Raw genomic sequence first — 92813 nt, forward strand, 5'->3', positions numbered from 1 at the left:
CAGCGACAGATCTGTCGCCCCCACACCGTCTGCTGATCATGGCCGCCCCGCGTTCCGCGGAACGCCCTGTTCATGATCAGATAGACGGGAGAGGGAATCGGGGAAGATCCAACCCCTCTCACGTCTACGTCGTCGTGGAATCTCCTGTGGGCGCGCCGTTCCCGGCTCACTGCCACTGCCTCGTACCGGGTCTGGACCTTCCGTGCAATCGGCCGGGTTCCCCTGCTCCTGCCCGTCGGCGGGGTGGCCGGGTCGGCACAACTGCCGGATACCGGGGCTGGGTGGGCAGCCGTCCCCGGAACGGGCCTGGGCCCGCGCCGTGAACGGCTGCCCGGCCGACCACGATATTCGTTGCTCGTACCCAACCCGGCCACCTTCGGCGCGGAGGTCGGGCTCGACGCCGAACCCACTGCGCGTGAGACCCAGAATTGCGGTGGGGCAGGACCTGTCGAGCCGGGAACGGCGCGCCCACCGCAACCGGGGCTACGAGGCAGGTACACGGGGAGGACCGTCGGCAGGCCACGGCGAGGAGCGTCGGCCGGCCGCAGGCGCCGGGCTGACCCGTGTCCGGTCACGCCCCTGGTTCGTGCCGTGCACCCCTTGACGGGGGACGGATCGCCGACCGGCCGCGGCACGACCGGTGAACGTGGGTGGTCGCTAGGCCAGGGTGCGCAGGAACGCCGCGACCGCGGCCTCCACCTGGTCCGCGCGCTCCAGGTGCGGGGCGTGGCCGCAGTCGAGCACCTCCAGCGCGACGGGGCCGCTCGCCCGGTCCCGCACGGCCTCGACGTGCACCACCGTGCCGTACGGGTCCTGCGTGCCCTGCACCCCCAGCACCGGGGCGCTGATCCCCCTCAGTTCGGACCGGATGTCCCACTCCCGGAAGGTGTCGTCGAGCCAGCCGTCGTTCCAGTTCCAGAAGGTGACGTCGGGATCGCGGTGGTGGCGCGCCATCCGGGCCCGCAGGTCGCCCTGGGTGTAGGCGCGGCGGGCCTCCTCGATGCCGCGCAGCCCGGCCTCCTCCACGAACACGTGCGGCGCGAGCACGACGAGACCGTCCACCGCCGAGGCGGCCGCGTGCAGCAGCGCGATCGACGCGCCGTCGCTGTGCCCGACGAGCACCACGTGCTCCAGCCCGAGCGCCGCGCGCACCGCCGGTACGACCTCGCCTGCCTCGTCGTGCATGTAGCGCGGGGTGCGCTTCCCGGGCGGGACGTCGGAACCGCCGTGCCCGAGGCGGGAGAACGCCACCGCGCGCCGTCCGGTGGCGGCGGCGAGCCGGTGGTGGAACCCGCGCCAGAGCCGGACGGAGCCGAGCCCCTCGTGCAGGAACAGCAGCGCGGCGCGGGCGGGGTCGCCGGGAACGTCCTCGTACTCGACGCGGCCACCCGGCACGCCGACGAGCGGGAGCTCAGACATACCGGTGCATCACGTGCAGGCCGACGAGCCCGTGCTCGGGGTGGTCGAACGCCTCCGGCACGGTCGCGAGGACCTCGAAGCCGAGGCGACGCCAGAGGTGGACCGCGGCGGTGTTGGTCTCGACGACCGCGTTGAACTGGATGCTCCGGTAGCCGGCGGCGCGGGCCCACTCCACGACGTGCGCACCGAGCGCGCGCCCGACCCCGCGGCCCTGGTGTTGCGGGTCGACCATGAAGCTGGCCGTGGCGACGTGGGCTCCCCGGCCGGGGCGGTTGGGTCCCATCTTCGCCGAGCCAAGGAGCGTGCCGTCCGCGACGGCGACGACCGTGCGCCCGGGCGGTTCCTCCATCCACAGCGGGCGAGCCTGCGCGGCCGTCAGCCCTTCCGGGTAGGCGTAGGTCCGCCCGGCCGCCACGACGGCCGAGAAGATCGGGAAGATGTCCGGCCAGTCCTGATCGCGGGCCGCCCTGATCTCGAGCACGAGCGCGAGCCTGCCTGCGATCAGCCGTCCCCGTCCAGCCGGGCGGTCAGCTTCCGGGGTGCGACCTCCCGGTAGGCGTCGGTGACGATCTCGGCGATCTCGGTCCAGTCGAGCGCGGGCACGTCGAGGTACACGCCCAGCCACCCGCGGCCACCGACGTAGGGAGGTCGGAAGAACCGGCTCGGATCCGACGCCACCAGCTCCTCCTGCACGCCGGGCGGGGCGGCGCACCAGAACGCGAGCCGGTCGTCGTGGTGGTGGTCGGCGAACATCACGAAGGTCTTGCGGACGAACCAGGTGGGCTCGCCGTGGCTGATCTTCTCGGTCACCTCGGGCAACGCGGTGCACAGCGCCCGCAGCCGCTCGAGGGGAGTGGTCATGCCGGGACCGCCCGCAGCACCGAGTAGCCCGACCCGGCCGCGGGCGTCACCCCGACCAGGCGCAGCCCGGCCGCGGAGAGCAGGGCGGTGAACTCCTCCTCCGTGCGCTCCTTCCCCCCGGTGCAGGTGAGCATGTTCAGGTCGCTCATGAGCAGCGTCCGCTGCCCCGCGAGGGCCGCCGGCTCGTCGACGAACACGGGCTCCACCACGAGCACCACACCGTGCGGCGGCATCGCCTCCCGGATCCGGGCGAGGATCGCGACGCTGCGCTCGTCGTCCCAGTCGTGGATCACGCTCTTCACGACGTACGCGTCCGCGGCGGGCACGGTGCCGAAGAAGTCGCCGGTCACGACCTCACAGCGCTGGTCGACGACCAGGTCGGTGGCCCCGGAGGGGGTGTCGAACAGGATCCCGTGCAGCTCGGGGTGCGCGTCGAGGAATGCGGCCAGGAGCGTGCCGTTGCCGCCTCCGACGTCGGCGAGCGTGCCGACCCCGGTGAGGTCGCAGGCGGCGACGATCCCCGGCGCGGCCCGCCGCGTGCCCTCGGCCATCGCCTCGGTGAAGATCGCGTTGAGTGCCGGGTCGGCGGCGAAGTGGGCGAACGACGAGTGACCCGTGAGCTTCTCGAACGACGGCTCCCCGGTGCGGACGCTCCACTCCAGCTCGCCCCAGGCCCGCCAGACCGCGTCCCCGCAGAACAGTTGGGCGAGGTTGCCCATCGAACCCGGGGTGCCGGTCCGCAGCAGCTGCCCGCCGTCGGTCAGCGCGTACCCGTCGTCGGCCGGAGTCACGAGGTCGAGCCCGATGGCCGCGCGAAGCAGCCGGGCGAGCGGCCCGGGCCGCGACCCGGTGCGTGCGGCGAGCGCATCGAGGCCCAGCGCGCCCTCCCCGAGCGCGTCGGGTACGCCGAGGCGGGCCAGGGTCTGCACGACCTGGGCGGGGAAGAACCCGAACACCAGCCCGGCCACCCGCTCCTGCTCCGACGCCGTCACGGCTTCACCTGCGGCCGGTAGCTGCCGACCGACCACACGTTGCCCTCGGGGTCGCGCACCGCGTACTCCCGCGAGCCGTAGGGCTGGTCCACCAGGTCGTGCACGACCTCCGCGCCGGCGTCCACGGCACGCGCGTGGTGGGCGTCGACGGCGCCGGGCCCGTCCACGGCGAGGTAGACGACGGCGCGTCCCGTGTCGAAGGCATCCGGGGTGGCAGGACGCGAGCCGATCATGACGACGCCGTCGCCGAAGCTCAGCTCCGCGTGGGCGATGCTGCCGTCGTCGGCGGTGCTCACGTGCTGTTCGGTGAACCCGAGCACCCCGGTCAGGAACGCCATGGCGGCGCGCGCGTCGTCATAGCGGAGGGTGGTGTAGATGCTCATGCGGCGACCGTAGGAGCGGAGCCCGGACCACGGCTTGTACGAATGGGAACGTCCCTCGTCCGCGCGGGTCAGCTCCACCCGGCGAGGTACTCGCTGGGGGTGCAGCCGGCGAGGGCGTGGAACTCGCGGACGAGGTGGGCGTGGTCGGCGTAGCCGCACTCGGCGGCGACCTCCGCGATCGATCGGACCGCAGGTGTGGTGCTGCCGTCGTACACGGCCGTGGGCACCAGCAGCCGGGCCGCCCGCTGGAAGCGCAGCACCCGTGCGGTGGGCTTGGGCGCGAGGCCGACCTGACCGCGGAAGCGGGTGAGCAGGTGCCGGCGGCTCCACCCGGTCTCCTCGGCCAGCTCCTGCACCCCGACCCGGCCGTGGGACCGGACGAGCCGGCGCCACGCCCAGGCGACCTCGGCATCGGGCCGGCCAGCGGGCGTCTCGAGGCGGCGCAGCAGCAGCGCGTCGAGCAGGGCGAAGCGGCGTGGCCAGTCCGGCGCGTCGGCCATCCGTGCCGGGAGCGCGGCGAGCTCCGGAGCATCGAGCTCGGTGAGCGCGGGCGCCACGTTGCTCAGCTCCGGCATCGGCCGGCCCAGGAGCGCGAACACACCGAGCGGGCTCAGGTCGACCTGCACCCCGAACTGGTGGCCGGTGTACTCGGTGTGCACCACCTCGTCGTGCATCCCGGCGAGGAACGACGTGGGCACCGACGGGCCCGCCGGGCCGTGCAGCCGGATCGGGGGGCCGAGGTTGAGGATCAGCGTGCACGAGCCGACCGGTGCCTGCCGTCGCCGCACCGGTGTGGCGCTGTACTCGCGGTAGCCGAGGTAGCGCCGCACGTGGCCGGCGAGCGCGGGATGCGCTCGCCCCAGGACGTACTCGCTGCGCGGCAGGTCCACCCGGCCAGGGTGGCACGTGCGGTCTCTACGCTGCACGCCCGTGGATCTCGATTCGCTGGTGCAGCGGGCCACCGGCCTCGCCGCGGGTCCGCGACGGGCCGTGCTGGGCATCACCGGCAGCCCGGGCGCGGGCAAGTCGACGCTCGCCGCGACCCTGCTGGCCCGGTTGGGTGCCCTGCTGCCCGACGGCGCTGTCGCGCACGTCCCGATGGACGGCTTCCACCTCGCCGACGTGGCGCTCGACCGGCTCGGGCTGCGGCACGCCAAGGGCGCGCCCGACACCTTCGACGTGGGCGGCTACGTCGCGTTGCTGCGCCGGCTGCGTGCGGCCGAACCGGAAGAGATCGCGTACGCGCCGATGTTCGAGCGGGACCTGGAGCAGCCGCTCGCCGGCGCGATCGCGGTGCCGCGCGCCGCGCGCCTCGTGCTGACCGAGGGCAACTACCTGCTCCTCACCGACGGCCGCTGGCACGAGGTGCGTCCGCTGCTGGACGAGGTGTGGTTCTGCGACCCGGCGCCGGACGTCCGGCTGGCGCGGTTGACGGCCCGGCACGTCGAGTTCGGCAAGGAGCCGCAGGAGGCGGCGGCGTGGGTTGCGGCCGTCGACGAGCCGAACGCAGCGCTCGTGCAGGCCACCCGCGGGCGCGCCGACCTCGTGGTCCCGCCCGCGGTGCTGGAGTCGCTGCGCCCGACCTGACGCGCTGACACACCGACTTCGGCGGCCGCGCACCGACTGCAGTCGGTGTGGGAGCACCACGATCGGTGTGCGAACGGCGACCCGGACGCCGGAGCCGCGGCACATCGACATCGGACGCCGCACACCGACATCGCGCGTGGCACACCGACTTCGGTGCCGGCGCACCGACTGCAGTCGGTGTGGGAGCAACCAAATCGGTGTGCGACGGGTCCTCAGGCGTGGTGGGTGGCCCGGTGCGCGGCGAGGACGTCGTGGCCGAAGTCGGCCTCCGGGTCGCGCCACACGGCGTGGGCGTGGTTCACCGCGTTCTGGGTGTTGTCCCACTCGACGAGCAGCCGGGGCCCCTGCAGCCGGTAGTAGTGCGGTTCGCCGGGGGCCGTGGAGCCGGCCCACGCGAGGTGCACGGCGTCCAGCGCCGCCGGGTCGTCGTAGCGCGGCATCGGCGAGATGCCCTCGGGGGCGCGGTCGAGGTAGGTGGTGAGCAGCGCGCGCAGGAGCTCGCGCTGCCCGGCGTCGAGCTCCCCGCCCGGTACGCCCTTCGGCGCGGCGGTGAGGGCCATCGCGCGCTGGTCGTCGCCGTGGAGCTCGGTGACCGGGTCGGTGGCGTCGTGCGGGAGGTGCGGGCCGGGGCGCCACAGCGCGTCGCGCACGACGGGTCGGTCCGCGTGGTCGAGCCGGGAGCTGTTGCCCGTGACGATGTCCGCGGGCGCGTGCGGCAGCAGCAGCGCCCGTGCGGCGCGCTCCGGGTCGAGGGACCGGACGAGCTCGCGGGCCAGATCCTCCGACGCGGCCAGCGGGCGCAGCGCCGCCCCGCCCAGCAGCGGGGACGACGCCGGGTTGGCGCCCAGGAAGCAGGGCGTGGTGGCCGCGACCCGCCCGTCGACCACCAGGTTGTTCAGCGAGACGTGGTGCCCGCCGAACCGCCACCCCCACGGCGCGTCGCCGCCGGGCTCTCCGAAGACCCGCAGGTAGTACATGCCCGGATCGCGGCCCCGCTCACGGCCGAAACCCGCGGTGAACCCCTCTGCGCGGTCGAGCACGTTCTCCAGACCCAGCACGGTGGCCACGGTGGTGTACGCGGCCTCGGACAGGCCCGTGGCGACCAGGCGCATCAGCAGCCGCTGCTGCGCCGGGCGCTGCTGGTGCAGCGTGAGCCCGCCATGGTCGGTGGGGGTGTAGAACCAGCGCCGCCGCTCGGCCTCGGCACCCGCGCCGGCGCCGGGCGGGGCGCCGAGCGCCACCGGCCGCTGCTGCGCGTCCAGCGATTCCAGCCACCCCGCGGCCGCCTCGGCCATCCGGTCCGCGACCTCGCGAGCCGCGTCCGCCACCACCTGCCCCATGCGACGACCCTATCGGGCGCACCATGAGCTCCACTGCTGTTTCCGGGCGCTGCGTCACACGGCCGACGTGGGCGGGCCCCCGAACCCGCGTGCCCGGCCCATCCGGATCTCGCACCGGACGGCGGTGGCGTCGAGGCCCGTGAGCTCCACGATCAGCGCGCGCGCAGCATCCTCGGCCTGGGGCATGGCCGGGGCCGTGGTGGCCGCCTCGATCTCGGGCACGTAGAGCACGAGGTGGCGCTCGGAGAGCCAAGCCACCACCTCGAACGTCCGCTCGCCATCGCGGGGCGCCACATCGACCACGGTAGCGCCGCCGTCAGCCGCACGGTGTGACCGAGCAGTCCTCCTCGGGCTCGTTCTCGTCGTCGGTACCCCGGTCCGCACCGTCCCGGTCCACGTCGTCGGAGTCGGGGTCCTCGAACAGGCGGGGGCCGTCGTCGTCGAACGGGGGTTCCGCGGTGGGGGCGACCGCGCCTGCCCCCGGCGCGGCCGGGCCGGACGGAGGTCCGGGGGGTGGGAAACCCGGCGCAGGCGTCGGAGGTGTGCTGACCGGCGGAGGCTCCGGCTCCTCGTTCGGGCCCAGCGGGGACGGCGGATCGCCGATCGCGCGGAACGGCGGGAACTCCTCGATCGGCGCGTCCTCCAGCGCCTCGGACATGAACTCGTGCCACACGTCGCCCGGCAGGCTGCTGCCCTGGATGGGCGTGCCGCGGGCGGTGCGGATCGGGGAGTTCATGTCGGTGCCCATCCACACCGTCGACGCCAGCGCCGGGGTGAACCCGGACATCCACGCGTCGTTGTTCTCCCCCTCGAACCGCGACTGGACGGTGCCGGTCTTCGCGGCGACCGGACGCCCGCCGGGTAGCGCCAGGTCGTCGTTCTCCGCGACGTTCAGCATCGCCTCGGTGACGTTGCGCGCCACGCGCTCGGGGAACCGGCGCTCGCCTTCGGTCGCGGCGTCGTAGAGGACCCGGTTGTCGGTCGTGACCACCGACGCGACGAGGTGCGGCTGCCGCCAGACGCCACCCGCGGCGATCGTGGCGTAGGCCGAGGCCAGCTCCAGCGCCGAAACCTCCTTGTTGCCCAGTGCGATGCCGGCGGTGGGGTCCTCGAGCGGCGCGGTGATGCCGGCGGCGTGGGCCGCGGCCGCCACCGAATCCGGCCCGACCTGGCGGGCGAGGGTGTGGAACACGACGTTGTTCGACACCGTCATGGCCTGCTTGAGGTCGCACTCGAGGCAGTCGGCGCCCGCGGCGTTGCGCAGCCCCGGCAGCTCCGTGCCGTCGAAGACCTCGCCCAGCCCGACCGGCGGGTCCTGCAGCAGCCCAGCGAGCACCACGAAGGGCTTGAACGTCGAGCCGGCGAGCTTGCGCACCTGCGCGTAGTCCAGGCCGAGCCCGTTGTCACCGCCGTAGTAGGCGAGCACACCCCCGGTCGCCGGGTCGATCGCCACCATCGCGCTGCGCAGGTTGACCGGCTGGCCGTCGAGCGCGGTGTGCGCGGCGTCCACCGCCAGCTGCTGGCGGCGCGGGTCCACCGTGGTGGTGATCCGCAGGCCCTCCTGCGCGATGTTCTGCTCGGTGAACCCGAGCTCCTCCAGCTCGGCGGTGACGGCGGTGACGATGTGGCCCCGGCTGTCGGTGGGCACACCACCCGCGAGCGAGCGCCGCGCCGCCGTCTGGGGGAACTGCGCACCGGCTCGCTCCGCGGGCGTCATCCAGCCCTGGGCGAGCATCCCGTCGAGGACGAACGACCACCGCTCGACCGCGCGCTCGGGGCTCACGGCGGGGTCCCACCGCGACGGCGACTGGATCAGCCCGGCCAGCAGCGCACCCTCGGTGGGGGAGAGCTCCGAGACGTCCTTGCGGAAGTAGGCGTTCGAGGCGGACTGGATGCCGTAGGCGCCCCGGCCGAGGTAGATCGTGTTGAGGTAGTCGGCGAGGATCTCGTCCTTCGAGCGCTCCTGGGAGATCTTGACCGCGAGGATGACCTCCTTGTACTTGCGCCAGAGTGTCTGCTCGTCGCCCACCAGCGCCTTCTTGACGAACTGCTGGGTGATCGTCGACCCGCCGCCCTCGCCGCCGCGCAGCTGGTTCCAGGCCGCCCGCATGATGCCGGTGAGGTCGAAGCCGGGGTTGGAGTAGAACGTGCGGTCCTCGGCCGCGAGCACGGCGTGCCGCACGTGCAGCGGCACCTGCTCGATGGGCACCTTGATCCGGTTGCCCTCCTCGGGCACCAGCCGGGCGAGCTGGCTGCCGTCGGCGTAGGAGACCAGTGCCACCTGGTTGTCGACCGCGGCGTCCGTGCTCGGGACGGAGAACGCCAGGTAGCCGACGGCGAAGGCGAGCAGCGGGCCCAGCACCACGGTCGCTGCCGCACCGAGCGCGCCACGCCGCAGCAGGCGCAGGCGTCGGGCGCGTTGCTCGTCGGCGGTGAGCGGCCGCTGGTGCTGGGAGCGACGGCGGCCGGGTCGGCCCCGGCGGGCGGGCGCGAGCGCGACCGGCAGGACGTCGGTGGCCTCGGGCACCCGGTGGCGTGCCGCGGCGTCGGGGGCCGGCGCCGCACCGCGCGGCGGCTGCTTGCGGGGGGCCTGGCCCTTCGGCGGTTGCCACCAGCCGACCCCGCGCGGGTTCTCGTCGCGCCGGGAGCGCTGGAGGGGAAGCCCGGGTCGGCGCTCGCCCGGTCCGGCCACCCGTGTGGATCTCCGGGGCCGGGATCCGTCCACGCGTCCCACCTCCTGGCCACCGTTGTCCCCGCGTCGGCAGCGGGGCAGTCGTGGGGACCAACGGGGGGCGCCGCGGGCGCGGTGTGCCGAGGGCAGCGACATCACCCGAAGGGCGGGCGCGAAGTGATCTCGATCCGGCTTCTCTCGGCGAGAACGTGACGCACAGTGATCTGGCGTCCATCGTCCGGCCGCATCCCCGGCAGCAGCGTGGCCGCCGTCACCACCACAAGGAGGGCGTTCGCTCCCGGACCGGCGGATCAGAGCAGGTCGTCGGGCCCGTTGCGGAGCGTGGTCGCGGATGCCACGGTCGGGCGGGCCGACACGCGCGGTCCGGTGGCGCGCGCCGCGCCCGACCGATCGGCGCAACGGCGCCCCCGCCGGGCGGGTGGAGCGCCGCTGCTCCCCGTCGACGCGGGAGGCTGACGCGATGCTCCCCGCTCCCCGCGACCCGCTGCCACCCGAGGCGGTGGCCCCCGATCCCCCGCTCGCCGACCGGCTCACCGGCCTCCTGCGGGCCGCGGGCGCTTCAGCCGCCCGCGCCGTCGACACCCGCGGCGGTGCCGTGCTCGCCGAGGCCGGGCTCGCCGGCGGTGACGACGTCGCCGCCCTGGTGCAGCTCGCGCACTCCGCCCTGGCCGCCGGCAGGGCGCACGGCGAGTGGCTGGAGGACGTCGTGCTGACCCTCGGGCGCACGGTCCACGTGCTGCGGGAGTGCGGGGCCGGCGCGGTCGTGCTGCACGCGCGGCTCGACCCGGCGCGCGGTGACGTGGCGGTACTGCGGGCAGCCCTCGCCGAGGCCGCGCTGCACCGCGCCGCGCAGGCCGCCACGCCGGCTCCCGCCCCGACCGGCACGGGCCCGGCCCCGTCGGTCAGGGCGGAGGGCAGGGCGGGGGACACCGGTGAGCGCAGCGCCGTGCCCGGCCTCGGGGCGCCGAACCCGCTTCCGCACGCCCGCGCGGCACCCGCGCGGATCAGGCCCGGCCCGGACGCCCCGGTGGGGCTCGCGTCGGTCCCTGCCCCGCTCCGCCCGGCCCCTGCGGCGCGCCCCGGGCCACCGCCCGCCGGCCCCGTCGCTCCGGGGGCCCCACCGCAGCCGGTATCGGCCTCGACGGCCACGGTGCCGCAGATGCGCCCCGTCGTGCCGGGGCAGCCGACGGCCCCCGACCGGGGACCGGCACCGCCCGCCCTGCCGCGGCCGCGTCCCTCACCGGTCCCGGTCGCCCGGCGCGACCAGGAACCCGCGCTCGCCGCGGTGGACGGCGGCCTGCCGGTGCACCGCACGGGCGCGCTCGCGGTGCTGGCACTGCCACCGGTGGCGGGGTTGCCGCGGCGCCGGCCCCTGGTGCCCGCACCTCCCGCCCCGCACGCGGAGACGCCCGCCGGGCCCCCGGTGCTGCAGCAGGCGTGGGCGTCGGACACCGCCACGATGCACCGGATCCTCGACGGGCTGCACCGGCTGCGCTGACGGTGGGGTGGCGGCACCGACCGGGACAGGGGCGCTGCGCGAAACCGGCTCGCCTGCGGTGGCTAGCATCGACGCAACTCGGGCGGTACGCGCCCGGGGCAAATCCTGTGGAGGTCTCCCGTGTCCGCGCCCGCATCCCGTCCCGCGTCCGCCCCCGTCCGGGTGCCGGCCGGGACGACGGCCGGCACCGCGCTGCGGGAGGCGGGATCGCCGACCTCGGGACCGTCGGCCGTGGTGGTCGTCCGCGACGCCGGCGGGCAGCTGCGCGATCTCGCGTGGGTGCCCGATTCCGACGTCGAGGTCGAGCCGGTCGGCGCCGACACCGACGACGGTCGCAGCGTCATCCGGCACTCGGCCGCGCACGTGCTGGCGCAGGCCGTGCAGCAGCTGCGCCCGGACGCCAAGCTCGGCATCGGCCCGCCCATCACCGATGGCTTCTACTACGACTTCGACGTCGAGGAGCCCTTCACCCCGGACGACCTGAGCAAGCTCGAGTCGGCCATGAAGAAGATCATCAAGGCCGGGCAGCGGTTCTCCCGCCGTCGCTTCGACTCCCGCGAGGACGCCCGCAAGGAGCTCGCGTACGAGCCGTACAAGCTGGAGCTGATCGACCTCAAGGGCGCGCCGGAGGACGATGTCGTCGAGGTCGATGCCTCCGGCGAACTGACGATCTACGACAACGTGCACGCCCACACCGGTGAGACCGTGTGGTCGGACCTGTGCCGGGGCCCGCACCTGCCCACCACGAAGTTCATCCCGGCCGTGAAGCTGATGCGCAGCGCGGCGGCGTACTGGCGCGGGGACGAGAAGAACCCGCAGCTGCAGCGCATCTACGGCACCGCGTGGGAGAGCCAGGAGGCCCTCGACGCACACCTGGAGCGCCTCGCCGAGGCCGAGCGCCGCGACCACCGCCGCCTCGGGGCGGAGCTGGACCTGTTCTCGTTCCCCGACGAGATCGGCTCCGGCCTGCCGGTCTTCCACCCGAAGGGTGGGGTGATCCGCAAGGAGATGGAGGACTACTCGCGGCGGCGCCACGAGGAGGCGGGCTACGAGTTCGTCAACACCCCGCACATCACCAAGGCGCAGCTGTTCGAGACCTCCGGGCACCTGTCCTGGTACCGCGAGGGCATGTACCCGGCGATGCACCTCGACGAGGAGCGCAACGCCGACGGCACCGTGCGCAAGCAGGGGCAGGACTACTACCTGAAGCCGATGAACTGCCCCATGCACAACCTGATCTTCCGTGCGCGCGGGCGGTCCTACCGGGAGCTGCCGCTGCGGCTGTTCGAGTTCGGCAGCGTGTACCGCTACGAGAAGTCGGGCGTGGTGCACGGGCTCACCCGGGCACGCGGCTTCAGCCAGGACGACGCCCACATCTACTGCACGCAGGAGCAGATGCAGGGCGAGATCCGCTCGCTGCTGCAGTTCGTGCTCGACCTGCTGAGCGACTACGGCATGGACGACTTCTACCTGGAGCTGTCCACCCGCGACCCCGAGAAGTCGATCGGCAGCGACGAGGACTGGGACAAGGCCACCGACGCGCTGCGCGAGGCCGCGGAGGCCAGCGGTCTCGACCTGGTGCTCGACCCCGGTGGCGCCGCGTTCTACGCGCCGAAGATCAGTGTGCAGGTCAAGGACGCGATCGGGCGGAGCTGGCAGCTGTCCACCATCCAGGTGGACCTGATGGAGCCGGACCTCTTCGGGCTGGAGTACACCGCGGCCGACGGTTCCCGGCAGCAGCCGGTCATGATCCACCGCGCGCTGTTCGGCTCCATCGAGCGGTTCTTCGGGGTGCTCACCGAGCACTACGCGGGCGCGTTCCCGGCGTGGCTGGCGCCGGTGCAGGTCGTCGCGATCCCGGTCACCGACGAGCAGGTGCCCTACGTCTCCGACGTCGCCGCGCAACTGCGGGCCAAGGGCGTGCGCGTCGAGGTGGACGCGAGCGACGACCGCATGCAGAAGAAGATCCGCACCCACACGCTGCAGAAGGTGCCGTTCATGGTGCTGGTGGGCGGACGCGACGCCGAGGCGGGCGCGGTGAGCTTCCGGTTCCGCGACGGCAGCCAGCTCAACGGCATGCCCACGGCCGACGCGGTGGCCGCGGTGGTGGACTGGATCGCGAGCCGCAGCAACACCTCTCCGACCGGGGACGTCTTCGCGGCGACGCCGTAACCCACCTTTCGTCGGGGGAGACGATCACGCGGATCAGATCGGCGTGTTCGTCAGGTGCCTCATCGCCGCCAGGGTCTGGATCATGGTGGTTGCGAGGTCGGGCTCGCCGTGCCGGTCGATCCAGCGGGTGACCGCTATCCGGAACGTGGTCACGGCGATCTCGGCCGCCAGCTGGGCGGTCAGGTCGTCGACGCCGCGGTCGCGGAATCCCTGTTCCAGGGCTTGCGACATCAGCGAGAACTTGCGCAGCTCGCGCTCGTGCAGGGCTGGTTCGGCGTCGATCGCGGCCCGTCGTCGGAGCAGGTAGTCGAGGCTGCGGCCCTCGACGATCTCGACCGCGGTGGGCGGTAGGGCCTCGACGATCAGTTCCATCGGTCCGAGCGACGGCGGGACCTCGGCCATGAGGCGGGCCACGTGCTCGGGCACCGACTCCTCGCCGGCGAACAGCACCTCACGCTTGTCGGCGAAGTGCCGGAAGAACGTGCGGGTCGTGAGCCCGGCCCGTGCCGTGATCTGCGGCACGGTGGTCTCGGTGAAGCCCTGCTCGAGGAAGAGGTCGAGCGCGGCCTGCTCGAGCCGCTCGCGCGCACCCGGCTTCCATCGACCCATGCGGCTGATTCTAGTGATGACATGCCGTGTCGTGCTCTACGCTGGTGATGACACGACATGTCATGACCGATGGAGGGCAACATGACGGGTGAGATCTGGGTGCTCGGCGCGACCGGACGGGTCGGCAGGTTGGCGGTGCAGCGCCTGCAGGAGGCAGGCGTCGAGGTGGTGGCGGCTGGCCGCGATCGGGAGCGGCTGACCCGGGTGAGCCCGGACGCCCGGGCGGTGACCGGCTCGCTCGAGGAGGTCTGCGCGCAGCTCGCCGCCGAGGAGCCGGCCGTAGTGATCAATACGGTGGGCCCGTTCCCGGTCACGGCGCCGCAGGTCGCGCGGGCCTGCCCGCCGGGCACCCACTACGTCGACGTCGCCAATGAACTGAGCGTCTTCGAGCTGCTCCACGGCATGGACCGGGAGGCGACGGCGACCGGCCGCACGCTGGTCTCCGGGGCGGGCTTCGGCGTGCTCGCGACCGAGAGCATCCTGCGGCATCTGCTGGGGGACGAGGAAAGGCCCTCGCGAGTACGCGTCGACGCGATCGCGTCGGTCGCGACCGAACCCGGCGCCCTCGGCGAGGCTCTGGCCTCCACCATGGTGCAGATGTTGCGCGACGGCGGCCGCGAGGTGCGGCAGGACCGGTTGGTGCGCACCGTGGCCGGCGGTGCCGCCGAGCGGGTGACCACCCCCGACGGCGACGTGGTCACCACCGCTTCCCTCGGCATCGGTGAGCTCTACGCGGCCTGGCGGACCAGCGGCGCCCCGTCGGTGATCGGCGCCTCGTCCCTCGCCCCGGCCAACCCGGCCGTCCGAGGGGCCCTCCTGGCGGCCGGTGGCGTGTTGCGCCTGCCTGGCATGGCGGGCTTCGCCACCCGGCAGCTCGCCCGCATCACGACGACAACGCCCAAGGAACGGCCGCGCCGATCGTCCTGGGGTCGCGCCCGAGTCGAATGGCCGTCCGGTCTGGTGCGTGAGGGTTGGCTGCGCACCGGCGAGGCCATGACATTCACGGTCGGTGCCGTCACCGAGGTGGCGCAGCGCCTTGCCAAGGGCGAGGGCCGCCCCGGCGCGTTCACCCCGGCCGGGCTCTTCGGTCCCGAGGTGGCGCTGGCCGCCGGCGGTGAGTTCCTGGTGACACACTGACGCGCATCAGTGAATTCGGGATCGGTCACCGAAACGACCGTTCATAAACGGTCGGTGGCGTCACTACCAATGCCTTCACCACCTCATCCCCTCCGCGGATCGAGGCTTAGGATCGGCGCATGACCGACGCGGGCGAGCCCGATATGGAGCCGCGCGACGGCGTCGGCACGCCCGACGGGTTCCGGAGGCTGTGGACCCCGCACCGGCTGGCCTACATCAAGGAGGCCGGGGCGGCCGGGTGCCCGTTCTGCCGGATCCCGAGCCTGCCCGACGAGGAGGGGCTGGTCCTCGCGCGCGGTGCCACGGTGTACGCGGTGTTGAACCTGCACCCCTACAACCCGGGCCACCTGATGGTGCTGCCCTACCGGCACGTCGCCGAGCTGGAGGACCTCGACGCGGACGAGGCGGCGGAGCTGATGACGTTCACGCAGGCCGCGGTGCGGGCGTTGAAGCGGGTGGCGGCGCCGCACGCGTTCAACGTCGGGCTGAACCTGGGCACGGTCGCAGGCGGGTCGCTCGCCGAGCACCTGCACCAGCACGTGGTGCCGCGGTGGGGCGGCGACTCCAACTTCATCGCGGTCGTCGGGCAGACGAAGGTGATCCCGCAGCTGCTGTCCGAGACCCGGGCCCTGCTGGAGTCGGCGTGGCCCGAGCCCGGCGCGCCGCCCGACCGGGCCGAGGGCGTGCAGCGCTAGGCTGGGCGGGGTAGAGGCGGCGGCCGGCAGCCCGAGTACCGGCGACCACGCCGGAGTCTCAAGCAGGAGTCCATGCTCAACGTCTTCGCCCGCGTGCACGTGAACCGCGTGACCGAGCCCCTCGCCCGGTGGCTGGTCGCGCGCGGGGTCGCGCCCGACGTCGTCACGGTCGCCGGCACCGTCGGCTCGGTGGCCGCCGCGCTGTGGTTCCTGCCGCGCGACGAGCTGTTCGTCGGCGCCGCCGTGGTCACCCTGTTCGTGCTGTTCGACCTCCTCGACGGCGCGATGGCGCGCGCCCGCGGGCACAGCACGCTCTTCGGGGCCGTGCTCGACTCCACCTGCGACCGCGTGGCCGACGGCGCCCTGTTCGCGGGCCTCACCTGGTGGTGCCTGGGGGTGGGGGAGGAGCGGGTGCTCGGGGTGGCGGCGCTGCTGTGCCTGGTGTCGGGCCAGCTCGTCTCCTACATCAAGGCCCGGGCCGAGGGCGCCGGGCTCGTGGTCGAGGGCGGGCTCGTCGAGCGGGCGGAGCGGCTGATCATCGCGCTCGTGGGTTGCGGGCTGCACGGGCTGGGCGTGCCCTACGCCCTGCACGTGGCGCTGTGGGTGCTGGCCGCGGCGTCGGTGTGGACGGTGGGGCAGCGGATCGCGATCGTGTACCGCGGTGCGCAGGAACGGGCGGTCCCACCACCGGCCACCTCCGGCCCGCCCGACCCTGCCGCGAACCCGTGACCGCAGCGGAGCGGCTCGCCGACGCCCAGTACGCCGCGGCGTGGCGGCTGGTGCGGGCGCTGCCCGCGGGTGCGGCGGCGGGGGTGTTCCGGATCGCGGCCGACCTCGCGGCCCGCAGCGGCGCCGGTCCGGCCGTGCGCCTGCGCGCCAACCTCGCGCGGGTCGTGCCCGCCGCATCGCCCGCCGAGCTGGACCGGCTCGTCCGGGCCGGGCTGCGCAGCTACGCCCGCTACTGGTGCGAGATGTTCCGCCTGCGCCCCGGTGACGCACCGGCCGTGCACGCCCGCATGGACGAGGGAATCTCGGGCACCGGACCGTTCTTCGAGGCGATCGCGGCCGGGCGCGGCGTCGTGTTCGCGGTGCCGCACAGCGGCAACTGGGACGCGGCAGGCGTCTGGGTGGTGGAGACGCTGCGCGGGCTCGGGCACGAACCGGTGTTCACGACGATGGCGCAGCGGCTGCGGCCGGAGTCGCTGTTCCGCCGGTTCCTGGCCTACCGGGAGGCGCTCGGCTTCGAGGTGGTGGCCGCCGAAGCGGGAACCGCTGCGCACCGTGCGCTCACGCGCCGGCTGCGGGCCGGAGGCGTGGTCTGCCTGGTGGCCGACCGCGACCTGGCCGGCTCCGGGATCGAGGTCTCGTTCTTCGGCGAGCCGGCGCGTTTCCCCGCGGGCCCGGCCCGGCTCGCCGCGCTGACGGGGGCGGTGCTGATGCCGGCCTACCCGCACTTCAGTCGCGACGGCTGGGTGGTGCCGATCGCCGCACCGGTGCCGGTGGAGCGTTCCCCGGAGTCGGTCGCGAAGGCCACGCAGTCGATCGCGGACGCGTTCGCCCGGCTCATCGCGCAGGCCCCGGCGGACTGGCACGCGTTGCAGCCGGTGTGGACCGCGGACCAGGAGCGCCGGTGACCGGCGGAGCGAGCGGGCCGGCGCTGCGCGTCGGGATCGTCTGCCCGTACTCCCTCGACGTGCCCGGCGGGGTGCAGGCGCACGTCGTCGGCCTCGCCGCGGCGCTGGAACGGCTCGGTCACACCGTGGCCGTGCTCGCGCCCGCGGCGGAGGGCACGGCGGTGCCGGAGTTCGTCACACCGGCCGGCCGGGCGCTCGGGGTGCCCTACAACGGCTCCGTCGCCCGGGTGACCTTCGGCCCGCTCACCTACGCACGGGCGCGGCGCTGGCTCGCCGAGCACACCTTCGACGTGCTGCACCTGCACGAGCCCACGACGGTGAGCCTCTCGGTGCTCACGCTGCTCGCCGCGGAGGGTCCGATCGTGGCGACCTTCCACACGTCCACCGAGCGCTCGCGCGCGCTCGCCGCGTTCGGCGGGGTGCTGCGGCCGCTGATGGAGAAGGTCACGGCGCGCATCGCCGTGTCACCGCTGGCGCGCCGCGTGCAGGTGGAGCACCTGGGCGGCGACGCCGTCGAGATCCCCAACGGCGTCGACGTGGAGGAGTTCGCGACCGGGCCGGCACTGCCCGGGTACCCGCGCCCGGAGACGGTCGGCTTCCTCGGGAGGTTCGACGAACCCCGCAAGGGCATGCCCGTCCTCCTCGACGCCGTCCGCAGGCTCGCGCCCGACCGGCCGCGGCTGCGGGTCCTGGTCGTCGGGCGCGGCGATGCGGCCGGGTTGCGCCGGGCGGCCGGCCCGGCGGCCGATCGGCTCGACGTCCTCGGCCCCGTCGACGACGCCACCAAGGCGGCGGCCCTGCGGTCGGTGGACGTGTTCTGCGCGCCCCACACCGGCGGGGAGAGCTTCGGCATCGTCCTTGCCGAGGCGCTGGCCGCCGGGGCCCCGGTGCTGGCCAGTGACCTGGATGCCTTCCGCGACGTGCTCGGCGAGCCCGCTGCGGGGGAGCTGTTCGCCGTCGGTGACGCCGCGGCGCTCGCCGCGCGCCTCGCCGCCCTGCTCGACGACCCGGCCCGGCGCGCCGCGCTCGCGAACGCGGGCCGGGTACGCGCGGAGGACTTCGGCTGGCCGGCGGTCGCGTCAGCGGTGGTGCGCGTCTACCGGGCGGCGGTGGCGGCGGATCCGCGCCGCACGATCGCGCAGGGCATGCGATGAGGCCCTGCCCTGCCCGCCCCGTCCACCCGTCGGTGCCGTGGGGGCGGGTCCGGTGAGCGTCCTCGTCTGGCTGCTCGTCACCCTCGGCGTGCTCGTGCTGGTGGGGGTCGTGGCGCAGGTCGCCGCCCGCGTCCGGCGGCTGGACCGCCTGCACGTGCGCACCGACGCCGCGCGCGCCGGTCTGGAGGCGGCGCTGGAGCGGCGGGCCACGGCGGCGCTGGCCGCGGCGGCGGTCCTGCGCCGCGACGAGGCGGACGCGGTGCACCGGGCGGTGGCCGGCGCCCGGCAGGCCCGCGCCACCGGGACGGAGCGGGAGGCCGCGGAGAACCGGCTGGGCCGCGCCCTCGCCGCCGCCGACCGGTCCCGGCTACCGGCTGCGGTTCTCGAGGAGCTGGTCGACGCCGAGCAGCTGGTGATCCTCGCCCGGCGGGTGCACAACGACGCCGTCCGCGACACCCGCGGGCTGCGCTCGCGGCGCCTGGTGCGCTGGCTGCACCTCGCCGGCACGGCCCCGATGCCGGAGTACTTCGAGATCGCCGACGCCGAGGCCGGTGTGACCACCGCCGCCCCCCTGCGGCGGCCGGTGTCACCCCCCGCCTGACGTAGGATCGGGTGTTCCCTGCAGCAGAACCGAGAGGTAGACGCCGTGTCCTCCCCCGAAACACCCGCCACCGGATCCACCGAGTCGGCGCTGGGCACCGCCCGCGTCAAGCGCGGGATGGCGGAGATGCTCAAGGGCGGCGTGATCATGGACGTGGTCACCCCGGAGCAGGCGAAGATCGCCGAGGACGCCGGGGCCGTCGCCGTCATGGCGCTGGAGCGGGTGCCCGCCGACATCCGCGCGCAGGGCGGTGTGGCGCGCATGAGCGACCCGGACATGATCCAGGGCATCGTCGAGGCCGTCTCGATCCCGGTGATGGCCAAGGCCCGCATCGGCCACTTCGTCGAGGCCCAGGTGCTGCAGTCGCTGGGCGTCGACTACGTCGACGAGTCCGAGGTGCTCACGCCCGCCGACGAAGCGCACCACATCGACAAGTGGGCGTTCACCGTCCCGTTCGTGTGCGGCGCCACCAACCTGGGCGAGGCGCTGCGCCGCCTGTCCGAGGGCGCAGCCATGATCCGCTCGAAGGGCGAGGCCGGCACCGGCAACGTCGTCGAGGCCACCCGGCACATGCGCTCGATCCGCTCGGAGATCCGCAAGCTCGCCGCGCTCGACGAGGCCGAGCTGTTCGTCGCGGCCAAGGAGCTGCGCGCGCCGGTCGAGCTGGTGCGCGAGGTCGCGCAGGCCGGGAAGCTCCCCGTGGTGCTGTTCACCGCGGGCGGCATCGCCACCCCGGCCGACGCCGCGATGATGATGCAGCTGGGCGCCGAGGGTGTGTTCGTGGGCTCGGGCATCTTCAAGTCCGGCGACCCGGCCCAGCGCGCCGCGGCCATCGTCAAGGCCACCACCTTCCACGACGACCCCGACGTGATCGCGAAGGTCTCCCGCGGCCTGGGCGAGGCGATGGTCGGGATCAACGTCGCCGAGCTGCCGGCCGAGCAGCGCTACGCCGACCGCGGCTGGTGACCCACCCGGCTTGATCGTCGCGAGCCGCACACCACCGTTGCGCTGCGGGCGCTGGTGTGCGGCTCGGACGATCGATCGGTGCGACCCGCACACCACGGTGGTCACAGCCGCCGTGGTGTGCGGTTCGGGCCGATCTCGGCCGTCATCGCCGCCCGCGGTCGCCGAGGCGGCGCGTAGCCGGTGCCCTCACCCGTCCGGGTCGGCTCCCGCACCCGGTCCGGTGACCCGTCCTGCTGGAGTCACCACCCCCGCCTAGCGTCCCGTCGTGTCCGGATTGGGACTGCAGTGGCGGAGGAGACGCATGAGGCGCTGGCCCACGGTGTGCGGTATCGCGGCGGCGATGCTGCTCACCCTGTCGACGGCGGCCGTCGCGGCGCCGGCCCCGCCGGACCCCCCGGGCCCCACGGCCCCGGAACAGCGCCCCGGCCAGGCGGGGCGGTCGGCGGGCCACGAGACGAGCGCGGCGGCCGCGTTCGGCTGGGGTGAGCCCAACCGCGCGGACGAGTTCGACGGGCCGCTGGGCGAGGAGTGGAACGTCTACGACGGCCCCGGGCACGCCGACAACGGGAGGCGCACCCCGGACGCGGTCAGCATCCAGGACGGCATCCTGACGATCACCGGCGACCCGGAGGGCAACACCGCGGGCATGGCCTGGGGTGAGGGCCAGAAGTACGGGCGCTGGGAGGGACGGGTGCGTGCGCCCGCGAGCGACGAGAGCTACAACGCGCTGCTGCTGCTGTGGCCCGACGCCGAGGACTTCCCGGTGGGCGGCGAGATCGACTTCATGGAGATGATGGACCACACCCGCCAGACCACGAACATCTTCCTGCACTTCGGGGAGGACAACGACCAGGTGGTCGGCGAGGTGCAGATCGACGCGACCCAGTGGCACAACTGGGCCGTCGAGTGGACACCCGACCACGTGGCGGCGTTCGTGGACGGCGAGGAGTGGTGGCGCACCGAGGACACCCAGATCCTCCCGCCCCGCGCCATGCACCTGTGCGTCCAGCTCGACTGGTTCCCCGAGGACGGGGACGGGGAGGTGCAGGAGTCCGCGATGCACGTCGACTGGGTGAAGCGCTACCCGCTCGACGAGGGGCAGCAGAGCGAGCCGTCCGACGAAGCCGTGGAGAGCTCCGCGGTGCCCGGCTCGGCCCGGCGCGCGCCCTCGGACCCGGACGCGGCCACCCGCGTCGAGGGCCGCGTGACCGAAGGGGTTCCCGACCCGGCGACGCGCTGACCTGCGCGGGTGACCCCTCAGGTGTACTCCATCACCAGTACTGCGGCAGTGCCGGGGGACAGGGCGACGTAGCGGTGGGCGCGGTCGCCGGGGAAGCGGGCGTAGTCGCCCACGCCGAGCTCGACCTCGTCCCCGTCCGGGCCGACCCTCCAGCGGCCGGCCGTGACGAGCATGTGCTCGACGGTGCCCGGGATGTGGCCGTCCGCCTCGCGGGCCGCGCCGGGCTCGGCCGTGATGACGTGCAGGTCGCGCCGCGCACCGGGCGGGCAGGCGGCGAGCAGCGTGCCGGTGAACGGGGCGTGCTCGGAGGCGATCGCGATCCCCTCGCCCGCGCGTAGCACGTGCACCGGGGCGGTCGGCGGGTCCACCAGGCGGCTGAACGGGACGTCGAGGGCCACGGCCAGCGCCCACAGCGTCTCGACGCTCGGGTTGCCCGTGCCCGCCTCGAGCTGTGAGAGCGTGGATTTGGCGATGCCCGCGCGGCGGGCGAGCTCGGTGAGCGACACGTGGTGGCGCCCGCGCTCGCGGCGCAGGGCGGCCGCGATGGCGGCGAGGGGGGCCGTTCGGTCCATCGGACTCCTTGTTCGGCTTGACGAACACGGGCGCGCTCGTTCACTGTAACGGACATGCGTTCGCTGTTCCGAACACTCCACCCGGACGACCTCCGGGACGCCCTGGCGCTGACCGCCGCCGTCGGTGTCGTCGGTGCGTCCTTCGGCGCCCTGGCCGCCGCTGCCGGGGTGCCGCTCGTCCTCATGGTGGCGCTCTCGGTGCTCGTGTTCGCGGGCGCCTCCCAGTTCCTGGTCGTCGCGGTGGTGGCGGCCGGCGGGAACATCGTGGCGGCCGTCGCCGCCGGGCTCGTGATGAACGCTCGCCACGTGCCGTTCGGCCTGGCGATCGGCGGGAACGTCGGCGACAGCTGGCCCGCGCGGCTGCTCGGGGCGCACCTGATGGTGGACGAGTCCGTGGCGTTCTCCCGGTCGCGGGGGAGCGGGGAACGGGCCCGCGCGGCCTACTGGGCCTGCGGGGTCCTGCTGTTCGTGTTCTGGAATGTCGGCGCCCTGGTGGGCCGGGTGGCCGGCGCGGCCATCCCGGACCCGGACGCGTTCGGCGTGGACGCCGCGTTCCCGGCCGCGCTGCTGGCCATGCTGTTGCCCGCGCTGGGCCGGGCGGACGCGCGGCGGGTCGGTCTCGCGGCCGCGGCCGTCGCGCTGGTGGCCACCCCGTACCTGCCTGCGGGCGTGCCGGTGATCGTCGGCCTCCTCGGGCTGGTCGCGGCGGGCCGGGCGCCGGTGGGAGCACCCGAGGGGCGGACGTCGTGAACTGGGCCGCCGTCCTCACCCTCGCTGCGGGCACCTACCTGCTGCGCGTCGTCGGGATCGTGCTGCGGGACCGGCTGCGCGTGCCGGAGCGCCTCGAGCGCTACCTGGACCTGGGGGCCACCGCCCTGCTCGTGGCGCTGATCGCGACCGCCGCGCTGACCCAGGACGGGGGGTTCGCCGGCTGGGCCCGCCCCGCCGGCGTGCTCGTCGGGGCCGTCGCGGCGTGGCGGCGGGTGCCGTTCGTGCTGGTCGTGGTGCTCGCGGCGGCCACGACCGCCGGTCTGCGGGCGCTCGGCGTGCCGTGATCGCCGGGGTGCGGGAGGCTGACACCCGTGCGTTGTCTGGTGATCGGAGCGACCGGTTACGTCGGCGGCCGACTGGTGCCGCGCCTGCTCGACGGCGGTCACGAGGTCCGCTGCCTCGTGCGCGACGCGGGCAGGCTCGCGCGGCGGGACTGGGCCGACCGGGTCGAGCCGGTGCACGGCGACGCCACGGACACGGGCGCGGCGGTGACCGCCTGCCGCGACGTGGACGCGGTGTTCCACCTCGTGCACTCGATGGACGGCCCCGGGTTCGCCGAGCGGGACCGGGTCGCCGCGTCGGCCGTGGCCACGGCGGCACGGGCGGCGGGTGTGCGGCGGATCGTCTACCTCGGCGGGCTGCAACCGGCAGGGGCGGGCAGCTCGGAGCACCTCGCGTCGCGCCGCGAGGTCGGGGAGCTGCTGCTCGCCTCCGGCGTGCCGACGGTGGTGCTGCAGGCCGGCATCGTGGTCGGGGCCGGATCGGCGAGCTTCGAGATGATCCGCCGCCTCGCCGCCGTGGCGCCGGTGCTGCCCATGCCCGACCGGGCGTGGAACCGCACGCAACCCATCGCCGTCGACGACGTCCTGCACCACCTGGTGGGCTGCCTCTCGCTACCGGAGCGGACCCACGGCCTTTTCGACATCGGTGGGCCCGAGGTCCTCACCTACGCCGAGATGGTGGGCCGGTGTGCCGAGATCGCCGGGAGGCCGCGGCCACTCGTGCTCCCGGTGCCGGGGGCGGCGCCGCGCCTCACGGCCCGCGCGGTCGCGGCACTGACGTCGGTGGACCGTTTCCTCGCCGGTCCGCTGCTCGCGTCGATGGCGCACGACCTCGTCTGCCGCGGCGAGCCACCCGCCGGGCCACCGCCCGGGGGGCCCACGTCCTACGCCGACGCGGTGCGTGCCGCGCTCGCCGCGGCCACGCCCGACGAGCCGCTGGTCAGCGAGCACGTCGAACGGGTGGCGGCGCCGCCCGCGGCGCTGTGGGCCGTCATCGCCGGGTTGGGCGGTGACACGGGCTGGTACACGCTCCCGGGCGCCTGGGCGCTGCGCGGTGCCTTCGACCGGCTGCTCGGCGGTGTGGGCGCCCGCCGGACGCGGCCCGAGCAGCTCGCACCCGGCGCGGCGCTCGACTGGTGGCGCATCGAGGAGGTCGAGCCGGGACGCACGCTGGCGCTACGTGCCGAGATGCGCCTGCCGGGCACGGCGCGCCTCGAGCTGCGGGTGGAGCCGGCCGCCGGCGGCAGCCGCCTCGTCCAGCGGGTGACGTTCCGCCCGCACGGCGCCGCGGGCCGCGCGTACTGGTACGCCCAGCTGCCCGCGCACCGGTTCGTGTTCGGGGTGACCGCCCGCACGATCGCCGGGGTGGCGGCCCGGGTGCCGCTCACCCCGGCGTGACGAGGCGCCGCGCCGCCGGGAGGGACAGGGCGATCGCCACCACCGCCACCACGACCGCCAGCTCGGCCAGCGGCACCACGAAACCTTCGGTGCCGCCGAGCACGGACAGCAGCAGCGGCGCCCCGAAGCCCAGATAGGCGCAGGCGTAGAAGGTGCCGGTGAGGGCACCGCGCGCCGTCGGGGTGGCGAGCGTGGCGACCAGCGTGAGCCCCGCGGCCAGGCACAGCCCGTAGCCCACCCCCAGCAGCAGCGCCACCGGCACCAGCAGCGGCCACGCGTCCAGCCCCACGCCGACGAGGCTCAGCCCGAGCCCCGCCGCGCCGGTGGCGAGCCCGGCCGGCCCGGCGCGCACGGCGCCCAGCCGGCGCCCGATCGGCTGCGCGAGCACGCCCGTCAGGAGCGTGACCCCGGCGACGACGCCGGTGACGGCCACCGCGATCTCCGGCATGGACGGGATCATCAGCAGCGGGAGCACCGTCACGGCCGTGGACGGGAAGGTGAACACGCCCACCGCGACCGGCAGCACCACCAGGGTGAACGGCAGGCGAGCGCGGTCGGGCACCCCGAGGTTGATCAGCGGCCCCGCGCGCCGCTCGGTGGCGGCGAGGGTCTCGGGGACGACCGGCAGCAGCACCAGCCCGACCACCATCAGCGCGACGTGCAGGAGGTAGGGCAGCACGGTCGGCGCCGGGGCGAACTGCGCCAGCAACCCGGCCGTGAGCGGTCCGGCGGCCCACCCACCGCCGAGGGCCGCCGTCGTCCACCGGGCCGCCCGGGCAGGTTCGCCGACGAGCTCGCCCAGCCACGCCGTGCCGACGCTGAACACCACGCCCGACACCGCGCCCTGCAGGAACCGGCACGCGAACAGCAGCAGCACGGACGACCCCGCGCCGAGGAAGAGCAGCGACGTCACCGCCGACAGCACCACGAAGGGGAGGACGACGCGCCGCCGCCCGATGCGGTCGGACACCGGGCCGGCCAGCAGCAACGCCGGCACCAGGCCCGCGGCGTACACGCCGAACGCGCCGGTGAGCGCGTTCGAGGAGAGCCCGAGCTCGTCGCGGTAGAGCAGCAGCAGCGGGGTGGGCACGTTGGTGCCGAACGCCACGACGAAGACGGCCGTCCACAGCGCCGGCACCGCGCGTCCTCGCACCGGCCCACGCTACCGCCGTGGCGCATGATCGTCGGTTCAGTCCGCGCCCGGCGCCACGTCGTAGCGGGCGAAACGGCGCGTGAACGTCGCCGCGCCCGCGGTGAGCGCCCGCAGGTCCACGGCGTAGCGGAGCAGCTCCGCGCACGGCACCTCGGCCTGCACCAGCGTGCGGCCCACACCGGCCACGTCGGTGCCGAGTACCCGGCCGCGGCGCCCGGACAGGTCGCCGAGCACCGCGCCCAGGTGCTCGTCGGGCACCCGCACGGACACCTCGTCGAACGGCTCGAGCAGCACGGTGCCGCAGGCCACGGCCGCCTCGCGCAGGGCGAGCGCACCCGCGGTCTGGAACGCCGCGTCGGAGGAGTCGACGCTGTGGGCCTTCCCGTCGACGAGCACCGCGCGGAGGTCGACGGCCGGGTGGTGCTCGTCGGAGATCCCGCGCACCAGCTGCGCACGGATGCCCTTCTCGACGCTCGGGACGAACTGCGTGGGCACCGACCCGCCGACGACCCGTGACCGGAACTCGAACCCCGCACCGCGGGGCAGCGGCTCGAACTCGACGTGGCACACCGCGTACTGGCCGTGCCCGCCGGACTGCTTGACGTGGCGGCCGGTCACCCGGGCCGGCTTCGCGATCGTCGCCCGCATCGGCACCCGCACCGGTTCGGTGTCGACGTCGGCGCCACCGGCGCGCAGCCGGGAGAGCACGACGTCGGCGTGGGCTTCGCCCATGCACCACAGCACTGTCTGGTGGGTCTCCTGGTTGCGTTCGAGGTGCAGCGTCGGATCGGCGGCGACGATCTTGGCGAGCGTCTTGACCATCGCGTCCTCGTCGCCGCGGGTGCGCGCCACGATCGCGACCGGCAGGAGCGGGTCCGGCAGGTTCCAGCACGAGAGCAGCAGCGGGTGCTCGGCGGCCGACACGGTGTCGCCGGTCTCGGCGCTGCCGAGCTTGGTGAGCGCGCAGATGTCGCCCGCGATGCAGGCGTCGACCTCGCGCAGCGTGGAACCGAGCGGCGCGTACACGTGGGCGAGGCGCTCGTCGGTGTCGTGCCCCCCGTCGTCCCCGCCTTCGTGGGCGCCGTCGCGGTCATCGGCTGCCGAGCGCGGCTCGGGGACCGCGACGTGGTGGTGGCCGCTGACGTGCACGGTCGATTCGGGCCGCAGCGTTCCGCTGAACACCCGCACCAGCGACACGCGCCCGACGTAGGCATCGGCCGCGGTGCGCACGACCTCGGCGGCCAGCGGGCCGTCCGGGTCGGCGGTGAGCGGGGGGTGCGCGGAGCCGTCGATACCCGTGACCCGGGGCAGCGGGTGCTCCAGCGGCGACGGGAATCCGCCGACCAGGACCTCCAGCAGGGCGTCACACCCGATGCCGGACGTGGCGCAGACGGGCACGACGGGGTGGAACGCGCCGCGGGCGACGGCGGTCTCGAGGTCGTCGATCAGGGTGGGGAGCTCGATCTCCTCGCCGGCGAGGTAGCGCTCCATGAGCGTCTCGTCCTCGGACTGCTCGATGATCCCCTCGATCAGGGAGCTCCTGGCGTCCTCGGCGCCGCTGGGTGCCTGGCCGTCGGGGGTGCGCGAGAGCAGGCCGTAGAGCCCGGTGAGCTGCTCGCCGTCGCGCCGCGGGAGGTAGAGCGGGGCGACGCCGTCGCCGAACGACTGCCGGCAGGCGCTGATCGTGGCCTCCAGGTCGGCGCGGGCGTGGTCGCAGCGCGCCACGACGACCGCGCGCGGCATGCCGACCGCGGCGCACTCCTCCCACTGGGCGACCGTGGCCGGGTCGATCACGCCCTCGCGTCCCTCACTGGCCGGCACGACGAACAGCGCGGCGTCCGCGGCGCGCAGCCCGGCGCGCAGCTCGCCGACGAAATCGCCGTAGCCGGGCGTGTCGATGAGGTTGATCTTCGTGTCCTCGTGGAGGAGGGGTGCCACCGCGAGGCCGACCGAGCGCTGCTGGCGCACCGCCGCAGGGTCGTGGTCGCAGATCGTGGTGCCGTCGAGCACCGTGCCCGCTCGCGCGATCGCCCCCGTGTGGGCCAGCAGGGCCTCCACCAGCGTCGTCTTTCCCGATCCCGACGGTCCGACGAGGACCACGTTGCGGATCCGAGCGGGGTCGGTCGGGGCGGCCGAGCGGCCTCCGCGCTGCCCGCTCTCCTTGACCACTGCTGCTCTGCCGGACATGGGACCACCTCCGCGACACTGCGTTCCTCGGGCCGATTCCTTGCATCGGTTTCCTTGTGGGCCGGCGCCCGTGACGTGTCCGCCATCACACACCTCGCTCCCGGAGGTCACAACCCCTGCGCCGCGACGGCCGGTGCGAGGGCCCGATCCACCCCGCCGGTAAGGTGCGCAGGTGCCCGTTCCCGGTCCCGGATATGCCATCACCGCGCGGGTCGAGGTCCCCGCCTCCGCCAGCGCCGCGGGCGACCTCGCGATGGCGGTCGGCCGCGTCGGTGGAGTCGTCACCGCGTTCGACGTCGTCGAGTCGCACACCGCCACGCTCGTCGTCGACATCAGCTGCAACGCGCTGAACGAGGCGCACGCCGAGGAGATCACCGCCGCGCTCGAGGCGCTGCCCGGCGTGCGCGTGCGCAAGGTCTCCGACCGCACGTTCCTGCTGCACCTCGGCGGCAAGCTCACCGTGGAGTCGAAGGTCAGCCTGCGCAACCGCGACGACCTCTCCCGCGCCTACACCCCGGGCGTGGCCCGGGTCTGCCAGGCGATCGCGGCCAACCCGGCCGACGCCCGCCGGCTCACCATCAAGCGCAACACCGTCGCCGTCGTCACCGACGGCTCGGCGGTGCTCGGGCTGGGCAACCTCGGCGCCGCCGCGGCGATGCCGGTGATGGAGGGCAAGGCGGCGCTGTTCAAGCGGTTCGCCGGCGTGGACGCCTGGCCGGTGTGCCTGGACACCCAGGACACCGAGGAGATCATCCGTACCGTCCAGATCCTGGCGCCCGCCTACGGCGGCATCAACCTCGAGGACATCGCCGCCCCGCGCTGCTTCGAGATCGAGGCCCGGCTGCGCGAGATGCTCGACATCCCGGTGTTCCACGACGACCAGCACGGCACTGCCGTCGTGGTGCTCGGCGCGCTGCGCAACGCACTGCGGGTGGTCGGCAAGAAGCTGGCCGACTGCAAGGTCGTGGTGTGCGGTGTCGGCGCCGCGGGCTCGGCGATCATCCGGCTGCTGCGTTCCAGCGCGCCCGGTGACGTCCTCGCCGTCGACATCGACGGCATCGTCCACCCCGGCCGCGACGGCCTGGACGACAACCTGCGCTGGATCGCCGCCCACACCAACACCGAGGGCATCTCCGGCTCCCTGGCCGACGCGCTCGTGGGTGCCGACGTGTTCATCGGCGTCTCGGCGCCCAACCTGTTCGGCGCCGACGAGCTCGCCACGATGGCCGACGACGCGATCGTGTTCGCGCTGGCCAACCCGGACCCCGAGATCGACCCGGCCATCGCCACGACCCGTGCCGCCGTCGTCGCCACCGGTCGCTCGGACTACCCGAACCAGATCAACAACGTGCTCGCGTTCCCCGGCGTCTTCCGCGGCCTGCTCGACGCGCAGGCCCGCGACATCACCGACGCGATGCTGCTCGCCGCCGCGTCGGCGATCGCGGACGTCGTCACGGAACCGAACCCGTCGTTCATCGTGCCCAGCGTGTTCGACGCCGCCGTCGCCCCCGCCGTGGCCGAGGCGGTCCGCGAGGCCACGAAGCAGAAGGACGTCGCCCCGGTCTGACGCCATCACGGGTGTAGGGGTGTGCGTCTCGGGCCCTCCCCGCGCGAGTCGGGGCGTGAGTGCGCGCGTGTCGGGGTGTGCCCGGCGCGTGTCGGGGTGTGAGTGCGCGCGTGTCGGGGTGTGCCCGGCGCGTGTCGGGGTGTGAGCGCGCGCGAGTCGGGGCGTGCCCCGCGCGTGTCGGGGTGTGGGTGCGCGTGTGTCGGGGTGTGCCCGGCGCGTGTCGGGGTGTGAGCGCCTGCGTGTCGGTGTGCCCCGCGCGAGTCGGGGTGTGAGTGCGCGCGTGTCGGGCTGTTCCGGCGCGAGTCGGGGTGTCGGCCTGGGTGGTGTCGGGCCTGCGGATGGATGGCGCGTCGCCGTTGCCGCAGACCCGTGGCCGCCGCTCGGGCAAGATCTGGATCGCCGGTCGCCCGCCCACTGATCACCGTTCCGGTGCACAGGCGGCCACATGCGGCCGCTTCTGCACCCGAACGCCGATCATGGTTCGATTTCCCCTCGTGATCACTGTTTCGGTGCAGGGGCGGCGAGATGTCGCCGGGTATGCGCCGGATCGACGATCACCGTTCGCGACACCGTCCCCGACCTCGACGTGTGTGACGGCACCGCGACTGGGGTACGCGGCCGCGGCTCGCGTGCGCGAGGACGCAACTCGCGCGTGAGGGAGCCCGCTCGCGCGCCTCAGGGCGCGATTCGCGGGTAGGCGCGGCTCGCGGGTAGGGGGGGCGCGGCTCGCGGGTGGGTGGGCGCGGCTCGCGGGTGGGTGGGCGCGATTCGCGGGTAGGGGGCGCGGCTCGCGGAAGGTGGGGCGGGCTCGCCGTCGGTGGGTCGGTGGGTCAGGTCGCGGCGAAGAGGTGCTGCTCCGCCGGCGCGAGCCAGACCTCGGACCGGGTCGGTGGGCGGTACCGGCCGCGCAGGTGCGTGATCAGGGCGGGGAGGAGCGGGTGGCGGTTGGCGCGCCGCCACAGCAGCGAGTGCGCGTAGACCGGCACCGGCGGCGCCACCGGGATGCGGACGATCTCCGGGTGCCAGGGCACTCGCACGCCCTCGCCCGCGAACGTGAGCACCTCGGCCGAGCGGGAGACCTCGTCGAGCAGGTGGTCGAAGCCGAAGTCCGGGCCCTGGTTGGTGATGCGGACCGCGAACTCGGTGGCGAGGTCGGTGAACCAGGCGGTCCACTCGGTGCCCGGCGTGTTGCCGGGCATCCACGCGGTGGCCCCGGCGAGCTCGGCCATCCGCACCTGCTTGCGGCCCGCCAACGGGTGGCGGGTGCCGACCAGCACGTGCAGCGGGTCGAGTGCCACCGGGGTGTGTGCCAGCGCGGGGTCGAGCGGACCGAGGACCCGCACGAACGCCGCATCGACCGTTCCGCGCAGCAGCGCGGGCACGGCGGACCGCAGGCCGTCGGACGTGATGATCTCGACGTCGGCGCCGGTGGCCTCGTGGAAGTCCCGGACCATCTCGGTGGCCGCCAGGCGCGTGCCGAGCACGTCGACGCGCAGTGCGCGCCGCCGGGACCGCACGGCGTCGAGGGCCTGGTCCGCCGCCCCGAGCAGCGCCCGCGCGGGCACGAGGAAGGCGACACCCTCCTCGGTGGGGTCCGCGCCGGCCGGGCTGCGGTGCAGCAGGGCGGCGCCGAGGTCGGACTCCAGCTTCGCGATCCGCTTGGAGACGGCCTGCTGGCTGATCCCGAGATCGTCGGCGGCTTCGCCGAAGCGGCGGTGGTCGGCGACGGCGACGAAGGCGCGCACCGCCCCCAGGTCGAGCTCCACCGCGTTCTCCTTCGACAACCATTGGTTGTGACGGTGGGCGTGTCCGCTGTTGGACCGCTGCACCCTGTCCTCGGTGTGATGCCGGTGCTCTGATCACCAGCTACCACCGCGAGGAGAGTACGCGTGGACTCGTTCGCCCACCTGCACGTCCACACCGAGTACTCGATGCTCGACGGCGCCGCGAAGATCGCGCCGCTGTTCGCCGAGGCGGAGCGGCTGGGCATGCCGGCCGTGGCGATGACCGACCACGGCAACCTCTACGGCGCCGACGAGTTCCACCGGGTGGCTGGTCGTACCGGTGTGAAGCCGATCATCGGCATCGAGGCCTACGTGGCGCCGACGGGCCGGTTCCACCGCAAGCCGGTGTTCTGGGGGCAGTCCCACCAGCGCGGCGCCGACGAGCTGGGCGAGGGCGGGGACGTGTCCGGTGCCGGCGCGTACACGCATCTGACGCTGCTGGCGCAGGACGCGGTCGGGCTGCGCAACCTGTTCCGGCTCTCCTCGCTGGCCAGCATGGAGGGCTATTACCGCAAGCCGAGGATGGACCACGAGCTGCTCGCGGAGTACGCGGGAGGGATCATCGCCACGACCGGGTGCCCGTCGGGTGAGGTGCAGACCCGGCTGCGGCTGGGGCAGCGGGCGCAGGCGTTGGCGGCCGCGTCGGATCTGAAGGACCTCTTCGGCGCGGGCAACGTCTACCTGGAGCTGATGGACCACGGCCTGCCGATCGAGCGGTCGGTCCGGGAGGGGCTGCTCGAGATCGCCCGGACGCTGCACCTGCCTCCCCTGGCCACGAACGACTCCCACTACGTCACCCGCGGGCAGGCGCAGGCCCACGCCGCCCTGCTCTGCGTCCAGTCGGGCAAGACGCTGACCGACCCGACGCGGTTCCGCTTCGACGGCGACGGCTACCACCTGGCCTCTCCCGCCGAGATGCGCGCCTACTGGGACCTCGAGGTGCCCGGCGCGGCGGACCGCACCCTGGAGGTGGCGCAGCGCGTCGGCTCCTACGCGGAGGTCTTCGCGAGCCGGGACCGGATGCCGGTCCACGACGTCCCGCCGGGCCACGACGCCGCGTCCTGGTTGCGGCACAGCGTGGCCGAAGGGCTGGCCCGGCGCCTGCCGGGCGGGGTGGCGCAGACCTACCGCGAGCGCGCCGACTTCGAGATCGACGTGATCGTGCAGAAGGGCTTCCCCGGGTACTTCCTGATCACCGCCGACCTCATGTCCTACGCCCGCAGCGTGGGGATCCGGGTCGGGCCGGGGCGCGGGTCGGCGGCAGGCTCGCTCGTGGCGTACGCGTTGGGCATCACGAACCTGGACCCGATCCGGCACGGCCTGCTGTTCGAGCGCTTCCTCAACCCCGAGCGCGTCTCGATGCCCGACATCGACATGGACTTCGACGACCGCCGGCGCGGTGAGATGGTCCGCTACGCCACCGAGAAGTACGGCGCGGACCGCGTCGCGCAGGTGATCACGTTCGGCACGATCAAGACGAAGGCCGCCGTGAAGGACGCGGCGCGCGTGCACTTCGGGCAGGCCGGATACGCGATCGCGGACCGGATCTCCAAGGCGCTACCCCCTCCCGTCGCGGCGAAGGACATCCCGCTGTCCGGGATCGTCGATCCGGCGCACGAGCGCTACGCCGAGGCCGCCGAGGTGCGCGCGCTGGTGGAGCGGGACGAGAGCGTGGCCACGATCATGGAGACCGCGCGCGGGTTGGAGGGCCTCGTCCGCGGGGCCGGGGTGCACGCCTGCGCCGTGATCATGTCGGCCGAGCCGCTGATCGACACGGTGCCGCTGTGGCGGCGCGACGACGGCGCGCTGATCACCGGCTGGGACTACCCCTCCTGCGAGGCCGTCGGCCTGCTGAAGATGGACTTCCTCGGCCTGCGCAACCTCACCGTGATCGGCGACGCCATCGAGAACGTGCGGGCCAACCGCGGCGTCGACGTCGACCTCGACACCCTCGCGCTCGACGACCCCGAGACCTACGCGCTGCTGGCGCGCGGGGAGAGCCTGGGCGTGTTCCAGCTCGACGGCGCGGCCATGCGGGAGCTGCTGCGCCGCCTGCGGCCCACCGGCTTCGGCGACATCGTCGCGGTCAACGCGCTGTACCGGCCGGGCCCGATGGCGATGAACACGCACAACAACTACGCCGACCGCAAGAACGGGCGCCAGCGGGTGGAGCCGATCCACCCCGAGCTCGCCGAGCCGCTGCGCGAGATCCTCGCCGAGACCCACGGCCTGGTCGTCTACCAGGAGCAGATCATGCAGATCGCGCAGCGGGTGGCCGGCTACTCGATGGGCCGCGCCGACGTCCTGCGCCGGGCGATGGGCAAGAAGAAGAAGGAGGTCCTCGAAGAGGAGTTCGGCGGATTCCACGCCGGGATGCGCACGCAGGGCTTCTCGGACGAGGCCGTGCAGGCGCTGTGGGACACGGTCCTGCCGTTCGCCGGCTACGCGTTCAACAAGTCTCACGCCGCCGGCTACGCGCTGGTCGGCTACTGGACGGCCTACCTGAAGGCGCACCACCCCGTGGAGTACATGGCGGCGCTGCTGACGTCGGTGGGCAACGACAAGGACAAGTCGGCGGTATACCTCGCCGAGTGCCGCAAGCTGGGCATCCGCGTGCTGCCGCCGGACGTCAACTCCTCGGCCCGCCGCTTCGCCGCGGTCGGCGACGACGTCCGCTTCGGCCTGGAGGCGGTGCGCAACGTCGGGGGAGGCGTCGTGGACTCGATCCTGCGCACGCGCGAGGCCGCCGGGCCCTACCGGTCGTTCGCCGACTTCGTGGAACGCGCCGAGCTGGTGGCGTGCGGCAAGCGGACGCTGGAGTCGCTGGCGAAAGCGGGAGCCTTCGAGTCGCTGGGGGCCACGCGGCGTGCCGTCGTCGAGGTCCACGAGGCAGCGGTCGACGCAGTCGCCCCGCTCAAGCGGCGGGCGGCTGCGGGACAGTTCGACCTGTTCGGGACCGACGACGTCGACGAGCCGGGAGCGGTCTCCCCGCTGGCGCACCTGCCGCTGCGCGCCGAGGAGTACCCGCGCGCGCAGCTGCTCGCCCAGGAGCGCGAGATGCTGGGCCTCTACGTGTCGGGCCACCCGCTCGACGCCGCCGAGGCGCTGCTGCGTCGCCACGCCGAGCGCCCGCTCGCCGCGCTGCTCGCCGACCGGCCGCGCGAGGGGGAGGTGGTCGTCGCGGGCCTGGTGACGGCCGTGGAGCGGCGCGTCGACAAGCGGGGCGAACCGTGGGCGATCTGCACCCTGGAGGACCTCGACGCGAGCCTGGAGGTGCTGTTCTTCGCCAAGGCCTACGCGGTGCTCGGCGGGGAGCTCGTCGAGGACGGGGCCGTCGCCGTGCGAGGGCGGATCAACTGGCGGGAGGAGCGGATGTCGGTGTTCGGCGACGAGCTGGTCACGCTCGACCTGGCCACGGCCGGGGACGGTCCCGAGCCGCTCGTGCTGGCCTGCGCGCCCGAGCGGTTCGACGCCGACGCCGTCGACGAGCTGCGCCGCACCCTGGCCGCGCACCGCGGCGACACACCGGTGCACGTGCGCCTGGAGGGCCGCTGCGGCCCGCGGCTGTTCGCGCTGGACCCCTACCCCGTCGAGGTCACCGCGGCGCTGCTCGGTGAGCTGAAGGGCGTACCCGGGATCCGCGTCGCCCCCGCGACGTACGCTGGTGGGCGTGGTTCCGGTGATCGGCGTGCTCGCCTTGCAGGGTGACGTCCGCGAGCACGTGGCGGCACTCACCGCGTGCGGTGACGTGCGCGCGGTGTCGGTGCGGCGGGCCTCCGAGCTCGACGCGGTGGACGCCCTGGTGATCCCGGGTGGCGAGTCCACCACGATGAGCCGGCTGCTGCAGACGTTCGACCTGCTCGACCCGCTGCGCAAGCGGATCGTGGACGGGATGCCGGCCTACGGCTCGTGCGCCGGGATGATCCTGCTGGCGAGCGAGGTGCTCGACGGCCGGCCCGACCAGCAGCAGCTCGGCGGCCTTGACGTCGTCGTGCGGCGCAACGCGTTCGGCCGCCAGGTCGACTCGTTCGAGACCGACCTCCCGTTCTCGGGCCTGGTCGACGGGCCGGTGCGCGCGGTCTTCATCCGGGCGCCGTGGGTGGAGTCGGTCGGTCCGGCGGTCGAGGTCCTCGCCACCGTCCCGGACCGCACCAGCACCGGCGCCGACGCGGGTGCCGCGGCCGGTCGCCCCGTCGCCGTGCGGCAGGGCTCGGTGATCGCCACCTCGTTCCACCCGGAGCTCACCGGCGACCTGCGCGTGCACGGCCTGTTCTGCGAGCTGGTGAAGCAGACCGCCACGCGTTAGACGCGGGCCAGCGCGGCGTCCAGCTCGTCGACACAGGCCAGGGCGGCCGACACCGAGTAGCCGTCCCACCAGGCCACCGGGTCCAGCTCCACCACCCGCCCCGCCTGCACCGCGGGCAGCTGCGCCCACAGGCCGCCCGAGAGGTAGCGCTGCGCGGTGGCCGCGGCGTCGAGGGCCGAGCCGCCCCCGCCCACGAAGTAGAGCAGCACGTCGGCGTCGGCGGTGACACCGACGGTCTCCTCGGTGAGAGAGACGTAGGTGGCGCTGCTGCCCGGCGTGTCGGTGGAGGGTGGGCGCCGGATCCCGGCGTGGGCGAGGATCGAGGCACCGAAGATCTCGCCGCGCACGATCCGCAGCTCCGACGCGGTGAACCGGAGCAAGGCGACGGTGGCCCCGGCGATCGTGGCGGCATGCCGCGCCGCCACCTCCGACACCTGCGCGGCGTACTCGTCGAGCCGCGCGTGGATCCGGTCGCCCGCGCCCAGCACGCCGCCGATGGTGCGCACGGCCTCGCGCCAGTCCTGCCCGGCCCCGGCATTCTCGTACGCCACCGTGGGGGCGATCCGGCTGAGCTCGGCGTAGGCGGGTTCGACGCGCTGCACGTTGCCGAGCACGAGATCGGGCGCCAGCGCGGCCACGCGCTCCAGGTCGAGCTGGTTGAACCCGAGCGAGGTGAAGCCCCTCGGCGGTCCGGGGAGGTACCCGGGCACCGTCACGGCGCCGTCGAGCGTCTCGGACGCGACGAGCGGGGCGCCCATCTCGAGGCTGACCTGCAGCGCGCCGTTCGAGTCCAGTGAGACCACCCGCCGCGGTGCCACCGGGACGTCGGTCGTGCCGAGCGGGTGGGTGACCGGTCGCGTGGCCGCGGGGGCGACCGGCGCCGGGTCGGCCGTGCAGGCCGCGAGCGAGACGAGCCCGGCGGTGCCGGCGAGGAACCCGCGACGGGTGAGTGGAGGCGACGCGGCGGTGATCACGCCTCGACAGTAGAGGTGAGGCTAACCTCAGCGACGGGTGGGCCGTAGGGTCGAGGCGGCCCACTTCGCGTGGCGGGCGTCCGCGTCCAGCAGTGGGCAGGTCAGGCACATGCCGTGCGTCGGCTCCTTGAAGTCGAGGCAGCACGCGCCCCGCACGCCCCACACCTCGTCCGGGTCGGCGCCGAAGCGCACCAGCTCCGGGCGCGAGAACCGCGGCGCGCCCGCGGCGTGCAGCGCCTCGGCGAGCGCGGCTGCGCGCTCCCACGCGGCGGTGCGGTCGTGCCCGAGCTGGCGGGCCACGCTGAGCGGGTTGAAGTGCAGCATGTCCAGCACGTACCCCCACAGCGTGCGCGGTCCGACCCTGCTGGCGGCGCGCACGGCGTCGACCAGGGGCGCGACCGTCGCGACGAACCCCTCGGCGACCCAGGCGTCCAACGCGGCGGTGGACGGCACGCGCACGTCGGCGCCGCCGCTCGCGGGCGGCCCGCCGACCCGTGCGGTGGCCGGGCTGACGAGCAGCCTGCGGTCCACGCCGGTCCGGCCACCGGCGTGGCACCAGTACCCGTCTGCGGTGATCGACGGCGCGGCGTCGACGAGGTAGACCGCGGTGCTGACGCAGAAGATGAGCTCGCGCAGCACGGTGCGCAGCGCGTGGACGGCGTGCGGGCCTGCGGGTGCGCTCGCGGCGGCGATCTTCAGCAGCTCGTCCAGCCGTGCCGAGCCGGGCGCGGCGAGCTCCGCGGCGCTGGACCACCCCGGGCCGGTGGGCGCCGTGGCGGCGAGCTCGGGCAGCGGCGCGAAGGTGAGCGGCGCGCACCGGGCGCGCAGCTCCTCGAGGCGTTCACCCACGACCGTCCCCACCCGTGCACCCTATGCACGCACACCGGCTCCGTCGCGCGGAGGCCCGACGGTAGGATCGTCGGGATCTGTGCACGGAGAAGGGACATCGATGAGCGGCCACTCCAAATGGGCTACCACCAAGCACAAGAAGGCCGTCATCGACGCTCGCCGCGGCAAGATGTTCGCCAAACTGATCAAGAACATCGAGGTGGCCGCGCGCACCGGCGGCGGTGACCCCGACGGCAACCCCACGCTCTACGACGCCATCCAGAAGGCGAAGAAGAGCTCGGTGCCCAACGACAACATCGAACGCGCGGTCAAGCGCGGTTCCGGCGCCGACGCCGGTGGCGCCGACTACCAGGCGATCACCTACGAGGGCTACGGCCCGAACGGCGTCGCAGTGCTCATCGAGTGCCTCACCGACAACCGCAACCGCGCCGCCACCGAGGTGCGCACGGCGATGACCCGCAACGGCGGCCAGATGGCCGACCCGGGGTCGGTGGCCTACCTGTTCACCCGCAAGGGCGTGGTGATCGTGCCGAAGAACGGGCTCACCGAGGACGACGTCCTGCTCGCGGTCCTCGACGCCGGCGCCGAGGAGGTCAACGATCTCGGCGAGAGCTTCGAGATCGTCTCCGAGGCCACCGACCTCATCCCGGTCCGCACGGCCCTGCAGGAGGCCGGCCTCGAGTACGACTCGGCCGACCCGACGTTCCTGCCCTCGATGTCGATCCCGCTGGACGCCGACGCGGCCAAGAAGGTGTTCCGGCTGATCGAGGCCCTCGAGGATTCCGACGAGGTCCAGAACGTCTACGCGAACTTCGACGTGAGCGACGAGGTCCTGGAAGAAGTGAACGCGTAAGAACCCGCTCCACTTGACGAACGGCAGTTCCGTCGCCACCTAGCCGACGGAAGTGCCGTTCGTCGGTCGGGGGGATCGGTGGCGGTGCACGGCCACGCGCGCCGGGCGCACCGATCGGCCCTCGACCTCCAGGCCGGGTTCGCGCAAGGCGGCCACCGTGCGGTCGAGTGCCGGGTCGTCGGTGCTCACGACCTCCGCGGCCTCCATCGTCGCGGCGCTGAACGGGTGCCCCGGGCGGGGCGAGACGAGCGTGCCGCCGCGGCCGGCGAGCAGGCGCTCCAGCCCGCCGGCGATGGCCGCGAACGCCGCGCGTTCCTTGCGGGTGCGGGTGGTCCCCGCGCAGGCCAGCGCGTCGTTGCGCAGGGCGTGCAGCTCCACGAGGAGGGGCACGTCGGGCCCGGAGCGCCCGCTCGCACCGGCGATCGTGGCGAGCGTGGTGGTCTGTCGGGTGACGAGGCGTGACAGGTCGTCGACCTTGTCCGCGAGGTCCTGGAGCGAGGGGTCGGCCATCCCGGGGAACCTATCGCTACTGTCTCCGAACGTGGCCGTCCACGGTATCGATCTCGGCACCACGAACTCCGCCATCGCCCGTACCGGCCCGGACGGTCGTCCCGAGGTCCTCACAGGGCTCTCGGGTACGCCGACCACCCCCTCGGTGGTGCTGTTCGCCGGCGCGGGCGAGCACGTCGTGGGAGAGGGTGCGCGCCGCGAGGCCCGGCTCGACCCGGAGCGTGTGTGCGCCCTCGTGAAGCGCCGGATGGGCGATTCGGAGTGGCGCTTCGTCGCCCACGGCTCGGGCTGGTCGGCGCCCGCCGTCTCGTCGCTGATCCTCAAGAGCCTGGTCGCCGACGCGGGCTTCGCCACCGGCGACACACCCTCGGCCGCCGTCATCACGGTGCCCGCCTACTTCGGTGACGAGGAGCGGCGCGCCACCGTGCTCGCGGGCAGCTACGCCGGGCTCGACGTCGTCGACGTGCTGTCCGAGCCGATCGCCGCCGCGCTCGCCTACGGGTTCGGGCGCCTCGACGGCAGCCCCGACGTCTCGAAGAGCCAGGAGGCGACCCGGCACGAGACCGTCCTCGTCTACGACCTGGGCGGCGGCACGTTCGACGCCACCGTCATCGAGCTGGCCGACCGACGGATCTCGGTGCTCGCCGTGGACGGCGACCACCAGCTCGGCGGCGCCGACTGGGACGAGCGGGTGGCGCTGCACCTGTCGCGGCGCTTCTGCGCCGAGAACCCGGACGCGGAGGACCCGCTCGACGACTCCGCGGGTGCGCAGGCGCTCGTGCTGGCCGCGGAGCGGGCCAAACACCAGCTCACCGACGCCGAGAGCACGGACGTCGTCGTCGCGCACGACGGTGCCCGCGCGACCGTGCACCTCACGCGCGCCGAGCTGGAGGAGATGACCGCGCCGCTGCTGCGCCGCACCGTGGACCTCACCCGCGCCTGCCTCGCGGAGGCGGCCCGCCGCGGCGTCGACCGCGTGGACCGGGTGCTGCTCGTCGGCGGCTCGTCGCGGATGCCGGCCGTCGCGGCCGCACTGCGCAGCGACCTGGAGCTGGATCCCCGGCTGCACGACCCCGACCTCGCCGTGGTCCGGGGTGCCGCGCTGTACGGGGAGAAGAAGGAGCTCGAGCGGATGGTCGCCGCCGACCTGCGCACCCGTGGCCGGCTGCGTGACGGTGCTCCGCTGGACGACGCCGCTCCCGCCGACCTCGACGACGCCTGCCGCCGCGTCGCCGACGCCTACGCGGTGCCGCTGTCGCAGGTGCGCCGCGCCGTGGAGATCCAGGTCGACACGGTGGTGTCACGCGGGTTCGGGGTCTTGGCGGTCAACGCCCTCGCCGGGCGCCTCGAGCCCTCGTGGCTGGTGCACCGCAACGACCGGCTCCCGATCCGCACCAGCCGCTCCTACGGCACGATCCGCGCCGACCAGGACGAGATCCAGGTGACGGTCGTCGAGCAGCAGGGCCAGGCCGAGTCGTCCCGGCCGGAGGACGCGAAGGTCCTCATGATCGGGGAGATCTCCGGCATCCCGCCCGGCTACGACGAGGGCAGCGAGGTGCGCGTGACGTTCGAGATGGGGTTCGACGGCGTGTTGCACGTGACCGCGTTCCACGTCGACGCCGGCATCCCGCTGGAGCTCACCGCCACCACCGGGGCCACGTTGTCGCAGTCCGAGGTGGCGCGGGAGCGCGACCAGCTGGGGAAGACGCGCCGCCGTGAGTGACGCCGTGGGTGAGCGGTGATGGCCGACCTGACCCCCTTCGATCCCAACGACTACCGCAAACGCGTGCTCGCCGCCGTCGAGAAGCGCGGTGGACCGGACGCGTCGGACCCGTTCGAGCTCTACGACCTGCCTCCGGTCGACGACCTGGACGACGCGGCCGTCGCCGAGCGGGTGGCGCAGGTCTGGGGGGCGTGGCAGCGCCAGCGCGACCACCCCAAGTACCGCGTGCTCGTGGGGCTGCTGGTGGCGCAGCACGCGACGCGCAGCGCCGAGCTGCGCGACGCCGGCAGCCGCCGCACCGCCGCCGCCCGCGTCCGTGCCCAACGGGAGCAGCGTGAGGCGACCCGTTTCGAGCTGCTCGACGCGGCCGTCAGCCGGCTGGTGGAGCGCCACCGCGGGATCCCGGCCGACAAGGTGGAGGGCCTGTACGAGGTCGGGGCGCTGGCCGGGCTGGCGCGCGCCGAGGTCGAGGTGCGGCTGCGACGTCACCGGGTGCTGCCGGCCGCGGCCGCTCCCGTGCGCGAGGCTGTCGGCGCGGAGCGGCGTCGCCAGGTCCGCGCCTTGCTGGAGGAGTTCGGAAGGCTCACCGACGAAGCCGCCCCGCCCACCCTGTTCGCGCTCCTCGGGCTGACTGCCGATACCACCGACGCGCAGGTGCGCGCCCGCACCGGGGCGTGGCGCGCCCGCGCCCGCGAACTGCCGCCGGACCGGCTGCGTGCGGTCGTCGACGAGCTGCTCGTCCACGTCGCGGAGCTGATCGAACCGGGACCGGCGGCACGGGAGGCCTACCTGGAGGCGATCGCCGCCGACGTGGCCGACCACCTCCGGCCGCGGGTGCGCGCCGCCGTGCTGGTGGAGGACCGGCTCGTCGCGCAGGACCGGGCGCATCTGCTGGAGATGGCACTGGAAGCCGGTCTGGACCCCCAGCGGGCAGCGGCCGTGCTGGTCGCGTTGGCCGCGGAGCTGGACGTCGAGCTGGATGTCGGCGAGGAGGATCCGGAACCGGCGCCGGGAGCGCCACCGCGCCGGCCGGCGTGGGAGGAGCCGCTGAAGGCCGCTCGTGCCGCGCTGCGCGCCGGGCGACCGGCGCAGGCGCAGCTGCTGGTGCGCGAGGCGCAGCGGCATGCGGGCGACGACGGCGCCACGCCCGTGCGCGCCGTCGCCGACGAGGTCGCCGCCGTGCTCGCCGAGGCCGGCACGCGGTGGCGGGCCGCCGCCGAGGCCGGCGCGGCGCGCCGCTGGAACGAGGCCGTGGAGCACCTGGAGCACCTGCACCGCAGTGCCGGGGACGTGCCCGGCCCGCGGGGCGCCGAGGCCGCGACCGAGCTGCAGCGGGCCCGGAGCGAGGTGCAGCGCGCCGACCGGGCCGTCGCCGCAGCGCTGGACGGTCCTCCCGGCGACCGGGCCGTTGCCCTGCTCGCCGTGCTGGACCGTTGCCCCGGACATCCCGGTGCGGTCGCCGCGCTGGCACGGATCCCGGTGAGTGCCCCTGCGTGGGTGAGCGCTGCGCGGGACGCCCGCAGCGACGTCCTCGTGCTGTGGGCCGCATCGGCCACGCCCGGCGTCGTCTACCGGGTCAGCCGGATGCGCCCCGACGGCAGCTGGCAGGTGCTCGGCCGCTGCGGAGGCACCTCCATGGACGACGGGGGCGCCCCGGTGGGCGTCGAGGTGCCCGTGTACGCGGTGGCGGCCCTGCAGGCGGGACGGGCGTCGGACGCCACGCGCTCCGACGCCGCACAGGCGTCGCCGCCGCCGTCCCCGCCGCCTCAGTCCTCACGGGCTGCGTCCCCGGCGTCGGGGCCGGGCGCACCCCGCGCCGTCCGTGCGGTGCGGGAGGCGAGCGGAGCGGTCCGCGTGAGCTGGAGCGGCGGCGGGACCGGCGCGGAGTACCGCGTGCGGTGCCTGACCCCGGACGGGCGGTGGCGGGTGGTCGGCCGGACCCGCGCGCACGACCTCGAGGACGGCGGTGCGCCCGGCGGCGGCGCGGTCCCCGTCTACGCCGTGAGCGCAGCGGTGGGGGGCGAACGGTCGGCGGAGGTCCGTTCCGAGGCCTAGAGGCTTGGTGCGTCGACAGGGCTTGATCCCGCCGCCGGCGGTGTGAGCCGCGCAGCCGGGTCCTCGTGACCGCGCTCGTGTCCTTCTCGCCGGCCGGCGGCGCATCACGATGTGCGGCCGGCACCAGGGCGTGTCTGTCGGACAAGATCCACCAGGCAAGCCTGGCGCCACACGGGGCGCTAGCACGTACTGTGACCATCCGTGCGACGCAGCGTGACCGGGACGCGCCCGACAACGTGACGTAATCCGGTCCTCTCCGACAGGTCGCGACGTTTCGGGCACACTGGACATCAGTGCCCGGCTCGGGCGCGCGTCCCGAGGTGTTGCGCGGGGCGCGAGGACAGGCGCCGGGTCGCGGACCCCGGGACGGAATCAGGAATAGAGGACATGAACCTTCGGATCTTCGGCTGGTCCTACGCGGTGACGGCGGTGTCGCTCGTCGTCGCCCTCCTCTACGGGGGGTGGGAAGCGCTGCTGCTCTGCGCGATCCTGGGCATCCTGGAGATCTCGCTGTCGTTCGACAACGCGGTCGTCAACGCCACGGTGCTGGAGCGGATGAGCGACTGGTGGCAGAAGATCTTCCTGACCATCGGCATCCTCATCGCCGTGTTCGGCATGCGGCTGGTGTTCCCGCTGCTGATCGTCGGGGTCACCGCGAACCTCGGCCCGGTCGAGGCGATGACGCTGGCGCTCGAGCGACGGCCGGAGAGCGACCCCACGAGCTACGCGCACCTCCTGAACGAGGCCTACCCGCAGATCGCGGCGTTCGGCGGCATGTTCCTGTTCATGCTGTTCCTGGACTGGGTGTTCACCGAGCGCGAGCACGTGTGGCTCGCCTGGCTGGAGCGGCCGCTGGCCAAGATCGGCCAGCTCAACCGGCTCTCCGTCGTCATCGCCGTCGTCGTGCTGGTGCTGCTGGCCACCGTCCTCGCCGAGGACGCGGCCGTCGTGCTCATCGCCGGCTCGCTGGGCCTCATCACCTACCTCGCGGTCAACGGCCTGGGCGACTTCTTCGAGCAGGTCGGGCAGCGGCAGATGGACGAGGTCGACGGGGCCGCCCAGACCCCGGCCAACGGCTCCGGCCCGTCGCAGCTGGCGAAGGCCACCGGTAAGGCAGGATTCTTCCTGTTCCTCTACCTCGAGGTCCTCGACGCCGCGTTCTCGTTCGACGGCGTGATCGGCGCGTTCGCCATCACCACCGACCCCATCATCATCGCGCTGGGCCTGGGCCTGATCGGCGCGATGTTCGTCCGGTCGCTCACGGTGTTCCTGGTGCGCAAGGGCACGCTGGCCGACTACGTGTACCTGGAGCACGGCGCGCACTGGGCGATCGGTGCTTTGGCTACCATCCTGCTGATCGGGATCGGCTACCACGTCAACGAGGTCGTCACCGGTCTCGTCGGCGTGGCCTTCATCGGGGCCGCGTTCCTGTCCAGCGTCCTGCGCAACCGCAGGCTCGCGGCGCAGGGCGTCGAGACCCACAAGAGCGCCGACGAGCTCGCTGCCGACCACAGCAACGCCTGATCTCCAGTTCCGCGTCATGAGGGGGTACGTGTGAGTGTCAACCTGAGCAAGGGCGAGAAGGTGTCGCTGGCCAAGCGCGGTGGCGGCGCTCTGACCCTGGTCCGGATGGGCCTGGGCTGGGATGCGGTGAAGAAGCGCGGCCTGTTCGGCGGCTCGAAGTCCCAGTCGATCGACCTGGACGCCTCGGCGCTGCTGTTCGACGCCGGGGGCAACCTCGTCGACGCCGTGTGGTTCCGCCAGCTGCGCAGCAAGGACGGCGCCGTCCAGCACACGGGCGACAACCAGACCGGCGCCGGTGAGGGCGACGACGAGTCGGTCGTCGTGGACCTGGCCCGGCTGTCGCCGAGCACCACGCAGATCGTGTTCACGGTCAACTCGTTCACCGGGCAGGACTTCTCGCAGATCGAGAACGCCTTCTGCCGGCTGGTCGACGAGACCACGAACGAGGAGCTGGCGCGCTACGAGCTGTCGGGCGCAGGCCAGCACAACGCGCAGATCATGGCGAAGGTCAGCCGGGACGGTGCCGGCGCCTGGAGCATGACGGCCATCGGCTCCACGGCCAGCGGCCGGACCTTCCAGGACCTGCTGCCGGCCACCACCGGCCACCTCTGAGGTCTCAGCTCGGCGCACGCACCGAGCCGGTACGGCAACGGGCCCCGGCGGAGCACCGCCGGGGCCCGTGTCGTGCGTGAGCTGTCAGAGGTCGAACTCGGCGGGCGAGATGCCCACCGCCTGGCACGCCTCACGGACGGCCTGCATCTCGTTCTTGTCGAAGTTGCCGTCGGCGCCACCGATGATGATGCCGACCTGGATGACGGCTCGTCCGGCGTCCGGCTTCGACTTGAGCTTGGACAGGGCCTGGACGGCCTCGACCTTGCCGAAGTCGTAATCGGCCTCGAGCTTGCTCGCGTAGTGGTTGAACTTCTCCAGCAGCTCGCTCGCCGGGAAGATCGAGAGCGTGTCGTTGCTGCTGATGAACCCCGCGGTCTTGCGCTTCTCCTCGGGGTCGATGCTGCCGTCGGCCGCGGCGATCAGCGCGCACATGGCCATGCTGGCGTTGGCGAAGTCCTTGTTCTTGAACTTGCCGACCTGGGTCTTGGCCTGGGCGGACATGTCCGCCGCGCGTTCCTTGAGCTGGTCCCACAGCGCCATGGGGTGATTACCTCCTGTTGAGTGTCGACTGGTTCACAGCGTGCCAGAAACGGACATCGGAGCGGCGATCGCCCGGTCGCGCAGCCAGCCGAGCAGCTCAGCGCCCGCCGCGGCGCCGCGCGCGGCGGTGACGGCGAGGTGCGGCCGCACGAACGCGGTGTCGGCGAGCTCGCCGTGCGCCGGGCGGATCGCGGCGTCGGCGGCCTCGAGGAGGTCGGCGTCGAGCAGCGAGTCACCGGCGGCGAGCAGCGGCCCGCCACCGCAGCGGGCGACGACCTCCGCGGCGGCGGCGGACTTCGTCAGCCCGGCCGGCACCGCGTAGACCTTCCGGCCCTGCAGCGACACGGTCCAGCCCCGCGGTGCGCACCACGCCGCCAGCGACTCGACCCAGCCCTCGGGCAGTACGGCGCGGTCCACGACCGCGTACGCGAACAGCGCGCTCGCCTCCCGCAGGGCCAGCACGAACGGGCCACCCCGGGCGCGCAGGTGGGCCTGCACCTCGGCCAACGGGGCGCAGCTCGCGAGCCGCTCGCGCACCGCGGCGTCCCATTCCGGGTCGGCCACGCCGTCGACCAGCAGGTGACCCCCGTTGCTCGCGATGGCGTAGGGCGCCGGCGGGCCCGGCAGGTGCACGCGGGCGAGCTGCTCCGGGGTGCGGGTGGTGGTCGGCACCACCGTGGCGGCCGCACTCAGCTCGTGGAAGGCAGCGACCGCCGCCTCCGTCATGAACGACAGGGGTGCGCCCTTGTAGACCTCCACGCAGAGCAGCCGAGGGGCCTCGTGGTCGGGGGCGCGCAGCTCCAGCGCGGCGGCGGAGTAGATCGTGGTGCGGTCCAGGTCCAGGCAGACGACGGTCATCGGCCGGCCGCCGCGAGCCCGTCGGCGCCGGTGGCGCCGCGCGTGTAGCGGGGGTGGATCAGCCCCACGCAGTTGTAGGGCAGGTCGCCGACCTCGTCCCCGATCTCGTCCACCGGCACGCCGCGGCGCTGCGCGAGCAGCCGGACGTGCGCGAGGTCGGCGGCCGGGGCGTCGGCGCGCACCAGCACCCGCCAGGGCACCCGCCGCAGCAGGACGCGAGTGGTCTCGCCGACGCCGGGCTTGACGAGGTTCGCGTCGCCGATGCCGTACGCGTCGACGATCCGGTCGACGGCGGCCCGGCCGGCGTGGTCGACGGTGCGGACGGGCGGCGGCGGGGTCGAGGTGACTCCGGCGAACTCGGCGGAGACCGTGTCCAGGAAGTCGTTCGAGACGTCCGCGTCCGCGAGCTCGGCGTAGAACTTCGCCCCGTGGTACTGGCCGGGCCCCAGCAGCCGCGGGTTGAGCACGGTGCGCGAGACCAGGCCCGAGACCGTGGAGTTGAGGCACGCCGACGCGATGAGCCAGTCGTCGCGGGTGCCGAACGTGGTGGCGCAGCGGCCGGGGTCGGCGAGCACCGCGAGGTCGGGGTCGAACCGCGCGCCGGTGTCGCGTTCGTGCTCGGCGAGCGCTCCCGCGAGCTCGCGGGAGATCGCGCCCTTCCCGGTCCAGCCGTCGACGAAGACGACGCGCGCGGGGTCGTGGTGGGCGGCGAGGTGGCGCAGGGCGAGCCGGTCGATGCCGCGGCCGCGCACGATCGAGACGGCGTAGTGCGGCAGGTCGAGCCCGTGGGCGTGGCGGGCCCACCGGCGCAGCAGCACCCCCACCGGGGTGCCGGCCCGGGCCAGCGACACGAGCACGACGTCGCGCCCGCGCTCGGCCAGCACCAGCTCCGCGACGGTGGCGACGGCCTGCGCCAGCCGCGGCGCACCCGCCGCCAGGGCCGACCGGTAGAGCTGCAGGTACCCGGCGTCGGGCTGGTACTCCTGCGGCAGCGACTCGGCGTAATGCGCGCCGCCGCTCTGGATCGCCTCCTCGCGCTCCTCGGTGGGTGCCTCCAGGGAGACGCCGGAGAGGTCGGTGAGCAGCCACGCGACCTCGTCGGGGGCGTAGCTGCCGAAGGTGGGTCCGCGCAGCGGCTCGGGCGTGTTCAGGGCGTCACCACCAGGGTCGTGCGGCGGGTGTACGGGGCCAGTGCCGGGAGGAGCCCGGCACGCAGCGCCTCCGTGTCGGCAGGCGGGTCGACGACCACGAGCACGTGGTCCCACTGCGCGGCGCCCACGTTGTAGGCGTAGCGGGGACCGGCTCCGTCGGCGGGGTCGTCGTGGGCGGGGAACGTGATCCCGCTGGTCAGGGCGTACCCCGGTTCGTCGGCCACGACGGCGGGGGAGCGGGTGGTGGTGGAGAAGGCCACCACGTGCCCGGCATCGGCGAGGGTCTGCGCCAGCCGCAGCGGCAGCTGCATCAACTCCTCGGTGCCCAGCACCAGCGTGCGCTCACCGGCGCGCAGCCCGGCCGCGCGCACGAGATCGCGGGCGAGCCCCGGCAACGCCGCCGCGAGCGCGCGGTGCGCGGCGGCGTCGAACCCGTGCCGCGCCCCCGCCGGCACCCCGGGAGGCCATCCGAGCGCCCCCAGCTCCACCCGCGGCACGACAACAGTGCCGCGAGTCGGGGTCTGGGCGCACGTGTGTCGCGATGCGGGTCGGGCGTCGAGCTCGGCACGCAGCGCCCCGGCCCGCGCGGCGAGGTCGGCGGGGAGCTCGACCCGTCCGCGCGCGAGCGCCACGACGTCGAGCCGCGCGCCGAGCTCCGCGACCCCCGCCGCGAGCTCCCCGCCCGGCGCCCGGACGTCGACGAGGGCGGCCACGACGTAGTGCGCGCGCGGCGTGCTGCGGTGCAGCGCCTTGATCGTGTTCAGCGCGGTGCGGCCGGTGGAGAGCTCGTCGTCCACCAGCACGAGGGGACGGCCGTCGCGCAGCAGGCCTGCGTCGGCGGGCAGCAACAGGTGGTCGGTGGCGTGCGAGTGCTCCTCGGTGAAGCCGCCCGCGGTGGCGAAGCCGGGCACGGGCCGGCGGGTCGAATGCAGCACCTCGGCGCCGCCGAGGCCCTCGGCGACGCAATGGCCCAGCGCCGTGGCGGTCTCGGCGAACCCCAGGACCAGCGCGCCCGACGGTGGCCCGATCGCCTCCTGGGCCTGCACGTGCAGCGCCGCGGTGGCGTCCCGGTCCCCACCCACGGCCGCGTGCAGCAGGGCCAACGGCAGCGCTCGCGCCGGGCGGCCGGCCAACGCGTCGTCGACGAGCCCACCCAGCAGCAGGCCGGCCGCGCGGACCAGCCGCGGCTCGGTGGGCACGTGCTTGCCGAGCACCCGGGAGACGAGCAACTGCGCGCGGCGCGGGTTGCGGCGCAGCGCGAGGCCGAGCAGCACCCGGGGGTCGGCGCCCGGCCCGGACGGATGCAGCCGCACCCCGAGACGCTCGACGAGCGACGCCTCGGGCGAAGGCCCGGCCATCGATGCGGCGGGTGTCAGGCCCGTCATCGGGACAGGCTCGCGGCCAGGAGGTCCACGAACGACACGCCGTCGGCCGCCACCCCGAACACCTTCGCGCGCAGCATCGTCTGCCGCGCCCAGGCCGCGTGCGGGCGGACCTCGTTCATCTTGTTGCGGCGCACCGAGGCGAGCACACCGCCGGAGGTGCCGGAGTCGAGCACGTCGGCCGCGTCCCGGTGCTGCTCGTAGGGGACGACCGACAGCGCGTGGACGACGCCCACGTGGCTCGGGTGGATCACCGTCTTGCCTGTGAGGCCGTTGGCGCGGTCCAATGCGACCTCCCGGATGAGGCCGTCGATCGCGCGGGAGACGAGCTGGCCGCGCAGGTCCGGTTCGTCGTGCTCGACGAACGGCGACTGCCGCAGCTGCGGTTTGAAGATCCGCTCCGGCCAGCTGCCGTGGCTCCCGTCGTGGCTCCCGTAGTACTCCCAGACGGGGCCGGTGACGGTGAAGCCGGTGCCGTCGGCCCGGCCGAGCACGTTGACGACGTCGGCGATGAGGTTGCTGATGACCTTCACGTCGTAGATCGACAGGTCGGGGGAGCGGCGCAGGCCGTAGAGGGCGCACAGGTCGGTGGCGCCCAGCCGGAGGGCGAGGACCCGGCGCCGTTCGCGGTGCAGCAGGTCCCGCAGGCGGGTGAGCTCGTCGACGCGGGACTCGGCGTAGAGGACGGCGCCGGACTCGATCACGGGCATGACCAGCAGTGGAGGGGCGCCGTCACGCACCGCGTCGGCCTGGTCGACCGCGCGCAGGAACGCCGCGCCGCGCTCGGCGGTGAACTTCGGCAGCACGAACCCGTCGAGCACCTCGGCGGCGCGGCCCAGCCGCCGCACCAGCGCCGGGACCTGCTCGGGGGTGCGGACCCGCACGAACAGCAGCGGCAGGTCGGCGGTGGCCGTCCCGTACAGCTCGTGCAGCGCCGCCACCAGGTTGTCCTCGGCCTCGGCGAGCTGCTCGTCGGCGACCGAATCCTCCAGGCAGGCGACGACCGAGGTGACCCCGGCCGCCGCTTGCTTGACGACGTCGGCGGCGAGCGCGGGACGGCTCGCCGGCATGTACAGCGTGGCACCGAGGGCCACCGAGAGCAGTCCGGTGCCGCTCCCGCGGCTGAACGGCTCCGGTGGCGCCTCGAACAACGCGTCCGTGTCGGACGCGCTCAGGTACCCGAAGTGCCGCACGGTGGTGCTCCCCTCGAAGAAGCCACCCCGGTGTGGCACGACACGCGAACGTCCAGGCGGACGACGCGGGCTACTTGCGCCCGCGCGCCCACTCCATCCCCCAGCCGTAGGCCGCGTCGATGTCGGCCTGGCCGCCCTGGATGTAGCGCACCTCTCGGCGCACCTGCAGGTCACCGCCCTTGTTCTCGAGCATCGCGATCACGCACGTGGGCGCGTTCCGGTCGGGCTCGTCGAGCCGGACCTCGATCTCGGGCCCGGCGGCGGGGAACAGGGTGACGACGCCGTCCGCGCTCGCCCAGTTCGGCACACCCTCGTAGATGAAGGTGAACACCAGGATGCGGCGGATCTCGTCGACCCGGGACAGGTCGATGAACATGTTCTCGCCGCCGGAGGCCGACCCCGAGCGGTCGTCACCGTCGAGCCGGATGATCGGCGTGCCCTGGTAGGGAGCCTGGAAGGCGTTGCCCAGGGCCTGTACCACGCCCTTGCTGCCGTCGGAGAACTCCCACAGGCATCCCAGATCCAGGTCGATCGCGTTGCCGCGGCGCATCCCGAACAGGCCCCGGCTCTGCTGCTCGCCCGCGCTCCACTGGAGGTTGACGCGCAGCTGCCCGCCGGTGGCACCCCGCTTGGTGAGCGAGATGCTCGGCGCGGACTTCGTGAGCGTGACCTTGGACAGGGACACGCCACCGGCTGCGTCCCCGCCGCCGGCCTTGGGCCGCTTGGTGTAGTCGATCGCCACGACGGACCGGTCAGACGTTGACGCCGAAGTCGCGGGCGATGCCCGCGAGGCCCGACGCGTAGCCCTGGCCGACCGCGCGGAACTTCCACTCCGCGCCGTTGCGGTAGAGCTCCCCGAAGACCATGGCGGTCTCGGTGGAGGCGTCCTCCGAGAGGTCGTAGCGGGCGATCTCGGAACCGCCCGCCTCGTTCACGACGCGGATGAACGCGTTGCGGACCTGGCCGAAGCTCTGCGAGCGCGAGTCGGCGTCGTAGATGCTGACCGGGAAGACGATCTTGTCGACCTCCGCGGCCATCCCGGCCAGGTTGACCTTGATCTGCTCGTCGTCACCCTCGCCCTCACCGGTGACGTTGTCACCGGTGTGCTCGACGGTGCCGTCCGGGCTCGTCTTGTTGTTGAAGAAGACGAAGTGGCTGTCGGACATGACCTTGCCGTCGGCGCCCAGGACGATCGCCGACGCGTCGAGGTCGAAGTCGGTGCCGGTGGTGCTGCGCACGTCCCAGCCGAGGCCGACGACGACGTTGGTCAGGCCGGGGGCCTCCTTGGAGAGGCTGACGTTTCCGCCCTTGGTGAGGCTGACGCTCACGTAGTGCTCCGCATCTGTCGCGGGGGGCTCGTACCCCCCTGGTCCGAGCTGGCGCGGCCGAGCTTAACGGGATGAACCGGACTCGGTGCCAGGTACGTCACAGGGCCAACGGGGAACGGTCCCGCGCGGTTCCCGACGAAGGCTCCCACCAGGGTGAGGCGGTCTATTAGGCTGCTCACGCTCGGGAGTCGGGGGGATGCGTGATCGGCAAGGTGGGACGGGTGACCGGGCGGGTCGGGCCGGGCCTGGTGGGCGAGATCATGGTCGCGGTGCGCGGCGGGTCGGAGGCGTTCTACGCCCACCCGCAGCGGTCGGACGAGGAGATCGAGCCCGGCGCGCAGGTACTGATCGTCGACTTCCAGGCGCCGCGCACGGCCTACGTCGAGCGCTGGAACACCGCGGGCTGATCCGCACACCGGGGGGACACGTGGAACTTCTCATCACGATCGGTGCCGTCGTCGTCGGCATCCTCGTGCTCGTACTCGTGCTCAAGTTGCTCTGGCGGGTGGCCGAGCCGAACGAGGCGTTGATCATCTCGGGGTTCCGGGCGCGCAGCAGCCCGGGCGCTGCCGCCGACAGCCTCGGCTTCAAGATCGTCACCGGCAAGGGGACGATGGTGATCCCCGGCTTCCAGGCCGCGCGCCGGCTGTCGCTCGACACCCGCGCCACCAGCCTGCAGGTCTCCTGCGTCACCAAGCAGGGCATCCCGGTCGCCGTGCGCGGGGTCGTCATCTACAAGGTCGGCGACGACTTCGTGTCCATCGCCAACGCCGCGCGCCGCTTCCTCGACCAGCAGAACACGATGAACGACACGATCCACGAGCTGTTCGCGGGCCACCTGCGCTCGATCTGCGGCGGGCTCACGATCGAGGACATGATCCACAATCGGGAGGCGCTCACCGGCGAGGTGCGGCAGAGCTCGGCCGATGAGATGAGCAAGCTCGGCCTGGTCATCGACTCGCTGCAGATCCAGGAGATCGACGACAACTCCGGCTACATCATCAACCTGGGCAAGCCGCACGCCGCCGCGATCGCCGCCTCCGCACGCATCGCCGAGGCGCAGCGCGACCAGGAGGCCACCGAGGCCGAGCAGGTGGCCGAGGCGAAGAAGGCCGCCGCGATCCGCGACAGCCGCATCCAGCAGGCCGGCTACCAGGCCGAGATGGACGAGGCGTCGGCAAAGGCCACGCAGGCGGGGCCGCTGTCGGAGGCCACGGCCCGCCAGGAGGTCGTCGTCCAGGAGACGCGCGCGGCGCAGCTCGAGGCCGACCTCGCCGAGCAGCGGCTGCAGTCGCAGGTGCGCAAGCCTGCCGACGCCAGTGCCTACGAGACGCGCACCCTCGCCGACGCCGAGCGGGACGCGCAGATCGCGCGTGCCGAGGCGCACGCCCGGGAGACGGAGCTGAGCGCGGGCGCCGACGCCACGCGCGTGAAGACCGCCGCCCAGGCCGAGGCGGAGGCCACGAAGGCCCGCGGCGATGCGCAGGCCAGCGCCACCCGCGCCACCGGTGAGGCCGACGCCGCCGCCGCCCGCGCCCGCGGCCTCGCCGAGGCCGACGCGGCCCAGGCGCGGGGTCTCGCCGAGGCCAAGGCGATCCAGGCCCGTGCGGAGGCGCTGTCGGAGAACCAGGAGGCCGTGATCGCCCAGCAGCTCGCCGAGAACTGGCCCGAGATCGTCAAGGCCGGGGCGAGCGCGCTGGGCAACGTCGACCAGATGGTGGTCCTCAACGGCGCGGACGGGGTTTCCGAGCTGCTCACGAAGGCGCTCGCGATGGGCGGCACGGGCCTGGGCCTGGCCCGCTCGCTGCTCACGTCGATGGGGGAGAAGCAGGAGCCGGCGGCGAGCAACGGCGCCGCTCCCGTTCCCCTCGACCTCGACAAGGCCCCCTGAGGCCCGTTCGACCGACTCGGCCTGCGAGCGGGCCCGCTCGACGTCGCGGGATCGAGGTGGCGGCGATGCCGGATCGAATCGAGGGCAAGGGCTGCTGCCTGGTCGGCGTGGGCCCGGTTCGCGGGTGAACGGAACACCAGTGTTGTTCGATCACGCCGGGACAGCTCTGGTGTTCCGCTCACCCGCGAACGGAGGTTCGGTGCGCCGGTTCTCGCGTGCGCCTCCCGTGGGCGCGCCGTTCCCGGCTCGAGGCGAGCTGCCTCGCCATCGCTCCTGCCTTCCTTGCGATCACTCCGGTGCCAGCCCGGCCACCTCGCGGACGCGCGGGGCCGGGAAGAGGTGGGTGATCGCACGGTCGACCCCGGCCAGGGCAGGAGGCCGTGGTCGCCGGCCCGGGTACGGCGCGTCCACAGAAGCGTTCCCACGATCAGGTAGACGTGAGGGTCGTGCAGACGGGCGGGACCAGCGCCCAGATCGACCTGATCATGAATGCGTGCGGTGTGACCGGCTGTCGCCGAACCGGTCACGGGTGGGCCGACGCCGCTTTGCGGGGGAGGCGCGCAGGGAGCGAGGGACGGGCGACCGAGCACCGGAGGAGCAAGGCGGCGTCATCAGGGCCCGCAGGCCCGCCGGAGCGAAGCGGAGGCCATCGAACACTGTCGGGGGTCGGTCCTAGACTCGCCGCCGTGAGCACCGCCACCACCGCCTCCCGTAAGTCCGGCGCCGCGCAGCCGGCGTCCACCGGCCGGCGGCTGCTGCTGCTCGACGGCCACTCGTTGGCATACCGCGCGTTCTTCGCGCTGCCGGCGGAGAACTTCCGCACCGGCACGGGGCAGACCACCAATGCGGTCTACGGCTTCACCTCGATGCTGATCAACCTGCTGCGCGACGAGCAGCCCACGCACCTCGCGGTGTGCTTCGACGTCTCGCGGGTCACGTTCCGCAACGAGCGCTACGCGGAGTACAAGGCCAACCGCACCACCACGCCGGACGACTTCCGCGGCCAGGTCGACCTCATCAAGGAGGTCCTGGGGGCGCTCAACATCCCGAACTTCGGGGTGCAGGGCTACGAGGCCGACGACCTCATCGCCACCCTGGCCACCCAGGCGGAGGCCGACGGGTTCCAGGTGCTCATCACCTCGGGCGACCGCGACGCGTTCCAGCTCGTGAGCGATGACGTCACCGTGCTCTACCCGAAGCGCGGGGTGTCCGACCTGGGGCGGATCGACCCGGGCGAGGTCATGAACCGCTACGGGTTGACCCCCGCCCAGTACCCCGATTTCGCGGCGCTGCGCGGCGACCCGAGCGACAACCTCCCCAACATCCCGGGCGTGGGGGAGAAGACGGCAGCCAAGTGGGTGCGCGAGTACGGCTCGCTGGCCGAGCTCACCGACCGCGTCGACGAGGTGAAGGGCAAGGCGGGCGACGCGCTGCGCGCCCACCTGGCGGGGGTGCTGCTCAACCGCCAGCTCACCGAGCTCATCCGGGACGTGCCCCTCGACGCAGGCCCGGCCGACCTCGAGGTGCGGCCGTGGGACCGCGACGCCGTGCACCGGCTGTTCGACGAGCTGGAGTTCCGCGTGCTGCGCGAGCGGCTGTTCGCCACGCTGCAGAGCGCCGAGCCGGAGGCCGAGGGCGGCATCGAGGTGCAGGGCGGCGCCGTGGAGCCGGGTGCCGTGCGCGCCTGGCTGGAGGCGCACGCCCGCGACGGCAGGCGTGTCGGGTTGGCGTTCTCCGGGGTCCGGGGCGGGGCCATCAGCGGCGACCTCGCAGGTATCGCGCTCGCCGCCGGTGAGCCCACCGTGGAGGCCCGCGCCGAAGGCGCCGCCGCGGGTGTCCCGCAGGCCGGCTACCTCGACGTCACCACGCTCACGCCCGACGACGAGGCGGCGCTCGGCGAGTGGCTGGCGGACCCGGCCGTGCCGAAGGCGGCGCACGACGCGAAGTCCGCGCTGCACGCGCTGCGCGGCCGCGGCTGGAGCCTCGCCGGCCTCACCAGCGACACCGCGCTCGCGGCCTACCTGGCCCGGCCCGGGCAGCGCAGCTTCGACCTGGCCGACCTCGCGTTGCGCTACCTGCGCCGGGAGCTGCGCGCCGACGGCGAGGCCGAGGACGGTCAGCTGTCGTTGCTCGGCAGCGGTGATGCGCTCGACGCCGACGCTCCGAGCGGCGAGGAGGCGGCCGACGCGGCCCGGGCGCAGGCGCAGATGGTGTCCGCGTCGGCCGTGGGCGAGCTGGCCGCCGCCCTCGACGCGGAGCTGGCCGAGCGTGGCGGCACCGAGCTGCTCGCGGAGCTGGAGCTGCCGCTGGAGTACGTGCTGGCCGATCTGGAGGCCGCCGGCATCGCTGTGGACGTCGACGCGCTCTCCGAGCTCGAGGCGGAGTTCGCGGCGCAGGTGCGGCAGGCAGCGCAGGACGCCTACGCCGTGATCGGCAAGGAGATCAACCTCGGGTCGCCGAAGCAGCTGCAGGTCGTGCTGTTCGACGAGCTGGGCATGCCGAAGACCAAGCGCACCAAGACCGGCTACACCACCGACGCCGACGCGCTGCAGACGCTGTTCGAGCAGACCGGCCACGAGTTCCTGTCCCACCTGCTGCTGCACCGCGACGCCACCCGGCTCAAGGTCACGGTGGAGGGCCTGCTCAAGTCGGTGGCCGAGGACGGGCGCATCCACACGACCTACAGCCAGACGATCGCGGCCACCGGGCGGCTGTCGTCCACCGAACCCAACCTGCAGAACGTGCCGATCCGCACCGCGGCGGGCCGGCGGATCCGCGGCACGTTCGTGGTCGGTTCGGCGCACGCCGAGCTCATGACCGCCGACTACAGCCAGATCGAGATGCGGATCATGGCGCACCTGTCGGAGGACGAGGCGCTCATCGAGGCGTTCCGCTCGCGGCACGACTTCCACGCCGAGACCGCGGCCCGCGTGTTCGGCTGCGAGCCCACCGACGTCTCGCCCGAGCAGCGGGCCAAGATCAAGGCGATGAACTACGGCCTGGCCTACGGGTTGTCGGCCTTCGGCCTGTCCGGCCAGCTGCGGATCTCCACCGAGGAGGCCCGCGGTCTGATGGACGGCTACTTCGAGGGCTTCGGCGGGGTGCGCGACTACCTGCGCAGCGTGGTCGACGTCGCCCGCAAGGAGGGCTTCACCGCCACCATCATGGGCCGCCGGCGATACCTGCCCGACCTCACCAGCGACAACCGCCAGCGCCGCGAGATGGCCGAGCGGATGGCCCTGAACGCCCCGATCCAGGGCAGCGCGGCCGACATCATCAAGGTCGCCATGCTCGGCGTGCACCGCGCCCTCGGCACGGAGGGTCTGCGCAGCCGCATCCTGCTGCAGGTGCACGACGAGCTCGTGCTCGAGGTGGCCGAGGGCGAGCGCGAGCGCGTCGAGGAGCTGGTGCGTCGCGAGATGGGGGCGGCGGCGCAGCTGTCGGTGCCGCTCGAGGTGTCGGTCGGCTACGGGCGCAGCTGGGACGACGCGGCGCACTGACATCGGCCCGCGCTGGCCCGCGGCAGACGAAGATCGCCAGATGGGTGCGAGGGCGGCCGTATCCGGCCGTGTGCGCGCCGATCTGGTGATCGTGTGGCGGGGCGGTAGCGTCGAGGGCGTGCTGGTCCAGCAGGGGAGCGAGGTGTCCGTGGAGATCGTCGGCCTGCTCGTCTCTCCCGTGCACGCCTACGAGGGGCGTCCCGACGACGGCCCGCTCCCCGACCCGGACGGGCGCCGGCCCGCGTCGGTCACGGTGCGCGCCGGCAATGGCCTCGTCGGGGACCGGTACTTCGGCCGCGAGGCGCACCGGCAGGCGGCCGTCACGCTGTTCGCGGCGGAGTCGCTCACCGCGGTCGCCCACGAGCTCGCCCTGCCCACCGTGCCCGACCCCCTGCTCACCCGGCGCAACGTGGTGCTGCGCGGCTTCCCGGTGGACGAGCTCGCCGCGGGCCGTGACCGCTCGGGGGCGGTGTTCAGCCTCGACTCCGGTGACGGACCCGTGCGCTTTCGCGCCCACCGGCCCGCCAACCCGTGCCGCTGGATGGACGTGGTGCTCGCACAGGGCGCGTTTCGCGCGATGCGCGGCCGCGGCGGGGTGCGCTGCGCTCCGCTCGACGACGGCGTGCTCCGCCTCGGCCCCGCCCTCCTGCGGGTGCACGAGCCCGCGGCGCCGACTGCGACCCGCCCGTCCTGATCGCGAGCGGCCGCAGCACCTGCTCGACGCGCAGGCCGCGCCACCACGCGGTCACCTTCGGACGGATCGGCACGGGCACGGCCATGGGGACCGCAGGCGCACGCGCTGCGGGCGATGGAGGACCCTGCCCCAAGGCCGTGATCAACGTTCGGGTGCAGGAACGGCGGAATGTCGCCGGTCCTGCGCCCATCTGACGATCACGGCTTCGGGGAGCGCCCCCGGCCCTGCCGGCACCGGCGGAGTCGGCTCGGTACGTGGCCAGGAGACCGCGGCGACCCGTGCAGGAGCGTGGTCGGAGCCGCTCCGGTGTGCTACTCGCAATGATCACCGAGGTGACGGGAGGTCCGGCCGTACCTCAGGTCTTGCGCACCACCCGTTCGGGCTCGCCGGTCTTCCACACCGTCACCTCCATCGCCCCGTCGACGATCTCCACCGATGACGCCCCGGTCAGGTCGGCGACGTAGAACGGGCGGAACTCCCGGCCGCGCAGGTCGAACCCGATCTCGGCGTAGAGCGCGTCGGCGAACCGCCGGTGCAGGGCGACGTCCTGCTCGTCGCGCACCCGGCCGAACAGCTTGGCGTCGCCCTCGGAGACCTGCGTGTCGACCGTGGCGGTGTGCAGGCAGAAGCGCGGATCGCGAGCGAGATCGAGGAACTTGGTGGTGCCCGGCATGCCCGCGACCACCAGCCGTCCCTCGAAGATCCGCGGCTCGATGGGGCTGATCCGCGGGAAGCCGTCCGAGCGCAGGGTCGCGAGCATGCAGAGGTTGCCGGTGGCGGCGTGGCGGCGGGTGAAGATCTCCGCGATCCGCGGAGCGCCCGTGCTGAACTCGTCCCAGGTGCTCATGTCGGGCAACGGTACGATCGAACCACGACAGGTGCTGTCAGGGAACCGCTGCCGCGGCAGGATCTCGGGGTGCCGTTGCTGACTGTGGATGACCCGCTGCCACCCCGCCTGCGTCGGGTGCTCGTGGCCGGCTGCGCGGGCGCGGGCAAGTCCACGGTCGCCGCGGCGCTCGGCGTGCGGCTGGGTCTCCCGCACCACGAGCTCGACGCGCTGCGCCACGGCCCGGGCTGGGCCCTGCGCCCGGAGTTCGTGCCCGACGTGGCAGCGTTCGCGGCGACGGAGCGGTGGGTCACGGAGTGGCAGGGTGGGGAGGTCCGGGCGCTGCTGCTGCGGCGGGCCGACCTGGTGGTCTGGCTCGACCTGCCGCGCCGGCGGGTGTTCACCCAGCTCCTGCGGCGCACCGTGCACCGGCGCTTGCGGCGGGTCGAGCTGTGGAACGGGAACGTGGAACCGTCGCTGTTCACGGTCTTCAGCGACCCCGAGCACATCCTGCGGTGGGCGTGGGTGTCCTATGCGCGCAACCGGCGGCGGATGCAGGCCCTGTCCGGCGAGGCCGGTGCTCCGCCGGTGGTGCGCCTGCGCAGCCGCCGCCAGGTCCGGCAGTGGATCGCCGCGCTGCCGTCGTGATCAGCACGGTGCAGCGCACGTCCCGTTGCCGGTGATCAGGCCCGCTTGGGCGACCGGGCGATCAGGATGCGGGCGGGCGGCAGGTTCTGCCAGACGGTGGCACCGCCGGTGACCTCGCCGAACGCTTCCCGCAGATCGCGCAGCTGCCGGCGGGCGGGCGGGAGCAGGTGCAGACCGCGCAGGGTGACCTGGGTGAACGTGCCGGACGGCGCGAGGACGCCCGCGGCGAGCTCCGGCACCGGCGCGGCCGCGTAGGCCGACCACGGCAGGAGGCTGACGATCGCGTCCACCCGCTCGACGCCGTGCTCGGCCAGCACCGTGGGCAGGCCGGCGGCATCCGCGGCGACGACCGTGACGTCCGGGTGGCGGCCGGCGAGCCGGGCGGCGAGGACGGGGTTGATCTCGACGGCGATGTGGCGGCCGCGACCGCCGAGGCGGTGTGCCACGGCGTCGGTGACGCGTCCGGTGCCGGCTCCCAGTTCGACGACGATCGGATCGGCAGTCGGCTGAGCACCCGGTTCGGCACCGCGCTCGGCGTCCGGCGCGCCGTCGAGGCGGTGCGGCGCGAGCAGGGCGGCGACCAGCGCGTCCGAGCTCGCCGTCACGGTGGCGACGCGCGTCGGCGCGCGGAGGAACTCCTGGAACAGCACCCGGCCGTCGTTCACGCCGTGACCCTAGGCAGGAGCGGGGGGTGGCGGGGTGACGTCCCGGGGAACATCAACCGTCGGGCGGGCGCAGGAGGCCTTCCGCGGGAACGGGCCGGACGGGGGACGATGGAGCCATGGCCGCGCCCGTCGTCCCCGCCGTGTTCCACCTGCGCCGGGCGCGCGACCTGATCGACCGGCACTTCGCCGAGCCGCTCGACCTGGATGCGATGGCCCGCGCGGCCGGGTTCTCCCGCCACCACTTCGCGCGGGGGTTCAAGGAGGCCTACGGCGAGACGCCAGGGCAGTACCTCACACGCAGGCGGATCGAGCGCGCGCAGGACCTGCTGCGCTCGGCAGACCTCGGTGTCACCGAGGTCTGCCACCTCGTCGGGTTCTCCAGCCTGGGCTCGTTCAGTGCCCGGTTCTCGGAGTTGGTCGGTACCTCGCCGAGCGCGTACCGGCGGGTGCATGCCGAGCGCGGCGCGACGCCGGTGCCCGGGTGCTTCGCGATGGCCTGGAGCCGGCCCACCGCAATCTCGGAGAAGCCTCCGCCGCCCGCCCGGTCCTAGCCTGCCCCCATGATTCGACGGATCTCGCATACCTGCTTCTACGTGCTGGACCAGGACCGGGCGAAGGCCTTCTACACCGAGAAGCTCGGTTTCGACGTGCGCAACGACGTGTCGATGGGCGCGGAGTTCGAGGGCGCGGGGGAGGGATTCCGCTGGCTCACCGTGGGGCCACCCGACCAGCCCGACGTCGAGATCATCCTGGCCGACCCCCGCATGGGCAACGACCCCGAGAGCGCCGAGCAGATCCGCGCGCTCGTCGCGAAGGGTGCGCTGGGCGCCGGGGTGATGGCCGCCGACGACGTGCAGAAGACCTACGAGGAGCTGTCCGCGCGCGGCGTCGTGTTCACCCAGGAGCCCGCGTCCCGGCCCTACGGGGTGGAGGCGATCTTCCGCGACGACTCGGGCAACTGGTTCAGCCTCACCGGCGGTGCATCGTGATCTCCCGGGTGGCCACGGCGATCCTCGCGGTCGCCGACCAGGACGTCATGGCCGCGTTCTTCGTGGAGCGGCTGGGATTCGAGAAGGTCACCGACGCCGAGATGTGGCCCGGCGCCCGCTGGGTGGAGGTGGTCCCGCCCGGCGGCGGGACGGGCGTGGTGCTCAGCGCCGCGAAGGACTTCGGCCGCGAGCCGGACCCGGCGTACCCGATGACGTTCGCCTGTTCCGACCTTGCCGCCACGGCTGCGCAGCTGCGGGCCGCAGGGGTGGAGGTGACCGACCCGGTGGCCGAGCCGTGGGGCAGCTACGTGCGCGTCACCGACCCCGAGGGGCGGCAGCTGCTCGTCAACGACCGGGCCTGACCGGCCACCCGGCGCGTCCCCCCGGGCGGCGCGACGGTGCGCCGGTAGCCTGCCCCTCGAACGACTGTTCGCGGTCGTGGACCGAGATCGGGAGGGGACACTGTGCGGGTGCTCGGCGTCGACCCGGGGTTGACCCGGTGCGGTCTCGGGGTCGTCGACGGGGCCGGCGGGCGGCGGGTGCGCAGTGTGGCGGTGGACGTCGTGCGCACCCCGCCCGAAGCACCGCTGCCGGAGCGGCTGCTCGCCGTGGGCACCGAGGTGGAGCGCTGGATCGAGCGGCACCGGCCCGACGTCGTGGCGATCGAGCGGGTGTTCAGCCAGCACAACGTGCGCACGGTGATGGGCACGGCGCAGGTCAGCGGTGTGGTCGCGATGCTCGCGGCGAGGGCGGGCCTGCCGGTCGCGTTCCACACGCCCAGCGAGGTGAAGGCGGCCGTCACGGGGGAGGGTCGGGCCGGCAAGGAGCAGGTCACGACCATGGTCACGCGGCTGCTCGGGCTCGAGGAGGCCCCGCGACCCGCCGACGCGGCCGACGCGCTTGCCCTGGCGATCTGCCACTGCTGGCGGGCCCCGATGCTCGACCGCATGGCGCAGGCGCAGGCGCGGTCCGCGGAGCTGGCCCGGACCCACAAGGCTCGCCTGGCAGCCGTGCAGAAGGCGCGGCTCGCCGCTGAGCAGAAAGCGCGGCTCGCCGCTGAGCAGAAGGCGCGGCTCGCCGCGGCGGGGGAGGCGTCGTGATCAGTTCGCTACGCGGTGAGGTGCTCGAGATCGGGCTCGACCACGCCGTGGTGGAGGTCGGCGGCGTCGGGTTCGCCGTGCAGGCCACGCCGGGCACGCTCGCCGGGCTGCGCCGCGGGGAGCAGGGCAGGGTCGCCACCGCCCTCGTGGTGCGGGAGGACTCGCTCACCCTGTTCGGCTTCGCCGACAACGAGGAGCGGGAGCTGTTCGGGCTGCTGCAGACCGTCAGCGGGATCGGGCCGCGGATCGCGTTGGCCACCCTCGCCGTGCTGAACCCGGACGCGTTGCGTCGCGCCCTCGTCGACGGCGACCTGGCCACGCTGACCCGCGTACCGGGCATCGGGCGCAAGGGCGCCGAGCGGTTGGCCCTGGAGCTGCGCGACAAGGTCGTGGCCCCGGCGGGCGCTCCGGCGACGCTCCCCGTCGCGGACGGCGCCGACCCGCGTCGCGAGCAGGTGGTGGAGGCGCTGGTCGGCCTCGGGTTCGCGGCGAAGCCCGCCGAGCAGGCCGTCGACCGCGTGCTGGGCGACGACGGATCCTCGGACACGAGCGCACTGCTGCGCGCTGCGTTGACCCGGTTGGGCGGGAAGGGCCGGTGACCGATCCGGTGGACGAAGTCGCCCTGTCCCCGGAACCGGAACCGGAGGACGTGGAGGCCGACGCGTCGCTGCGGCCACGCTCGTTGGACGAGTTCGTCGGCCAGCCGCGCGTGCGCGAGCAGCTGCAGCTCGTGCTTGCGGGTGCGCGTGGGCGTGGCCAGCCGCCCGACCACATCCTGATGTCCGGCCCACCCGGGCTGGGCAAGACGAGCCTGGCGCTCATCGTGGCGGCCGAGCTGGGCGCCGCGATCCGGCTGACCTCCGGACCCGCGCTGGAACGGGCAGGCGATCTCGCCGCGATGCTGTCCAACCTCGAACCGGGCGATGTCCTGTTCATCGACGAGATCCACCGGATCGCGCGCCCCGCCGAGGAGATGCTCTACCTCGCGATGGAGGACTTCCGCGTCGACGTCGTGGTCGGCAAGGGGCCCGGCGCCACGTCCATCCCGCTCGACATCGCCCCGTTCACCCTCGTCGGGGCAACCACCCGGTCCGGCTCCCTCACCGGTCCGCTGCGCGATCGCTTCGGCTTCACCGCCCACATGGAGTTCTACGAGCCGGCGGAGCTGGAGCTGGTGCTGCGCCGCGCCGCGCCGATCCTGGACGTCGACCTGCGCCCCGACGGCGCCGAGGAGATCGCGCTGCGGTCGCGCGGCACGCCGCGCATCGCGAACCGGCTGCTGCGCCGGGTGCGCGACTTCGCCGAGGTGCGTGCCGACGGCGCCGTCACCCGTGCCGTCGCGCGGGACGCGCTGGCCGTCTACGACGTCGACGAGCTGGGCCTCGACCGCCTCGACCGCGCCGTGCTGGGAGCGCTCGTGCGGTCGTTCGGGGGCGGCCCGGTGGGCGTGTCGACGCTGGCGGTGGCGGTGGGTGAGGAACCGGGTACCGTCGAGGAGGTCTGCGAGCCGTACCTGGTGCGGGCGGGCATGCTGGCCCGCACCCCGCGGGGCCGGGTGGCCACGGCTGCCGCCTGGTCACATCTGGGCATCGCTGCGCCCCCGGACGTCACCCCGGGCGGACCTCCCGCGTTGTTGTGAAGCGGGGGCTGGCAGACTCGGGTGGCTCTCGACGTGCGGAGATTCGGAGACCTGAGAAGAGACCATGGACATCTCACTGCTGTTCCCCCTTTTGATCCTGCTGCTGTTCATCCCGATCTTCCTGTCCGGACGGCGCCAGAAGCGCCAGATGAAGGAGATGAAGGATCTGCAGAGCTCGCTGGAGCCCGGTGACGTCGTCATGACCACGTCGGGCATGCGCGGCACCGTCGTCGACGCCTCCTACGAGGACACCGTCGACCTCGAGATCGCCGACGGCGTCGTCACCACGTGGGTCCGCGGCGCAGTGCGGGAGAAGGTCGCCGTCCCCGCCGGGGAGGACGCGCCCGCCGTCGAGTCGGCCGGCGAGCCGGAGGCGGAGTCGACCTCGGCGCCGTCGCTGGAGAAGGCCCCCTCGCTGGAGAAGGACGACTCCGCGAACGGCACGCCCCGCAGCTGACCGCGCCGCACCCGCGCGCCCCCAGCGCGGGCCGCACCTGACAGGAAGAGATCGCAAGCAGTGGCAACCACCCCGGGGCACATCCGTCCCTGGCGCTACCTGGCGGCGTTCGTCGGCGTCGTCGCGGTGCTGTACTCGCTGGTGTTCTTCACCGGCGACGGCAACCCCGCCCCGAAGCTGGGAATCGACCTGCAGGGCGGCACCCGCGTCACCCTGCAGCCCCGCACCGAGACGGGCGCCGAGCCCCCGCGCGACCAGCTGGTGCAGGCGCAGCAGATCATCGAGCAGCGCGTCAACGGCCTCGGCGTGAGCGGCGCCGAGGTCGTGCTGGACGGCAGCAACCTGACGATCACCGTGCCCGGCCAGGAGGGCGAGCAGGCCCGCAACCTCGGCCAGACCGCCCAGCTGCGGTTCCGCGAGGTGGTGGCGGGGCCGTTCGCGGCCACGCCGCCGGCGCCGCCCGCGGGCCAGCCGGGTGCGCCGCCCGCCGCGGATCCCGGTGCCCCGGCGCCGCCCCCCGCCGCGCCGGATCCGGCTGCCCCTTCCGGCGAGCCGGAGCCGCAGGGCATGGAGGGCGAGCCGGTCGAGCGCGACGTCGCCCCGGTCGCCCACACCGAGCCGCTGCAGGACCCGCCGCCCCCGCCGACACCCGAGCCCGCACCGGCGCCCGCACCGGGCTCGGCGCCGCCGGCCGGCCCGGCGGACCCGGAGCTCGCCGCCGCGATCGACGCCGCGCGCGAGATGCGGCAGAGCACCGATCCGGCCACGCAGGAAGCCGCGCTGATGGCGCTGGACTGCAACGCCCAGGACCCGCTGCGCGGCTACGACGACCCGACGCTGCCGCTGGTGGCCTGCAACCAGGACGGCACCGAGAAGTACGTCCTCGGCCCCTCGTTCCTGGAGGGCACCGAGATCGCGAGCGCCCAGGCCACGCCGAACCCGCAGGGGGTCGGCTACGTCGTGAGCCTGACGTTCGAGAGCCGGGGCGCCCAGATCTGGGGCGAGTACACGACCAACAACGTCGGCAAGCAGGTGGCGTTCACCCTCGACACGGAGGTCGTGTCCGCTCCGAGCATCAACCAGCCGATCTTCGGGGCCACCGAGATCAGCGGGCAGTACAACCAGGAGGGTGCCGAGCAGCTCGCGGGCGTCCTGCGCTACGGCTCGCTGCCGCTGTCCTTCGAGTCCTCGGAGGCGCAGACCGTCTCCGCCACGCTCGGGCTGGCCTCGCTGCAGGCCGGACTGCTCGCCGGGGGCGTCGGGCTGGGGCTGGTGTTCCTCTACAGCCTCTTCTACTACCGCGTGCTCGGTGTGCTCACGATCCTGTCGCTGGTGCTCTCCGGCGCGATCGTCTACGGCGTGCTCGTGCTGTTGGGTCGCTGGATCGGGTTCACGCTCGACCTGGCCGGGGTCGCCGGGTTCATCGTGGCCATCGGAATCACGGCCGACTCGTTCATCATCTACTTCGAACGGTTGAAGGACGAGATGCGCGAGGGCCGCACGTTCCGCTCGGCCGTCCCGCGCGGATGGATCCGTGCGCGCCGCACGATCCTGTCCGCCGACGCGGTGAGCTTCCTGGCGGCCGCGGTGCTGTACATGCTGGCCGTCGGGCAGGTGCGCGGCTTCGCGTTCACCCTGGGGCTGTCCACGGTGCTCGACCTGATCGTGGTGTTCCTGGTGACGCACCCGCTGGTGGCGCTGGCGGCGAAGTCGCGGGTGTTCAGCAGCCCGAGCCTGTCCGGGCTGGGCGAGGCGGCACGGGCGGGCGCCGAGCGCCGGCGCGTCACCTCCGTGGCCGGCCGATCGAAGGGAGCCTGACGTGGCCGGAGTCCTCGCGCGGCTCTACACGGGCACGGGCGCGTTCGACATCGTCGGACGCAAGAAGATCTGGTACATCGCCTTCTCGGCGCTGGTCCTCATCTGCATCGGCTCGATGCTCTTCCGGGGCTTCAACCTCGGGATCGACTTCACCGGGGGCACGCAGATCCAGTTCCCGGCCACCACCGCGGCGGCCCCCGCCGACGTGGAGTCGGTGCAGGCGGTCTACGAGCGGGTGGTCGGCGCCGAGGCGGCGGCCGTCCAGTCGGTGGGCACGGGCCCGTCGGCGTCGGTCCTCATCCGGTCCGAAACGCTCGAGCCCGCGCAGCTGTTCGCGCTGAAGCAGGCGCTGTTCGACACCTTCCAGCCGATCGGCGCCGCAGGCCTCCCGGCCCCCGAGGTGATCAGCGACAGCGCCGTGAGCGGCAGCTGGGGCGGGCAGATCACCCGGCAGGCGCTCATCGCGCTGGTCGTGTTCCTCGTGCTCGTCACGATCTTCCTGGCGTTCTACTTCGAGCGCTCCATGGCGGTGGCGGCGCTGGTGGCGCTGTTGCACGACGTCGTCGTCACGGCGGGCATCTACTCGATCATCGGGTTCGAGGTCACGCCGTCCACGGTCGTCGGCCTGCTGACGATCCTCGGGTTCTCGCTGTACGACACCGTGGTGGTGTTCGACAAGGTCAAGGAGAACACCCGCGGCCTCCTCGGGCTCACCCGTCGCACCTACGCCGAGGCGGCGAACCTCGCGCTGAACCAGACGCTGATCCGGTCGATCAACACCTCGCTGTTCGCGGTGCTGCCGGTGCTCGCGCTGATGGTCATCGGCGTCGGGCTGCTGGGCGTCGGCACGCTGGCCGACTTCGCACTGGTGCAGCTGATCGGCATGACCGCGGGTGTGGTCTCGTCGCTGCTGCTGGCCACGCCGGTCCTCGTCGACCTGAAACTGCGCGACCCGCGGTTCCAGCAGCAGGCCGCGCGGGTGGCGGCCCGCCGCAAGAAGGCAGCAGCCCCCGACGCCGACGCCGCGGATCCGGACGTCGCTGACGACGCGGTCCTCGCCACGGAGCTGCGCAAGGAACGCGCGATGGCGGCCGCGGCCGGCGTCCCGGTGCGTTCCGGCGGCGCCGCGCAACACCGCGGCAAGCGCGCGGCGGGGAAGGCGGCGGCCGTGAAGGCGGCGCGGCCCACCGGGAAGCGCAACCGGTGACCGGCCCCGACCCGGCCACCGGGGAGACGCCCGAGCTCGACCGCATCGCGGAGCTGGTCCGCGATGTGCCCGACCACCCTGCGCCCGGCATCCTGTTCCGAGACATCACGCCGGTGCTGGCCGACGCGGAGGCGTTCACCGTGGTCACCACCGAGTTGGCGTCGTTGGTCGGGGAGGCCGACGTCGTGGCCGGGGTGGAGGCGCGCGGGTTCCTGCTCGCCGCCGCGGTGGCCGTGGTGGCGGGCACCGGGGTCGTTCCCGTGCGGAAGGCGGGCAAGCTGCCCCGCGTGGCGGCCTCGCGCACCTACGACCTCGAGTACGGCACCGCCACGCTGGAGCTGCCCGAGGACACGATCGCTCCCGGCGCGCGCGTGTTCCTCGTCGACGACGTGCTCGCCACCGGCGGCACGGCGGCCGCTGCCGTCGACCTGCTCACCGACGTCGGGGCCTCCGTGGTCGGGTTCGGCACGCTCCTCGAGATCACGGAGCTGGACGGCAGGAAACAGCTCGGTGACGTCCCGGTGCACGCCCTGCTGCGGGTCTGAGCACGTGCGGCCTAGACTGGCGTGGGTGAAGGGCACCACCGGATGACGGAGCTGCAGCACGCGGCGTCCCCGGCTGCGCCCGACCAGCCCGCGGCGCCGGACACGAACGGCGCGGCCAACGGCAACGGCGCAGGCAACGGCGCGCGGCCGTCGGCCACGCGGCGCGTCCGTGCCCGCATCGCCCGCCGGATGACCCCGCAGCGCGTGGCCGTCGTCGCGCCGGTGCTGGAGCCGCTCGCCAGCGTGCACCGCACCCTGCACCCCAAGGCGGACCTCGGGCTGCTGCAGCGCGCCTACGACGTCGCGGAGGCCAAGCACGAGGGCCAGAAGCGCAAGTCCGGCGACCCCTACATCACCCACCCGCTCGCCGTCTCCACGATCCTGGCCGAGCTGGGCATGGACACCACCACGCTGGTGGCGGCGCTGCTGCACGACACGGTCGAGGACACCGACTACTCCCTGGAGCGGCTGCGCGAGGACTTCGGCGAGGAGGTCGCGCACCTCGTCGACGGCGTCACCAAGCTGGACAAGGTCGAGCTGGGCAGCGCCGCGGAGGCGGAGACGATCCGCAAGATGGTCGTGGCGATGGCCCGCGACCCGCGAGTTCTCGTGATCAAGCTGTCGGACCGCCTGCACAACATGCGCACGATGCGTTTCCTGCCGCCGGAGAAGCAGGCGAAGAAGGCCCGCGAGACCCTTGAGGTGCTGGCGCCGCTGGCGCACCGCCTCGGCATGGCCACGGTGAAGTGGGAGCTGGAGGACCTGTCCTTCGCGATCCTGCACCCGAAGAAGTACTCCGAGATCGTCCGCCTCGTCGCCACGCGGGCGCCGTCGCGCGATACCTACCTCAAGCAGGTCATCGACGAGGTGATGCAGCAGCTCGAGTCGGCGCGCATCTCGGCCACCGTCGAGGGCAGGCCCAAGCACTACTACTCGATCTACCGCAAGATGATCGTCAAGGGCCGCGACTTCGACGACATCCACGACCTCGTCGGCGCCCGCGTGCTCGTGGACGAGGTGCGCGACTGCTACGCCGCGATGGGCATGGTCCACGCGCTGTGGCAGCCGATGCCGGGTCGGTTCAAGGACTACATCGCCCAGCCCCGCTTCGGGGTCTACCAGTCCCTGCACACCACGGTGATCGGGCCCGACGGCAAGCCGCTCGAGGTGCAGATCCGCACCCGCGACATGCACCACACGGCCGAGTACGGCATCGCTGCGCACTGGCGGTACAAGGAGACCCGCGGTTCGCAGGGTGCCGGAGCGTCTCGCGGGCAGGCCGTCGAGGTCGACGAGATGGCCTGGATGCGCCAGCTGCTCGACTGGCAGCGGGAGGCGGCCGACCCGGGCGACTTCCTCGAGTCGCTGCGCTTCGACCTGGGTTCGCAGCAGATCTTCGTGTTCACGCCGAAGGGCGACGTCGTCACGCTGCCGGCCGGGTCCACACCCGTCGACCTCGCCTACGCCGTGCACACCGAGGTCGGCAACCGCTGCATCGGCTCGCGCGTCAACGGCAAGCTCGTGGCGCTGGAGCGCAAGCTCGAGTCCGGCGACGTGGTGGAGATCTTCACGTCCAAGGCGGAGGGCGCCGGGCCGAGCCGCGACTGGCTGCAGTTCGTGGCGTCGCCGCGGGCGAAGACCAAGGTCAAGCAGTGGTTCGCCAAGGAGCGCCGCGAGGAGGCCATCGAGGCGGGCAAGGAGGCGATCACGCGGGAGGCGCGGCGCACGTCGTTCCCCCTGCACCGGCTCGTCTCGGCCGACGCCATGGCGGCGCTGTCGCGGGAGCTGCACTTCCCCGACCTGTCGGGGCTGTACGCGGCCGTCGGGGAGGGGCACGCGAGCGCCCGGCACGTCGTGCAGCGCCTCGTCGCGCTGCTCGGCGGCGAGGAGCAGGCAGAGGAAGACCTCGCCGAGCGCGCCACCCCCTCCACCGTGCGGTTGCGGCGGACCGGCGGGGACGCCGGCGTGGTGGCCCGCGGCGAGGCGGGCGACCTCGCTGATCTCTACACCAAGCTCGCCCGCTGCTGCACCCCGGTGCCCGGAGACGACATCCTCGGCTTCGTCACCCGCGGCGGTGGCATCAGCGTGCACCGCACCGACTGCACCAACGCCGGCGACCTGCAGGCGCGCTCGGAGCGGCTCGTCGACGTCGCCTGGTCGGTGTCGCCGGGCTCGGTGTTCCTGGTCGCGATCCAGGTCGAGGCACTCGACCGGCACCGGCTGCTCTCCGACGTCACCAAGGTGCTGGCCGACGAGCGGGTCAACATCCTCTCGGCGTCGGTCACCACCTCCCGGGACCGGGTGGCGGTCTCGCGGTTCACCTTCGAGATGGGCGATCCGAAGCACCTGGGGCACGTGCTGCGGGCGGTGCGCAACGTCGAGGGCGTGTACGACGTGTACCGGGTGACCAGCGCGAGCTGAGTGCCGCACCCCCGATCGGGGTACCTCCTCCCCAACAGGGAGGAGTCCGACCATGAGCACGGTTCCCGACGCTGATCCCACCCAGCCCGTCCCGACCGTTCCGCAGGCTCCGGTGCGCGGCGCCAGGGAGGACCGGGCCGCGCAGAAGCGGCGCTTCAGCGGCATCCGCTGGGGCTCGGCGTTCTTCGGATGGCTGACAGCCACGGGCATGGCGGTCCTGCTCACCGGGCTGGTCGCGGGTATCGGCGCCGCGTTGGGGCTGGCCACCGCACCCGGCGGGCCGGCCCAGGCCGTCGACCAGGCCACCCGCGACCCCGCCGCCGCGCGCACGGTGGGCGTCGCCGGCGCGGTCGTCGTGCTGGCGATCCTGCTCGTGTCCTACTACTGCGGTGGCTACGTCGCCGGCCGCATGGCCCGGTTCGCCGGTGCGAAGCAGGGGGTCGCGGTCTGGTTGTGGGCGCTGCTCGTCGCCGCGCTCGTCACGATCGCCGGCGCCGTCGCGGGCGTGCAGTTCGACGTGCTGGGCAACCTCGGCGGGCTGCCCCGCATCCCCCTCGACGGGAACGCCGTGACCACCGCGGGCATCGCCGCGGGTGTCGGCGCGCTGGTGGCGAGCCTGGTCGGGGCGGTCCTCGGCGGTCTCGCCGGCATGCGCTACCACCGCAAGCTCGATCGCAGCACCGCCGAGGCGGGCATCGCCCCCGGGCCGGGCGCGCCGGCCTGAGCTGGGCCTCAGAGGACGCCCCACACGTCGCAATGGTGGTCGGCGGCGAACTGGGAGGAGGTCTGCACGGTGGTGCCCGCGCCCGCTCCGGTCATCGTCAGGATCTGCCCCTCGCCGGACCATTGCGGCCACGGGGTACCGGCGCCGCCGTTCGGGTTCCCGGTGGCCGCGAAGCGGGCCCAGCGGTCCACCATCTCGGCGGCGAGCTCCTGCTGCGCCGTCGAGAGCGGCGGCTGCTCGGCAACCAGGTCGAACAGGTACGGCACGTCGGAGCCGTGCGTGGCGCCGCCGGCGAGTTCGGGCGGCAGCGCCACGAAGGGCGACGGTGCGGACGCGTCGGCGAACTCGTACGCGTACACCGGACCCACATCGGCGAGCATCCGGTAGGACGCCAGGCCGGTGCAGGCGTAGGCGCGGTCGGTGATCACGTCCGACCACGCGCGGTCCGGTGAACGGTCGGTGGCGGCGTACGCACGAGCGGCCTGCGCGGCGGCGCGCCCCGAGGTGGCCGCGAGCAACGCGTCGAGGCCGGCAGGGGTGAGCGGGACGCCTGCGCGTGCGTAGAACAGCTCCGTGAACAGCGTGCCCTCGTCCTTGGTGGTGCCGGCGAGCACCGGGGTGCCGAGCCGCACGTCCCGGTCCACGACCACGTCCGACGGACGTCGGGGCAGCGTCGGGGTGCCGGTGGCCGGGCTCCAGTAGTAGTCCGTGCCGTCGACGAGCTGGGCGGCCGGCAGCGTGCGCAGGCAGTCGAGCACGGCGGCGGAGTCGTACCGGTCGCCGAAGCGAGCGGCGGGCGGTCGGCCGAGCTCCTCCTCGGGGCAGCCGAAGGCCGTGGCTGCGGCATCACCCGCGGCCTGCAGGAGGGGGAGCGTCTTCCAGGTGTCACCCGCGGGCCCGGTGCCCGGCCGGATGACGTCGACGATGTTGGCGGTGCTGCAGCCGCCGCTCTGCATGATCACCCGGTGGAACAGGCCCAGCGCGCCGGGAGAGGTGAGCTGGCTGCAGACGCTGTCCGCGCCCGCGGACTCACCGGCGAGCGTGACCGAGCCCGGGTCGCCGCCGAACGCGCGGATGTTGCGCTGCACCCAGTGCAGCGCCGCCTGCTGGTCCAGCAGCCCGAACTCGCCCGACCCCTCCAGGCCCGGCAACCCGAGGAAACCGAGCATCCCGAGCCGGTAGTTGACCGTGACGACGACCAGTGGCCCCGCCTCGGCGAGCCGGCGCGGGTCGACGTCGCTGCCCGCTCCCGCGCTGAACCCGCCACCGTGGATCCAGACGAGCACGGGGAGCGCGTCGTCGGCGGTCGTTCCCGCCGGCACCGTGACATCGAGGGACAGGCAGTCCTCCGAGCCGCTCGCGGGCGGCGCGTCGGGCGCCACGGCGACCTGCGGGCAGCGGGCACCGGGCTCGGTCGCCGGCCGCGTGCCGTTCCAGCTCGGCGCGGGGCCCGGCGGTCGCCAGCGCCGCTCACCCACCGGCGCCGCGGCGTAGGGGATGCCGCGGTAGCGCAACACCGACCCGTCGGTGGCGCCGAGCAGCTCGCCCTGGTCGATGGAGACCAGCTCGCCGAGCGGGGGAGGTTGGTGCTCCGGCTCGGCCGCCGAACACGAGGCGAGCAGTAGCGCTCCCACGGCCACCGCTGCGTACCGGCGGAGCCGGTCGAGGACGCGCCTGCTCACGTGGTGGTCACTGGCCGCTCTCCCGGTCGTTGCGCTCCCAGTGGTCGAGCTGGCGGCCGAGATCGAACGCGATGTGCTCGACGGCGATCGACACGACGAGCAGCCAGTAGTCATCGGTCTCGTGTGCGCGATCCTGGACCTCCCGTCGGAGGGACTCGACGATGCGGTCCTTGTGCAGAACGCCGATCGCCCACTCGACGGAGTGCCGGTCGGGTTTTCAACTCATGGGTGGATCAGGGGGACGGTCGCGGGCCGTGCGGGTGCCCTCTGGGCGTGCCCTTCGGAGATCACCGGGCCCTTGATCAGGAGAGGGTGGCGGCCTGGATCGTGACCGGCGTGCGCGGTGCGCCGTCTCCCGGCCCGTTCGCCTCGTCCGACCCGCCCTCGGCGATGGTGTCGAGAGTGGCCAAGCCCTCCTCGCCGACGGTGCCGAACACCGTGTATTCAGGAGGAAGGGTGGAGTCGGCGTAGACGAGGAAGAACTGGCTGCCTCCGGAGTCGGGCGCCTGGGTCTTGGCCATCGCAACCGTGCCCCGTGGGTAGATGGCCGATCCGCCGTCCGGCGCCGGTGCGAGATCCGTGGGCGGCTCGTCGTTGATCGTGTAACCGGGGCCGCCTGTACCGGTGCCGGTGGGATCTCCGCACTGCAGCACCCGCAGGCCTTCCCCGGTGGTGAGCCGGTGGCACGGCGTGTCGTTGAGGTAGCCGGCGTTGACCAGGTTCACGAAGCTCTCCACGGCGCAAGGGCCGGTGGAGCGGTCCAATGTGAGCGGGATGGCGCCCTGGTCGGTCTGGATCGACACGGGCACGGTGCCGCTGGTGCTCGCCGTCGCGACGGTCGGGATCGGCGCGGGTCGGGCGGCCGGCTCCTCGGGAGTCGGGGTGAAGGAGCAGTCGCCCAGCGCTGCGGGTTCCGCCGCCGGCGCGGCCGGCGCGGCCGCGTCGTCACCGCCGGGCATCCCGACCGTGCTCAACAGCACCACGGCGACGACAACGACGACGACCACGGAAGCGGAGGTGATGATGGCGACGCGCTGGCGGCGCCGGGCCCGCTCGGCCCGCCGCATCTGCTGGTGCTCCAGCTTGCGCTTCGCTGCCTCGCGCCTCATCTGATTGGTCGTCACGTGCCACCTCTCGGGACGGGTCTTCGGCGTGCATCCTAGCCAGCCTCGTGCGAGCCCGATGTCAGGCCCGACCCGCCGCGCCTGTCGCTCTCGGCTCTGATCATTCGAGTGGGTGCGAACCACCTCGAACGCGACGACGTACTCGACCGAGCACTATTGCCATGCCAAGAGCGGCCCCCGCCCAGAGCTCCGACCATCCGCCGGTCTGAGCGCTGTCCGGCCAGAAGACGGCGATCAGAACCGCGCAGCCACAGATGGTGGCTGCGTCGAACGGCCTGAGTGGCCACATGAGTTCGAGCACTCGGCGTTCGGCTTCATGCATCTTCATGGTAGTGAACGCCTCCGGGAGTCTCCTCGTCGTGCGTCCAATCGGGCTGGGTCCGATCCCGGAGAGTAGGGCCGACCGGGCTGAAGTAGCTGTGGATCGTGTAGTCGTGTGCTTCTGAGCAGATCCCGGTCTGCCGAGAGATGCAGATGCGAAGCCGCCCCTCGTACCGCGCGGTTGCCTCACCTGCTCGCTGATCGGTCACTGAGGCCAAGCTGGGTTCGACGACGAAGCCGGCCGCCGATCCCGGTCCGGTCACACCGGTTGACTGGTCGGCAGACGCGCGTGTGATGAATCCGTTCGAGCTCCGACAGACGGTGAGCGATGTGTCGACGAAGCCGACTCGCAGTGGGATTGCCGAACCGGCGCTCACGAAGTAGCGATGTGTGAAGGTCTGACAGTTGGGCTCGAATCCTAGGGCTGAGTCCGCTCTGCCTGTCAGCGAGAGTAGGGACATCGCAAGGACGACGATGAGAGGGAATGCTCGGAAAGCGCGGGGCGTCCGGTCCAAGGAGCCTCCTTCGGCTGCTCCCGTACGGTACTTCGGCATCGACGGTTCTGGTGCCCGCGAGGCAGGATCGTTTGCAGTTGTGAACGATGTAGGGCCGATCGGCCGAAGCCCGGCATCACGACGATGCGGAGCAGGCCGGTGCGCGGACAGCGGCCTTCTCCGGCCCCACGGCACGCCGCGGTGGTGTGGCGAGGGAGGCTGGTCCGTAATCGACCTCGCCGGCCTCTACGCTGGTGACGTGCTCGTCGCAGGATTTCCCGCCGGTTCCTTCCAGACCAACTGCTACGTGGTGGCAGCCGGTCCGGGTGAGGCGTGCGTGGTGGTCGACCCCGGCCAGGACGCCGTCGAGCCCCTGGACGCGCTGCTCGCCGAGCACCGGCTCACGCCGGTGGCGGTCCTGCTGACCCACGGCCATTTCGACCACACCTTCAGCGTCTCCCCGGTGTGCGACGGCCACGACGTGCCGGCGTGGATCCACCCGGACGACCGGGAGATGCTCACCGACCCGCTCAAGGGCCTGTCGGCCGAGGCCACCGCGTTGTTCGGCGGGCGGTTGGAGATGCGGGAGCCGCGGGAGGTCCGCGAGCTCACCGACGGTGCCGCGCTGGAGCTGGCCGGGCTCACGCTGACGGTCGACCACACGCCCGGCCACACCCGCGGGTCGGTCGTGTTCACCACGCCCACCGAGGAGGGCGTCGACGTCGTGCTCGCCGGCGACACACTGTTCGCCGGCTCGATCGGGCGCACCGACCTGCCCGGCGGCGACCACGCGCAGATGCTCACGAGCCTGCGCGACAAGCTGCTCACCCGCGCCGACGACACGGTCGTGCTACCCGGGCACGGGCCCACCACGACGGTCGGGCGGGAACGGGCCGGCAATCCGTTCCTGCAAGGTCTGGACCTGCCGGCGAAGGGACGAGGGCTGTGACCGCGGTGGAGCAGCAGAAGGCGAGCGCGTTCGCCGCGCCGAAGGGGATCCCGGAGTACTTCCCGCCGGAGTCGGCCGGGTTCGCGCACGTGCGCGCCACCCTGGAGGCAGCGGCCGAGCGCGCCGGGTACGGCCTGCTCGAGCTGCCGGTGTTCGAGGAGACCGGGCTCTTCGCGCGCGGCGTCGGCGAGTCCACCGACGTGGTCAGCAAGGAGATGTACACCTTCGCCGACCGCGGGGACCGGTCGGTCACGTTGCGGCCCGAGGGCACCGCCGGGGTGGTTCGCTCGGTGATCGAGCACGGGCTCGACCGCCAGGGGCTGCCGGTCAAGCTGCGCTACGCCGGGCCGTTCTTCCGCTACGAGCGGCCGCAGGCGGGCCGCTACCGGCAGTTGCAGCAGGTGGGTGTCGAGGCGATCGGCGTGGACGACCCCGCGCTGGACGCCGAGGTCATCGCGATCGCCGACGAGGGCTTCCGGGCGCTGGGGCTCACCGGTTACCGGCTGGAGCTCACCTCGCTCGGCGACGCCGAGTGCCGCCCGGCCTACGGCGCGCTGCTGCGCGAGTTCCTCGCGGGCCTGCCGCTCGACGAGGCCACCCGCACCCGCGCGCAGCTCAACCCGCTGCGGGTGCTCGACGACAAGCGGCCCGAGGTGCGGGCGCTGGTCGCCGAGGCCCCGTTGCTGCGCGACCACCTGTCGGCGGCCTCGGCCGAGCACTACGCGGCGGTGAAGGAGCACCTCGACGACCTGGGCGTCGCGTACACCGAGAACCCGCGGATGGTGCGGGGCCTGGACTACTACACCAAGACCACGTTCGAGTTCGTGCACGACGGTCTCGGCGCGCAGTCCGGGATCGGCGGCGGTGGCCGCTACGACGGGCTGATGGCCACGCTGGGCGGGCAGGCCCTCTCCGGCATCGGGTACGGGCTCGGCGTCGACCGCACCCTGCTGGCCTGCCGCGCCGAGGGCGTGGCGCCCTGGTCGGAGGCGCGCTGCGAGGTGTTCGGCGTGGCGCTGGGGGACACGGCCAAGCGCCGGCTGGTGGTGCTGGCCGCGCAGCTGCGCCGGGCCGGCGTGCGCGTGGACCTCGCCTACGGCGGCCGCGGCCTCAAGGGCGCGATGAAGGCCGCCGACCGTTCGGGCGCGCGGCTGGCCCTCGTGCTCGGTGAGCGCGACCTCGAGGCGGGCACGATCGGCGTCAAGGACATGGTGTCGGGGGAGCAGCAGGCGGTGGCGCTGGACGCGGTGCTCGACTCGGTGGTCGCGGCGCTGGCGTAGCCCTCCCGCCGCATGATCGGCGTTCGGGTGCACCCGCGGCGAGATGTCGCCGCGGATGCACCGAGCCGGCGATCACAGGGTCGCCGTCCGGCTCGACCGCGCGCACCCACCGTCGGTCGTGCGCGGCCCGGGGAGGTCGACCGATCCGTCGCGGCCGGCGGCTTGTGATCGATCCGGGACGTACGGCTGGGCCATTCGGGCAGCCGTGCTGTACGTGTCGGAACGACCGATCGATCTGAGTCGTACCGCGGTGTCGCGGTGGCCGTGCTGGTGTGCGGCTCGCAGCGATCGATCGATCTGAGTCGTACCGCAGCGTCGCGGTGGGCGCATTGGTGTGCGGCTCGCAGCGCGATCGGTCCGAGTCGCACCGCCGCGTCCCGGTAGCCCCACTGTTGTGCGGCTCGCAGCGATCGATCCGTCCGAGGCGCACCGCAGCGTCACGGTGGCCGCATTGGTGTGCGGCTCGGAGTGATCGATCCGTCCGAGTCGTACCGCATCGCGGCACGGGCAGCCGTGGCGTGCGGCTCGGACCGATCAGGGGCTCGACGGGCGTGCGACAGCTCGTGGCCTCGGCATGGCCCCGCTGCGGGCAGGCTCGGGGAGCGGCGGGGCGGGGTCGGCCTACGCTGCCGCGGTGGCCGTTGCCGATCGGGAGCGCTGGGACGCGCGGCACGCCGCCGCCGGTGCCGCGGGCGCCGCGCGGAACCCGGCACCCCCGGACGCGCTGCGCGGCCGGGAGGCGCTGCTGCCACCGGGCGGGCGGGCCCTCGACCTCGCCTGTGGGCGCGGCACGGTGGCGGTCTGGCTCGCGGCCCGCGGGTTCGCCGTGGACGCGGTGGACGTCTCCCCGGTGGCGCTCGACGCCGGGCGCGCGCTCGCCGACCGGGAGGGCGTGGGGGAGCGGGTGCGGTGGTGGCCCCGCGACCTCGACGCCGGGCTGCCGGGCGCGGGCCCGTACGACGTCGTCGTCTGCCAGCGGTTCCGCGACCCCGCCCGCTACCCGGACCTCGCCGCGCGGCTCGTCCCGGGCGGGCTGCTGGTCGTGACCGTGCTGTCGCAGGTCGGGGAGGGGCCCGGGCAGTTCCGTGCGCCCGCGGGCGAGCTGCGCGCCGCGTTCGGCCACCTGGAGGTGCTCCACCACCTCGAGCGCGACGGCGAGGCGAGCCTCGTGGCCCGCGCCGCACTCACGTCCGGGAGCTGGTCATCCCGTCGGTGAAGTCCGCGTCCTTCGTCTCGCGCAGCATGGCCACGCTGACCAGGCACACGATCGCGATACCGATCACGTAGACCGACACCGCGGCGCTCGTGCCGGTGCGATCGAGCAGGGCGGTGGCGACCAGCGGGCTGACCCCACCGCCGATGATCCCGCTGGCGCTGTAGGCGAACGAGGCGCCCGAGTAGCGGTAGCGCACCCGGAACAGCTCGGGCAGGAACGCGCCCATCGGGCCGTAGAGCATCGCGAAGCAGAGCAGCCCGCCGGTCATCCCGAGCGTGATCAGCAGCGGGTCGCGCGTGTCGATCAGCCAGAACAGCGGGAACGCCCACACCGCGGCGCACACGGCCGAGGCCAGGCAGATCCGCCCGCGCCCGATGCGGTCCGAGCGCACGGCGAACCACAGCGTGGCCACCCCCATGATCGCCACGGCCACCATGGCGGCGAGCAGCATCGTGGTGCGGTCGACATGCAAGGTGTTCGTGCCGTAGGAGAGCGCGAACGTCGTGACCGTGTAGAACAGCGTGTGCGACAGGATGAATCCGAGCGTCGCGAGCAGCAGCACCTTCGGCTGGCTGCGAAGCAGGTCCGCGAACGGCACCTTCGACCGGTCCTGGCGCTGCACCGCCGCCTGGAACACCGGTGTCTCGGCGATCCGCATGCGGATGTAGTAGCCGACGACCAGCAGCACGGCCGAGGCGAGGAACGGGATGCGCCAGCCCACCGACTCGAAGGTCTCGTCGGACATCGTGGCGTCCAGCAGCAGGAACATCGCGTTGCCGAGGATGAACCCGACCGAGGGGCCCAGCTGCGGGAACGCGGAGTACAGGCCCCGCTTGCCCGGTGGGGCGTACTCGGTGGCCAGCAGCACCGCGCCGCCCCACTCGCCGCCCAGGCCGATGCCCTGGGCGAAGCGGGCGATCACCAGCAGGACGGGGGCGAGCACGCCGATGGTGTCGTAGGAGGGGATCAGGCCGACCGCCACCGTGGCCGTGCCCATCAGGACCAGCGAGACGATCAGCATCCGTTTGCGGCCGATGCGGTCGCCGTAGTGGCCGAACAGGATCGCGCCCAGCGGCCGGGCGACGAAGCCGACCGCGAACGTCGCCAGCGACGCGAGCGTGCCGGCGAGCGGGGAGAACGACGGGAAGAACACGCCGCCGAACACCAGCGCGGCGGCCGTGCCGTAGATGTAGAAGTCGTAGAACTCGATCGCCGTGCCGACGAAGCTGGCGACGGCGATGCGCCGCCCCGACGGGGCGGCGGCCTTCCCGCCGGTCATCCGTGCAGTGTCCGCTCCGCCGGGTCCCAGTCCTCGGGCAGGGCCGGGCCCACCTCGACGGTGCTCGCCACGTCCACCGCACCTCGGCCGTCGGCGGCCTCCACGGTGGAGATCATGACGTCCAGGACGTGGGCGCCCAGCTCCCCGGACGCGCGCTCCGGACGGCCCTCCCGCACAGCGCGCGCGAGCTCCAGCACCCCGCGGCCGCGGGTGGTCGCCGCGGGGACGGCCGGCACCGTGACCTGCTCGCCGTCCATCCGGTGCACCACGACCTCACCCGCGAACGTGTTCGGGTCGGGCACGGAGATCGTGCCGTCGGTGCCGCTGATCTCGAACTGGCGCCGCTTGATCGCGGAGTCGAAGCTGAACAGGCACTGCCCGCTCGCCCCGCCCGCGAACGCGTACAGGCCCGCCACGTGCGTCGGCACCGTGACGTCGAACCGCTGACCGGCCCGCGGACCGGACCCGACGACCCGCACGGCCCGCGCCCGCGACGCCTCCGCCTGCACCCGGGCGACCGGGCCGAGCAGCTGCACGAGCGCGGTGAGGTAGTACGGGCCGATGTCGAACAGGGGGCCGGCCCCGTCCTGGAACAGGAAGTCGGGGTTGGGGTGCCAGGACTCCGGACCCGGGCTCTGCATGAGGGTGAGCGCCGTGAGCGGCGTGCCGATGGCGCCGGACTCGATGAGCCGGCGCGCCGTCTGGATGCCGGTGCCCAGGAACGTGTCCGGCGCCGTGGCCACCCGCAACCCGCTGGTGCGCGCGGCGTCGAGCAGCGCCGCCGTGCCCGCGCGGTCGAGGCCGATCGGCTTCTCGTTCCACACGTGCTTCCCGGCGCCGATCGCCTGCAGCGCGACGTCGACGTGCGCCTGCGGCACGGTGAGGTTGACGACGAGCTCGATCTCGTCGTCGGCCAGCACCGTCTCCACGGGGCCCGCGCGGCTCACACCGAACGCGTCGGCCTGGGCGCGGGCGCGATCGGGGTCGAGGTCGCCGACGGCGCGCACGTCCAGGTCGGGCAGGCCCGTGAGGTTGCGCAGGTACTCGGTGCTGATCACCCCGGCACCGATGACGCCGACGCGGACCGGGCCGCTGCCGTTGTCGCTGGTCATGACGCCGCCTCCGCGGGAAGAAGTCCGTGGGTCACGCCAGCCCCTCGGCGCGCAGCCACGCGTAGCTGTCGGCGACGGCCGTGAAGCGGTCGCCGCGGGTGTCGTCGAGCTCGATCACCCGCAGGGCCTGCGGAGCGGCGTCGAGGATGGCGCGGATCGGGAGGTCGCCGCGTCCCACGGCCACCTGGTCGGCCGGCTCGGGCGTCGCCGGGCCGTCCTTGACGTGCACGGCCGTGACCCGCTCGCCCAGGCGCTGCAGCAGCGCCACGGGGTCCTGCCCGCCGACGGCCGCCCAGTACGTGTCGACCTCGAGCACCACGGCGTCGTCGAGGTGCGTGGCGAGCAGCTCCAGCGCCGGGGTGCCGTCGAGGACGATCTCCAGCTCCTGCGCGTGGTTGTGGTAGCCGACGCGCACGCCGTGCCGGGCGGCCACGGCGGCTGCGGCATTGAGGTCGTCGGCGACCGACTTGACCGCGTCGGCGCTGGTGAAGCGCTCCCGGTCGACGCGCGGGTCGAAGACCGTGCCGACGCCCAGCGCGGCGGCCGCGGCGAACACGTCCTCCTCGGCGCCGGTGCCGACGACGTGCTGGTGCGCGGTGGGCGCAGTGAGCCCGCTCGCCGCGAGGGCCGGACCGAGCGCCGCGGCGTGGTCGGTGAGCCGGAACGGCTCGACGTGGGTGAACCCCAGCGCGGCCAGGCGCTCCAGGGTTGCGGGCAGGTCCTCGGCCAGCAGTTCCCGCAGGGTGTAGAGCTGGACCGAGAGCGGGGGGACGGCGTTGCTGGCAGGCGCGGTCACGCAGCGCGCTCCTCGGGTCGACGGACGGGACGCGGTCGCGCCCCGCCGCGTCGAGGATCACTGCTGCCGGGGTCGTCTGGCAAGCGCTGTCCCACGGGACGGACGGCGGCGCTAGGCCCGCACGGCCTCCGGTTCGGGCGCGGGTCTGGTCTCCCGGACCGCCACCGCCGCCGCGATCGCCGTGGTGATCGGCACCGAGGCCACCAACCCGATGCTGCCCACCAGCGTGCGGACGATCTCGGTGGCCACGTCCTGCGCGGTGACCACCACGCCGATCCCGCGCCCGGAGAGCGAGAACAGCAGCAGCAGGGGGAGCGCCGCGCCCGCGTAGGCCAGCACGAGGGTGTTGACCGCGGACGCCACGTGGTCGCGGCCGATCCGCATCGCGCGGGTGAACAGGGCCCGCGCCCCCAGCTGCGGGTTGGCCTCGCGCAGCTCCCAGACGGCGCTGGTCTGGGTGACGGTGACGTCGTCGAGCACGCCGAGCGCGCCGATCACGACGCCCGCGAGCAGGAGGCCCCGGGCGTCGACCCCGGTGCCCAGCGACGCGATGAGGTTGCTCGTCTGCTCGTCGAGCCCGGTGAGCTTGGCCGCGCCGGCGAACGCGGCGCCCAGCCCGCCGATGAGCGCGAGTGACAGCAGCGTCCCGAGCACGGCGGTGGAGGTGCGGGCCGACGGGCCGTGCGTCAGGTACAGCACCACGAACATGATCAGGCAGGAACCGACCACCGCGACGGCCAACGGGTCGCGCCCGGCGAGGATCGCGGGCACGACGAACAGCAGCAGCACCACGAAGCTCAGGGCCAGGGCCGCGAGCGCGGCGAGACCGCGCCAACGCCCCAGCAGCAGCACCGCGGCGGCGAACAGGCCGGCCAGCCAGGCGAGCGGCGCGCCGCGCTGGAAGTCGACGATCTGGTAGGAGCCCGCGTCCTCCGGATCGGCGCCCGACCAGGCCAGCACCACCTGGTCGCCGACCGCGAACCGCGGAGACCCCGGCTCGACGGGTACGACCTGCACGAGATCGCGGTCGGGGCGGGGACCGTCGGCCATGTGCACGACGAGCGCGACGCAGGCGCCGTCCCCGGAGCCCTGCGTGCAGTCGGTGACACGTGTGGCCGTCACCTGCGCCAATACCTGCTCCTGGGTGATGGGTCCGGCCGTCGGAGGGGGTCCCCCGGTCGGCCACAGCAGCACCAGGCCGACGAGTGTGGCGAGCGCGCACGGGACCAGCAGCGCGGCGATGACGATCCGCACCCGGCGCCCGGCGGGGCGGGCGGGTCCGTGGCCGTGCCCCGTGGCCGGCTCGGCGTCCCGGTCCGGGCGCAGGCGTCGGAGCAGGGACCCCCCCGGACCCGCGCGGGCCTTGCGACGGCGCGGCGCCGCCTCGTCGGCCTCGGCCGTGCCGGACCGCTCGTCGAGTTCGGGCGGCAGGTCGTCGAGGCGCAGGGCGGGTGTCTCCGTGGTGGTCTCCACGAAGAGCTCGGCGGGCACGCCGGGCGGGTCGCCCGGGCGCCGGTCGGGCAGGCCGGGTGCGGCGAGCGGGGGGTCGGGTGCCGTGCCCCGGTGGTGCCCCTCCCGGTCCGCGGCCCGGCTCGCGGCCGAATCGGGGAACGACGGCCCGGATGTCTCCACACCGCCCCGTGCCGCGCTCGGGTGAGCACCGTCGGTGCCGATGCGGCTGCTGCTGTCGTGCCGGGCGGCTCCCGGCGGTGTCGCGCGGTGGCGGTCGGGTGGGCCGGAGCGTACGGCCGGCCGGCGCATGCTCTCGAGTGGCGGGTCGTCGTGCGGCTGGTCGGCGTACCTGTCAGCGCGCCGGGGTCCACGGAGGGGTTCAGCGGCGTACGGGGCCTCGCCGTAGGAGCCGGTGTCGTAGGGGTCGGCGGCGAACCGGCCCGAGCGGGACGGCTCCGCGCGGTGGGGGCCGCTCTGGTGCGCGCCGCCGTGACGATCCGCCGCTCGTGCCGTGGCCCGCTGCGGGTCGGCGGCGCGCCGCTCGGCGGTGTCGTGGCCGTTGCGGTCCTGCGCCGGATCGGCGGGGGAGGCGACGTAGGGGTCGCTGCGGTACCAGTCGTCGTAGCCGTCGCGGCCGGCATCGGTGTGCCGGCTGCCGTAGGGGGCGTCGGCGTCCGCCGGCCGGGCGTGCCGGGAACGGCGGGGCCTTCGAGGCGGCCCGGCGGGGGCGTCCGCCGCGGGCGTCAGGCCCGCCGGGTCGGCCTGCCCGGGGCGGTGCCGGCCCGGCTCGCCGCGTGGGGCGCGGGCCGCTCCCGTCGTCGCGTCCGGTTCGTCTGGCACATCCCCATCCTGTCAACGGTCCGGGCGCTCCGGCCGTCCCGTCCGCCCGCCGGTGCTCCGTGCGCGGTCACCGGCCCTGTAGCGCGTCTCCTGCGCCGTCGTCCGCGAGCTGGGCGAGCACCCGCTCGGCGACGTCGTCGGGGGAGCCGGTGGTCTCGACGCCCGCGCCGGGCTCGTCGGGACCGAGCGGTTCGAGCGTGGCGAGCTGGCTCTGCAGCAGCGAGGGTGGCATGTAGTGCCCGCGGCGCGCATCCACCCGCTCCTTGATCAGCTCGGGTGGTGCGAGCAGGTGGACGAACCACACCGAGGGGTGGCCGTCGCGCAGCAGGTCGCGGTAGCTGCGTTTGAGCGCCGAGCAGGTGACGACGGCGCCGCGCCCCGCCGCCTCCTGCTCACCGATCCAGGCGGCGATCCGGCGCAGCCACGGCCAGCGGTCGTCGTCGTCGAGGGGCACCCCCGAGGCCATCTTCGCGCGGTTGGCGTCGGTGTGCAGGTCGTCACCCTCGACGAAGGCCCATCCCGTCCGTTCGACGATCTCGTCGGCGACCGAGGTCTTGCCGACCCCGGACACGCCCATCACCACCAGCGTGCGCGTCATGGTCGAAGCTTGGCGCATCGCCGAGGCGCGCGCTTGCGTGAGGTGGCGAACGTATGTTCGAATCACGGGATGGGATCGGGTTTCCGGTGGGGCGGGCAGCAGGTGCTCGACGACGGTGTCGGCGATGCGCCGGCCCTGCCGGGCCTGCGTGGTGTGCTGCGGTCGGTGCGCACGCCCGAGTTCGCCGACACGGTGTTCCACGAGGTCGAGGCGAAGTCCGTGCTCAACCGGGTTCCGGGCGAGTCGGCGATGCCGTTCCGCTGGACCGTCAACCCCTACCGGGGCTGCTCCCATGCGTGCTCCTACTGCTTCGCCCGCAACACCCACACCTACCTGGGCCTGGACGCCGGGGCCGATTTCGACGGCCAGATCGTGGTGAAGGTCAACGTGGCCAGGGTGCTGGAGCGCGAGCTGCGGTCCCCGCGGTGGGCGCGGGAGCCGGTGGCGATGGGCACCAACACCGACCCGTACCAGCGCGCCGAGGGCCGCTACCGCCTCATGCCGGGCGTGATCAGCGCGCTCGCAGGGTCCGGCACCCCGTTCTCGGTGCTGAGCAAGGGCACCGTGCTGGCGCGGGACCTCCCGCAGCTCGCCTCCGCCGCCGGCGAGGTGCCCGTGTCGCTGGGCGTGTCGATCGCCCTGCTCGACCGCGCGCTGCAGGCGCGGCTGGAGCCCGGCACGCCGTCGCCGGCTGCCCGGCTGGACCTGGTCAAACGGATCACCGATGCCGGTCTGTACTGCGGGGTCATGGTGGCGCCGGTGCTGCCGCTGCTCACCGATTCGGCCGAGGCTCTCGACGCCCTGTTCGGCCGCATCGCCGCGGCCGGGGCGAGCGGGGCCACCGTGCTGGCCCTGCACCTGCGCCCGGGTGCCCGCGAGTGGTTCCACGCCTGGCTCGCGCGCGAGCACCCGCACCTCGTCGAGCCCTACGCGCGGCTGTACCGCCGCGGCGCGTACGTCGACCCCGAGTACCGGCGGGCCCTGGCCGAACGGGTACGGCCGCTGCTGCGCCGCCACGGACTCGAGCGCGGCGTCGGCATGCTGCGCACCCCCGCGGCGTCGCGTCCGGATCCGCCCGCGCCGGCGGCGGAACAGCTCACCCTCCTCTGACCGGTCGCCGTGGTGCGGGGTGCGGGGGAAACCGGCTCGACTCTGCCGGATAGCCTCTTCGGTTGTGATGCGCAGCCACCCCACCGGCACTCTCCGTGCCGAACACGCCGGCCAGTCCGTGACCCTCTCCGGGTGGGTGGCGCGCCGCCGCGATCACGGTGGCGTGATCTTCATCGATCTCCGCGACGCCTCCGGCTCGGCGCAGGTGGTGTTCCGCGAGGGCGAGATGGCCGAGCGGGCGCACCGGCTGCGCGCGGAGTTCTGCGTGCAGGTCACCGGCGAGGTCGTCCGGCGTCCGGCCGGCAACGAGAACACCGACCTCGCCACGGGCGAGATCGAGGTCACGGTCACGGAACTCACCGTGCTGTCGGAGGCGGCGCCCCTGCCGTTCCCGCTCGACGAGCACGGCGGCGACGCCGGCGAGGAGATCCGGCTCAAGCACCGCTACCTCGACCTGCGCCGCAGCGGGCCGGCGTCGGCGCTGCGGCTGCGCAGCGAGGCCAACCGGATCGCGCGCACCGTGCTGCACGACCGCGACTTCGTCGAGGTCGAGACGCCCACGCTCACCCGCTCCACGCCCGAGGGCGCGCGCGACTTCCTGGTGCCGGCCCGCCTGCGTCCCGGCTCCTGGTACGCGCTGCCGCAGAGCCCGCAGCTGTTCAAGCAGCTGCTGATGGTGGCAGGCACGGAGCGCTATTACCAGATCGCGCGCTGCTACCGCGACGAGGACTTCCGCGCCGACCGCCAGCCCGAGTTCACCCAGCTCGACATCGAGATGAGCTTCGTCGAGCAGGACGACGTGATCGAGCTCGGCGAGCAGATCGTGGCCGCGCTGTGGTCGGAGCTCGCCGGCTACGAGGTGCCGCGCCCGATCCCGCGCCTCACCTACGCCGACGCGATGGCCCGGTACGGCTCCGACAAGCCGGACCTGCGGTTCGGCGTCGAGCTCACCGAGCTCACCGAGTACTTCGCCGACACCGCCTTCCGGGTGTTCCAGGCGCCCTACGTCGGCGCCGTGGTGATGCCGGGCGGGGCGAGCCAGCCGCGCAAGCAGCTCGACGCCTGGCAGGAGTGGGCCAAGCAGCGCGGCGCCCGTGGTCTCGCGTACGTGCTGGTCGACGACGACGGCACGGTCAGCGAGCGCGGCCCCGTCGTGAAGAACCTGTCCGACGCCGAGCGCGAGGGTCTGGCCAAGGCCGTGGGCGCCGGGGCGGGTGACGCGATCTTCTTCGCCGCAGGTCATCCGTCCGACGCGCGCGACCTGCTGGGCGCCGCGCGCGGGGAGATCGCGCGCCGCTGCGGGCTGGTGGACGAGAGCGCCTGGTCGTTCGTGTGGGTCGTCGACGCGCCGATGTTCGAGCGCATCCGCGACGACAAGGGCAACGAGCTGGGCTGGACGGCGGTGCACCACCCGTTCACCTCCCCGAACGGGGAGTGGCTCGAACGCTTCGAGTCCGCGCCCGACCAGGCGCTCGCCTACGCCTACGACATCGTCTGCAACGGCAACGAGATCGGTGGCGGGTCCATCCGTATCCACCGCTCCGACGTGCAGGAGCGCGTGTTCGCCCTGCTCGGCATGGACGAGGCCGAGCAGCGGGAGAAGTTCGGCTTCCTGCTCGACGCGTTCGCCTACGGCCCTCCGCCCCACGGTGGCATCGCGTTCGGCTGGGACCGCACCTGCATGCTGCTCGCCGGCGGCGAGTCGATCCGCGACGTGATCGCGTTCCCGAAGACCGGCGGCGGGTACGACCCGCTCACCGCGGCGCCCGCGCCGATCACGGCAGCGCAGCGCAAGGAGGCAGGGGTGGACGCGCAGCCCCCGGCAGCGCCACCCGCGGCCTCGCCCGCTGCGGACGAGCCGCCCACGAAGCTGTGACGGCCGCGGCCGACACGCGGCCGCACACCCTCCGCACACACCTGGCGGTCCGGTGCTGCACATGAGGGTCATCGCGCCCACCGAGCGGACGGACGCCGTGCGCGAGTTGCTGCTGGACGCTGCCGGCGCCACGCACATCACCGTGCTGCCCGGGGTGGCCGTCCAGCCCCCGGGGGACGTCGTGGAGGCCGATGTCGCGCGGGAGTCCGTGGACGACCTGCTGGGGCAGCTGTGCGCGCTGGGGATCGACCGGACGGGCGGCGTGACGCTCGAGCTGATCGACACCACGCTGTCCGACGCCGCCGACACGGCCGAGGAGACCGCTCCCGGGGACCCGCAGGACGCCGTGATCTGGGACGAGGTCGTGGCGCGCACCGGTGAGGAGTCCCGGTTCTCGTTCAGCTTCCAGGCCTTCCTGACGATCGCGTGCCTGCTCGCGGCGGTCGGTGCCATCACCGACTCGCCGGTCACGGTCGTGGGGGCGATGGTGCTGGGGCCGGAGTTCGGGCCGCTGGCGGCCGTCGCCGTCGGGATCGTGCTGCGCCGCGGCGACCTCGTCCGCCGAGGCGGTTTCGCCCTCGCCGTCGGGTTCCCGCTCGCGATGGTGGCCACGGCGCTCGCGTCCCTGCTGTTCGACGCCACCGGGCTGCTGTCCACCGCGCAGCTGGCCGATCTCGACCAGGTCGGGTTCATCTACGAGGTCGGGCCGTTCTCCCTGATCGTCGCGCTGCTCGCGGGCGCCGCCGGCATGCTCTCGCTGACGTCGGCGAAGTCGGCCGCGCTCGTGGGCGTGTTCATCTCGGTGACCACCGTGCCCGCGGCCGCGTTCGCGTCGGTCGCGCTGGTCGAGGGCCGGTACCTGCAGGCCCTCGAGTCCGGGATCCAGCTCGCCGTCAACCTCGTCGGCATCGTCGTCGCGGCGGCCGTGGTGCTCCTGCTCGCCCGCCGTCCGCGGCGGGGGAGCAGGAAGCTGTCAGCGGGGTAGGGTCGTGGCGATGGTTCGCGACCTGGGCAGCTTCCCCAGGCCGGTGCTGGCAGCGCTGGCTGCCGCCGAGCGGTTGCTCACCCGCCGGTCCGGCGCCGGCGTCGTGCTCGCCGACCCGGAGGACCTCGGCGGCAGCGACCGGTCCGTGGTGGCCCGTGCGCGCTTGGCGCGCAACCCGTTCTCCTTGCCGCGCACGATCGTGGTGAAGCACTACCTCGCCGAGCCCGATCCCGACCGGCCCGACCCGTTCCACTACGAGGTCGCCAGCTGCCAGCTGTTCACCGCGCTCCCCGCCGACGCGCGGCCCAGCCCGGTGCTCATCGCGCACGACCCGCAGGCCCGGCTGCTGGTGCTGGAGGACCTGGGCCGCAGCTCCACACTCGCTGACAAGCTCTTCGGCACCGACCCGGCCGGGGCGCACCGCGACATGCTGAGCTGGGCGCGGGCGCTGGGCCGGATGCAGGCGGCCACCGCGGGCCGGGAAGGCGACTTCGGGGCGCTGCTGCGGCGGCTGGGGGAGCGGGCCTGGCGCGACCCCGTGGCCGAGGAGGCGCGGGTGGCGCTGGCGAAGGGGCCTGCGCTGCTCGCCCAGGAGCTCGGCGTCGACGCCTCGTCCGCGGCCACCCTCGAAGCGCACGAGACGGCGCGGCTGCTCGGCGGCACCCGCTACCGCGCCTTCAGCCCGTCCGACACCTGCCCGGACAACAACCTCGTCACCAGCCGCGGCGTCCGCTTCGTCGACTTCGAGTGGGGCTGCTTCCGCGACGTCGCGCTCGACGCCGCCTACTTCCGCGTGCCGTTCCCGAGCTGCGAGGCGAGCTTCGCCCTGCCCGACGGTCTGGCCGACACGATGCTCGAGGCGTGGCGCAACGAGATCGCTGCTGTCTGGCCCGACCTCGACGAGCCCGACCTGCTGGAGCGCCGCCTGCTGCACGCCCAGCTGCTGTGGGTGTGGCTGTGCACCTGGTGGCTGCTGCCGCGGATCCGCGAGCGCGACCGCCCGATCGGCCCCGACGCCACCCGCTCGCCGCGCATCAGCACCGCGCTGGCCCACTACTGGCGCAAGATGGCCCGCGCCGCGGAGACGGGCGGGCTGCCGGGCACCGCCGAGCTCGGTGACGCGGTCGCGGACGCGTTCGCGAAGCGGTTCCCCGATGCTCCCGGCACGCTGCCGGTCTACCCGGCGTTCCGCTCTGTCGCCTGACCGCTCGCACACCGGAAGCATCGCTGCCACACCGACTGCAGTCGGTGCGGCAGTACCGCAATCGGTGTGCCACCGCCGTCGCCGTCGCCGCGGCGGCTCGCACACCGACATCAGCAGCCGCACACCGACACCTGGCCCCGCACACCGACTGCAGTCGGTGTGCGGGCACCGGAATCGGTGTGTGAGCGGTGGGCTGCGCCCAAGCGTTCGCCGACCTGCCCACGCGGCGTCATCCGGCGCACACCCCGGCGGAGCCGGGATCGGTGAAGGTGTCGGCGTGAGCGTGCAGCCGTTGATCATGCGGCCGTTGACCGTGCCGCCATCCGCCGATCGGCCCAGCGTCCCCCACCTCTCCCCCGTCCCCGCGCCGTCCGCCCCGGCGTCGCGGACCGCCCGCGTCCTCGCCGCCCTCGGGGACTCGACCGCCGTCGGGCTCGGTGATCCGGTGTCCGGCGGCGCCTGGCGCGGGTTCGCCGTCCTGCTGGCCGAGGCGCTCGGCGCCGAGCTGGTGAACCCGTCCTTCACCGGCGCCCGCATGGCCGACGTGCGGCGCGCGCAGCTGCCCGCCGCGGTGGCCGCGGCGCCGGACGTCGCAGTGGTGTTCGTCGGCATGAACGACACGCTGCGGTCGGACTTCGACCCGGCGCGCCTGCGGGACGACTGCGCCGCGATCGTGGCCGCGCTGCGGGAGGCCGGCGCTTACGTGCTGCTGGTGCGCTACCACGACCACACGCGGGTGTTCCCGTTGCCGGCGCCGCTGCGCCGGGCCCTGCAGCGACGGGTCGTGGCGTTGAACGCCGCCACCGCGGCAGTGGTCGAGGACGACCCGGGCGGGATCGCCGTGCTGGATCTGGATCTGCTGCCCGGCGGCTACGAGCGGGCGTCCTGGGCGGTGGACCGCCTGCACCCCTCGGAGCGCGGGCACCGCCTGCTCGCCGGCGGGCTCGCGGCGCTGCTGGCCGACGCGGGGTTCGCGGTGCCGCGTCCGGTGAGCCCGGAGTGCGGAGGGGGCAGGGAGGTCACGGCGCTGCACCGGGCCGCCTGGTTGATCTTCAGAGGCGTGCCCTGGCTCGTGCGGCGGGGCGGCGACCTCGGGCCGGTGATCCTGGCCGGCCTGGTGAGCGAGCTGCGTGCCACCGGCCAGGGCTGACCGACGCGGGTTGCCTCAGGCGGCGAGGCGCAGCGGCGCCGGAGCCGAAGGCGCGTTGACCTCGAGGAGGGCCTCGATGCGCCACAGCTCGCCGCGGGTGCAGGTCGGGCAGATCCAGGTGAGCGACCCGTCGCGCTCGTGCAGGCTGCTCCACGCCAGCCCGGCGGTGTCGGCGGGGGTGCGCGGCAGGGCGCAGAGCGGGCACGTGGTGCTGTCCATGGGGCCGAGGTTCCCCGACCCGGATTGCCGGGGCGTGAACCCCGCGAGAAGGTTCACGCTGCGTGGATGTCCGACTACCGGACGTCCTGCTGGGTCCGCAGGAACCGGTCGATCCGCACCAATGCCTCCTCCAGCAGCGGCAGGGCAGTGGCGTACGAGCAGCGCACGTGCCCCTCGCCGGACGGGCCGAACACGCTGCCCGGCACCACCGCCACGTGCTCCGCGTGCAGGAGCCGCTCGGCGAACGTCTCCGAGTCCAGCCCCGAGGAGCGGATCGACGGGAACGCGTAGAACGCCCCGCCCGGTTCCGGGCACTCCAGCCCGGTCTCGCGCAGGCCCTTGACGAAGACGCGGCGGCGCCGGTCGTAGTCGGCGACCATGGCGTCGACCTCGTCGTCCGGTGCCGACAGCGCCTCGACGGCCGCGAGCTGCGAGACGTGCGGCGCGCACAACATCGTGTACTGGTGCACCCGGACCGCCAGCTCGGCGACCGGCGCGGGCGCGCAGATCCACCCCACCCGCCAGCCCGTCATCGCGTGCGCCTTGGAGAAGCCGCCGAGCAGCACGGTGCGCTCGCGGGCGCCGGGGAGCGTGCCGAGGCAGGTGTGACCGCCGGTGTAGGTGAGCCGGTCGTAGATCTCGTCGGAGACCAGGTAGAGGTCGTGCTCCTCGGCCAGGCGCACCAGCGCCTCGAGCGCGGCGCGTGGCTGCACGGCGCCTGTCGGGTTGGCGGGTGAGCCGAGGAGGATGGCCTTCGTGCGCGGGGTGATCGCGGCCGCGACGACGTCGGCGTCGACGGCGAACCCGTCCTCCCACCGCGTGGGCACGCGCACCGGGGTGCCGCCCGCGAACGCGACGCACGGCTCGTAGGCCACGTAGCAGGGCTCCGGCACGATCACCTCGTCACCCGGGTTGAGCAGCACCCGCAGGGCGAGGTCGAGGCCCTCCGAGACGCCGGTGGTGATCAGGCACTCGTCGCCCGGGTCGTAGTCGGCGCCGTAGCGCTTCGCCAGGTCGGCGCAGATCAGCTCGCGAAGCCGCGGCAGCCCCGCGTTGGACGTGTAGGTGGTGTAGCCCTGTTCGAGGGCGTAGATCCCGGCCTCGCGCACCCGCCACGGCGTGACGAAGTCCGGCTCGCCGACGCCGAGGGAGATCACGTCGTCCATCTCGGCGGCGATGTCGAAGAACCGCCGGATCCCCGACGGCGGGCAGGCCGCGATGACGTCGTTGAGCGGCTTCACGGGGTCACCGGCAGCCGGTGGTCGGCCTCCTGCGGGGTGAACGCGTCTCCGTCGCGCTTGTAGGTCTTGAGCACGAAGTGCGTGGCCGTGGACTGCACGCGGTCGATCGTCGAGAGCTTCTGGGACACGAAGTCCGAGACGGCCCGGATCGTGCGCGCCACCACCGTGCAGCGCAGGTCGTGGCTGCCCGACACCAGGTGGACGCTGCGCACCTCGTCGAACCGCGCGATCCGCGCCGCCACGTCGTCGAACCCGACGCCGCGTGCGGGCGCCAGCGAGACGTCGATGAACGCGGTGACGGTCTCGCTGGTCGGGTCGTCGTCGACGGCGTCCCAGTTCACCACCGCCTTGTATCGCCGGATCGCGCCGGACGCCTCCCACGCCGCGATCGCCGCACTCACGTCGGCGACCGGGAGCCCGGTCATCGTCGCGATCGTGTCGTGGGAGAGCTGGGCGTCGCGCTCCAGCAGTTCGAGGATCTGACGCACGGCCCGACCCTACGGCCCGGTGGTGCGCCAGGCCGCCTCGAGCCGCTGCACGGCGGTGTGCAGCGAGGCGGGCGGGTTGGAGGCGAAGCAGAGGCGGGCGGCGCCGGACAGGTCGCGACCGACGGCGAACGCGACACCCGGCACGAACCCGACCCCGTGCTCCAGAGCGCGGGGCAGCAGGTCGGCCGGGTGGGTGCCGTCGGTGAACTCCAGCCAGCAGAACATGCCGCCGGTCGGCGTGGAGCAGAGGGCGGCCGGCCCGAAGGCGGACCGCGCCGCGGTGGTGAGCGCACCGGCCCGCTCGCGCAGGGCGGCCCGCAGCCCCACCAGGTGCGCCGCGAACCAGGCGTGGTCGGCCAGCAGGTCGGCGGCGACGATCTGGGTGAGGCTGGAGGTGCACAGGTCGGTGCACTGCTTGAGCCGCTCGACGGCCCCGAGCAGCTCGGCGGGCCCGGTGAGCCAGCCGACCCGCAGTGCGGGGGCGAGCACCTTCGAGGCGCTGCCCAGCCGGACCACCCGCTCGCCGTACGCGGCCACGGGCACCGGCGGTGCGGCGTCGAACGCCAGCAGCCCGTAGGGGTCGTCCTCGACCACGAGGAAGCCGTACCGGTCGGCCAGCTGCGCGAGCGCCGCGCGGCGCGACGGGCTCAGCGTGGCCCCGCGCGGGTTGTGGAAGCTCGCCACGGTGTGCACCAGCCGCGGGCGCAGGCCGGCGGCCAGGTGGTCGGCGAGCACGTCGACGGCCATGCCCTCGTCGTCGACGGGCACCGGGTGCAGCGCCGCGCCCGCGGCCTGGAAGACCTGCAGCGCACCGACGTACACCGGGTCCTCGACGACGACCGGGTCGCCGGGATCGAGCACCGCGCGCGCCACCAGGTCGAGCGCCTGCTGCGAGCCGCTGGTCACGACCACGCCATCCGCCTCGACGGCGCGGCCGATCCGCTCCGACTCGTGCGCCGCGACGATCTCGCGCAGGCGCCGCAGCCCGGCGGTCTCGCCGTACTGGACGGCCGCCGGATCGGCCACCGCGGCGGCGAGCGCGGCGGCGATCCGCTCGCGGGGCAGCAGGTCGGTGCCGGGCAGCCCGCCGGCCAGCGAGATCACCTCGGGGCGGGCGGTCAGGGCGAGGAGGTCGCGGATCGCCGAACCGCGCACGTCGCGCAGCCGGGAGGAGAGAGGGAGGGGCAGGGAGAGGGTCATACGGACCGCCTTCGCGCGTCGAACCAGGAAGGAGGTCGTCCTGGGTCGGCAGGGCGAGTTGATCGGCGGGCCGGGTGCGGCCCCTTACGAGGATGCCAAACTATTCCTGCGATGCGGTACTGGGTTCTCGGATGCTGAGATGCGGTACGGCCGTACGGCCGCAAGACCCATGATCGACGTGTCGGCGCGTTCCCGGTTGAGCGTGTTGCCGAATTGAGGTCCGCGGATGCGCGATGGTGAGCGCAGCGAGAAGTACCTGACGGCGCCGCGACAGCACCCACGCACTGCTCGGACCGATCACCCGGCCCTGATCGCCCCGACACGTACGCGACCGTCGTAGCACCCGCGCTCTGGTGCTGATCAGATCGATCACCGCGGGCCGCGTCGCGACCGGCAGTGTCGATCAAGGGCGGAGGGTCGTGGTCGAAGATCGACCGACCACCATGTGCCCGTGATCGACGCAGCGCCCGCGGTACGCGCCCGACCCATCCGGCAACAAGCTCCCCCTGCGGCCATGTCCCG

General features: G+C 73.8%; 84 protein-coding genes. 47 read left to right on the forward strand and 37 right to left on the reverse strand.

The window, feature by feature from the left end; all coding sequences use genetic code 11:
- Positions 1–657: 657 nt before the first annotated feature.
- The 6 genes from CFP66_RS15690 to CFP66_RS15715 form a co-directional block, all read right to left on the reverse strand.
- Entirely contained in the window at positions 658–1419 is a 762-nt protein-coding gene (locus tag CFP66_RS15690; RefSeq protein ID WP_094924574.1) for an alpha/beta fold hydrolase, read from the reverse strand.
- Positions 1412–1900, reverse strand: a complete 489-nt coding sequence (locus CFP66_RS15695) for a GNAT family N-acetyltransferase (RefSeq protein ID WP_094924575.1) — start codon at positions 1898–1900, stop codon at positions 1412–1414. Before CFP66_RS15695 ends, CFP66_RS15690 begins: the two co-directional genes overlap by 8 nt.
- Before the next feature lie 20 nt (positions 1901–1920).
- A complete protein-coding gene (locus CFP66_RS15700) occupies positions 1921–2280 on the reverse strand; it encodes an MmcQ/YjbR family DNA-binding protein (RefSeq protein WP_094924576.1) in 360 nt (119 codons plus the stop codon).
- Positions 2277–3272 carry a methyltransferase gene (locus CFP66_RS15705; protein ID WP_094924577.1) on the reverse strand — a complete coding sequence of 332 codons (996 nt, stop codon included), beginning with the start codon at positions 3270–3272 and terminating at the stop codon, positions 2277–2279. The genes CFP66_RS15700 and CFP66_RS15705 overlap by 4 nt, the downstream gene beginning before the upstream one ends.
- Positions 3269–3655, reverse strand: a complete 387-nt coding sequence (locus CFP66_RS15710; RefSeq protein WP_094924813.1) for a VOC family protein — start codon at positions 3653–3655, stop codon at positions 3269–3271. The genes CFP66_RS15705 and CFP66_RS15710 overlap by 4 nt, the downstream gene beginning before the upstream one ends.
- A 68-nt stretch (positions 3656–3723) precedes the next feature.
- Positions 3724–4545 (reverse strand): AraC family transcriptional regulator, encoded by an 822-nt coding sequence (locus CFP66_RS15715; RefSeq protein ID WP_158228112.1) that lies wholly within the window; start codon positions 4543–4545, stop codon positions 3724–3726.
- A 40-nt stretch (positions 4546–4585) separates the two neighbouring features.
- Here CFP66_RS15715 and CFP66_RS15720 point away from each other — a divergent pair, with 40 nt between their 5' ends.
- On the forward strand, positions 4586–5242 hold the full coding sequence (locus tag CFP66_RS15720) for a nucleoside/nucleotide kinase family protein (RefSeq protein ID WP_094924579.1): 657 nt from the start codon (positions 4586–4588) through the stop codon (positions 5240–5242).
- Between the two features lie 212 nt (positions 5243–5454).
- On the opposite strand, the gene CFP66_RS15725 is transcribed toward CFP66_RS15720, so the two are convergent.
- From CFP66_RS15725 to CFP66_RS15735, 3 genes are read right to left on the reverse strand one after another with little or no spacing between them, the layout of a single operon-like run.
- Positions 5455–6582 carry a DUF3500 domain-containing protein gene (locus tag CFP66_RS15725; RefSeq protein ID WP_198961465.1) on the reverse strand — a complete coding sequence of 376 codons (1128 nt, stop codon included), beginning with the start codon at positions 6580–6582 and terminating at the stop codon, positions 5455–5457.
- A gap of 54 nt (positions 6583–6636) precedes the next feature.
- The gene (locus CFP66_RS15730) at positions 6637–6876 is read right to left on the reverse strand and encodes a hypothetical protein (RefSeq protein ID WP_094924580.1); all 240 of its coding nucleotides are present in this window, start codon (positions 6874–6876) and stop codon (positions 6637–6639) included.
- Positions 6877–6898: 22 nt separating this feature from the next.
- A complete protein-coding gene (locus CFP66_RS15735; RefSeq protein WP_158228113.1) occupies positions 6899–9307 on the reverse strand; it encodes a transglycosylase domain-containing protein in 2409 nt (802 codons plus the stop codon).
- A gap of 427 nt (positions 9308–9734) precedes the next feature.
- Here CFP66_RS15735 and CFP66_RS15740 point away from each other — a divergent pair, with 427 nt between their 5' ends.
- Both CFP66_RS15740 and thrS read left to right on the forward strand, forming a co-directional pair.
- Positions 9735–10772, forward strand: a complete 1038-nt coding sequence (locus CFP66_RS15740; protein ID WP_143517271.1) for a hypothetical protein — start codon at positions 9735–9737, stop codon at positions 10770–10772.
- Between the two features lie 120 nt (positions 10773–10892).
- Positions 10893–12944, forward strand: a complete 2052-nt coding sequence (gene thrS, locus CFP66_RS15745) for a threonine--tRNA ligase (protein ID WP_094924583.1) — start codon at positions 10893–10895, stop codon at positions 12942–12944.
- A 33-nt stretch (positions 12945–12977) separates the two neighbouring features.
- Here thrS and CFP66_RS15750 read toward each other — a convergent pair whose 3' ends face one another.
- Positions 12978–13553, reverse strand: coding sequence for a TetR/AcrR family transcriptional regulator (locus tag CFP66_RS15750; protein ID WP_094924584.1), 576 nt, complete (start codon positions 13551–13553; stop codon positions 12978–12980).
- 81 nt (positions 13554–13634) lie between these two features.
- Here CFP66_RS15750 and CFP66_RS15755 point away from each other — a divergent pair, with 81 nt between their 5' ends.
- The 8 genes from CFP66_RS15755 to CFP66_RS15790 all read left to right on the forward strand — a co-directional run bounded on the left by CFP66_RS15755 (position 13635) and on the right by CFP66_RS15790 (position 20980).
- Complete coding sequence (locus tag CFP66_RS15755) at positions 13635–14690, forward strand: NAD(P)H-binding protein (RefSeq protein ID WP_094924817.1); 1056 nt, start codon at positions 13635–13637, stop codon at positions 14688–14690.
- A gap of 119 nt (positions 14691–14809) precedes the next feature.
- Positions 14810–15385 (forward strand): HIT domain-containing protein, encoded by a 576-nt coding sequence (locus CFP66_RS15760; protein ID WP_094924585.1) that lies wholly within the window; start codon positions 14810–14812, stop codon positions 15383–15385.
- Between the two features lie 72 nt (positions 15386–15457).
- The gene (pgsA, locus tag CFP66_RS15765; RefSeq protein ID WP_094924586.1) at positions 15458–16114 is read left to right on the forward strand and encodes a phosphatidylinositol phosphate synthase; all 657 of its coding nucleotides are present in this window, start codon (positions 15458–15460) and stop codon (positions 16112–16114) included.
- Positions 16111–17019 (forward strand): phosphatidylinositol mannoside acyltransferase, encoded by a 909-nt coding sequence (locus CFP66_RS15770; RefSeq protein WP_094924587.1) that lies wholly within the window; start codon positions 16111–16113, stop codon positions 17017–17019. Before pgsA ends, CFP66_RS15770 begins: the two co-directional genes overlap by 4 nt.
- A gap of 23 nt (positions 17020–17042) precedes the next feature.
- Entirely contained in the window at positions 17043–18173 is a 1131-nt protein-coding gene (locus CFP66_RS15775) for a glycosyltransferase family 4 protein (RefSeq protein ID WP_094924819.1), read from the forward strand.
- A 52-nt stretch (positions 18174–18225) separates the two neighbouring features.
- A complete protein-coding gene (locus tag CFP66_RS15780; RefSeq protein ID WP_094924588.1) occupies positions 18226–18774 on the forward strand; it encodes a hypothetical protein in 549 nt (182 codons plus the stop codon).
- 45 nt (positions 18775–18819) lie between these two features.
- Complete coding sequence (gene pdxS / locus CFP66_RS15785) at positions 18820–19740, forward strand: pyridoxal 5'-phosphate synthase lyase subunit PdxS (RefSeq protein ID WP_094924589.1); 921 nt, start codon at positions 18820–18822, stop codon at positions 19738–19740.
- 301 nt (positions 19741–20041) lie between these two features.
- A complete protein-coding gene (locus CFP66_RS15790; protein ID WP_094924590.1) occupies positions 20042–20980 on the forward strand; it encodes a glycoside hydrolase family 16 protein in 939 nt (312 codons plus the stop codon).
- Between the two features lie 17 nt (positions 20981–20997).
- Here CFP66_RS15790 and CFP66_RS15795 read toward each other — a convergent pair whose 3' ends face one another.
- Entirely contained in the window at positions 20998–21552 is a 555-nt protein-coding gene (locus CFP66_RS15795) for a helix-turn-helix domain-containing protein (protein ID WP_094924591.1), read from the reverse strand.
- A 54-nt stretch (positions 21553–21606) separates the two neighbouring features.
- Between CFP66_RS15795 and CFP66_RS15800 the strand changes: the two genes are divergently transcribed.
- From CFP66_RS15800 to CFP66_RS15810, 3 genes are read left to right on the forward strand one after another with little or no spacing between them, the layout of a single operon-like run.
- A complete protein-coding gene (locus CFP66_RS15800; RefSeq protein ID WP_094924592.1) occupies positions 21607–22302 on the forward strand; it encodes an AzlC family ABC transporter permease in 696 nt (231 codons plus the stop codon).
- Positions 22299–22607 carry an AzlD domain-containing protein gene (locus tag CFP66_RS15805; protein WP_094924593.1) on the forward strand — a complete coding sequence of 103 codons (309 nt, stop codon included), beginning with the start codon at positions 22299–22301 and terminating at the stop codon, positions 22605–22607. Before CFP66_RS15800 ends, CFP66_RS15805 begins: the two co-directional genes overlap by 4 nt.
- A gap of 39 nt (positions 22608–22646) precedes the next feature.
- Complete coding sequence (locus tag CFP66_RS15810) at positions 22647–24002, forward strand: SDR family oxidoreductase (RefSeq protein ID WP_369805063.1); 1356 nt, start codon at positions 22647–22649, stop codon at positions 24000–24002.
- Here CFP66_RS15810 and CFP66_RS15815 read toward each other — a convergent pair.
- Complete coding sequence (locus CFP66_RS15815; RefSeq protein ID WP_198961466.1) at positions 23989–25155, reverse strand: MFS transporter; 1167 nt, start codon at positions 25153–25155, stop codon at positions 23989–23991. The genes CFP66_RS15810 and CFP66_RS15815 overlap by 14 nt on opposite strands.
- A gap of 36 nt (positions 25156–25191) precedes the next feature.
- On the reverse strand, positions 25192–27342 hold the full coding sequence (locus tag CFP66_RS15820) for an elongation factor G-like protein EF-G2 (protein WP_094924600.1): 2151 nt from the start codon (positions 27340–27342) through the stop codon (positions 25192–25194).
- Between the two features lie 172 nt (positions 27343–27514).
- Between CFP66_RS15820 and CFP66_RS15825 the strand changes: the two genes are divergently transcribed.
- Positions 27515–28909, forward strand: a complete 1395-nt coding sequence (locus CFP66_RS15825) for an NAD-dependent malic enzyme (RefSeq protein WP_094924603.1) — start codon at positions 27515–27517, stop codon at positions 28907–28909.
- A gap of 830 nt (positions 28910–29739) precedes the next feature.
- On the opposite strand, the gene CFP66_RS15830 is transcribed toward CFP66_RS15825, so the two are convergent.
- Entirely contained in the window at positions 29740–30675 is a 936-nt protein-coding gene (locus CFP66_RS15830) for a LysR family transcriptional regulator (protein ID WP_094924605.1), read from the reverse strand.
- Positions 30676–30798: 123 nt separating this feature from the next.
- On the opposite strand from CFP66_RS15830, the gene dnaE reads away from it, so the two are divergent.
- Positions 30799–34401 carry a DNA polymerase III subunit alpha gene (gene dnaE / locus CFP66_RS15835; RefSeq protein WP_094924609.1) on the forward strand — a complete coding sequence of 1201 codons (3603 nt, stop codon included), beginning with the start codon at positions 30799–30801 and terminating at the stop codon, positions 34399–34401.
- The gene (pdxT, locus tag CFP66_RS15840; protein WP_094924612.1) at positions 34358–34999 is read left to right on the forward strand and encodes a pyridoxal 5'-phosphate synthase glutaminase subunit PdxT; all 642 of its coding nucleotides are present in this window, start codon (positions 34358–34360) and stop codon (positions 34997–34999) included. The genes dnaE and pdxT overlap by 44 nt, the downstream gene beginning before the upstream one ends.
- Here pdxT and CFP66_RS15845 read toward each other — a convergent pair.
- Both CFP66_RS15845 and CFP66_RS15850 read right to left on the reverse strand, forming a co-directional pair.
- A complete protein-coding gene (locus CFP66_RS15845) occupies positions 34996–35973 on the reverse strand; it encodes an iron-siderophore ABC transporter substrate-binding protein (protein WP_094924614.1) in 978 nt (325 codons plus the stop codon). The two genes, pdxT and CFP66_RS15845, sit on opposite strands and share 4 nt — an antisense overlap.
- A gap of 27 nt (positions 35974–36000) precedes the next feature.
- Entirely contained in the window at positions 36001–36834 is an 834-nt protein-coding gene (locus CFP66_RS15850) for a hypothetical protein (RefSeq protein WP_094924616.1), read from the reverse strand.
- Positions 36835–36922: 88 nt separating this feature from the next.
- Here CFP66_RS15850 and CFP66_RS15855 point away from each other — a divergent pair, with 88 nt between their 5' ends.
- Positions 36923–37675, forward strand: coding sequence for a YebC/PmpR family DNA-binding transcriptional regulator (locus CFP66_RS15855; RefSeq protein WP_094924619.1), 753 nt, complete (start codon positions 36923–36925; stop codon positions 37673–37675).
- Positions 37676–37714: 39 nt separating this feature from the next.
- Here CFP66_RS15855 and CFP66_RS15860 read toward each other — a convergent pair whose 3' ends face one another.
- Entirely contained in the window at positions 37715–38185 is a 471-nt protein-coding gene (locus tag CFP66_RS15860) for a hypothetical protein (protein WP_094924621.1), read from the reverse strand.
- A gap of 31 nt (positions 38186–38216) precedes the next feature.
- On the opposite strand from CFP66_RS15860, the gene CFP66_RS15865 reads away from it, so the two are divergent.
- The 4 genes from CFP66_RS15865 to CFP66_RS15880 all read left to right on the forward strand — a co-directional run bounded on the left by CFP66_RS15865 (position 38217) and on the right by CFP66_RS15880 (position 44099).
- Entirely contained in the window at positions 38217–39908 is a 1692-nt protein-coding gene (locus tag CFP66_RS15865; protein ID WP_094924623.1) for an Hsp70 family protein, read from the forward strand.
- A gap of 18 nt (positions 39909–39926) precedes the next feature.
- On the forward strand, positions 39927–41963 hold the full coding sequence (locus CFP66_RS15870; RefSeq protein WP_094924625.1) for a hypothetical protein: 2037 nt from the start codon (positions 39927–39929) through the stop codon (positions 41961–41963).
- A 387-nt stretch (positions 41964–42350) separates the two neighbouring features.
- Positions 42351–43487, forward strand: a complete 1137-nt coding sequence (locus CFP66_RS15875) for a DUF475 domain-containing protein (RefSeq protein ID WP_094924627.1) — start codon at positions 42351–42353, stop codon at positions 43485–43487.
- A 30-nt stretch (positions 43488–43517) separates the two neighbouring features.
- Entirely contained in the window at positions 43518–44099 is a 582-nt protein-coding gene (locus CFP66_RS15880) for a TerD family protein (protein ID WP_094924629.1), read from the forward strand.
- Between the two features lie 84 nt (positions 44100–44183).
- Here the strand turns inward: CFP66_RS15880 and CFP66_RS15885 are convergent, their stop codons facing one another.
- From CFP66_RS15885 to CFP66_RS15915, 7 genes are read right to left on the reverse strand one after another with little or no spacing between them, the layout of a single operon-like run.
- Positions 44184–44639, reverse strand: coding sequence for a tellurite resistance TerB family protein (locus CFP66_RS15885; protein WP_094924631.1), 456 nt, complete (start codon positions 44637–44639; stop codon positions 44184–44186).
- A 33-nt stretch (positions 44640–44672) separates the two neighbouring features.
- The gene (locus CFP66_RS15890) at positions 44673–45497 is read right to left on the reverse strand and encodes an HAD family hydrolase (RefSeq protein WP_094924633.1); all 825 of its coding nucleotides are present in this window, start codon (positions 45495–45497) and stop codon (positions 44673–44675) included.
- Complete coding sequence (locus CFP66_RS15895; RefSeq protein ID WP_094924635.1) at positions 45494–46762, reverse strand: cysteine protease StiP family protein; 1269 nt, start codon at positions 46760–46762, stop codon at positions 45494–45496. Before CFP66_RS15895 ends, CFP66_RS15890 begins: the two co-directional genes overlap by 4 nt.
- The gene (locus tag CFP66_RS15900; protein ID WP_198961467.1) at positions 46645–48033 is read right to left on the reverse strand and encodes a phosphoribosyltransferase family protein; all 1389 of its coding nucleotides are present in this window, start codon (positions 48031–48033) and stop codon (positions 46645–46647) included. The genes CFP66_RS15895 and CFP66_RS15900 overlap by 118 nt, the downstream gene beginning before the upstream one ends.
- Positions 48030–49262, reverse strand: a complete 1233-nt coding sequence (locus tag CFP66_RS15905) for an HpcH/HpaI aldolase/citrate lyase family protein (protein WP_233159458.1) — start codon at positions 49260–49262, stop codon at positions 48030–48032. The genes CFP66_RS15900 and CFP66_RS15905 overlap by 4 nt, the downstream gene beginning before the upstream one ends.
- A gap of 31 nt (positions 49263–49293) precedes the next feature.
- Complete coding sequence (locus CFP66_RS15910) at positions 49294–49965, reverse strand: tellurium resistance protein (RefSeq protein WP_198961468.1); 672 nt, start codon at positions 49963–49965, stop codon at positions 49294–49296.
- A gap of 10 nt (positions 49966–49975) precedes the next feature.
- Positions 49976–50551 carry a TerD family protein gene (locus tag CFP66_RS15915; protein ID WP_094924637.1) on the reverse strand — a complete coding sequence of 192 codons (576 nt, stop codon included), beginning with the start codon at positions 50549–50551 and terminating at the stop codon, positions 49976–49978.
- A 221-nt stretch (positions 50552–50772) separates the two neighbouring features.
- Between CFP66_RS15915 and CFP66_RS15920 the strand changes: the two genes are divergently transcribed.
- The 4 genes from CFP66_RS15920 to CFP66_RS15935 all read left to right on the forward strand — a co-directional run bounded on the left by CFP66_RS15920 (position 50773) and on the right by CFP66_RS15935 (position 56636).
- On the forward strand, positions 50773–50958 hold the full coding sequence (locus tag CFP66_RS15920) for a hypothetical protein (protein ID WP_233159459.1): 186 nt from the start codon (positions 50773–50775) through the stop codon (positions 50956–50958).
- Positions 50959–50978: 20 nt separating this feature from the next.
- The gene (locus CFP66_RS15925; protein WP_094924641.1) at positions 50979–52442 is read left to right on the forward strand and encodes a flotillin family protein; all 1464 of its coding nucleotides are present in this window, start codon (positions 50979–50981) and stop codon (positions 52440–52442) included.
- A gap of 686 nt (positions 52443–53128) precedes the next feature.
- A complete protein-coding gene (polA, locus tag CFP66_RS15930) occupies positions 53129–55942 on the forward strand; it encodes a DNA polymerase I (RefSeq protein ID WP_369805066.1) in 2814 nt (937 codons plus the stop codon).
- Positions 55943–56060: 118 nt separating this feature from the next.
- Positions 56061–56636, forward strand: a complete 576-nt coding sequence (locus CFP66_RS15935) for an MOSC domain-containing protein (RefSeq protein WP_233159460.1) — start codon at positions 56061–56063, stop codon at positions 56634–56636.
- A gap of 355 nt (positions 56637–56991) precedes the next feature.
- Here CFP66_RS15935 and CFP66_RS15940 read toward each other — a convergent pair whose 3' ends face one another.
- Complete coding sequence (locus CFP66_RS15940; RefSeq protein WP_094924643.1) at positions 56992–57483, reverse strand: pyridoxamine 5'-phosphate oxidase family protein; 492 nt, start codon at positions 57481–57483, stop codon at positions 56992–56994.
- A gap of 69 nt (positions 57484–57552) precedes the next feature.
- Here CFP66_RS15940 and CFP66_RS15945 point away from each other — a divergent pair, with 69 nt between their 5' ends.
- Entirely contained in the window at positions 57553–58110 is a 558-nt protein-coding gene (locus CFP66_RS15945; protein WP_094924645.1) for an AAA family ATPase, read from the forward strand.
- Between the two features lie 35 nt (positions 58111–58145).
- Here CFP66_RS15945 and CFP66_RS15950 read toward each other — a convergent pair whose 3' ends face one another.
- On the reverse strand, positions 58146–58775 hold the full coding sequence (locus CFP66_RS15950; RefSeq protein ID WP_143517272.1) for a class I SAM-dependent methyltransferase: 630 nt from the start codon (positions 58773–58775) through the stop codon (positions 58146–58148).
- A gap of 116 nt (positions 58776–58891) precedes the next feature.
- Between CFP66_RS15950 and CFP66_RS15955 the strand changes: the two genes are divergently transcribed.
- The 12 genes from CFP66_RS15955 to CFP66_RS16010 all read left to right on the forward strand — a co-directional run bounded on the left by CFP66_RS15955 (position 58892) and on the right by CFP66_RS16010 (position 69675).
- Positions 58892–59326, forward strand: a complete 435-nt coding sequence (locus CFP66_RS15955) for a helix-turn-helix domain-containing protein (protein ID WP_094924650.1) — start codon at positions 58892–58894, stop codon at positions 59324–59326.
- 9 nt (positions 59327–59335) lie between these two features.
- Positions 59336–59764, forward strand: coding sequence for a VOC family protein (locus tag CFP66_RS15960; RefSeq protein WP_094924652.1), 429 nt, complete (start codon positions 59336–59338; stop codon positions 59762–59764).
- Positions 59761–60126, forward strand: a complete 366-nt coding sequence (locus CFP66_RS15965; RefSeq protein WP_094924654.1) for a VOC family protein — start codon at positions 59761–59763, stop codon at positions 60124–60126. The genes CFP66_RS15960 and CFP66_RS15965 overlap by 4 nt, the downstream gene beginning before the upstream one ends.
- A 102-nt stretch (positions 60127–60228) precedes the next feature.
- Positions 60229–60864 (forward strand): crossover junction endodeoxyribonuclease RuvC, encoded by a 636-nt coding sequence (gene ruvC, locus CFP66_RS15970; RefSeq protein ID WP_094924656.1) that lies wholly within the window; start codon positions 60229–60231, stop codon positions 60862–60864.
- The gene (ruvA, locus tag CFP66_RS15975; RefSeq protein ID WP_094924658.1) at positions 60861–61463 is read left to right on the forward strand and encodes a Holliday junction branch migration protein RuvA; all 603 of its coding nucleotides are present in this window, start codon (positions 60861–60863) and stop codon (positions 61461–61463) included. Before ruvC ends, ruvA begins: the two co-directional genes overlap by 4 nt.
- 8 nt (positions 61464–61471) lie before the next feature.
- Positions 61472–62503, forward strand: a complete 1032-nt coding sequence (ruvB, locus tag CFP66_RS15980; RefSeq protein WP_233159471.1) for a Holliday junction branch migration DNA helicase RuvB — start codon at positions 61472–61474, stop codon at positions 62501–62503.
- Positions 62504–62567: 64 nt separating this feature from the next.
- A complete protein-coding gene (gene yajC / locus CFP66_RS15985) occupies positions 62568–62960 on the forward strand; it encodes a preprotein translocase subunit YajC (RefSeq protein ID WP_094924662.1) in 393 nt (130 codons plus the stop codon).
- A 60-nt stretch (positions 62961–63020) separates the two neighbouring features.
- Positions 63021–64778, forward strand: coding sequence for a protein translocase subunit SecD (gene secD, locus CFP66_RS15990; RefSeq protein WP_094924664.1), 1758 nt, complete (start codon positions 63021–63023; stop codon positions 64776–64778).
- Position 64779: 1 nt separating this feature from the next.
- Entirely contained in the window at positions 64780–65985 is a 1206-nt protein-coding gene (gene secF / locus CFP66_RS15995) for a protein translocase subunit SecF (RefSeq protein WP_094924666.1), read from the forward strand.
- On the forward strand, positions 65982–66530 hold the full coding sequence (locus CFP66_RS16000) for an adenine phosphoribosyltransferase (protein ID WP_094924668.1): 549 nt from the start codon (positions 65982–65984) through the stop codon (positions 66528–66530). The genes secF and CFP66_RS16000 overlap by 4 nt, the downstream gene beginning before the upstream one ends.
- Positions 66531–66572: 42 nt before the next feature.
- Entirely contained in the window at positions 66573–68951 is a 2379-nt protein-coding gene (locus CFP66_RS16005) for a bifunctional (p)ppGpp synthetase/guanosine-3',5'-bis(diphosphate) 3'-pyrophosphohydrolase (RefSeq protein ID WP_233159461.1), read from the forward strand.
- 52 nt (positions 68952–69003) lie between these two features.
- Positions 69004–69675 (forward strand): hypothetical protein, encoded by a 672-nt coding sequence (locus tag CFP66_RS16010; RefSeq protein ID WP_094924670.1) that lies wholly within the window; start codon positions 69004–69006, stop codon positions 69673–69675.
- 8 nt (positions 69676–69683) lie between these two features.
- On the opposite strand, the gene CFP66_RS16015 is transcribed toward CFP66_RS16010, so the two are convergent.
- Positions 69684–71357, reverse strand: a complete 1674-nt coding sequence (locus tag CFP66_RS16015) for a carboxylesterase/lipase family protein (protein ID WP_158228114.1) — start codon at positions 71355–71357, stop codon at positions 69684–69686.
- 302 nt (positions 71358–71659) lie between these two features.
- Positions 71660–72481, reverse strand: a complete 822-nt coding sequence (locus tag CFP66_RS16020) for a peptidylprolyl isomerase (protein ID WP_094924676.1) — start codon at positions 72479–72481, stop codon at positions 71660–71662.
- A gap of 1074 nt (positions 72482–73555) precedes the next feature.
- Here CFP66_RS16020 and CFP66_RS16025 point away from each other — a divergent pair.
- The 3 genes from CFP66_RS16025 to CFP66_RS16035 all read left to right on the forward strand — a co-directional run bounded on the left by CFP66_RS16025 (position 73556) and on the right by CFP66_RS16035 (position 76741).
- A complete protein-coding gene (locus tag CFP66_RS16025; protein WP_094924678.1) occupies positions 73556–74245 on the forward strand; it encodes an MBL fold metallo-hydrolase in 690 nt (229 codons plus the stop codon).
- Complete coding sequence (gene hisS, locus CFP66_RS16030; protein WP_369805069.1) at positions 74242–75525, forward strand: histidine--tRNA ligase; 1284 nt, start codon at positions 74242–74244, stop codon at positions 75523–75525. The genes CFP66_RS16025 and hisS overlap by 4 nt, the downstream gene beginning before the upstream one ends.
- A 634-nt stretch (positions 75526–76159) precedes the next feature.
- Positions 76160–76741, forward strand: a complete 582-nt coding sequence (locus CFP66_RS16035) for a bifunctional 2-polyprenyl-6-hydroxyphenol methylase/3-demethylubiquinol 3-O-methyltransferase UbiG (protein WP_094924833.1) — start codon at positions 76160–76162, stop codon at positions 76739–76741.
- Here CFP66_RS16035 and CFP66_RS16040 read toward each other — a convergent pair.
- From CFP66_RS16040 to CFP66_RS16060, 5 genes are all read right to left on the reverse strand, one after another.
- Positions 76710–78020 carry an MFS transporter gene (locus CFP66_RS16040; RefSeq protein ID WP_094924680.1) on the reverse strand — a complete coding sequence of 437 codons (1311 nt, stop codon included), beginning with the start codon at positions 78018–78020 and terminating at the stop codon, positions 76710–76712. The two genes, CFP66_RS16035 and CFP66_RS16040, sit on opposite strands and share 32 nt — an antisense overlap.
- Positions 78017–79132 (reverse strand): Gfo/Idh/MocA family protein, encoded by a 1116-nt coding sequence (locus CFP66_RS16045; RefSeq protein WP_094924682.1) that lies wholly within the window; start codon positions 79130–79132, stop codon positions 78017–78019. The genes CFP66_RS16040 and CFP66_RS16045 overlap by 4 nt, the downstream gene beginning before the upstream one ends.
- Before the next feature lie 31 nt (positions 79133–79163).
- Positions 79164–79928 carry a sugar phosphate isomerase/epimerase gene (locus tag CFP66_RS16050; RefSeq protein WP_094924684.1) on the reverse strand — a complete coding sequence of 255 codons (765 nt, stop codon included), beginning with the start codon at positions 79926–79928 and terminating at the stop codon, positions 79164–79166.
- A 111-nt stretch (positions 79929–80039) separates the two neighbouring features.
- Positions 80040–82220, reverse strand: a complete 2181-nt coding sequence (locus CFP66_RS16055; RefSeq protein ID WP_233159462.1) for a YibE/F family protein — start codon at positions 82218–82220, stop codon at positions 80040–80042.
- A 67-nt stretch (positions 82221–82287) separates the two neighbouring features.
- On the reverse strand, positions 82288–82818 hold the full coding sequence (locus CFP66_RS16060; protein ID WP_198961470.1) for a gluconokinase: 531 nt from the start codon (positions 82816–82818) through the stop codon (positions 82288–82290).
- Positions 82819–82887: 69 nt separating this feature from the next.
- On the opposite strand from CFP66_RS16060, the gene CFP66_RS16065 reads away from it, so the two are divergent.
- From CFP66_RS16065 to CFP66_RS16085, 5 genes are all read left to right on the forward strand, one after another.
- Entirely contained in the window at positions 82888–83928 is a 1041-nt protein-coding gene (locus CFP66_RS16065; RefSeq protein ID WP_198961471.1) for an Rv2578c family radical SAM protein, read from the forward strand.
- 64 nt (positions 83929–83992) lie between these two features.
- Positions 83993–85804: an aspartate--tRNA ligase gene (gene aspS, locus CFP66_RS16070; protein ID WP_094924688.1), complete on the forward strand. Its 1812-nt coding sequence runs from the start codon at positions 83993–83995 to the stop codon at positions 85802–85804.
- Positions 85805–85856: 52 nt separating this feature from the next.
- On the forward strand, positions 85857–86789 hold the full coding sequence (locus CFP66_RS16075; protein ID WP_094924690.1) for a DUF389 domain-containing protein: 933 nt from the start codon (positions 85857–85859) through the stop codon (positions 86787–86789).
- 10 nt (positions 86790–86799) lie between these two features.
- Entirely contained in the window at positions 86800–87993 is a 1194-nt protein-coding gene (locus tag CFP66_RS16080; RefSeq protein WP_094924839.1) for a hypothetical protein, read from the forward strand.
- Between the two features lie 277 nt (positions 87994–88270).
- A complete protein-coding gene (locus CFP66_RS16085; RefSeq protein WP_233159463.1) occupies positions 88271–89143 on the forward strand; it encodes an SGNH/GDSL hydrolase family protein in 873 nt (290 codons plus the stop codon).
- 15 nt (positions 89144–89158) lie between these two features.
- Here the strand turns inward: CFP66_RS16085 and CFP66_RS16090 are convergent, their stop codons facing one another.
- The 4 genes from CFP66_RS16090 to CFP66_RS16105 form a co-directional block, all read right to left on the reverse strand.
- On the reverse strand, positions 89159–89362 hold the full coding sequence (locus CFP66_RS16090) for a hypothetical protein (protein WP_094924692.1): 204 nt from the start codon (positions 89360–89362) through the stop codon (positions 89159–89161).
- A gap of 74 nt (positions 89363–89436) precedes the next feature.
- Positions 89437–90603 (reverse strand): aminotransferase class I/II-fold pyridoxal phosphate-dependent enzyme, encoded by a 1167-nt coding sequence (locus tag CFP66_RS16095; RefSeq protein ID WP_094924694.1) that lies wholly within the window; start codon positions 90601–90603, stop codon positions 89437–89439.
- Positions 90600–91091 (reverse strand): Lrp/AsnC family transcriptional regulator, encoded by a 492-nt coding sequence (locus CFP66_RS16100; protein WP_158228115.1) that lies wholly within the window; start codon positions 91089–91091, stop codon positions 90600–90602. Before CFP66_RS16100 ends, CFP66_RS16095 begins: the two co-directional genes overlap by 4 nt.
- A 9-nt stretch (positions 91092–91100) precedes the next feature.
- A complete protein-coding gene (locus CFP66_RS16105) occupies positions 91101–92291 on the reverse strand; it encodes a PLP-dependent aminotransferase family protein (RefSeq protein ID WP_094924696.1) in 1191 nt (396 codons plus the stop codon).
- Positions 92292–92813: the final 522 nt, after the last annotated feature.

Origin of the sequence: Pseudonocardia sp. MH-G8, from assembly GCF_002262885.1 — a bacterium.
Classification (GTDB): Bacteria; Actinomycetota; Actinomycetes; order Mycobacteriales; family Pseudonocardiaceae; genus Pseudonocardia.

What these genes read in the sequence shown, in the direction of transcription:
- CFP66_RS15690 (WP_094924574.1), bottom strand. Translation starts at nt 1,419, where the DNA reads ATGTCTGAGCTCCCGCTCGTCGGCGTGCCGGGTGGCCGCGTCGAGTAC.
- CFP66_RS15700 (WP_094924576.1), bottom strand. Translation starts at nt 2,280, where the DNA reads ATGACCACTCCCCTCGAGCGGCTGCGGGCGCTGTGCACCGCGTTGCCC.
- CFP66_RS15710 (WP_094924813.1), bottom strand. Translation starts at nt 3,655, where the DNA reads ATGAGCATCTACACCACCCTCCGCTATGACGACGCGCGCGCCGCCATG.
- CFP66_RS15725 (WP_198961465.1), bottom strand. Translation starts at nt 6,582, where the DNA reads ATGGGGCAGGTGGTGGCGGACGCGGCTCGCGAGGTCGCGGACCGGATG.
- CFP66_RS15740 (WP_143517271.1), top strand. Translation starts at nt 9,735, where the DNA reads ATGCTCCCCGCTCCCCGCGACCCGCTGCCACCCGAGGCGGTGGCCCCC.
- CFP66_RS15750 (WP_094924584.1), bottom strand. Translation starts at nt 13,553, where the DNA reads ATGGGTCGATGGAAGCCGGGTGCGCGCGAGCGGCTCGAGCAGGCCGCG.
- CFP66_RS15755 (WP_094924817.1), top strand. Translation starts at nt 13,635, where the DNA reads ATGACGGGTGAGATCTGGGTGCTCGGCGCGACCGGACGGGTCGGCAGG.
- CFP66_RS15760 (WP_094924585.1), top strand. Translation starts at nt 14,810, where the DNA reads ATGACCGACGCGGGCGAGCCCGATATGGAGCCGCGCGACGGCGTCGGC.
- pgsA (WP_094924586.1), top strand. Translation starts at nt 15,458, where the DNA reads ATGCTCAACGTCTTCGCCCGCGTGCACGTGAACCGCGTGACCGAGCCC.
- CFP66_RS15790 (WP_094924590.1), top strand. Translation starts at nt 20,042, where the DNA reads ATGAGGCGCTGGCCCACGGTGTGCGGTATCGCGGCGGCGATGCTGCTC.
- CFP66_RS15795 (WP_094924591.1), bottom strand. Translation starts at nt 21,552, where the DNA reads ATGGACCGAACGGCCCCCCTCGCCGCCATCGCGGCCGCCCTGCGCCGC.
- CFP66_RS15800 (WP_094924592.1), top strand. Translation starts at nt 21,607, where the DNA reads ATGCGTTCGCTGTTCCGAACACTCCACCCGGACGACCTCCGGGACGCC.
- CFP66_RS15820 (WP_094924600.1), bottom strand. Translation starts at nt 27,342, where the DNA reads ATGTCCGGCAGAGCAGCAGTGGTCAAGGAGAGCGGGCAGCGCGGAGGC.
- CFP66_RS15855 (WP_094924619.1), top strand. Translation starts at nt 36,923, where the DNA reads ATGAGCGGCCACTCCAAATGGGCTACCACCAAGCACAAGAAGGCCGTC.
- CFP66_RS15860 (WP_094924621.1), bottom strand. Translation starts at nt 38,185, where the DNA reads ATGGCCGACCCCTCGCTCCAGGACCTCGCGGACAAGGTCGACGACCTG.
- CFP66_RS15870 (WP_094924625.1), top strand. Translation starts at nt 39,927, where the DNA reads ATGGCCGACCTGACCCCCTTCGATCCCAACGACTACCGCAAACGCGTG.
- CFP66_RS15875 (WP_094924627.1), top strand. Translation starts at nt 42,351, where the DNA reads ATGAACCTTCGGATCTTCGGCTGGTCCTACGCGGTGACGGCGGTGTCG.
- CFP66_RS15885 (WP_094924631.1), bottom strand. Translation starts at nt 44,639, where the DNA reads ATGGCGCTGTGGGACCAGCTCAAGGAACGCGCGGCGGACATGTCCGCC.
- CFP66_RS15890 (WP_094924633.1), bottom strand. Translation starts at nt 45,497, where the DNA reads ATGACCGTCGTCTGCCTGGACCTGGACCGCACCACGATCTACTCCGCC.
- CFP66_RS15900 (WP_198961467.1), bottom strand. Translation starts at nt 48,033, where the DNA reads ATGACGGGCCTGACACCCGCCGCATCGATGGCCGGGCCTTCGCCCGAG.
- CFP66_RS15940 (WP_094924643.1), bottom strand. Translation starts at nt 57,483, where the DNA reads ATGAGCACCTGGGACGAGTTCAGCACGGGCGCTCCGCGGATCGCGGAG.
- CFP66_RS15955 (WP_094924650.1), top strand. Translation starts at nt 58,892, where the DNA reads ATGGCCGCGCCCGTCGTCCCCGCCGTGTTCCACCTGCGCCGGGCGCGC.
- CFP66_RS15960 (WP_094924652.1), top strand. Translation starts at nt 59,336, where the DNA reads ATGATTCGACGGATCTCGCATACCTGCTTCTACGTGCTGGACCAGGAC.
- yajC (WP_094924662.1), top strand. Translation starts at nt 62,568, where the DNA reads ATGGACATCTCACTGCTGTTCCCCCTTTTGATCCTGCTGCTGTTCATC.
- CFP66_RS16005 (WP_233159461.1), top strand. Translation starts at nt 66,573, where the DNA reads ATGACGGAGCTGCAGCACGCGGCGTCCCCGGCTGCGCCCGACCAGCCC.
- CFP66_RS16010 (WP_094924670.1), top strand. Translation starts at nt 69,004, where the DNA reads ATGAGCACGGTTCCCGACGCTGATCCCACCCAGCCCGTCCCGACCGTT.
- CFP66_RS16040 (WP_094924680.1), bottom strand. Translation starts at nt 78,020, where the DNA reads ATGACCGGCGGGAAGGCCGCCGCCCCGTCGGGGCGGCGCATCGCCGTC.
- CFP66_RS16045 (WP_094924682.1), bottom strand. Translation starts at nt 79,132, where the DNA reads ATGACCAGCGACAACGGCAGCGGCCCGGTCCGCGTCGGCGTCATCGGT.
- CFP66_RS16060 (WP_198961470.1), bottom strand. Translation starts at nt 82,818, where the DNA reads ATGACGCGCACGCTGGTGGTGATGGGCGTGTCCGGGGTCGGCAAGACC.
- CFP66_RS16065 (WP_198961471.1), top strand. Translation starts at nt 82,888, where the DNA reads ATGGGATCGGGTTTCCGGTGGGGCGGGCAGCAGGTGCTCGACGACGGT.
- CFP66_RS16080 (WP_094924839.1), top strand. Translation starts at nt 86,800, where the DNA reads ATGGTTCGCGACCTGGGCAGCTTCCCCAGGCCGGTGCTGGCAGCGCTG.
- CFP66_RS16090 (WP_094924692.1), bottom strand. Translation starts at nt 89,362, where the DNA reads ATGGACAGCACCACGTGCCCGCTCTGCGCCCTGCCGCGCACCCCCGCC.
- CFP66_RS16105 (WP_094924696.1), bottom strand. Translation starts at nt 92,291, where the DNA reads ATGACCCTCTCCCTGCCCCTCCCTCTCTCCTCCCGGCTGCGCGACGTG.